Source organism: Bacteroidales bacterium, assembly GCA_016709865.1.
Taxonomy (GTDB): Bacteria; Bacteroidota; Bacteroidia; order Bacteroidales; family VadinHA17; genus LD21.
The window spans coordinates 1-106855 of record JADJLX010000004.1; the positions used below are offsets into that span (position 1 = coordinate 1).

A 106855-nucleotide genomic window follows, 5' to 3' on the forward strand; every position below is an offset into this window, starting at 1 on the left:
ATCATTTGGAAGGAGAAAGTAAGCCTCTGATGATAGTATACTTTTATCCTGCAGATTTAATCTATAAGTTTTTGAACCCTCTTTTACGGGTCGTATTACAAGAACTCGGTTCCTGTTTCCGAAATCTCCTACTCCTCCTGCACGCCCAATTGCTTCAAGAACTGTCAGATAGTTATTATAGTTTATATATGTGCCAGGACCTTTGACTTCTCCAATTACTGTAAACTTAAAACTAAGCAACTTGCATTCCACCGTTGTGCTATTATAAACTTTGTCAACACTTTCTTGAATTATACTCCTCGCTTCCTGTATTGTAAACCCTCCCACTTTTATTCTTCCTATAACAGGGATCAAAATAGTGCCGTCTGTATTTACATCATATCCATATAGATAGCCTCCACCCTCCCCCTGAACCTGGCTTCCGCCACATACCTGAAAGAGGAAAGAAAATCCTGAATTCTTCCGTCAGTGGCCATAGCCTTTGCAGTAATATACAGAATATCCCGTTGCTGGATTTTGTAATCCGGCAATTCCATTGCGAACTGCTCCTGTCCGTCAAGTTCAGGAAGGTTATTCAGGTAAGTAAGTTTCTTTTGCGAGGTACAGGAGGCCAGAACTAAAACTGCAATAGCGATTAGGGGAGGATGCGTTTCATAGTATGAGGTTGAGGTTGAGGTTGAGGTTGAGCGTAAAGCGTAGAGCGTAAAGATGAAAGAGTACTTGTGCTATTAGTGTTGAGTGGAATTAAAAAGAGAATTCTGTTGACCAAGTAATAAATCTTTTATTAGTTCCCGAAGTTGTTTTTCAAAAGCAATTACATCTGGCGGAACTGTCCAGTTAATATCATCTAATTTTTCGAGTGGAAAACTATCAAGAATTTTTGATGCTTCAACTGCATTAATCCACATATCCTTTTCAGATGCCTCTTTAACAATGTCAACCCAGCTAAATTGATAGTTCAATGCTATAAAAACCAAATCTACAACATCCTTTTCCGAATGCCTGCTTAATGCAGTAAGTTTATTCGAGAGTATATTTTCAATGATATCTGTCTTGAAGAGTTTTGTGGCTATATGAGTTCCTGTCCGGTACTGAATATCGTTTACAAAATCTATTTTTCAAAATTGCTTCATTCTGATGAACAAAAACTCTGGTAAAACTCTCACCTGTTACAGCAACTTCAGTCTTTAGTTTCTTACTCCGAATTGATGTCAGAATCAGTTCTACCTGTTTCTCAAAATTGGAATTTTGATTAACAAAAAAATCAAGATCATCTGAGTAACGATGATTCAGGTAGGCCCTGCTTAAAGCTGTTCCTCCTGTTAAATAAAAATCAACCGGAAGATTTTCTATAATACGCAATATCTTATCCTGCAGAGGATAAAGTATATTTTGATAATAATCTTTTTGCATTTCTGTAATATATCTGACGCTGGCGGGGATAGAGTTTGCTTATAGCGCTCTCTGAAAGTAGCTGCAGTAAATCATTATTACCCAGAAGCTGTATTAATTCATACCAGTTAAGACTATTCAGTGCACGAATCAACATTTGTTCATCTAGTAGAGCCTGTTGCGGGTTTTTCATTATCTGACGAAGAAGTTTATCTCTTTTCCCGGATGGCAGATCCCAAAGCATTCCTTTTAGCTTTATTTCCAGTGATTTATCCACGTTAAACTATGTTGAGGTTGAGGTTGAGGTTGAGCGGAGAGCGTAAAGCGGAGAGCGTAAAGCGTAGAGCGTAGAGTGTTGAGCGTAGAGTGTAGAGTGTTGAGTTATAACTAAAGGCACCATTTGTCAGCATTGTTTATCATCGAAATCAGAATTTTCCGAACTTCTGCATATTCACTGGTTAATCTGTTGTTAATTTCTTTGCTAATATATTTACAATCCAGTGAATAATCGAGCCATGTCTCAGTTTCAAATTCTTCACCTAAAGAGTCTGTTAATTTATTAATAAAAGACTTCTCATATCTCCTCTTTGCCCACGCTTCTGCAATACATGCAGTTACAGATCTGGATGATCTTCTTATTTGGTCCGTCAATGAATATTTCTCTTCTTTTGGAAAACTTTTTGAGATCTCAAAAATCTCCATAGCTAGTTTATATGCCTTCTGATATACAATTAAGTCTTTAAAACTCTCAATCTTGCCCATAACTTAAAGAGCGTAGAGCGTAGAGCGAAAAGTAAAGTTAAAATTAAAGGCATATTTATTAGCATTGTTAATAATGGATAAAATCATCTTATAAGATTTTGTGTGTTCCTTTTCTGCCAATTCTGGTCATATTTAAAGTTCTCTATGCTTTCTTCTCACTGCTACGCTCTACGCTCTACGCTCTACGCTATCTTCTAACCGCTCTACGCTTGCCCTCCGGCAAGCGCCCGCCCCGTCAGTCCCATCTTTCCAAATGGCCTAACAAGGCGATATTTTGCTGTTTTTCATTGCTTTAACAAACGCAACAAGGTAACAGCAACCCTTTATTTTGCTACCAGTTCAACTTCATTTATATTCCAGAGAGGCAGGAGGTCCGCTGGCTTATAAAGACCAAGTTCCCTGTCTGCTTCAATTGAATTTAATATTGTATAACTTACTTTCCGTCCGACAAGTTCCTCGGCCTGTGATACTTTTTTTGCAAGGTACTCACGGTCAATACTATCGCCTATCAGAATAAGCTCTATTACTTTGCTGTCCTTGCCGCGGGCAAAATCACCAACCAGGTAAACCGATAACAAGTTCCCAAGACGATGAATGACCTTTTCAATTACCCTGTCAATGCCTGCTTCCTTTAAAATGATATCATGAATATCCTTAAACAAAGGGTGACTCCTATTTGCCTGATAAATCTTCTTATTACCATCTCTCAGAGAATTAAGCAGTCCGGCCTCTTCAAACCTGTTAAGCTCAATACGAATTGAATTAGATGACTCCCCGAACTCAGACTCAAGTCCACGCAGGTGTGCACGTGTGCTGCTGTTAAGAAAGAACTTCTTAAGCAGCTTTATACGTGTCTGCGATGTAATGAGAGTACCGATCATCAGGTCAGGTTAATGAGTAACAACTTTTCTCGATTTATTTAGGATTCCAAATCAAGTTGGGTAAATGACAGATTTGTAATGAAAGGTTGCTTTGGGGGGAGAAGAGAACAGGGAACAGGGAACAGGAAACAGAAAACAGGGAACAGGTTTTTCCTCCCAGACCTCATCCGGATTGATCCCTGATCCCTGACCTCTGACCTGATCCTGATCCCTCATCCCTGATCCCTTCCCGATCCCTAATTCCTCATCCCTCATTCCTCCCAAAAATATCCTACTTAGCCTTGTGAATATGAAAGAACTGCTCCTCCTCCTATGCCACTACCCCTATTCAGAAAAGTACCGGAGTCAATCCCGGCTTCTTTCGGAGATAAAAGACTGGCCTTATTTTACAAAACTCATAAACTCTCACGGAATAATAGCCCTCGCCGCATATAATATAAAAGCTGCAAAGCTCGAAGGATTTGTTCCAAAGAATGAAATGTCTTTTCTTGAAAACGGTTATAGAAAAAGCATGATCCAGGAACTATGGCTTACAGAAAGATGGAAAGAGGTAAATACTATACTTGAAAGTGCCGGAATAAGGCATATTCTGTTGAAAGGGATGGCGCTGGAACACACTGTTTATGGTGCTGCCGGATTAAGACAGATGAATGATAACGACATCTATATAAGTCCGGAGGATTCCATCAAAGCATGGTATCTGCTGCAGGAAAAAGGGTTCGCGCAGGAGCCATTTAAATCACCTCTTTTCAGGAAAATAACATTCAATATTGGTCGTCATCTCCCGGCCCTGTATAAAGATGGTTACACGCTTGAGATCCATGACAATCTTTTCGAAGATGAAAATTCAGAAGTTAATAAAACGGATGATTTGTTTTCAGACGCAAGGGAGATAAAAATAGGAGAAACCAGGGCATTAATACTTTCCGATAAGTGGCAGCTTAGACATCTTACGGATCATTTTAAACACCACATGTCGGGAGGAGAATGCCAGCTGCGACTTTACACTGATCTTCTCATGCTTAGCAGAGAAAGTCAGATTCAATTCCCTGATAACTTTATTGAAGAACCCATCCAAAGCGGCAAACCGGAATTCAGGAAAGCGGCGTATAAAAGAAATATCAGATCCATTCCTGCAAGATACAGAATGCGGTTTATTATCGGCGATACTTTCCCAACACTCATATGGATGACAAAGAGGTATAGATGCGGTAAGGCAGAGGCTGTACTGAGATATCTGCCAAGGATTGGCAAGCTCTGGTGGCTGGTTTAAGGGCGGTGCAGGGTGCGGGGTGCAGGATACAGGGTCTGCACCATGCACCTTGCACCACGCACCAGAAACTTCCTAATCCCGGATCCCTCATTCCTGATCACTGAAAATACTCTTTCGCTCTTGCCTTAATAATTAGTATTTTTGCGTATCTTAACATGTTTTGGAAAAATCGATGTTGTGAATCACAAATTCAAAAGCAACCGAGGATGTGAAAATAAAGTCTAATATGAAACCGGTGACAAAATGAAGAAACTAATTATATACACTATTTTGCTGTTGGCTCTTCCGACAGGCATTCTGGCTCAGACAATCATCAAAACAGTAGGTACATCCGGTGCCGATTATCCGACATTAAATGATGCTTTTTTTGATATTAATAGTGGAATACTGGAAGGAGAGATCATACTCCAGATAATTGACAACACAACTGAATCCTCCACCGCTGAACTTTTTGAGAGTGGTTATGGGGGCTCTCCGGGTTATACTTCAATAACAATTTATCCAACAGCTTCAGGCTTTTCAATCAACGGAGATTTTGACGGCCCTCTTATTAACTTAAACGGAGCCACCAATGTAACATTTGACGGACGTTTGAACGCCACAGGGATAACACCGGACCTTATAATCACCAACATAAACACCGGAACTTCTGCTTCAACAATTCAATTTATAAACGATGCTTCCAATAATACTGTTAAGTATTGCACCATTATGGGGTCATCAACAAATATTGCCGGTGGTGTAATATTTTTTTCAACAGCTGGTACAGGAAATGGAAACGATGGAAATACAATTGATTTAAATAACATTACAGGTGATCCTGCAGGGAGACCAGTAAATACAATTTATTCCGCAGGAACTTCAGGAAAGGAAAACAGTGGAAACATTATCAGCAACAATTCACTTTATGACTTTTTTTCACCTTCATTATTGGTGAACGGAACTTCAAATGGTATAAACATTTCTGACAACTCAACTGCCTGGTCCATTACTGGCAACAGTTTTTATGAGACAACATCATTTGCACCTGCCGGTACACCCACAGTTACCTATAATGCCATCATAATCAATAATACAGGTATATCTTTTACTGTGTCGGGAAACTTTATTGGAGGAAGCTCTCCTTCCTGCGTTGGTTTATGGTCCAAAACCAATGCAAAGAATAATGTCTTTTATGGCATATATCTTAATGTTGGAACTGGAACTGTAAGTAGCGTTCAGGAAAATACTATAAAAAACTTTAACTGGGCAAATTCATCCTTTGCTAACTGGACAGGGATCCATGTTGCAGGCGGGGATGTGAATATTGGAACAACAACAGGTAATATAATTGGTGCTTCAACAGGCACCGGTTCTATTATTGTCTCTTCCGGGAATCCTAATGCTTTTGCATATGGAATAAATATATCCGGTACCGGAACTGTTGATTGTCAGAACAATACAATCGGATCTATAACAACTTCCGCCGGACCTGGGAACTCTTTCAACTTTATTGGTATTAATAAAACAGCTGCCGGAACAACAACAATCAATAATAATATAATTGGTAGTCTTACTCAGGCTAACAGCATTCAGGCAAGCTCAGTTAGTACTTCATTTGCCCAGAGTGTTATTGGTATCAGCAACGCCGGTTCAGGGAATATTTCAATAATCGGTAACAGTATTGTAAATCTTACAAACACAACTACAAATTCAACAGAAGCTACTTTAGGTTTAATAAATGGCATCAGGTCGTCGAATGGTACAAACACAATATCAAACAATACTATTCATGAATTAACTATAGCAAATGCAAACACTTCAATAACCAATACCTCCTCTGTTTGTGGAATCTGTCTTACCGGCTCTACTTTAAAAACCATTACAGGAAATGATATTTACAATTTGTCAAATACATACAGTTCTTTTAAAGGAAATGTGACAGGACTATATTTTACAGGAAGCACAGGTGCAAATATTGTCAGCGGAAATTTCGTACACAGTCTTTCCGCCACAGGAGCAACAGTTACAGCTCCTCTGGCAAGTATTTATGGGATCCAGATGGCTGCAGGGGCAGCAACCTATTCAAATAATATTATAAGCCTTGGAGGAAATACCCCCGTTACTATTACCGGGATTTATGAAACAGGTGCAGCAGCAAATAATAACAACCTCTATTATAACACGATATATATAAGTGGTGCTCCGACATCAGGGGCAGGTAACAGCCATGCTTTGTACAGTGCTGTTACAACAAATACCAGGGATTTCAGAAATAATATCCTGAATAATGGACGTTCAAACAGCGGAGCAAGCGGAAAACACTATTCTATTTATATAGCAACAGCCGGAGGGACAATTACAACTGATTACAATGACTATTACGCACCAGGAACCGGAGGTGTTTTAGGATATTTTGCCGGTGATGTTACATCCCTTGCGACATGGAAAATTGCGACAGGTCAGGATGTAAACAGTCTTGAAACAATTCCGTCATTTACAAATGCAGGCGGACTATTGCCTGAAGACTATATTCCCGGGGCCCTCCTCACGGCAGTGGCAGGAACGGGTATCTTAAACGATTTCAATGGAGCTCTCAGGGTTGCCCCTCTCACAATGGGAGCATTTGAAGGAGGCTCATGCAGTAATCCCACAAGCGGAGGAACAATAGCTGCTGCACAAAGCGGCTGTGTACCTTTCGATCCTGCTGCATTTACAAGCACGACTCCTGCTTCCGGGTACTCGGGTGCGTCCCTGGAATATAAATGGCAGGAATCGATAACCGGAGCCGGTTCGGGCTTTTCTGATATTGCATCAAGCAACTCGGCAACATATAATCCGGGTGTTATAAATCAGACCACCTGGTACAAACGACTTGCAAGGGTTTCATGTATAGGAGTGGGCGACTGGACAGGTGCTGCTGAATCGAATGTGCTGATGGTTACAGTCAATCCATTACCTGCAATCGGATTAACAGTTGGCGGTGCAAATGAAGTATGTTACGGCACGGGTACAAATATTACAGTTGCCTTATCCGAAGCCGGAGTGAATTACCAGTTAAGAAATGGGGTTACAAATGTCGGTTCACCTGTAGCAGGCACCTCCGGAACTATCAACCTTCCGACCGGTAACCTGGTAACAACAACAACTTTTAACGTACTTGCTACCAATTCAGTTACAAATTGTTCTGCTCAATTAACCCAGACAAAACTTTTGACGGTCAATCCTCTGCCAACTATAGGCTTATCTGTTGGCGGTCCCGGTACAATTTGTTCAGGAACTTCAGGAAATGTAACAGTTGCGTTATCACAGAGCGGGGTAAACTACCAGTTAAGAAATGACAATGCAAATGAACTTGTTGGTGCTCCTGTTGCCGGCGACGGAGGAACAATCAACCTTCCTACCGGTGCAATGACATTTAATATCCTTTATAATGTTCTGGCAATAAATGGCACAACAAGCTGCTCTGCAGAGTTAACAGATAAGGAATTAGTAAATGTTTATCCTCCCAGCAATGGAGGAACAATCAGCGGTACCTCTTCCATTGTATACGGTTCTTCATCCGGAATCATGACATTATCAGGTTATACTGGAACAATACAGCGCTGGGAAAAACGATACAATTCAGGCAGCTGGACTACAATAGCCAATACAAATGCCACATATTCGGAAACACCTGTACCATCAGGAACCTGGGGGTACAGAGCTGTAGTTAAAAGCGGAACATGTAATGAAGCAAATTCAGCTGAATTCAGTATAACTGTAAATCCTAAAGCCCTTACTATAACTGCAGAAAACAAGAGTAAGAACTATGGTGATGCATTACCTGTACTTACCTTTACTTATACCGGTTTGGTGAACGGAGATCTTGCAACAGCAACTCCTCCGACAGTAACTACAACGGCAACTGCAGCAAGTCCGGCAGGAACTTATGCTATTACTGCTTCTGGGGCAGCTGATCCTAACTACACAATAACCTATGTACCAGGAGTCTTAACTGTTAATAAAGTACCATTGACAATAACAGCTGACAATAAGAGCAAGAATTACGGAGCTGCTTTACCTTCACTTACTGTAACTTATACCGGACTGGTTAATGGTGATCTGGCTGCAGCAACTCCTCCTGCAATTAATACAACAGCAACTGCAGCAAGTCCTGCAGGGACTTATCCCATAACAGCTTCAGGTGCTTCTGATCCGAACTACAACATAAGTTATGTTGACGGTACATTAACTATCGACAAAGTGTCTCTGACAATAACAGCTGACAATAAGGTCAAAAACTATGGCGATCCGTTGCCTGTTCTTACCTTTACTTACACAGGTTTGGTAAATGGTGATGTGGCTACTTCAACATTGCCCGTGGTCACGACCACTGGTCTACAAAGTTCTGATGCAGGGACCTACCCTATTACTGCATCCGGTGCTGCTGATCCAAACTATAATATAAGCTATGTTGCAGGAACATTAACAGTCGATAAAGTACCATTGACTATTACACCTGACAATAAGAGCAAAAATTATGGCGCAGCATTGCCCCTTCTGACTTATGCTTTTACAGGCCTCGTGAATGGCGATATTGTAACCGCAACTCCTCCGGCTGTAACCACAACAGCAACAGCATCAAGTCCTGCCGGGACTTATCCCATAACTGCTTCAGGTGCTGCTGATCCTAATTATACTATAAGTTACTCTGCTGGAATATTAACTGTCGACAAAGTTCTGTTAACAATAACGGCCGACAACAAAAGCAAGAATTATGGTGCCGTATTACCTGCACTAACCTTCACATATTCCGGACTTGTGAATGGAGACATTGCTACTGCAACTCTTCCAACAGTAACAACGGCTGCAACTGCTGCCAGTCCAGCCGGTACATATAATATAACTGTATCAGGTGCTGCCGATCCAAATTATACGATAAGCTATGGTACCGGAATTTTAACTGTTGACAGAGTTCCATTGACAATCACTGCTGAGAATAAGAGTAAGAATTACGGAGCTGCATTACCGGTACTTACCTTTACTTATTCCGGACTTGTTAATGGAGATGTTACTGCTGCTACTCCTCCGGCTATAACATCAACTGCCACTGCTGCAAGTCCTGCCGGAACCTATACTATTACAGTATCCGGTGCGGCCGATTCAAATTACAATATAAGTTATGTTGCAGGTACACTAACTGTTGACAAAGTCCCGCTAACGATAATTGCAGATAATAAAAGTATAATCTATGGCTCAGCTTTGCCGGTTTTCACAGTTACCTATACAGGGCTGGTTAATGGGGACCTGGCTTCGTCTACTCCTCCTTCTGTAACAACAATTGCCACTGCTGCGAGTCCGGCCGGATCGTATGTGCTAACCCCTTCAGGAGCCATAGATAATAATTATATTTTCACATATATTGACGGTGTTCTCACTATCAGCAAATCAGATCAGACAATAACCTTTAGCTCTTTATCGGATAAGACATACGGAGATTCTGATTTTGCACCTGCAGCCACTGCTAGTTCCGGATTAAGTGTATCATTAGTCAGTGATAATCTTTCGGTTGCAAGCATTTCAGGAGGAGTAATTCATATAACAGGTGCAGGAAACGCAATTATAACTGCTTCGCAAAACGGGGATGGGAACTATAACCCTGCTCCTTCTGTATCCAGGTCACTCACAGTAGCTAAGGCAGCATTAACTTTTACAGCCGAGAACAAATCAAAACTGTACCAGGCTCAGAATCCTGTACTGACATATAGTATTGCAGGATTCGTAAATGGAGAAACGCAATCGGTACTCGATGTTTTGCCTTCCATTCAGACAACTGCACTTCAGAACTCAACAAATGGCGATTATCCGATTACAATCTCCGGAGGAAGTGATAATAACTATACCTATATATATATCCCGGGTAAACTAACAATCACTAGACTTCAGCAGACAATAACATTTTCAGGCTTCCCGGAAAAATTACTTGTAGGAGATAAATATACACTTGCGGCAACCTCATCATCAGGACTTACTGTACAATTTGAAAGTATGGATGCTTCTCTGGCAACTGTATCCGGGAATGAACTTACAGGAGTATCAAAAGGGAATGTGCAGATCCGCGCATTTCATCCCGGCGATCTGAACTGGGATGCAGCGGAGGCGTTTGTCACAGTTGAAATATACTCCACACATAAAGATATAATGCATCTTTTCACGCCAAATAATGACGGATTTAATGATTACTGGGAATTACCGGATCTTGTTACCTGGGGTAAATGCGATGTAAGGGTGTTTAACAGGTGGGGCAAACTTGTGTTTGCCGATCCTGACTACAACAATCTTTGGGATGGGACATCAAACGGCTCTTCCCTTCCTGAGGGACCTTATTACTTTATAATTGATACTGAGAATGCGGGGATGGTTAAGGGGACGGTGAATATTGTCAGATAAAACGACACACGACACAAGGCACTCGACTCAAGGAAGAAGAAGAATGGATTTCCCGTGAGTCGTGCGTCGAGAGTCGTTAGTCTATAATAATAAATATATGAAAAAGTTAATAATCTTAATTACCAGTATCTTAATAGGAGCAATATCAAGCGCCCAGCAAGTCCCAATCTCCGAAAACTACTACATGGACAGGTACTCACTTGCTCCATCATATGCCGGGAATTACAATGCGAAATATCTCTTCATGGGGTACAGGAGCGACTGGACTGGAATTGACGGAGGGCCAAAGACAGTCAGGATCTCTTACAGCGATCTGCTTCCTTCCATGAAGAATGCAGGTTTCGGGGGAAAAATCATTTATGATAAGGCAGGAATATTCAGTCAGCTCTATATTCTGGGGTCATATTCATATAATCTTCTGGTTAATCAGGATCACCATATTATGTTTGGTTTGTCGATGGGATTTTACAGGAACAAACTTAACCTGCTAGATTATTATAATGATCCCGACTATACAATTGACCCTGCATTAGTAAGCCTGGATATAAATTCAAAACTGAAATTCATGAGTGACTTCTCGGCTGTATGGACATGGAAAGGAGCCGAGGCCGGATTTATGTTTTCAAATATCTCGCTTGGTGATGCCAGTTATAAAGAGGTTAGTCTGAAGTATAACCCGCTTGCCAATTACCAGTTTCATGCCACTTATATTTACAATATAAATGAAGACTGGGATTTAACTCCGCTTCTTATTGTAAGGGGAGGTAAGTATATTAAAAGCCAGTTTGAAATAGCCACTCAGGTAATGTATCTTAAAAAGTTCTGGGGCAGTTTGGTTTACCGCGATCCTGCAATTATAGGATTCGGAGCCGGAGCAAGTATTAACAAAGGTCTGAAAATTGGTTATAATTTCAATTTTGCAACTAATGTTGTTATGGGGGCCTTTAATAATCATGAGATCACTATAGGTCTGAATATATTTGAATACTTAAAGAAATCAGAATAACCAGCTGAGGCTGAGGCTGAGGTTAAGAGTCTCTAAACCTTAACCTTAACCTTAACCTAAGTTTCAGTCTTGAATTTGTTAATATGGAATAAAATGGTATTTTTGTCATTGTAAATTAGGATTATTGTATCTTAAGATATGATTAATATGATTCTGATGCAACCCAAGTGGTGGTTTCAGGGTCTAATAATTAGGGTCTTATATGAAGAAGCTAATTGTATATATTCTATTGATACTTACACTGCCAGTTAATTTAATTGGCGATGATACCAAAACCGTTGGTACAAACGGGGCTGATTATCCAACATTACTTGATGCATTTTTTGATATTAATAGTGGAATTCTTACCGGAGTAATCACCCTTCAGATAATAGACAACACATCAGAATATGCTCCTGCTGAACTATTCGAGAGCGGTTATGGCGGCTCACAAGGTTATACATCAGTAACAATATATCCTACCAGTTCAGGTCTTTCAATAACCGGAGATTTTGATGCACCTTTGATTATTCTGAATGGGGCAACTAATGTGACAATCGATGGTAGAGTAAATGGAGTAGGTTCAGCTATTGACCTTGTTATAACCAACATAAACACAGGAACTTCTGCCTCAACAATCCAATTTATAAACGATGCTTCCACTAATATCATAAGATATAGCACTATAATGGGATCGTCGACCAATACTGCCGGTGGTGTAATCTTTTTCTCAACTTCCGGAATAGGAACAGGTAACGATGGAAATACAATCGGTTTAAACAATATTACAGCCGACCCTGCCGGAAGACCTGTCAATGTTATTTATTCTGCCGGAACTTCAGGGCAGGAAAACAGCGGAAACATAATCAGCGATAACAATATTTTTGACTTTCTGAAGCATGGCACTGCTTCAAATGGTGTTCTTTTTGCTTCAAACACAACCTCTTGTACAATTTCGGGAAACAGCTTTTATGAAACAGGATCATTTGTTCCATCTGCATCTGTTACGTATAATATCATTAAGATTGATAACACATCAGGTACAGGTTTTACTGTCTCAGATAACTATATTGGAGGGAGATCAGCTTTATGTGGGGGATTAGCCTGGACCAAAACTAATGCTGCTAATAATGCATTTTTTGCAATCAGCTTAAATGTAGGAACAGGAACGGCAAGCAGTATTCAAAATAACACTATTAAAAACTTTTCCTGGTCAAATTCAACAAATGCGAACTGGACAGGAATCCACATTGCAGGAGGGGCTGTGAATATAGGAACATCAACCGGGAATACTATTGGTGATGCAACCGGGACCGGCTCTATCACACTAACTGCCGGTACAACAAACTCAACTCTCTATGGAATTAATATTGCAACAACAGGTACTGTTGACTGCCAAAATAATATAATCGGCTCAATTTCCTCTTCCACAGCTTCAACTTTAGCAGCTAGCATTATCGGGATAAACAAAACAGGTACTACCGGAACAACCAATATAAGCGACAACACAATTGGAAGTTCCATAACTGCGAATAGTATTAATGCTAGTTCTGCTTCAACTGCGAATGCACAAACCGTTTTTGGAATTAATAACCTCGGGTCCGGAACAATAACTATCAGTAATAATACAATAGCTAATCTTACTAATGCTGTATCCAACACTTCTGTTTCGAGCCGTGGTCGAATTACCGGAATCTATTCTGCCACAGGAACGAATATTATCTCATCAAACACTATTTATAACTTAACAATTGCCAATGCAAATGATGCGGTGATCCAGATTGCATCAGTTTGCGGAATTGCACTTTTCGGAGTGACACCAAAAAGCCTTACAGGTAATACTATTTATAATCTGTCTAATACCTATTCCTCATTCGTTGGCAGTGTAATAGGTATCTATTATGTAGGCAGCACCGCAGGGAATGAAGTTAGAGAAAACTTTATTCACAGCCTCTCTGTAGCTAATGGATCCTCTGCTTCTATATATGGTATTAAGATTTCATCAGGATTAACAACCTACTCTAATAACATAATTACTCTTAATGGCACCACCGCAACAGATATTTATGGTATATATGAAACCGGGGCAGCCGGAAACAATAATAGCCTGTATTTCAATACTGTGTATATAGGTGGCAATCTGGGAGGCGGAACAAATAAGTCATATGCATTATACAGTGCTGCTACAACAAATACCAGGAATTTCAGAAATAATATATTCTTTAACGCGCGTTCAACAACAGGAGGATCAAATCTGCATTTTGCGATTTATATACTTACCGCCGGAGGAACTCTGAATTGCGATTTTAATGACTACTTTGTGTCAGGGGACGGCAGCACATTAGGTTTTTATGGTACACCTAAAACAACATTACCTGTTGTAACTGGTCAGGATGTCAACAGTTTTGCAGTTAATCCTCTACTTTCAAATGCCGGCGGAACAGCAGCACTTAATTACCTACCATCAGAAGCTTCACTAGTCGCGGTTACCGGCACTGGAATAACAACAGATTATGCTGGTACCACACGGTCCGTCACCTTCCCTTCGATGGGAGCCTACGAATACACTGTAGCTCCCGGAGCATGGATTTGGATGGGCTCAGCCGGAACAGACTGGAGTGTTCCTGCCAACTGGAACTATATTTCAGTTCCTCCTGCTTCGAGTGATGTTATTATAACAGATGTTGCAAATGATCCTATCGTAAATGAACCTCCGGCCACTCCTGCAGAATGTGAAAATCTCACAATAAATTCAGGGGCCATACTTACCGTAGCAGCCGGTGGCGCACTCAGGGTTAATGGTACAATTACAAATAATGCCGGAATCACCGGTCTTGTTATCAAATCAGATGCTACCGGCGATGGTAATCTGGTAAATAATACTGCTTCTGTTCCGGCTACAGTCGAATTGTACCTGACAGGAGGTCTGGTTAGTCCAGGCGTTGGAAGGTTCCATTATTTTGTGCCTCCCGTAGCAACAATGACAATAGGAACTGTTCCTACAGTAGCAGAAGTACAAACTGCACTAGGTATTACAAATTTTAACGGCGATCTTTTGCGTTACCGTGAACCATTTGCTGTTACCACAAAAAATCAGGGATGGCAGTATTTCCATAATTATCCCGGAGTACCTCCCGGATTCACATCACTTGTCTCAGATTACGGTTATAATATTTTTCTGAATGGAGGAGATGATATACTGAAATTCACCGGACAACTAAATGCAACTGAGCACTTATTTAGTCTGTCATACACCCCCGGGAATGCAGGCGCCGGATGGAATCTCATTGGAAATCCATACCCTTGTAATTACGATCTTAATGGAATTGCAGGACTGGGAACAGTGGTCGCCGGCATCTCAAATACAGTATATTACAATAACAATGGAACTTATGGCTATTGGAATGTTTTAACCAACACAGGCTCCTCTGGCGGTTATACAGATATTTTACCCCCTATGACTGGCTTCTATGTTAAAGTTTCCTCCGGAGGTCCTTCTTCTCTTACATTACCAGTCACGTCAAAAACGGGATCAGCATCAGATGCCAGATCGGCACATAAAGGATCTGAAGCGACGTCTGAAAAATCTGAAAAAGGAGGTCTTTATATACAGAAAGTCAAACTTGTTTTAACCTCAGGTTTAAAAACAGACGAGACAGTTGCTATGTTGATTGATGATGCCACCGCTGCTTACAATGAGCATTATGATGCTTACAAGTTGTATGGATCAAGTACTTTACCAAGTATAGACATTAATACCGGTGGTACAGATTATTTTATGAAAGCTGTCAGGGGTCCAGAAACCGAGGCTGTAATACTTCCTTTAAAAGTCATTGTAAGAGAAGCCGGAACGCAGAGTATCAGCATTAGTGAGTTTGAAAATCTTGAGGGGATAAAAGTTGTACTGAAGCACGGAAACATTGAAACTAATCTTAGCAAAGATGCAACATATACATTTACATCATTGGCAGGAACATATACTGATTTCCAGCTGATTATCGGTGAAACTAATATTACAACCGAAATAGAGAAACCGATCGATCAGAATTTCAAAACCTGGTATAATAATAATTATCTTTATATTAATACACCTTCTGAAATTTCATCAGAGAAGTATAATCTGGTTATTTACGACTTACAGGGCAAGCCTGTTTATAATGACAATAATATCTTCCTTACAGCTGGTCAGACTATACAGTTACCTGTAATCCTTTCAAAGGGAATATATATTATCAGGATTACAAATAATAGCCTGTCGCTGGTATCAAAAATTGTTGTTATTTAGATTAATAAAAATATTTTTAGATTTGTCCTGTGAATAAAAAAGTCTATATCATACCTGAAATATTAAAGATTGATCTCGATAACACGATCTCTCTTCAAATGGCATCACAACCTGAAGACCCGCCTCCACTTGGAGGCAGTAAAGGGGGAAGTTCAGAGCCCTTTCAGAGTCCGTTTGGAGATAAACCATTCAGTTAATTCACCAATTTTGAGGTATGAGATTTTTTGAATAACTTCGTGTTCTCTTAAACTCTTTAGTATAGATTTGTCCTTTCGAAAACAAATTTCAATGAGAAAATAAGCAGAATATGAATAAACACCTCCTGATTCTTTACTTTCTTTTTCTGCTAATTCTCGATGTTAATGCACAGTCAGTAAATCCGTGGAGATATGACCCTTCAGCCAAAGATGTAAATCTATGGAAACTGAGAAGGTATGAACTCTCTCTTGGAGGCGGGTTTACACAAATATTCGGTGATATTGGTGGCTTTTCGCCGGGGAAAAATATTATAGGCTTAAAAGATATTACCTACAGGCAAACAAGAGCTAACTTAAATCCAAGTGTTAAATTCAAAATCTCAGACAAACTATCAGCAAGAGGTAGTTTTGCATTTGGATATTTTCATGCAATAGATGAAAGGGGATCAAATATTAAAAGAGGATTTGAGTCTTCGACACTTTTCTTTGAGCCGTCCCTGGTTGGTGAATACCATCTGTTACTTTCCACGATTAACGGGAGAGGAAACAGAAAAAAAAGGATTGTTACCGAACGATCTATTTTCTCAAAGATCGATTTATATTTTTTCACAGGAGTTGGAATGGTTGCGTATACTATTCTCCCTAATGAAAAATTGACCCCATATATAAATGATAAGACGGGTGCGGCTGCAATAATTCCTGCTGGTCTTGGTGCCAATCTTATATACTCGAGATACTTCAATTTTGGCTTAGAGTTTGGAGGCCGATATGCATTTACTGATAACCTCGATGGTTACAGTTCCCGTTATTCGAAATTCAATGATGCATATTATCTTTTGAATTTTACTTTTACCTATAAAATCAGAACCGGGGCAAACGGATTACCATTTTTCAAATAATAAGATTTCAGTCCCATATTTATCTGATAAAGAATAACAGGTAAATAGGTTGGCAATTGGTAAACTAACTATTGCAATATTATAATAAAACAACATTAAACTTTATAGCTGGTTTTTTAACTCCTGAAAATTCAACATATTTCCATGTTAAAAAGATTGCAGATCATAACAGATTTTTAATTAATAGGTAAAACAATTAATTCTGGACTAATTCAATGGGTAAAATAGCATTAATCAGTGGTGTGACCGGTCAGGATGGAGCTTATCTGGCTGAATTTTTGCTTAAAAAGGGATATACTGTGCACGGCATTAAAAGACGCAGTTCACTTTTTAATACTGATCGTGTTGACCATCTGTATCAGGATCCTCATATAGAAAACAGAGATTTCATCCTTCATTATGGGGATCTTACAGATTCAATGAATCTTACCAGGATCATCAATGATGTTCAGCCTGATGAGATTTATAATCTTGCAGCGATGAGCCATGTCAAGGTAAGCTTTGATATCCCTGAATATACAGCAAATACTGATGGCCTGGGAACATTAAGAATTCTGGAGGCTGTAAGACTTCTTGGTCTGACTCAAAAAACAAAAATATATCAGGCCTCTACCAGCGAATTATTCGGAGCGGCCCGGGAAGTACCTCAGAATGAGAATACCCCTTTCTACCCTAGAAGTCCATATGGTGTAGCGAAACTTTATGCTTACTGGATAACAGTTAACTACAGAGAAGCATATGGTTTGCATGCAAGTAATGGTATTCTTTTCAATCACGAATCCCCGATACGTGGCGAAACTTTTGTCACAAGAAAAATAACAAGGGCTATTGCCAGGATTGTCCTTGGCTTACAGGATATACTTTTTATTGGAAACCTCTCTTCAAAAAGAGACTGGGGCCATGCAAAAGATTTTGTAAAGGCAATGTATCTTATGCTTCAACAGGAAAAACCTGATGACTATGTTATCGCAACAGGAGTAACTACAGAGGTTCGTGAGTTTATTTATAAAACATTTTATTCACTTGGGATTGAGATTAGATTTACCGGTAAAAATGAAAATGAGAAAGGTATTATCGTTAATCTGGATGAGGAGCTATTTATTGAAAAGACAGGGAAGGAGTTTTTAAAGAAGTTTAAAAAGAGAATATCAGCTGATCCGGTTGTAGTTAAAGTTGATATCAATTATTACAGACCAACAGAAGTTGATATTCTCTTAGGTGATTCCTCAAAGGCCCGAAATAAGCTTGGGTGGATGCCTGAGTATGATCTGGACGGACTTATCAGAGATATGATTTCGTCAGATCTGATATTGATGAAAAAGGAAAGCCATATAAGAAAAGGTGGTTATAAAACCTTCAATTATTTTGAATAACTCAATAGAATATGTTAACCAGCTCAAAGATTTATATAGCAGGACATAAAGGACTTGTGGGTTCTGCAATTACCAGATCCCTGTTGGAAAAAGGTTATACCAATCTGATTCTGAAAACACAGGAAGAACTGGATCTCACGGATCAAATGCTTGTTGATACATTTTTTTCAAAGGAATTACCTGAATATGTAATTTTAGCAGCAGCAAAGGTAGGGGGGATACATGCAAACAATAAATACAGAGCCGATTTCATATACAATAACCTGATTATCCAGTCAAATGTTATCCACTCTGCCTGGAAGCATGGAGTAAAAAAGCTTATCTTCCTTGTCTCAACCTGTATTTATCCCAAAAATGCACCCCAGCCTCTCATGGAAGACTGTTTGCTCTCTTCCCCTCTCGAACACACAAACGAGCCATATGCAATTGCCAAGATTGCAGGCTTAAAAATGTGTGAATCATACAATATACAATATAAGACAAATTTCATTTCTGTAATGCCAACAAATCTTTATGGTATCGGAGATAATTTTGATCTTGAAAAATCTCATGTATTGCCTGCATTACTTAGAAAACTTCATTTAGGGAAATGCCTTGAGAAAGAATACTGGGATTTGATCAGAAAGGATTTGGATAACCGCCCGATTGGGAACATCTCAGGCAAATCAGAAATAAATTCAATTATTGAATCCCTTGAGAAACTTGGTGTTTCTTTTCAAAAAGATTCTAAAGCAAACTCAAATCCGGGTTATTTGCCTGATCCCCAATCTGGCAGAAAGAATGTCATCGTTAAAGTCTGGGGTACAGGCAGACCATTGAGGGAATTCATGAATTCACAGGATATGGCTGAAGCCTGTGTCTATATTCTTGAAAATATTGATGTCAGAGATATTCTCGATTATCATTTATCAGTAAATAAAAGTGCAGATTATCATCCTCCACACTTCATTAATATTGGTACAGGAGAAGAAATATCAATAAAAGAAGTTGCTTTTAAACTCAAAGGAAATAACAGGATTTCAAGGTGAAATAGTATTCGATACTTCAATGCCGGATGGTACAATGCGAAAGGTCACAGATATCTCAGCTCTGAAAAAACTTGGTTTCACCCACAAGATTGACCTGAATTCAGGCCTTAGAAGCTGGTATAATCATTATTTGAACATTTAAACATCTCCCTAAATACTAGCCTGGGAACAGTTAAGTAATACACAATTCAAAATTCATTGCCAATCTTGATCGTTAACCGGATTACTGAATACCGATTACCGATTACCAGGCTGTCTATTTGCTGTTTATCGTTAGTCGTGCGTCGTGCGCCATTCCACCAATCATCTATCATCTATAATACATCATACATAATTCACATTATTTCCTAAATTTGCTTTTCGTGAATAATCAACATATATGATGACCCCTGCTACAAAGAAAGTCTTCGTCTCCGGTTGCTTCGACATGCTTCACTCCGGTCATATTGCATTTCTAAAAGAAGCTGCAGAATATGGAGATTTATATATTGGTCTGGGTTCGGATAAAACACTTAAGGAGCTCAAGGGCCGCGAACCTGTAAACTCTGAAGATGAAAGGCTGTATATGCTGAGTGCCCTTGCCTGTGTAAAACATGTAAGCATAAACAGAGGAAGCGGATTGATTGATTTCCTGGAAGACATAAAGACTCTGAAACCTGATATTCTGATAGTAAATGAGGACGGTCACACTCCCGACAAGGAACTTCTTTGCCGCGAGATGAACATTGAATACAAAGTTCTTAAAAGAATCCCGCATGCAAATCTGCCGGCAAGATCAACAACAGCACTTCGTGCAGTAAAGCCGATGCCATACAGGATTGACCTTGCGGGCACATGGATCGACCAGCCATATGTTTCAAAATTTCATCCCGGAGCGGCTATTACAGCATCACTCGAACCAACCCTGGAGTTCAACGAACGTTCAGGAATGGCAACCTCTACCCGAAAAAAAGCAATTGAACTCTGGAATGATCACCTGCCGCTTGAAAAACCGGAAAAACTGGCAAAGACACTTTTCAGATATGATAATGATCCCGGTACACCTGAAGTAAGCGGTTCACAGGACTCAATAGGGATCACAATGCCGGGAATAAACAGATTCTACTATGAGAAAGGCAAATACTGGCCATCGGAATTTGACAGCATCACCGACCTTAAAAGAATCAACTGGCTTGAGGATAAGATTTCAATGGTAACACTCTGGCCACGTCCTGCCGGTTTTAATGTTTTGAAGGAAACATATATAAATGAGGAAAATGTTCAGAAGCTCACTGAAGCTGCAGATCTTGCCTGGGAAGGTTTGACGGAGATGAACATATCAAAGTTTTCCAAAGGCTTTCTCGATTCATTTAATGCGCAGATCAGAATGTTCCCGGCAATGATAAATCCGGAAATTGAAAAAGTCATTTCACAGTATAAAAACACCGCCCTTGCCTGGAAGCTATCCGGTGCAGGCGGAGGAGGATATCTTATCCTTGTCAGTGAGAAGCCGGTTCCAAATTCATTTAAAATTAAGATCAGGATTAAGGATTTGGGGTTGTAGATGCTGGGTGCTGCACCTTCGCTGAAGCTACGGTGGACACAGTGGGTGCTGGGAGAAATTCAAGGTTCAAGATTCTATTCTTAACTATATCCCTTAGACCTGTAACTATTAATATTTAGTTTTGTTATCATTTCATTTGCATCCAATTCAATTTTTGAAAAGGCAAACCACTTTTTACCAAGGTCTTTTAAGGAAGCTCCAATGTGATAAACTATCTTGTAGTCAATAATCAAAAACCTATCATGTGATTTTGTAAATATATGAACATCGATTGCAGGATATTGAGAATTAAAAGTTTTTAAGTCGAGTTTAAATTGTTTTGATACAGATGAAGTATAAATAGCTGCTGTCACATTAATATTCCTTTTGGAAAGGATGGCTAATACACTCTCATCCAAATAATTATCAATCAATATAATTGAATTGGTTGCTGACTTTACTAATTGAGTGGTAGCATCAAATTTACAAAAAGGAATATTTAATAAACCTTCGTCCAGCTTTAAATTTCTTAAAGAATATCTTATTCGCAGACGCGGCTGGAACTTATTATTGAAAAGTGTCATACTTTTCCCGATGACGTTTTGATCTGATTTTACTTCAACCGGGATGACCTCGTTCCCTACCTGAAGTAAAAAATCCATTTCAGCTTTACCATCAGAAGTCCAATACCTTGGCAATCCTTCAAATTGTTGTACAAGACTCTGAAGTACATAGTTCTCACTCAAAGCACCTTTGAACTCTGTAAATAGCCGATTTCCTTCTTTTAAAGCCGATGGGTCGAGTAATGCCATGCGCCTCAGTAAGCCTGTATCGAGCAGATAAATCTTAAAAGAAGACAAATCGTCATAAGCAGACAGGGGTAAGTGAGGAGAATTACTGCGGTAAATTTTATAAACCAGTCCTGCCTGTATTAGCCACTGCAAAGCATCCTCGTATTCCCTGGCACGCGCACCCTCTTTTATTGCCTGATAAAGAAATTTCTTGTTTTCTCTTGCAAGCTGGGAAGGAATTGAATTCCACACAAGATTAATTTTCGGGACAGTTTTATTTTCTGTATACTTTGAAAAATCAAGGGCATATGCATCAAGAACATTTTTAAGCAATTTCTGGGTTAGTGATACATCATAAGTATCTATCAGCGACCTTGCAACTTCAGGCATTCCGCCGCAAATCAGGTACATTTTAAACTTATCAGTAAGTTGATTTGAGAATATGTCAGGAATTGGTTCGGGAACGTTTATACCATCAAGGTATGAATACAGAGTTGGATCGGCAGAAGAGAGAAATTCAGAAAAAGTAAGTGGAAAAAGGTCTAGAAAATCAACCTTTCCGACAGGAAAAGACTCTCCACGTGATAGTGCAATTCCCAATAATGATCCTGCACAAACAACGTAATAATCAGGAGCATTCTCATAGAAATATTTAAGTGAGTTTAACGCCTCATTACATTCCTGTATTTCATCGAGAATAAGCAATGATTTGCCCGGTTCAATTGATCTGCCATGCACCAGCGAGAGATTTTGAATTATTCGCTTAACATCCTTTGTATTACTAAAAAATTGCTTTAGCTCCGGCTGTTCCTCAAAATTAAAATAGGCATAATTTTCAAACTCTTTTTCAGCAAATTCCTTTAACAGCCATGTTTTCCCGGTTTGTCTTGCTCCCCGTAATATAAGTGGCTTCCTTAAACCGCTGGTTTTCCATTCTGATAATTTGTGAAAAAGTTTTCTCTCTATATACATAATTTCTCTGATTTAGTTCTGTTTTTGTGATATATTTCACATAAACGGAACATAACAGGTGTAAATATAAATGAATTTATCAAATTAATCATCTATAATACATATTACATTGCCCGGCTCAAGGCGCATTGACCCCCCTCCCAAAGGGGGCTAATTTGCGGATGGATTTATACCCTTTAGGGGGAAGGGGGCAAAAATTGGTGGCTAATTGCAATCCGGTTCTTTATAGTCGCGCAGGCAACCCGGAAAACCACCCCCCATCCCCCCAAGGGGGGCTTAAAACCAAGAAATTATTGGGTCTCACTATTAGGGGCAAAAAAGCAATCCGGCTCTTTAGAGGCGCGCGGGCTCCCCGGAAAAGGTGCGAACTGCAACCATTTCCTGGTAGGAATTTGGCCAGATAGGCAAGATTAGGAAATGGTTGTAGTTGGCTTTTCCGGCGCCTTTTCTTTCGTACTTTCTTTTTGCGTAAAAAGAAAGTACATAAAAAAATTAAATTGAAATCTTCTTCAAAAACGTCCTCGGAATCTTAAGAATCAAATTCTGATCCAACCTGTCAATCCTCACAACAAACCGATTATGCGTTCCTATTTTTATCAGCTCACCTGTGAGTCCGGCAAGAGCTCCGCTTACGACCTCAACACTATCGCCCTTTTGGAATCTCTCGGAGGATACTTCAATCTCAGCGTTGCTGTCGATCAGCAGACGAAGAACATCGATCTGCTTCTGCGGGATTGAAACAGGATGGCCCTCAAATGACACGAACTTAACAACCCCGTTTGTTTTATATACAACAGGAAAATTCTTGCTGTTAGTCTTTACAAATAGATAAGAAGTTAGAAGCGGCTTTTCAACAAGTTTCTTTCTGTCGCTCCATGTCCTGATAGTCTTCTGAAGCGGCAGATAAGTCTCCACACCAACCTCCACAAGCCTGTTATACACCAGTTTCTCCGCCCTCGGACGGGTATATATCGCATACCATTTTTCTTCCGAAATGTCGTCCGGAATCTTTATTTTTCCAGTTGATGGTGTTGTATTCTGAACTTTCATTAAGCTTAAAATCTATTGGAGTTCAAAGATATGATTTTTGCCCTTACCATATGCCCCCCTTCCCCCATAGCCGTCAACTTAATACGTTATATATAGTAAAATAGTGAAAGAGTTTAGTACTAAACTGAATGTAAAGTATTAAATGTGTGTTTGATACATTTCCCCTCCTTTTGAAGGAGGGGTGGCCGGACCAAATTTTAATTAGAATACAAATACTGTTACCGGCCAGGGTGGTTGATTGTTATAACTCTGCCCCAGCAGAAGTTGACTTGCTCCCAAGAGTCGATCTGAAGAACTTAAGCCTTTTCATGTTAAAGAAGTTTTGGTTTTTCTACCAATAATGGTAAGAAAGAAACCGGGAATCAACCACCCCGGTCGGGAAATAAAATATCGTATATATATGATAATCAATCATCCCGACCACCCCTCCTTCAAAAGGAGGGGAAATTTTTCTGTATAGTATCTCATTCATCCCACAAGCTTAGGTTGACGGTAATGGGGTTGGGGGGCAAAAAAGCTGAAAGCATGGTTGTGCGGCAAAATAAAGGAGTTCAGAAATAGTTATATATTTGCTTTACATTATTAACCGACCCTTTGAAAAAAGTTGTCTTCCTTATATTATTATTCAATATCCTGGTTTGGAATGGAAATATATTTAGCCAGGAAGTCCCCCATTCCGTCTCCAACACCGGCATCTACAACTTCCTCGATGAACTGGCAAATAACCAGATAATTGAAATCAATTCAGCTGTTAAGCCATATTCTAGACTATATATCGCAAATAAGCTGAAAGAAGCGGAGGAGAAGAAGGAGCAGCTGAACACGCGACAACAGAAGGAGCTGGAGTTTTATTTACTCGATTTTGGAAAGGAACTAAGTGGCTCAACGGCTCAAGGGCGCAACGGCGAAACGGTTCGATCATTTTTCGGGAGAACTTCTTCGGGCGAGGGACGCACGACGCACGACGCACGACGCAGGGATCTGTTCTACTACAGGGATTCGTTGTTTTCGCTGACTGTAAATCCGATACTCGGAGGGGAGATGTTTAATAATTCTGCCGGTAATGCGACTTACTGGAGAAATGGTGCGGAGGCAAGAGCGTATGTCGGGAATTGGGGATTTTATGCTTCTCTGAGGGATAATCATGAGAAGCCTTTGCTTGGGAAACCTGAATATCTTACTGCCAGAGAAGGTGGTCACATTAAGGGAAGCACCGACTGGAGTGAAATGCAGGGTGGTGTAACTTATTCATGGAAATGGGGTAATGCCGGACTGGTAAAAGAGCGGCAGCAATGGGGTAACAACTATAACGGGGCCAATATTTTCGGGGGAAATAATCCGTCGTTTACACAGTTAAAGCTGCAGATTACACCTGTAAAGTGGTTTTCTTTTAACTATTTCCACGGCTGGCTCAACTCACAGGTTGTCGACAGCACCAGCTCATACTGGGTAACAAACTCCTATGGAACCGATTACCGCGAGGTCTACCATAAGAAGTTTATAGCGGCAAACATGTTCACCTTCACTCCCTTTAAAAACCTGAATTTATCAGCAGGAAACAGCATCGTCTACAGCGATGAGAATATGAATCCTGCCTACCTGATACCGCTCTTCTTCTACAAGTCAGTCGATCACTCCCTTACCTCAGGCATCGACAATATGAATTCACAGTTGTATTTCGATATCAGCTCGAGGCAGATAAAACATCTTCATGTTTATGGCACTCTTTTTATAGATGAACTCTCCGTAAGCCGCTTTGGAATGAAAGATGAGTGGAACTTCTTCAGCTGGAAAGCCGGATTCAGATTAACAGACCTGCCTGTCACAAACCTTTCATTCACAACAGAATTCACATACACCTATCCCCTCACCTTTCAGCATTATGTTCCCACACTTACCTTCGAAACAGCAGGCTATAACCTCGGACACTTCATGAAAGACAACTCCAGGGAGTGGTATGCCGCACTTAACTACCGTCCTTTACGAACTCTCGACATAAATCTCTTTTTCACCGACGCAATCCGCGGTCCCGATTATACAGCCCTCGGCACCGACCGACTCGGCAACCCCCCTCTCGCCTCAGTTGAATGGCACAACACAACCTATGGACTAAAAGCCTCTTACCAGGTCATCAACGACCTCTACACCTGGGTCGCCGCATCACAGAGCAACATCAGAGGTAGTATGGTATGTGGATGCCTGAGTATTTTCAGGGGAAAAAGACAACTCTTAATGCGGGGGTAACCTTCGGTTTTTAGTGTTTACTTATCTTCCGATTTTCTACCCCCCCATAGCCATCAACCTAAGCTTTGGGACTGAATGAGAAACTGCATAAATAAGTTTCCCCTCCTTTTGAAGGAGGGGCCGGATTCCGCCGGGGGGGGGGGGGGTGTTACAAAAGGGGAAAAAGAAAATTAAATTTTTTTTTGTTGAGAAAAAAAATTAAGGGGGGGGGGGGGGGTTTTAAAAGCAGGGGGGGCCCCTCCTTCAAAAGGAGGGGAAATGTATCAGGCATATATTCAATGTTTTACCTTTTGGTTTGAACTAAAATCTTTCACTATTTTACTTTATTTGACACCTGATGTTGTAGACTATGCCCCCAAGCCATCAAGAGAGTTTTTAAATCCGTAACTTTTATCTATGTCCTTAATGAAAATCCGACACTAAATACAATTGCAACCAAGCAATACTATATTGAGTCTTACTTAAACAATTTAACTAAATTTGCATCTGCCTCTTAAAGAAAGATGTGTAGCATTATGCCCAATTAACCCCCCTTTAGGGGGGCAGGGGGGCAAAAAGGCAGGGGGTAAAACCAAATGGAAAAACGGAAATTCAGATCAATAACCCTATTGGCAGATATTGTAATCCTTACAATGTCTTTCCTTGTTATGGTCTGGACCAAACCCGCTTCGCTCCGGTCGTACCTGCCATCCCATACACCTTTCTTTATTGGACTTGCCCTGATGTGGATAATTGTATCCCTGCTGAATGGCAAGATGCACCGCGGAAAAATTGTCAATTACACCCAGCTCTTTTCAAGGGTGCTCGCCAGCAATATTATTGCCACTTCAATAACTGCCCTGGCGATGTACATAATAAGGGATTATGACTATTCCAGGACCATCGTGCTTGGAACTGCCATACTGGCAACTTTCGGAGAACTTATTATAGGATCTGTGTTTATCGCATATAAAAAAGCTTCTCTGCAGGAATATGAGGAGTATGATAAATACAAGACCTACAGGAAGCCAAGTGAATATGACCTTGTGAAGGGAACCAATGGAAAGGGAGTGCATACTGAAGAAGAGCATGAGATTAATCCACATATAGCTGTTGCCCTTGAGAAAGAGTGTGGTACCGAGATGACACTTGCGATTCTTAAGATGACCGGCAGGAAACTTACAGATCATACAGCTGTGCTCTCAACAACGACCGTTTTTAACATAACCGGACTGGTCCATGAAAAGTACGATTATATCATTAATCTGCATAAGATAAATGATATAAGGAAGCTTGATGACTTCCTGAACGCGGTAAATGACAAGCTTAACCTGAAAGGATATTTCTTCTGCTGTGTCGAGACAAAAGACCAGAGGAAGCACCGGCTCCTTAAGAAGTATCCTCCTGTTCTGAATTACATCTATTACTTCTTTGATTTTATCGTGAAGCGTATATTTCCAAAACTTAAGTTCACCAGGGGTTTATATTTCTTCCTTACACGGGGAGATAACGCAGTTATATCGAGAGCTGAAGCCCTTGGCCGACTTTCACGGGCAGGATTCAGAATAAAACAGGAATCATTTATCGGAAATCAGCTCTGTATTGAAGCCCGGAAGGTTGGCGATCCTTTACCGATCAATGAAAACCTTTATGGTCCGATGATTGCCCTGCCAAGAGTAGGAAAAGGCGGAAAGATCATAAAGGTTTATAAGCTCCGCACAATGCATCCATATTCCGAGTTCATACAGGATTATGTCTATAAGCTACACGACCTGCAGGATGGGGGAAAATTCAAAAACGACTTCCGTATTACTTCATGGGGAGCCGTAGCCCGCAAGATCTGGCTCGATGAACTTCCTATGCTTATCAACTTCCTGAGAGGTGATATGAAGCTCGTTGGTGTACGTCCGTTAAGCAAGCAATATTTTGAGCTCTACAGGGAAGATGTCAGGGAACGGCGCATCAAATATAAACCCGGACTCATCCCTCCCTTCTACGCCGACATGCCCGCAGATCTCGAGGGCATCCAGGCCTCTGAACTAAAATATTTAGACGCATTCGACAGGCATCCCTGGGCCACAGATCTAAAATACTTCTTTAAGTCGTTCTGGAATATCGGGTTTCATAAGGCGAGAAGTAATTAACGGCGCACGACTCAGGGCGCACGACAAACGGCTCACGACTCAGGACTCACGACACAAGGAAGAAAAGATTTGAATTCCCCGTGCGTCGTGCATCGTTCATCGTGTGTCGTGCGTCGTATTTATTAACCGATTTTTTAATTTGATAAAAAACCATACCTTTGCCGGATATTAATTTTAATGCTATGGCTGAAAAGACAAGATATTCGGATGCGGAGCTTGAGGAGTTCAGAGAGATCATCCTCATGAAGCTGGATAAAGCCAAAAAAGACTATGAAATACTTAAGTCCAGCATAACTCACGAAGAGAGTAATGATACCATGGATACTTCTCCCACATTCAAAGTGCTGGAAGAGGGTGCTACCACTTTATCAAAGGAGGAGGCCGGAAGACTTGCACAGCGTCAGCTGAAATTTATTCAGCATCTTCAGGCTGCACTTATAAGAATTGAAAACAAAACTTACGGGATCTGCCGCGAAACAGGTAACCTGATCTCCAAAGAAAGACTCAGAGCAGTACCTCATGCAACACTTTGCATGGATGCTAAGATGAAGCAGAAGTAACGGCTTAACGGCGCAAAGGCGTAAAGGCACAACACAACACAACACATGATAAAAGGAAATGGAAGGGCTGTCTCAGAAATGGGGCAGCTTTTTTTATGTATTATGTATGATGTATTATAGGCGATGTTACTTTACTCCCGATGAACTCCTTGGCCTGCGGCCACTCACCCTGGATTGCATAGCCGGAAACTAAAGCTTTGCGAATTAATGAGAAACTGCATAAAAAAAGTTTCCCCTCCTTTTGAAGGAGGGGTGGTCGGGACGACTAATAATCATATATATACAGTATTCTATTTCCCGACCGGGGTGGTTGATTCACTGATTTCTTAGATTCTCAATACTGAAATTAGAAAACAGATTATTATTCCACTAACATGAAATGTAAAAAATGAGATTAGAAAAACCTGCTTATGAAAAGATCCGGAATTTTACTAAACAATCAACCACCCCGGCCGGTATAGGCATTTGATTCATAATTAAAAAGTTATCCGGCCACCCCTCCTTCAAAAGGAGGGGAAATGTATAAGACATAAATTCAACACTTTACATTCTGTTTTGTACTAAACTTTCTAACAATTTTACTTAATTCAAAACCTTTAATTGACGGGTATGCCCTTGTTGGAGTTGCTGCCACACTGCAGCTTGAAAAATCCTGAAACATACTTATCTTTATTCTCCTTATGATCATACAATCAATATGAAACGCCTCGTAATCCTCACTGGTGCCGGAATGAGCTCAGAGAGCGGAATAAAAACTTTTCGCGATTCAGGCGGATTGTGGGAGGAATACGATGTATCCGAAGTGGCAACACCACAGGCCTGGTCAAAGAACAGGGAGCTAGTTCTTAGGTTTTATAATGAAAGAAGACGTCAGCTGGAGGGCTGCAGGCCAAATGAAGGACATCTTGGTCTTGCCCTTCTTGAGAAGCATTTTGATGTCAGGATTATCACCCAGAACGTCGATGATCTTCATGAGCGGGCAGGCAGCACTAATATTTTACATCTCCACGGAGAGCTTACAAAAGCAAGGAGCACCGCCGATCCGTCACTTATTTACAATATTGGATACAAAGACATTAATCCGGGTGATACCTGTGAAAAAGGAAGCCAGCTGCGACCACATATAGTCTGGTTCGGAGAGGCGGTACCGATGATGGATGAAGCTGTAGATATTACATCCGAAGCAGATATTTTTGTGGTTATCGGCTCTTCACTTAATGTATATCCGGCAGCCGGATTAATAAATTATGCCCCGCAGAAAGCATCGCTGTGGCTTATTGATCCAAATGATGTTGCTGTTCCATTCGACAGGAAAGTAAATGTCATTAAGGAGAAAGCTTCGGCAGGGGTGGTTGCTTTGAGGGAACGACTGTTGGCTATGGATGCCTGATTAAGAAAGAGGGGGTGAAAAGGGTGAAGGGAGTATAGCCATCAACTTAAGATTTGGGGATGAACACGATATTGCATAAAAAAGGTTTCCCCTCCTTTTGAAGGAGGGGTGGCCGGGAGTACTGATTATCTGACTTTTACGAAGTTTTTCCCCCGGCCGGGGTGGTTGATTCTTTGAATTCTTATTACCTTTATTTGTATGGAGAACCAGAACCTCTTTAGCAGGAAAAGTCTTAAGATTTTCAAATCAATACTTATGAACAAGTCTGATTCTGCAATCAAACTTTTTAAACAGGGAGGCTCCCCAATGCTAATTTTACTACATTTGTACAACTATGAATCATCCAACCATGGAGTCACGAAATCGAAAAATCATCTTGGCAGTAACCGGTGCCAGCGGTTCAATATATGCATTAAAGCTTCTGGAGACACTTAAGCAGCTGAAATCACCTCCGGAAGAAGTAGCTGTTATCTTTTCAGATACCGCCAAAGAGATCTGGCTGGCTGAGACAGGTGAAAAATTCGTCGCGGAATACCCCGCGAAGGAGTTTGGAAACAAATCTTTTTATGCGCCATTCGCATCTGGTTCTTCAACATACGATACAATGATTATTTGTCCGGCATCGATGGGAACAGTAGGCCGTATTGCCAATGGAACATCTGAAGATCTGATCTCACGCAGTGCCGACGTAATGCTAAAAGAGAGAAGAAGGCTTATTATTGTCCCACGCGAAACGCCATACAGCCTTATACATATCGACAATATGAAAAGGCTTACTCTGGCAGGAGCAATAATCTGTCCGGCTACTCCCTCTTTCTACAATAATCCCAAGACAATCGATGAGCTTGTGATGACTGTTGTAAACCGTATAATTGATCTTGCCCAATTTGAAAATAACAGTTTCAGATGGATGGAGAAATGATCGACAGCAGGATTGTAAAGTTCTTCCGGAAACATCATGTCCTTACTATAGCCACAGCGGTTAACAATGAACCCTGGTGCGCCAATTGCTTCTATGTTTATCTGGAAGAAGAAAACTCACTGGTTTTCACCACAGGGGGAGATACCCGTCATGGCAAAGAGTTCGGATTGAACACCCTTGTTGCCGGAACTGTTGTTCTTGAAACCATGGTTATAGGGAAGATCCGTGGGATCCAGTTCCAGGGCATTGTCTCCGAACCCGAAGGAGAACTCCTCTCAAAAGCAAAGAGAGCCTATCTTCTAAGATTCCCCGTTGCGGCTTTAATGGATACGAGACTTTGGGTCGTAAAACTCACCTATCTGAAGATGACGGATAACAGGCTCGGTTTTGGTAAGAAGCTGGTATGGACGCACGACTCACGACGCACGACTAACGGCTAACGACACACGACTAACGACAATCGACTATCGACTAATTGGAAATCTTATTCTTTTCTTCCCTGCGTCGAGTGTCTTGCGTCGAGTACCCTTTTTTTTCTTCCCTTCGTCGTGTGTCGTGTGTCCTGCGCCGATTAATCATTCAGCAGAGCGAGATTTAATAAGGTTCGATAACATAGCAGAAATACCCTTGCACTCATTCAGAAAAAATTTACTTTCTTCCTCTGAAAGGTATCCGATTTTGTTAGAGATTACAAGCTGAGTATATAACTCGGCAGAAGACCCTTTGGCAATATAAAACTGTCTGGCAGCTTGTTTTTCTGTTCCCAGTTCATCTCCTTCTGAGATATTGCTGGAAATACTTACAGCAGCTCTTCTCATTTGATCTTTCAAACCAAAATCTTTTTGAAATAACTTATTCTCAGCAGTTAGTTTATAAATTGACACTGCCAGCTCTACGGCTCTATGCCATACTTTAAGGTTTTCAAAATTACTCATAGCACAACGAGATTAATGATTAAAATATTTATTCCACTCCTAATTTATGATATTTCTCTGTGCATTGCACCCCCTTCCTAAAGTTTTTTCCGTGCATCGTGCGTTGTTCGTCGTGCGCCGTGCATCCTCCCTTCTGTCTCTTCTTCCGTGTGTCGTGAGTCGTGTGCCGTGAGTCGTACATCGTACGCCGTTCGTCTTTCCCTTATTTTACTTATTTTTGCCTTTGCAAAAACTAAAAACCTACACCATGTTTTCCGGAATCATCGAAGAAGCAGCCCAGGTTATCAAACTTGAAAAAGAAAAAGACAACCTCCACATTACAATGAAATGTTCATTTACAAATGAACTGAAGATCGACCAGAGCATCTCACATAATGGAGTCTGTCTTACAGTTGTTAAAAAGGATAACGACACCTACACCGTAACTGCCATCAAAGAGACCCTCGAAAAGACCAATCTCGGATTGCTGAAACCCGGCGACAAAGTAAACCTTGAACGCAGCACAAAACTCGATGGCCGTCTCGACGGACATATGGTACAGGGACATGTTGACCAAACTGCAGTTTGTACAAATGTCACCGAAGCCGGCGGAAGCTGGTACTACACATTTGAGTACGAACCCACACAGGATGATTATATTACAGTAGAAAAAGGATCTGTCTGTGTTAATGGTGTAAGCCTTACAGTAGTCAACTCCAAAACAAATTCATTCCAGGTCGCCATTAATCCCCTTCACCTGGGAAGTAACCAACTTCCACCAGATCAAAAAGGGAACAGTCGTAAACCTGGAATTTGATATTTTGGGTAAGTATATTGCGAAAATTGTGAGCCAACAGTTGGGGAAATAAGACGCACGGCTAACGACTCACGACGCACGGCTAACGACTCAAGATGCACGGAGAATGCAGCTCTGCTAACTGGTAGTCCAATCTTTTCTTCCATGCGTCGTGCGTCGTGTGTCGTGTACCCTTTCTTTATTTTCTTCCTCGTGCGTCGTGTGTCGTGTACCCTTTCTTTATTTTCTTCCCTTCGTCGTGCGTCGTGTGTCGTGTACCCTTTCTTTATTTTCTTCCTTGCGTCGTGCGTCGTGTGTCGTGCACCCTTTTTCGTTCCACCGGGTTCCCCTCCTTCCTCCACCCCGCAATCCCCCCCTCCAGATTATAGATTTTCCTGAAGCCATAATCATAAAACTTAGCCGCAACCCTTCTGCTTCTGTAGTCCGTTGTGCAATAAAAAAACAGTGCATAATCTTTTCCTATAGTATCTGCAGCAAATTCCAGGTTCCCTGAAGAGGGGATGTTCACAGCATCCTTCAGCCTCTTTCCACGGAACTCAAAGGGCTCCCTTACATCAATCAGCAATGCCTTCTCTTCCTTTAGATAGTTCAGATGAAAATAATATGGATCAAGTGATTTGTACTTTAACGAATCCGGCACCTGGGCAGATACGCGTGAAATAACTGCAAATAATAAGATAGTTATAACTAAAGCTCTCATCGTTCATGAATAGACTATAAATTTAAGAAATTCTATAACGCAGATACTCACAGAAATATAATTCGTGCCGCGAAGTGGCACAATATGCATCATAAATGATTATCATCTATAATACAAAATACCTCATATTTTTCTTCCTTTCGTCGTGCGTCGTGAGTCGTTTGTCCTTTTTAATAATGTATTTTACTATCTTTGTCCCAAATTTTTCAACACCAAAACATTAAATAACTAACTGATACAATGGGGAAAAGGTTTCCTGAATATAAAGGTCTTGATCTCTCGCAGGTAAATAAAGAGATCCTTAAAGTATGGGACGAGAATGATACTTTCCATAAAAGTATACGTGAGGTAGACGGAAAAGGTGAGTTTGTTTTCTATGAGGGTCCGCCTTCTGCTAACGGAATACCTGGCATTCACCATGTTATGGCGCGTACTATCAAGGACGCTATCTGCCGCTTCAAGACTCAGTCGGGTTATGAGGTGAAACGTAAGGCTGGCTGGGATACTCATGGACTTCCTGTTGAACTTCAGGTTGAAAAAGCTCTTGGAATCACTAAAGAAGATATCGGTTCAAAAATTTCTATTGAGGACTTCAATAAAGAGTGCCGGAAGGATGTGATGAAATACACCGACCTCTGGGAAGATCTTACACGTAAAATGGGATATTGGGTGAACATGGATCACCCTTATGTCACGTACGATAACAGGTATATCGAAACTCTGTGGTGGCTTCTGAAACAGCTCTATACCAAGGGTTTTCTTTATCAGGGTTATACAATACAGCCTTTCTCTCCTGCTGCCGGAACCGGACTCAGCTCCCACGAACTGAACCTGCCGGGCTGCTACAGGGATGTTAAGGATACAACCTGTATTGCTCTCTTCAAACTGATCCGGGATAAGAAATCAGAGTTCCTTTTCCTCCACAGCGATACAAATGATGTTCATATGATGGCCTGGACAACCACTCCATGGACACTTCCTTCAAATACCGCACTGGCTGTCGGAAAAGATATTAAATATGTCAAGGTGAGAAGTTTCAATCCATATTCCGGAGAACCAATCACAGTAATAGTTGCTAAAGCGCTTCTCCATAACCTCTTTCCTGAGCAGAACAGCGGGATCCATTTTTCAGAATACAAACCCGGCGACAAGAAGATCCCGTATAAAGTGTCTGAACATTTTTCAGGCGACGACCTTAAAGGAATTCATTATGAACAGCTAATCGACTGGGTCAATCCGGGCAAAGGTGCCTTCCAGGTGCTCACCGGCGATTTTGTAACTACAGAAGATGGTACTGGAATTGTTCACATTGCGCCGACATTCGGTGCCGACGACTACCGTGTTGCCAGGGAGAATGGTGTGCCTCCACTTCTCGTAAAAAGAAAAGACGGAACCTTCGGTCCGATGGTCGACAAGCGGGGATTTATGGTCCCGATTGCAGACCTCGATGAGACTTTCGTAAAGGATAGTGTGAATAAATTAACATATGCCGGCTTTGAGGCACGTCCTGTTAAAAATGAATATGATGTAACCCTCGCCCCAGAAACTGAAACCCTCGATGTTGAGATAGCAGTGATGCTCAAACAGCAGGGGAAGGCTTTCAGGATCGAAAAACATGTTCACAGCTATCCGCATTGCTGGAGAACAGACAAGCCTGTGCTCTACTATCCGCTCGATGCATGGTTCATCCGTACAACAGCTTTCCGCGACCGTATGATTGAACTCAATAATACTATCAACTGGAAACCACAGTCTACCGGAAGCGGACGCTTTGGCAAGTGGCTCGAGAATCTTGTCGACTGGAACCTCTCTCGCTCACGCTACTGGGGAACTCCTCTTCCGATCTGGGTATCTGAAGACCGGAAGGAAGAAAAATGCATCGGCTCTGCTGCAGAACTGAAAGGTGAAATAGAGAAATCTATCAAAGCCGGATTCATGAAGAGCAATCCTCTCGGAAAGTTTGTCGAGGGAGACAACTCAGCTGAAAACTATGAGAAGTTCGACCTTCACCGTCCTTTTGTTGACGATATAATTCTTGTAAGTGAAAGCGGTAAGAAGATGTTCCGTGAACCGGATCTTATTGATGTGTGGTTCGACTCAGGGGCTATGCCATATGCACAGGCACACTACCCGTTCGAGAATAAAGAGAATTTCAGTGAGATGTACCCGGCCGATTATATAGCCGAGGGTGTTGACCAGACAAGAGGCTGGTTCTTTACTCTTCATGCCATCTCCACAATGATCTCCGATTCAGTTGCCTTCAAAAATATTATTTCCAACGGACTGGTTCTCGATAAGAACGGCAACAAGATGTCGAAGCGTCTTGGCAATGCTGTGGATCCGTTCACTTCAATTGAAGAGTATGGTTCCGATCCGCTGCGCTGGTACATGCTTACAAACGCCCAGCCATGGGATAATCTTAAATTCGATATCACAGGCGTGGATGAAGTAAAACGCAAATTCTTCGGAACGCTTTACAACACCTACTCCTTCTTCTCTTTGTATGCCAATGTTGATAATTTCAGATTTGCGGAAAAAGAGATCCCGGTAAATGAAAGACCCGAGATTGACAGATGGATAATTTCTCTTCTCAACTCTCTCATAAAAGAGGTTGGAAACTGTTATGCCGATTATGATCTGACACGTGCCGGACGTGCAATACAGGATTTTGTTACCGAGAACCTCAGCAACTGGTATGTGCGCCTCAACCGCAAGCGTTACTGGGGAGGTGAGTATGACAAGGACAAACTTGCTGCTTACCAGACACTTTATGTTTGTCTTGAAACAGTGAGCCAGCTTGCCGCACCTATTGCCCCTTTCTACACAGAACGCCTTTTCATGGATCTTAACAGCGCAACAGGAAGGCATAAGGAGAACTCCGTTCACCTTGCACTTTTCCCTGAATATGATGAATCACTGATAGATAAAGCTCTCGAGGAGAGGATGGATATTGCCCAGAAGGTCTCTTCAATGATACTTGGACTTCGCAGAAAGGTTAGCATCAAAGTGCGTCAGCCGCTGGCAAGAATAATGGTGCCGGTACCTGATAAATATTTCAGGGCTAAGTTTGAAGCTGTCAAGGATCTGATCCTCGCCGAGGTGAATGTGAAAGAGGTTGAATATATCGACGATACCGCTTCAATTCTTGTGAAGAAGATTAAACCGAACTTCAAAACTCTCGGTCCGCGCTACGGGAAGCTTATGAAGGAGATTGCCAACGCCATTTCTGCACTCACTCCCCAGGAGATTGTTGCTTTTGAGAACAATGGCTCTCATCCTGCAACAATTAACGGAGAACAGATTCTCCTTACAACCGAAGACGTTGAGATAATCTCTGAAGATATCCCGGGATGGCAGGTTGCTAACGACGGAAAACTTACAGTCGCCCTCGACATTACTGTTTCTGAGGAGCTGAGGTTTGAAGGAATAGCCCGCGAGTTTGTAAACAGGATCCAGAACATCCGCAAGGAGATAGGTTTTGATGTAACAGATAAAATTACAGTCCAGATAGAAGATCACGAATTCGTAAGTGAAGCCGTGAAAAGACACTCAGCCTACATCGGCTCTCAGACCCTTGCCACTGCAGTTACTCTTTCGAAGAACATCTCAGGTGAAGGCAGCAGGGAAGTGGAGATTGATGAAACTGTAGTTAAGATTTCGGTTAAGAAGAATTAAGAGTTAACCACGGAGTAAAGGACTTTTTTTTAAGAGCCCCTAAATCCCCTGAAGGGGACTTTTTAAAACCGGTATTGGAATAAATTTCGCGAAATTGGCAAGTGAGTAAAGCCCCCTTTAGGGGGTTTGGGGGCAAAAAATCCTATATTTGTTTAAATATTTGTCCAATGAAACGAATACTCGTAACAGGCGGTGCCGGCTTTATAGGATCACATCTTTGTGAAAGGCTTCTGAATGACGGAAATGAAGTGATCTGCATGGATAACTACTTCACCGGTTCCAAGATGAATATCGTCCATCTTCTCGAAAATCCTTATTTCGAACTGATAAGACACGATGTTACGATGCCCCTGTTCGTCGAGACAGATGAGATCTACAACCTTGCCTGTCCGGCCTCTCCTGTACACTACCAGTATAATGGCATAAAAACAATCAAGACTTCGGTTATGGGTGCAATTAATACCCTCGGTCTTGCAAAGAGAACCCGGTCGAAGATCCTGCAGGCCTCAACAAGCGAGATCTACGGCGATCCTGAGGTACATCCTCAGCACGAGGGTTACTGGGGAAATGTAAATACTCTTGGTCCGCGTGCCTGTTATGATGAAGGTAAAAGATGTGCCGAGACTCTCTTCATGAATTACCACGAACAGAATAATGTCAGGATAAAAATTGCAAGGATCTTCAATACCTACGGTCCGAAAATGAGTGCCAACGACGGACGTGTTGTATCTAATTTTATAGTCCAGGCGCTTAAAGGTGAAGATATTACAATCTTCGGTGACGGCTCGCACACACGCAGTTTCCAATATGTCGACGACCTTATTGATGGCCTCATTAAACTTATGAATACCCCTGATAGTTTCCTCGGTCCGGTTAACCTAGGTAACCCCGGTGAGTTCACCATCAAATCACTCGCTGAAAAAGTTATTCAGATGACCGGCTCCAAATCGAAGATCATCTATTTACCCTTACCAATAGACGATCCCAAACAACGCCGTCCCGATATCTCTCTGGCAAAAAAGGAACTCAACTGGCAGCCGGCAATCAGTCTCGAAGAGGGGCTGGGGAGGACTATTGAGTACTTCAGGGAGTCCTTGAAGGGGTGAGGGAGTGAGCGGCATAGTCGTCAACCTAAGATTTGGTATGATTCAGATACTGTATAACAAAGTTTCCCCTCCTTTTGAAGGAGGGGTGGTCGGGAGTGCAGATTATCTGATATTTACGAAGTTTTATTTCCCGACCGGGGTGGTTGATTTTAGGGAGTTATGGTAAAATTCAAAAAGATATAAACAGGAATAAATAATCAACCACCCCGGCCGCAAATAAGCCTTAAAACAAAAATATCAGCATTTTACTGCGGCCACCCCTCCTTCAAAAGGAGGGGAAACCTTTTTTAGCACATCCCTTTAAAAAACCAATTCTTAGGATAACGGCTCTCCCCTTCCTTCTCTTACATATAAATTCCTCTACCCATATCGCACTTCGATATTTTCCTGATATCTTTGACCTATGATCGACCGCTCAACAATAGAACGTATTCTCGATGCTGCTCAGATAGTTGATGTGGTGCAGGAGTTCGTTCCCCTAAAGAAACGGGGAGTGAACTACCTTGGACTGTGTCCTTTTCACAATGAGAAAACCCCTTCATTTACTGTTTCTCCTTCGAAAGAGATCTTTAAATGTTTCGGCTGCGGCAAGGTCGGCAACTCGGTTAACTTCGTGATGGAACATGAACACCTCACCTACCCCGAGGCGCTGAAATACCTGGCGAAGAGATATCATATTGAGGTTGTCGAAAAAGAGCTTACTCAGGAGGAACTTGAGAAACAGAATGAGCGGGAGAGCCTTCTTGTCGTTTCAGCATATGCCGCCCGTCAGTTCTCCGAAAACCTCTTCCAGAGCGATGAGGGGATGAGTGTGGGTATTACATATTTCAAGGAAAGGGGTTTCCGTCAGGATACTCTGAAGAAATTTGAGGTGGGCTACAGCTTTGAAAAACGTGATGCCTTCTCAAAAAAAGCAATAGATGATGGTTATAAAACCGACTTCCTTGTCAAGACCGGTCTCTCAATCCAGCATGAAGACCGTTTCTACGACAGGTTCAGCGGAAGGGTGATGTTCCCGATCCATTCTCTCTCCGGACAGGTCCTTGGCTTCGGGGGAAGGGTGCTTAAGACGGATGCCAAAACGGCAAAATACCTGAACTCACCTGAATCTGAGATCTACCATAAGAGCCGGATCCTCTACGGCATGTTCCAGGCACGTAAGAGCATAACTCAGGAAGACAGGTGCTACCTTGTTGAGGGATACACCGATGTGATGTCGCTTCACGAAGCAGGCATCGAGAATGTTGTTGCCTCATCAGGCACTTCTCTAACTCAGGAGCAGGTAAGGCTGATAAAACGATTCACCCAGAACATAACAATCCTTTACGATGGCGATGCTGCCGGGATAAAAGCATCAATACGTGGTATCGACCTGGTTCTTGAGGAGGGACTGAATGTAAAGATTGTCCTGCTGCCCGATGGAGAGGATCCCGACTCATATTCAAAGAAGATCAGCAATGAGGAGTTCACAAAATTCCTCAAAGAGCACGAGACTGATTTTATAAGATTCAAAACACAGCTTCTGCTTTCTGAAGCCAATAACGATCCTGTTCAAAAAGCCAACCTTATAAAGGATATTGTAAAATCAATTGCTGTTATACCTGAGGCAATTACGCGTACTGTTTATATAAAGGAATGCAGTGTTGTTCTTGAAGTCTCCGAACCAATTCTTTATAATGAGGTAAACAAGCTCCAGCGGCAGAAAAACTTTCAGGACAGGAATAAATACCCGGGTCCGGAAGACCTGCCTGTTCCTCCGCCAGTTATACCTAAACAGATACAACCCGGACCTGTTCCTCTCTACTCGGAGAGAGAGATAATCCGCCTTCTTCTGAAATTCGGGACAGTTGAATTTGAAAGAACAATAAACAAGGAAGATGGCCGCGAAGAGGTATTGAGTGTTGCTGATTTTATTGTCAGGGAGATCACCGGCGACGGACTGGTTTTCAACGACAGGGTTTGTGCAAAAATATTTGCCGATTTCAGGTTTCATGCCGAACACGGACTAATGACCGGCGACAAACAGTTTGTGAAACATGAAGATCCTGAGATCTCAAGTCTGTCGGCCGATCTTCTGGCTGATTCTCACGAGCTCAGCAGGATCTGGAAGGATAAACAGACATATGTCGAAACCGAAGAGATGAAACTCAGGGATATCGTTGGCGATGTGGTCCTCAAGTTCAAAAGCGATAAAATCATAATAATCCGGAAGGAGATCATGACCCAGCTCGAAGAAGCTGTTAAGGCAAATGATATCGAAAAAGTCCTTACCCTGCAGAAAAGGTATGCAAACCTGAGTGTTGCCCTTGGAGCTATATCAAGAAAATTAGGGAACAGGATTTTGCTTTAATGCCCCCCAACCCCCAGCAGGGCATAGACCTCAACTAAAGGTGATAATTAAAGTAAATTTGTATGAGATTTTAGTACAAATCAGCATGTAAAGCATTGAACATATGCTTGATACATTTCCCCTCCTTTTGAAGGAGGGGTGGCCGGGAGTACTGATTATCTGATATTTACGAAGTTATGTTTCCCGGCCGGGGTGGTTGATTTTAGGGGAATATAACAGAATACCAAAAGGCGAAAACAGGGATAAATAATCAACCACCCCGGCCGCAAATTATCATTACAAAAACAAACCATAATTTTACTGCGGCCACCCCTCCTTCAAAAGGAGGGGAAACTCTTGAAGCAGATCCGCGCTAGCTATGATTATTCAATAAACATAAACCTCTGCGGCTCTCTGCGACTCCTCTGCGTCCCTCTGCGGTAAAAAAATAGCACAAACAATCAGAGTATTCCCGGATATTGCTGATCCCATATTTATTAGTAATTTTGATTTTATTAAACCAAGAAGATATGAGACATCTCCTCTCTGTACTGATAATCTCACTATTAATCTTTATCCCTTCCTGTAAACCTAAAGAAAAGGAGAAAGATGCTTTTGTCCCTGTTTTCTCCACTTATAAAAACGACTCCACAGGCGCAAAAGCCCCGATAGTCAAAAATGAGATCTTTTACGGCGTCCTTACTCCCGTTGAGATCTGCAATATCTTTAACAGGCTGGGAGTACCAAACAGAAACTCAATACTGAATCCGACAAGTAACAGAGATCAGTATATGAGCAGTTCAAAAGCTTCAATTAATACTGGTATTTATGGCGTTGATTTTGGCTATCTGAAAATATTCGGCGTAGGCCAGGAGATGATCGATTATATGGTTACAATCCGCAATATGAGCAATAAGCTCGGGATTCCCGACAGTTATCTTACCGAGCCGATAAGAAGAATTGAAGGCGACATGGCAGATCCTGATACCATAATGTACCTGATGAATGATTCATTTAACAAGATGGAAAATCACCTGCGTGAAAGCGGAAGGGAGAGTACTGCCGGACTAATGGTAATGGGGGGTTGGGTTGAAGCACTGTATATCTCAACACAACTTTTATACGATCCTAAAAACCCTGATCCCGAAGTGGTTCAGAAAATTGCCGAGCAGAAATATACACTAACCACTCTTCTCAGCTTCCTGAAAAACTATTATGACGACCCGGTGGTAGTGTACTATTCGAAGAAATTGAAATACCTCAAAAACTATTTCGATTCATTCGATATCTACTTCAAAAAGGGTGATCTGGAGATTGATAAAGACAAACAGGTCTTCCGGTCATCGGGAAGTGAAATGAATGTTACTGTCGAAACCCTCAACAAGATAACGGACTACGTTAGTAACCTGAGAACCGAAATGGTCACTCCATAGAATTTTTTTAACCCTTCCTATAATAATAAAGCAAAGGAAATACGATCCTTATATATAAAGCGGGTTTCCCCTTCCCTTACCCATAAGGGAAGGGGCCAGGGGGTCTGGTCAAAGGGGGGCTGGGGGATGGGTTCTTTAACAATGAAAGAATAATTTCAATCATATGAAAGCTGCAAAACTAATTTCATTTTTCATCGCTGCCGTTGTGTTTACTTCCTGCGGACCAGGCGAGAAAAAACCGGTCAGACTGAGGCTTAACAGACAGGAAACAGTTCCTGTAAACATCCCTCTCGATAAAGGCTTCAGCGAATATATTTCGGCTTATACATCCGGAATAATCCCCGCTAATTCCGTAATTGAGATCCGTTTCACCCCGGAGTTTGCAGCTAAAATTGATAAATCCGCATCCGGACTATTTGAATTTGATCCCCTGATCAAGGGAAAGACAGAATGGAAAGATGATGCAACCCTTGTTTTCTCTCCTTCCCGCCTTCTCGATGCCGGGAAAATCTATACCGGAAAACTGAACCTTAATAAACTGGCTGCTGTTAAAGAACGGCTTAATGTATTCCCCCTTCGTTTCCAGACTCTTAAAAAAGAATTCAGGGTTACAATCGGCGCCCTTGAATGCGCTTCTCCCGATGGAAACAGCTACCTGCTTCACGGACAGATATTAACATCCGACTTTATTGATCCCTCAGAAACTGAAAACTTCATTAACGCAAAGATCGGCAGGAAAAAGCTTGAGCTCCAATGGGACCATTCCGAAAACCTGATCCATAAATTTTCAGTTACCGGCATTGAAAGAATTGTAAAGGAACAGGAACTCACTCTCTCGTGGGACGGCTCATCAGGTGGTGTAAAGGAGAAGGGCTCATCAACAATTATTATCCCTCAAACCGGCGAATTCAAAGTACTTGATGTAATATCTGTAGCGGGCGAAAGCCAGAGAATCGACGTTGTCTTTTCCGATCCGGTCGATGCAGCACAGGAGATTACCGGGCTGATTGGTTTTTCTCAGCAAACTGAAATAACTGTCAATATAAATTCAAATATTGTATCTGTTTTTCCGGGGGCAAGACTTCAGGGTGAAGTAGATCTGAACATTGAGCCTTCGCTCAGAAACAGTAACGGAACTTCACTCGGCTCTTCATATCTGAAACAGCTCGACTTCACTTCAGTACAACCGGCAATTTCACTTGAAGGAAACGGTGTTATCCTTCCTTCCTCACAAAACCTGATCTTCCCTTTTAAAGCTGCAAACCTTAAAGCAGTCGACCTTAAGATAATAAGGATCTTCGAAAATAACCTCCCCTATTTTCTTCAGGAAGCTGACCTGAACAGCGGCTATTCAATAAAACGGTTCGGCCGTCCGGTCTACTCCGGTAAAGTCGATCTTGTAACTGGATCGGGGATGAACAGCGGGGCCTGGAACCTTTATACAATCGATCTGGCCGACTATATTGATGTTGAACCCGGAGTGCTCTACAAGGTCTCACTTGGAATGAGAAAATCATATTCACTCTACCCGTGCGGCGAAAGTGAAGAGGACAACAATTACGAGGAGAGGCTTCAGCTGTCGGAAGAACAGAGCCGTGAAGCCTGGGATGATCCTGAAAACTACTATGATGAAAGTGAAGACCAGATCTACTACTCTTCAGGATTCAGATGGGAGGACCGCAACAACCCCTGCAAACAGGCGTATTATAGTCCCGATAAAAGGGTCACAAGGAATGTTCTGGCTTCAAACCTTGGTCTTATGGCCAAAAAAGGTGAGGACAATATCCTTCATGTAATGGTGAATGATCTTATTTCATCAATGCCGGTAGGAGAAGTTAATGTTGATGTCTACGATTACCAGATGCAGCTTGTCATTTCAGGCAAAACAAATACTGATGGCTCCGTTGCTCTCTACTGCGACAGGAAACCCTTCCTGGTAATAGCTAAAAAAGACAAGGACCGGAACTACCTTAAAACAAATGACGGTTCATCTCTTTCTTTAAGTTCTTTCGATGTTTCAGGCAACAAACCGGAGAATGGAATTAAGGCTTTTGTGTATGGTGAAAGGGATGTCTGGAGGCCAGGTGATTCAATCTTCCTTTCAATCTTTATTAAAGATATGAAGAGCGATCTGCCACAGGGCCATCCTGTTCAGTTCGAACTTATCAATCCGCTCGAACAGAGAGTCGACAACCAGGTTCAAAAACCAAATGGCAGCAATCTGCTTGTCTTCACAACAAAGACTTCTGAGGATGCCATAACAGGTAACTATAAGGCAGTATTCAGAATAGGCGGTGCAACTTTTACAAAACGGGTAAGAGTTGAGACAGTAAAACCAAACCGCCTTAAAATCAACTTAAGTTTTCCAGGGGAGATCCTAGGTGGTTCTGAATCATCTTCAAGGGGTACACTAAATGTAAAATGGCTGAACGGATCTGTTGCACGAAACATGAAATCATCTGTTGAGTATATTCTGAAGCATACCAAAACTGAATTTGAAAAATACGGACAATACACTTTTGACGATCCCGTAAGCGAGTTCTACTCAGAGACAGTAAATATTTTTGACAAACAGATCGACGAAAACGGAAACGCATCAGTTCTCTTTAATCCGGGGAAAGACATTAATGCCCCCGGTATGCTGAATGCTGTGTTTACTGCAAAAACTATGGAACCGGGAGGTGATGAAAGCATTACCCAAACAACTTATAAGTATGCCCCGTATCCGGTATTTGTAGGTATTAGCCTTCCCGGACTGAAAGGTAAAAGCCGGATGCTGTTTACTGATGCCGACAATGAAATTAAGATAGCAACTGTTGATGAAAAAGGAAAAGCTGTAAGGTCGGAGGTTGAGATAACTATCTACAAGATCTCATACAGATGGTGGTGGGAATCAGATCAGGAGGATCTGGGTTACTACATCTCTAATGACACATACAAACCTGTTGTAAGGGAGACCATTACTACATCAGGCGGAGAGGGTTCCTTCACTTTCAATATCGGTAAAAATGAATGGGGAAGATATCTCATCAGAGCTACCACTCCTGACGGACACTCCACCGGCAAAATAATCCTTGTTGACTGGCCATGGGATTATGGAATGAAAGGAAACTCAGAAGGTGCAACGCTTCTCGCTATAAATACCGATAAAGAGAAATATAATCCGGGCGATGAAATTAATCTTTCATTCCCCGCACCAGAAAATGCAAGGGCCATAATCACTCTTGAAAACTCAACCGGGGTGCTAGAGGAGGTCAGGGTTAATACCCAGAAAGGGATTACTGTTGTCAAGCTCAGGGCGAAACCTGAAATGGCCCCAAATGTTTATGCTTATGTAACTGTCATCCAGCCTCATGCCCAGACAATAAACGATATGCCTATAAGGCTGTATGGAATTGTCCCGGTTATGGTAGAAGATCCCGCCACAAGGCTTTCTCCCAAAATTGAAATGCCCGATGAGATCAGATCACAGAAGCCGTTCCTCGTTAAGGTCAGCGAAACAAACAAGAAGGCAATGACATATACTCTGGCAGTTGTTGACGAAGGCCTTTTGGATATTACCGGTTACCGCACACCTGATCCCTGGAATTACTTTTATGCCCGTGAAGCACTGGGTGTCCAGACATGGGACCTTTACGATTATGTCCTTGGTGCGTTTGGCGGTACTCTCGACAGGATATTTGCTGTTGGCGGCGATGAAGCTCTGGCAGACAAGGCTGCAAATAAAGCCCAGAGGTTTATTCCTGTTGTTAAATTCCTTGGACCATTTACCCTGGCAAATGACAAAACAAATACCCATGCAATAACCCTTCCTCAATATACGGGTTCTGTTAAAGTAATGGTAGTAGCCGGCAGCGACAGGGCTTTCGGAATGGCAGAAAAATCTGTTTTTGTAAAGGATCCTCTCATGATCCTTGTCACAGCTCCGAGGGTTGTCAGTCCGGGTGAAAAGGTAGCCCTTCCTGTAACACTCTTTATTCAGAAGGAGGGGATTAATGCTGTTACTGTAAAAGCAGAAAGCAATGAGCTGATTAATATTGAAGAGAAAAGCAAAAATATTTCTGTGAGTTCCGCAGGAGAAAAAGATACCGGCTTCACATTTACCGTTGGCGAAAAAACCGGAGTGGCAAAGATAAGTGTTACCGCTTCCGGAGGCGGAGAGACTGCAACTTATGATATGGAACTTGAAATAAGAAGTCCGAATCCTCCTGAAACACGGGCTGAGCTAAAGATCCTGAAACAGGGCGAAAAATGGGAAACGGCCTTCAATTCTTTCGGTATTGAAGGTTCCAACAGTGCTAAGCTGGAGGTCTCATCTCTTCCATCAATTAATCTTGAAAAACGGCTTGACTACCTAGTTGAATATCCGCACGGATGTTCGGAACAGATTACATCTTCTGCGTTCCCGCAATTATATCTTAAAGATCTTAAGGGAAATGACGCGGCTGTAATGCAGTCAGTTTCAACAAATATAAAAGAAGCAATCAACCTGATAGTATCGCGTCAGATGGCCAATGGTGGAATCGCCCTCTGGCCCGGATCGTACCAGGCCGATAACTGGGTAACTTCCTATGCCGGCCATTTTATGGTTGAAGCAGAAAGAATGGGTTATAGCATCCCTTCCGGTTTTAAACAGAAATGGATCGATTATCAGAAAAAAACAGCCCGCGACTGGCGATACGATACCCGGTACATCCAGACACAGGGCGATCAGGCATACCGGCTCTTCACTCTTGCCCTCGCCGGTCAGCCCGATAAGGGTGCAATGAACAGGTTAAGGGAGTCTCCCGACCTCACAAAGCTGTCGCGCTGGCTTCTGGCTGCTTCATTTGCAGTAAGCGGTCGTCCCGAGGCTGCAGGCGATCTAATTGATGTCAGAAACACAACAACTGAAGTTGAAATACAGAATTATTTCTATGGCAGCCTTATCCGCGACAAAGCAATTATCCTGTACACTCTGGTTCTTCTGAAAAATGAAGAAGAGGCACTCCCTCTACTGAAGGAGATCTGTGAAAGATTTAACAATGAAGAGTGGTACAGCACTCAATCTATTTCCTGGGGACTGATCGCCTATATGAAATACGCCGAAATGTTACCTGGCGATAAAAACAGTCCTGCAAAAATAACTGTAACACTAAATGGAGATAAATCTGCACAGACCATTCTCTCAAAACAGGTTGTCAGCAATGATCTGAAGATTAAAAACGGGAATAATACATTAACTGTTGAAAACAATTCTGATAAACCTGTCTATGTAACCCTTACCAGAAAAGGTGTTCCGCTTATTTCTGATAACTCAGGTGAAGAGAAAGGCCTCGGTATGAAGATTGAATATTTTGATATGAATCTCAAACCGGTTGTTCATACCAGTCTTAAACAGGGAACTGACTTCATGATGGTTGTGAAAGTAACGAACAACACCTTCTCAAAAGTGGATAATATTGCTCTTACTCAGATGGTACCTTCGGGCTGGGAGATCAGGAATTCCAGATTATTTGAATCGAACTTTGGCATCAAAGAGGGTGCCTTTACCTACCGCGATATCAGGGACGACAGGGTTAACACCTACTTCGTGCTGTCACAGGGCGAAACAAAAAGCTTTGTGATGGTGCTTAATGCCGCCTATAAAGGTGAATATTACCAGCCATCAGTATGGTGCGAAGCAATGTATACTCCTAATTGTTACGCCAGAATACCCGGAAATAAAATAAGAGTAACCGGCGAATAAATTGAACAGGAAGCTCAGAATATTTCTGATAGCAGCCGGGGTAGTTACTACTCCGGTTTTGCTTTCTCCAATGCCGCGATTCAGGTCGCCTTTATCAACTGTTGTTGAAGCAAATGACGGAAGCTTGCTGGGCGCCAGAATCGCAGATGACGGACAGTGGCGCTTCCCTTATTCCGGAGAGGTCCCCGATAAATTTGAAAAAGCACTCCTTACCTTCGAGGACCGCTGGTTCCGGTTTCATCCGGGAATTAACCCGGTATCCATTTTCAGGGCAGCGGTAAACAATTTCAAAGCAGGTAAGATTGTCAGCGGAGGCAGCACAATAACGATGCAGGTTGCAAGGATTGCTGCGGGTAACAAACCCCGGACATACGGCGAGAAATTCATTGAGATGCTTTCTGCCCTGAAACTAGAGCTGTTCTCTTCCAAAAAGAAGATCATTGAGATGTATGCTTCCAATGCCCCTTTCGGTGGAAATACAGTCGGTCTCGAAGCTGCAGCCTGGCGATATACCGGCAAATCTTCCTCTTCTCTTTCATGGGCAGAGGCTGCTTCGCTTGCAATACTTCCGAACTCACCCGGACTTGTATTTCCGGGAAGGAACCAGGAAGTACTTAAAAGAAGAAGGGATGACCTGCTCAGAAGGTTATATGAAAGGAACTACTTTGATTCGCTTACACTTATCCTGTCAATTGATGAGCCGGTTCCGGGCCAGCCAAAAACTCTTCCTGCCAAAGCGCCTCATCTAACTGATCATATTTTTACGACAAGAAAGGGGCAGACCGTTAAGACTACTATCGATCTTCATCTGCAGGAGAGAGCAACAGAAATAATAAACACTCATCAGAAAGAACTTTCTGCAAACTATATCTATAATTCTGCCTGTTTGATTTTAGAAGTTGAAACAGGAAATGTCCTGGCTTATGTTGGAAACAGCACCCTTGAGGAAGCTAAGCTGCATGGCGGAGATGTAGATATAATCCGTTCATTGCGAAGTACAGGAAGCATCCTGAAACCATTTCTCTATGCAGCTATGCAGCAGTCGGGAGATATCCTGCCAAACAGCCTGGTGGCTGATGTCCCGACACGTTTCCCCGGTTTCTCACCAAAGAATTTCGATCAGTCGTACAGCGGGGCTGTAAGTGCCGGTTCGGCCTTATCACAATCGCTTAATATTCCTGCAGTAAAAATGCTTCAGAAATATGATCCTGAGCGATTCCTCGATATTCTGAAAAAAACCGGATTCACGTCATTTGACAAACCTGCCGACCACTATGGACTTTCAATGATCCTGGGAGGAGGAGAGACTTCCTTATGGGAACTCACCGGAGCCTACGCATCTCTGTCGAGAGTGCTCAACAGATACCTGAAGGAAAAAAAATACTACACAGAAGATTATCATGCGCCGGTAATAATAAGTGTTACTGATACACTTAAAAACGAAGATCATGCTCCTCCTTTGTCCGCCGCTTCAATATGGCTAACCTATGAGGCACTTCAGAAAGTAAACAGACCCGAGAGCGAAACTGGCTGGCAGTACTTCTCCTCATCACCTGATGTAGCATGGAAGACAGGCACCAGCTTTGGTTTCAGGGACGGATGGGCTGTCGGAACAACGCCGCAATATGTTATTGGTGTTTGGGTTGGAAACGCCGACGGAGAAGGAAGGCCCGGACTGACAGGCATCACTGCTGCAGCTCCAATTCTTTTTGATCTTCTTAATCTGACAGGAACTGGTCCCTGGTTCAAAACGCCTCTTGAGGATCTGACAATGATAAAAGTGTGTGCAAAGAGCGGATTCAGGGCTTCTTCCGATTGTCCCGAGACCATTGAAATACCCGCAGGAGTTAACGGACTGCGTAGCGAAGCCTGTCCTTTCCATCAGGTCATTCATCTGAATAAATCAGAAACACTGCAGGTAACATCCGATTGTGCATCACCGGGAGAGATCATTAATGTCCCTTGGTTTGTGCTTCCTCCCGCCATGGAGTATTTCTACCGGCAGAAACACCCCGAATACAGACCTTTGCCCCCTGTTGCTCCGGGATGCGCTGCCTCAGGGACAATAGCGGCAATGGAGTTTATCTACCCGAATTCAGGTGTAAAGATCTTTATTCCCCGCGACGAAACAGGAACCCTGACAAGAGTCGTTCCTGAAATAGCACACCGAAATCCTTCAAAAAAAATCTTCTGGCATCTCGATGAAAAATATATTGGCACCACAAAATATATTCATCAGATTGAGATCATTGCAGGATCTGGTAGTCATATACTTACAGCTGTCGACGAGGATGGGAATTCTATAAAGTGCAGTTTTACGATTGTCTCTTCTTCAACACAGATTCTGAATTGAAGTTCTTTTTTACCGCAGAGGTTCGCAGAGTAGGCGCAGAGTTACGCAGAGTTAATAAGAGATTTGGAGATAAATAGAAATTCCTCTGCGGTTCTCAATTATTTCCTCAGCGGTTCTCTGCGGTTAAAGGATTTACTTAGTTTTGCATATATGAACAATTCCAAATCAATAGAAATGTTCCCCATTGTCGATGAAAACGGCAATACAATAGGTGAAGCGCCCCGCACAGTCTGTCACGACGGGAAAAGCATGCTCCTGCACCCTGTTGTGCATCTTCATGTCTTTAACACTAAAGGCGAACTCTTCCTGCAGAAACGATCAATGACAAAAGATATCCAGCCAGGTAAATGGGATACATCTGTCGGCGGACATGTCAGTCCGGGCGAATCGATTGAAGAAGCACTAAAAAGAGAAGCTTTTGAAGAACTAAATCTTACAGAATTTGTTCCCCTGTTTATTACCAGGTATGTCTGGGAATCACAAAGGGAAAGGGAGCTCGTAAACTCCTTTAAAACAATTACCGATGAGGTTCCCCGTGTTGAAAAGAATGAGATTGAAGAAGGCAGATACTGGTCGTTGCAGGAGATCAGGGAAAATATCGGCAAAGGGATCTTTACTCCGAATTTTGAAAACGAATTAAAATATATAATATGAACCGTCTGACACTTTCAATGCTGCTCTTAGCCCTCCCTATTTCTCTTGCAGCCCAGGACGACTTGATGAATCTTATTAATGAAGGAACTAAACCTGAGATAAACTATGCCTCAGCCACCTTCAAATCAACACATATTCTGAATGGCCAATCAATAGAGAAAATGGCCCCTAAACAGCTTGATTTCAGAATCTCGCACCGCTTCGGAAGAATCAACTCAGGAGCATATGAGTTATTCGGGCTCGATCAGGCTAATATCCATTTCAGCCTGGAATACGGAATCAATAAATGGCTGATGGCGGGAATCGGAAGAGGAACATATGAAAAGACATTTGACGGATTTGCCAAGTTTTCAATTCTGAAACAATCATCAGGAGCCAGGGTAATGCCTGTTTCGTTGTCGGTTTTCACGTCAGCAGCACTGAAAACAGTCAGGTGGAACGATCCGGCCAGACCATTCGACTTTACATCAAGACTAACATATGTGGGACAGGTACTCATTGCGAGAAAATTCAGTCCCTCGTTCTCGGCTCAGCTAACACCTTCTTTTATACACCGTAATCTTACTGGCTCAATTTCAGATCCTTATAACATTTTTGCAATAGGGGCAGGTGGTCGAATGAAACTCTCAAAACGGATCTCTGTAAATGCCGAATATTATATTAATCCAGATCCCGGATCATACAATGGTCAGCCGGTTTACAATCCCCTGGCTCTTGGCGTTGACATTGAAACAGGGGGACATGTGTTTCAGCTCATCTTCACAAACTCGCTTGCCATGATCGAGAAAGGATTCATTGGTGAATCAACAGGCAGCTGGGGTAACGGCGATATTCACTTCGGGTTTAATATTTCAAGGGTATTTAATCTGAGGAAAGAAGGAAAACCTTAAATCTTTTTACCTTCCAGTACAAATAAGCGTCTCAGGGATACTACTCCCCTTCCCTTACTGTTTAAGGGAAGGGGATGGGGGAAGGGTTAAGAAGCAAAAAATGATTTTCTCGTGCCACGAACAAATTATCCACCCTGTTTGTTTTACATTGAACGGATTTATAATGAAACACCTTACCGCTCTTCTTATATTTTCAATTCTGTACCTCACCAGTTACAGTCAGAAATACATGACCAAAAATGGTTATATCGGATTCTATTCACATACTCCTATAGAGGACATCAAAGCCGATAACAACCAGGTAGCATCAGTTCTGGATATAGCAACGGGAGATCTCGTTTTTCAGGTTCTTATCAGGTCTTTTCATTTCGAAAAAGCCCTAATGGAGGAACATTTTAACGAGAACTACATGGAGTCGGAGAAATACCCTAAAGCTCTGTTTAAAGGAAAGATCACGAACATTTCATCTGTTAACTTTTCAAAGATCGGAGCATATGAGGTAATTGTTGAGGGAGACCTTACAATTCATAATGTCACTAATAAGATAAGTACCAAAGGAACCATTGAAATCGTGACAGGAGGGATCAATGCGACTTCAAAATTCATGATTGTCCCCGAAGATTATAAGATAACTATTCCGTGGATCATAAGAGACAAAATCAATAAAACTCTGGAGGTAACTGTAACAATGAAATATACGCCGGTTGTAGCGTCCAGATAGCATTCCTCCGTGTCCTCCGTGGTTAATATTTTCGTAACTTTGTTATATGAAACCATCTGTCAAAGTAATAGGATAAGCCATGAGCAAACAGGTTAAAATTCTTGTTTTCCGGAATGAAATAGAGGCTATGCTTCTTAACGAAATACTCACCGATAAGAATATTCCCCATCTTATTCGTTCTTATCACGACTCGGCCTACGACGGACTATGGCAATCGCAGTCAGGCTGGGGACATATTGAAGCTCCCGAAGAGTTAAAAGAAGAGATAATTGCAATATACAATACAATGTCTGAGGAGTCAGAATAATTTTCTTTCTCAATTATTCGCAGAAGTGTTTATCTTTGGACTGCATTGACAGGATGTGCTGTTAATGGTAAAAAGTAATACTATTTAAAGAGTAAATGACTTCAGATTACAAACAGGGCAGGCTTATGTCTTTTCTTGCTGATATGCTTCGTTCGATTATTGAGGTGTTGAAAAGCAGGTATATCTATATTGCCGTGATATCATTCCTCATTGGTGGCGCCCTGAATATCGCTTCTCAGACTTACCTGCATAATTATATGCTCGAAGGCAAGACTCTTCCTATGTTGTCGGATCTGATCCTCGACAATCTCCCAACCGTTAAAGTTGCTCTCTGGTACGATATTTTCGCTCTCGTCCCAATAATAGTTGTCCTGGTTTATATCGTTCACAAGAAGGACTATAAAAGAATTCCTTTTATAATTCTGATGAGTGCAATTTTCTATATCGTAAGAGGTATATTTATTGTTCTTACTCCTTTTGGAAATCCTCCTGCATTCACCGGATCAGATCCATTGTTTAATGGCTTTTCAAAATATGATATCGGAGTTTATCCTTCCGGACATGCCGGCAACGTGTTCCTCCTCTTCCTTCTTGTTAATGACAAAGTGTATAAATGGATAATAATGACCTGCCTTATTTTTGTTATAATCACCCTGTTCCTTGCACATGGTCACTATAGCATAGATATACTTTCAGGGCTTTTCTTCGCCTATGCAATTGTGTCCTTCGGTGAAAAACATCTCGGAATGTTTGATCTTGGCAACAAGAAAGAGATTTCCGGATGACTACTCGATCTTCTTAAATCTGCCCCTTTTCTCAAGTAACCTTATCAGAACAAAATTCAATCCTCCGATTACAAGCATCCCAAGCATAAAAAGCGGATATGTAATCTTCCAGTTTTCCGGTCCGGTCATCATCGACCATTCAGACATCCCGCCAATACTTGCCAGAAGAGTCAGCGGCATAAACACTGTGGCTATCAGAGTCAGTCTCCTTACTGATGCATTTGTCTCATTTGATGCCTTGGTCATTAAGTTGTTTAGCAGTGAAGTATAAAGCTCCATAAGGTTTGTCACAATCTCCCTGTAGGTTTCTGAGAGTTCAAATATTTTTGCCAGGTGATCATAAATATCCCGATAATGAAATATAGCTTTATCAGATATGAACGGACAATCCAGGCGGCAAATCTTCACAAGTATCTCCCTTTCGTGAAAAAGACTTTTCCTGAGATTCAGAAGATCCTTTCTTAGCCTCATAAGTTCTTTAGGATTAAACCCGGCACAGTTATCAATTACCTCATCTTCTGCCGTTTCAAGATCGTCCTCAAGAGCATCAAACGCCTCAAACTTCTGGTCAACAAGGTAATCCATAAGTATGTGCAGCAAAAATGCAGGACCACTCTTAGCATTTAGTGAATCCTTAGAGACTATGCTTTCGATGTTGACAAGAGGTCTTCTTGAATCAGAATTATGCCCGCTGACAGTTATAATGTAATTTTTGCCAATGAAAAAATCTACCTCGTCAATATGAAGTGTCTTTTCAATATAACTGAAAGCATTAAAAATTATAAAAGTGTTTTTAGGAAAATGTTCTATTTTAGGGATCTGTTTAGCATCCAGACAGTCTTCAACAGAAAGTGGATGTATCCCCAGGGTATCTATCAGGAAATTTAGTTCCTGCTTTGTCGGCTTATAATAATTAAGCCAGATAAAACCTCCCTCGCTGGTTGCTGCAATTGCATCAGCAGCTGTTGCGACTCCGTAAAACAAACCAGTTGCTGAAAAATGGTAAAACTTATTATCTGACATAGTCTTTAAGTCTCTTTTTAAACTAAACCCCAATTTACAATAAAAGTTTGGAGTGACTAGAGTTTTGAGTGACTAAAGTTAATATCAGCCTCTTTTCTGAACTTCTGAATTCCTCAACTGTTACTTGATTGGGGAACCTGCTGACAAAGACTTTTATCATTGCAGGCAGACTCCTCTAATATTTCATTTGCACTAAATATTTAAAAAATGAATAATGCGATATATAATTTCAGGGAACCTAAAAATGAGCCCGTTTTTTCCTACTCACCGGGGAGTCAGGAGCGGAAATTTCTTGAAGAAGAACTAAAATTACAAATGAATCAGGTTATTGATATTCCTCTTATTATAGGAGGGAAAGAGATCAGAACCGGAAAAACAGGGAAGGTTGTAATGCCAACCGATCATGGTCATATTCTTGCCACTTATCATATGGCTACAGAAAAAGAGGTCTCTATGGCCATACAGTCAGCTCTCGATGCAAAAAATGACTGGATGACTCTTTCATGGATGGAAAGGGCCGCAGTTATGGCAAAAGCAGCCGAACTTGTCTCAAAAAAATACAGATACAAAATTAATGCAGCAACAATGCTGGGTCAGGGGAAAAACATTCTCCAGGCTGAAATTGATTCAGCTTGTGAAGTTGCTGACTACCTGAGGTTCAATACCTACTTTGCCTCTATGATATATATGGAGCAGCCACTGTCGGAGAATGAGAATATTAACCGTCTCGAATACCGTCCTCTTGAAGGTTTTGTTTATACAGTCACTCCTTTCAATTTTACTGCAATAGCATCTAATCTGAATACGAGCGTTGCCCTAATGGGTAATACAACTGTCTGGAAACCTGCAACAACTTCACTCCTTTCAAATTATTACTTTATGAAGATTTTGGAAGAAGCCGGACTTCCTGCAGGTGTAATAAATTTTGTTCCGGGATCCGGAGCCCTGATAAGTGAAATTGTACTTAAACACCGCGATCTGACCGGGATTCATTTTACGGGTTCAAATTCAACTTTCAACACTCTATGGAAACAGGTGTCAGATAACCTTTCAGTTTATAAATCATATCCTAAACTGGTAGGTGAAACTGGCGGGAAAGACTTCATTTTTGCCCACAACTCAGCTAAGCCGCTTGAACTGGCTACTGCCATTGTACGGGGATCATTTGAATACCAGGGACAAAAATGTTCTGCTGCCTCAAGGGCCTATATTCCTGAGTCATTGTGGGAGGCGACGAAAAAGGAGATCCTGCGGATGATCCGTGAAATAAAAACCGGCGATGTTACCGACTTCAAAAACTATGTTAATGCAGTCATCGACGAAGCTTCCTTTGACAGAATAATGTCGTACATCACAAAAACAAAATCATCGGGCGATGCTGAGATAATTGCAGGAGGAAACGGAGATAAGAGTAAGGGATATTTTATAGAACCAACAGTGATAGTCACCGGAAACCCTCATTTTTTCACTATGGAAGAAGAGATCTTCGGTCCGGTTATGACAATCTATGTTTATAAAGACGACCAATATGAACAGACTCTTAAGATCTGTGATGAGACATCGCCATTTGGTCTTACCGGTGCAATTTTCAGCAACGATAAGTATGCGATGATAACCGCCTGCCGTGCATTGCGGTATGCTGCAGGCAATTTCTATATAAACGATAAACCGACAGGGGCGATGGTAGGCCAACAGCCTTTCGGCGGCGCAAGAGCTTCCGGCACAAACGATAAGGCCGGCAGTCACCTTAATCTCATCAGGTGGGTGAGCCCCAGAACTATCAAAGAAACCCTCATACCTGCTACCGACTTCAAATACTCTTTTATGGAATAATATTTTCTGCCCCCCTCCCGATATCGGGACCCCCTAAAGGGGGGCTAATTTCATCTTATCTAATTAAATTACAATATATTACGGATTTAATCCCCCTTTAGGGGGAAGGCCCGCCTTAGCGGGACAGGGGGCTTGTCTGCGGATCTTAACAAGATATTAACTGTCATTGACAAAAAGTTCTGTAAATTTGAGCAATGAAATTGTCTCAGACAGAAAAGAATAATAAAGCCCTGTTCATTCTTAATCCGAACGCAGGGGTTCAGCCTGTTAACTTTATTGTATCAAAAGATCTCGACCGCCGAAAGAATGACCTGGTTTGTCTTAAGTCATATACAGTAAACGACACAGGTCCTCTCATCAGGGAAAACATCAATCACCATAAAGTTTTTGTAGCTGCCGGAGGCGATGGCACTGTGCATACTGTGGCTACTGAACTTGTCGGAAGTGATAAGATATTCGGAGTACTTCCCCTGGGTTCCGGTAACGGATTTGCCAAAGAATTCGGCTTCAGAATGAATATCCCGTATCTTCTTTCAAACATAGCAAAAGGTGAAAGTATGGATATTGATGTTATTGACATCAATAACAGAATGTGCCTTAACGTAGCGGGGATTGGTCTCGACAGCTTTGTCGCACACTCATTTAATGAACTTAAACTGCGCGGCTTCCTGCCATATGTCTGGCTTACTTTCAAGACATTCCTTCAGCTTCGCCCCTTTCAGGTTACAATTAAATCGGAAGGCAAGGTCATTATTTCCGAGAAACTTTTCGTCCTGACAATTGCTAATACCAGACAATTCGGGAACAATGCATTTATTGCACCCGAAGCGAAACCAAACGACGGGATGATGGATATCGTAATGATAAAGCCATTCCCTAAAATATTCGGGTCTGTCTTCGTTCTCCGTCTCTTTACCAAAAGGATTAACAAATCGAAGTATGTCACTCATTTCAAGACAGACAAGGAGATTACAATTGAGACAGATGAATCGCGGTTCCATATCGACGGTGAACCACTTGATATAAAAGGGAATGCTGTAGTGAAGATCCGAAAAGAAACTCTTAAAGTCCTTAAAACCCGTGGCAATAAATTTTTAAAGTAATATTATTAGATTATAACAATTCTCTGTGTAACTCTGTGCCTCCTCTGTGTAACTCTGTGACAGTTCTTATTTATTAGTTACACAGAGAAAATCCGGAGGAGCCACAGAGAGCCACAGAGATAAATCCAAAAAAAATGAAACAGCTCAATAGCAAACTCGTAGTAATTCTGATAAGTATAATCTTTATCGGATCAGTTGTTAATGTTAACGCTCAGACTATTAACGAAATAGAATCTGGTCGGGTAACTCTTCCAAACGGATGGAAGCTCTCTCCGGTTGGCAAACTCCTGCCCCTGGGCGATCTGCCTCTGAACATTGTAATTTCACCCTCAAAGAAGCTGGCCGCCATTACAAACAATGGCCAGAGCGATCAGACAATTCAGCTTGTTGATCTCGAAAAAGAGGCTATTGTCGACTCAATTGTAATCGGGAAATCATGGCTAGGCCTTGCCTTTACCGACGGAGGCAAATATCTGTATGCTTCAGGTGGCAATGATAACATAATTATCCGCTATGCAATAATCAATAATAAACTGTCAAACTACGATACAATAAGGATTGGGAAACCCTGGCCGGTTAAAATATCTATTGCCGGAATTGCTCTTGATGATCCTAATAACAGACTTTATGCTGTTACCAAAGAGGATAATTCGCTTTACGTATGCGATACCAAAACCAAGAAGGTTCTTTCACAGCATCCTCTTGGAGCCGAGGGCTATACCTGCTTACTTTCACCTGATCATAGTAAGCTCTTTATCTCATGCTGGGGGAATAGAAGCATCATAGTGTTTGATACAAAACAGGAGAAAATTTCAGGCTCAGTTGCTGTTGGCAGTCACCCAAATGATATGTGCATCACAAAGTCGGGACAATACCTGTTTGTGGCAAATGCCGATGATAACAGTGTCTCGGTGATCGATACCAGGAAATTAAGTGTTATTGAAACACTTAATACCGCCCTTTACCCCGGTGCTCCTGCCGGTTCTACAACTAACAGCGTTGCTCTCAGCAATGATGAAAAATCACTTTTCATTGCCAATGCCGACAATAATTGCCTGGCGGTTTTTGATGTCTCAATGCCGGGTCAGAGTAAAAGTAAAGGATTTATCCCCACCGGATGGTATCCGACCTGCGTAAGGGTTGTGAAAAATAAAATCCTTGTGAGTAACGGAAAAGGGCTTACTTCAAAAGCGAATCCTTACGGACCCAATCCTATGCGGAAAGGAGAAGAAGTAGTTTATCAGGCTGCCGGAAAAGAACAAAAAATAAAAGTCCAGTATATAGGTGGATTATTCAGAGGGACTCTTCAGCTTTTCAGTACTCCCGGAGAGAAGCAGCTGGCTCTTTTCTCAAAAGCAGTTTATGATAATACTCCATACATAAAAGAAAAAGAACTGTTATCAGAAGGAGTTGCAGGTAACCCTGTTCCTCAGAAAATAGGCGATCCTTCTCCGATCAAATACATATTTTACGTAATAAAAGAAAACCGTACTTACGACCAGGTGCTTGGTGATCTGCCTGATGGAAACGGCGATCCGTCGCTTTGCCTCTTCGGAGAAAACATAACTCCTAATCAGCATGCTATCGCAAAAGAATTTGTTCTTCTCGATAACTTTTATGTGAACGGTGAAGTGAGCGCAGATGGCCATAACTGGACTATGGGAGCATACGCAACAGATTTTCTTGAAAAGACATGGCCAACAAGTTACGGAGGAAGAGGCGGAACATTCCCCGGTGAAGGAAAAAGGCTTATCGCTAACAATAAGGACGGATTCCTCTGGGATGCAGCTAAAAAAGTGAATGTCAGCTATCGTTCTTATGGTGAATTTATAGAGAACAACAAGGCAAGTGTTCCTGTACTGAAGGACCATTTCTGTAAACCATACCCGGAATGGGGAATGGGAGTAAGGGATACCGTCCGGTTCAGTCGCTGGCAACATGATTTTGATTCACTACTTGCTATAAACGCAGTGCCTCAGCTTAATACAATAAGGATGGGTAATAATCATACCGAAGGACTGAATCTTGGAAAACCAACTCCATTTGCTCATGTGGCAGATAATGACCTGGCGGTCGGATTGTTTCTCGAACATCTCAGTCATAGTAAGATCTGGAAAGAGAGCCTTGTTCTTATTGTTGAAGATGATGCACAGAATGGTCCCGATCATGTTGATGCACATCGTTCACCTGCATTCCTGGCAGGCGGCTATGTTAAAAAGGGATATGTGGATCATACAGCATATTCAACAACATCATTTCTTCGGACAATTGAACTAATCCTTGGAATTCCGCCAATGAGTCAGTACGATGCTTCAGCCACTCCTGTATGGAGAAGCCTGAATAATACGCCTGATCATCCTGCGTTCACTGCCAGACCATCGAATATTGATCTAAATTTAAAGAACACCATCGTAAGCGAATGGCAGAAGAAAAGTGAAACCTTCGATTTCTCTAAGGAGGATAACGTGAATGATGCCGACTTTAATGAGGTGATCTGGAGAGCCGTAAAAGGCCTCGATTCCCAGTGTCCTCCTTCGGTACGCGCAGCATTCTTTATGCCTGTTGAAAAGAAAGATAAAGATTAAGAAATTTCCCGCAGATTCCGCTGATTTTCGCTGATCTTCACCCATCGCGAATTATACTCTGTGTAACTCTGTGTCTCCTCTGTGTAACTCTGTGTAAGTTCTTAGTTTGCGTTGATCTGCGATTCCGATAGCTATCGGAACTGCGGGAAAATTATATTATTTCTTAACTGTACTAAAATCTATTGGCAGCTGCACCATAACATCAACAGGTATTCCATGCTGCATACCCGGTTTCCAGTCTGGCATACTGCTAACAACCCTTATTGCCTCAGCTTCCCATACAGGATACTTCTTTTTCAGGACCGTTGCATCACGAACCTTCCCCTTGCTGTCAACTGTAAAGACAACCAATACAGGCTCAGAGATTTTCTCCGATCCTTTCATAACCTTGATATTGTTATAAATATACGACTGAAGTGCTTTTTCTCCTCCCGGGAAAGCGGGCATCTCTTCAACAACAAAAAAGACATCTTTGTTGGAAACAGGCTCCCCTTTCTGTACACCATAACCCGTTACTTTAACACTTTCGATTTGTGAATCGGACTTCCTTTGCAGATCGTTAGGATTAACCCCTTGTTTCAGTGTGATTTCAATTACTCCATCTTTTGCCTTTTCACCATATAAAGATGCAGCAGCCGGATCATTTTTTTTCACATTGATAGATTCAATTTGATCAGGACTGATCTCATTAATATCAATATCCCTTTCAAAACCATTAACTAAAAGTAAAGGCTTGCCTCCGTATTGTGACCTGTAATTAAGACCTCCGCCTGGCAATGTTTTCTGCTGTTGCCCATATCCTGTAACCTTAAAACTGGAACTATCGTTAAAACCAGTCGTCCTATGGCCTTTGGAGGTAATTATAATAACACCATCTCTGCCTTCAACACCATATTTATCAATAGCCGGTTGATCCTTTAAAACAGTCATGCTGCCAATATCATCGGGATTAATTCCATTCAGACCATCTTTCCCCCTATTAATGCCATCTATTACAATAAGAGGCTGGGCTTCTGATCCGTCAGTATTTCTTATCCTGACTTCTGAAGCTGGTGGTGGCGGCGGCGGCGGGGGTGGTGGCGGAATTGATTCCGCATTCTTTTCGTTGAGCTCTTCTGCCTTTAACCCGGCTTTATTCTTTGTTGTAATTTCAATGGCTCCGTATTTTGCCTTATCCCCGTATTTTGCAATAGCAGCATCAACTTTAAGAACTTTTATCGATTCTGTATTCTCCTTTTTAACACTGTTATAATGTTTTTCACTAACCTTTCCATCAATCACATACAGTGGCGGTGGCGGAGGAGGTGGTGGTGGCGGAACCCCGATACTTTTAAGAGTTACTGTATCGCTTTCCATCTTTATCTTCATGTCGGCTGTAAAGACTGGTTTTATCGCTTTTGTCTTGAAACCAACATAAGATACTATCAGAATACCATTTTCAGGAACATCCTTTAGCTGGAAGAAACCCCTGGGATCGGTGGTTACTCCCATAGTTGTTCCTTTAAGAACTACAGTGGCACCTGTCAGAGGTAACCCGGAGGGATTAACAATTGTTCCCTTAACTTCCTTTGATGCCTGAGAAGAAAGGGAAGCAGTGCTGCTGGTTTCATCATAGCTGATGTATTTATATTCCGGTTTGGCAAAGGAATATAATACAACAGCAATTACCGGAAGAATAAGTAATAACTTCAGCTTCCTGTAGGGTGAACTTATTTTATTTTTCATCATGATAAATCGTTTTTTGTTAATTGAAGAATTGAAGGAATTTGCCAGAATGATGACAGGATAGCCAACAATCTGATTTAACAGAGTTGCGCGGTATATGGCCGGATCGGAAGAGCGCTGCAGCGCCACCTCATCGGCAAGATACTCGTGGTTTTGCTTGATGAACCTGATATAGATCCATGCAACAGGATTAAACCACTGTAACATACAAAGCAACTCAACAAGCACCAGATCAAACCAGTGCCTTTGCCTGATATGAGCCATTTCGTGATTCACAATCTCCTCTGTTTCAATGTCTGTAACTGAAGGATTGACAAACACATAGGAGAAAAATGAAAACGAATTGGTGTATTCAGGAGTCCGGATCAGTCTGACGGAATTCAGAACTTTAACATCAGCTTTTTTAATGACGTTTATTACAGTTCTGCTCTGTCTGATAACTTTATAAACAACAAACAGGGCCCCGGAAGCATAAAGTATAAACATCAGGGAACCGAAATCAATAAGTGTTGAAGTTTCTGGTTTTTCAATTTGTGCTACAGAAATATTGCCTGTACTAAAATTCTCAGTAACCGGCAGTATAACAGTATAATGAATTGAGATGAACGGGAAGAGCATTGAGGCAATTATCCCTGCCAGTAAAAAGAACCGGTTAAGGGTGAAGAACCTCTCATTGCGGAGAAACAGCAGGTATACAAAAGCGAACCCCGAGAGCCAGATTACTGACTTAAGCAGATAAAATGCAAATGCTTCCATTATTTCCGTTTCTTATTTTTTGTCAATTCCTTTTTTTGTATCCTCGAGGAGCTCTTCAAGTTCCTTAAGTGTAAGGTCCTTCTCCCGGGCAAAGAATGAAGCCATCGCCGGAAAAGAGTTGTTGAAATATCCCTCCATCAGTCCGAACAGCTGACTCTTCGAATAGTCACTTTTCGATACCAGCGGATGGTAGAGATGAACGTTCCCATATGCTTTGTGGCCAACATACCCTTTCTTCTCAAGTACCCTCACAACTGTTGACACAGTATTCCGGGCAGGTTTCGGCTCGCCAAAACTATCGCGGATATCCTTTACAAGACCCTCTTCCATGTCCCATAAAATCTGCATTACCTGTTCTTCTGCTTTTGTTAACTGCATTTGTGTTTGTATTAATTATCAAAATACCGTGCGTCGTTAGCCGTGTGTCGTAAGTCGTTTGTCAATCCTTCCCAACAAAGATATGACTATTTTTATAGTCACGCAAATATTTTGCAATAAAAATGACTATATTCCTAGTCATTTGTTGTATCTCTTTGTATTTATGCCAGTTAGTAATTGCTTTTTCATGTGATTTATACCTCTGTGTAGCTCTGTGCCTCCTCTGTGTGACTCTGTGTCAGTTCTTAGTCTTCTTTTATTACACAGAAAAAATCCGGAGAAGTCACAGAGAGACACAGAGATCACTTTCCCTAAATTTGACAATAGATATAGTGTACTGGAATTCTGAATCAGTTATAAATTTTTTTTACTATTTTGCATCGGAAAACAAACCAATAAAATATATTATGAAAAGAAACATTATTCTGACATTATTAGCAGCATTGCTAATCTCTCTCCCTTCATTCGGACAGAACAAACTCACAGGCAAAGAAAAGAAAGACGGATGGGTTCTTTTATTCAACGGTAAAGATTTTACCGGCTGGCGCCAGTGTAACGGAACAGCTATGCCTGCAAACTGGGTCCTTGAAGATAATGCTATGAAAGTATTCACCGGTGAAGGTAAAAAACCCGGAGAAGGTGCAAATGGCGACATCGTTTATGGCTCAAAGAAATTTAAAAATTTCGAACTCTCTATCGACTGGAAAGCAAGCAAAGCAGCTAACTCAGGAATCTTCTTTAATGTGAGAGAAGTCCCGGGAAAGCCTGTTTACTACGCAGCTCCAGAGATTCAAGTCCTCGATAACGTTGATGCTACCGACAATAAGATTGCCAGTCATCTTGCAGGTTCTCTTTATGACATGATTGCAGCCGATCCGAAAACAGTTAAGCCTGCCGGAGAATGGAATACAATTGTAATTAAAGTTGTAGATGGAAAAGTAACTCATACCCAGAATGGTGTAAAAGTTGTTGAATACACCCTCTGGACTCCTGAGTGGGATGCCGCAGTTGAAAAAAGTAAATTCAAAACATTCCCGGGCTGGACAGAAGGTATCGCAAAAGAGGGTTATATTGGCCTCCAGGATCATGGTTATCCCGTATGGTTCAGGAACATAAAAATCCGCGAACTCTAATCTAGACCTAAGAAGCTAAGGGCACAGGGCACAGAGCACAGGGCAAAAGAAAAGGGCTCTGTGCACTGAGCCCTTTTTTTGTGGGTTGTACTGGAGTCGAACCAGTGACCCCTACCCTGTCAAGGTAATGCTCTAAACCAACTGAGCTAACAACCCTTCATTTATTACTAATTGGGTAGTTTGCTCTAAACCTCCCGATAGCTATCGGGATGAGCTAACAACCCTTTGATGCGTCAAAAATAATAATTTTATCCATTCATTTTGCTTACTGCAATCAGATTGTTTAATTTCGATATTCCAAATATTATTAAAAGGTTTCCCCTGCCCCCCGGGGGGGGGGGTAGATGAAGGGATCATTTGTGCATTTTAAATATTAACGTAATAAATATCAGACATGATATCACATGAAATTGATTACAAGATTTTCGGCGACGATATCCAATTTGTAGAGATTGAACTCGATCCGAAAGAGACAGTAATTGCAGAGGCCGGAACAATGGTCTACATGGAACAGGGCATTAATTTCGAGGTGAAAATGGGCGACGGTTCAACTCCTAACCAGGGACTGATGGGAAAACTTCTCTCTGCAGGTTCAAGGCTCCTCACTGGAGAATCGCTCTTTATTACTCACTTCACAAACCATGGTTATAATAAAAGCCATGTTGCCTTTGCGGCACCATATCCGGGAACTATAATTCCTGTTGACCTGAAAGATGTCAGGAACACTCTTATCGTACAAAAAGACGGCTTCCTCTGTGCTGCTTTCGGTACAAAACTCTCCATCACGCTAAACAAGAGAATCGGTGCTGGATTGCTTGGAGGCGAAGGATTTATCCTCCAAAAAATTGAGGGTGATGGCAAAGCTTTCATCCATGCAGGAGGGACTGTAATTGAAAAACAGCTGAATAATGAAACTCTTCGTATTGATACCGGCTGTATTGTTGCTTTCGAGCCTTCAATCGACTTCGACATTGAAGCTTCAGGAAGCCTTAAATCGATGGTCTTCGGAGGTGAAGGCTTATTCCTTGCCACATTGCATGGTACCGGAAAGGTCTGGCTGCAGTCAATGCCAATACGTAAACTGATCCGTGCTCTCGCCCCAATGGGCGGGAACAGAGGCAAGGAAGCCGGTTCTATTCTTGGCAGTTTCCTTGAGAGATAATAAATAACCCTATCAGAAAGTCGCTTTCATCATCCATACCTAATCTGATGACTGTGAAACAATTAACAGGAGTGGGGTGGTAAGGTAACGTGTTTTCATAATACTAATAATTCTTAAAATTAAAAGAAGACCTGACACAGAGTTACACGGAGGAGACACAGAGCTACACAGAGAGATTTGTTTTCCTCTGTGGCTCTCTGTGCTTTCTCCGGCTTTCCTCTGTGTAACAAAAACATTAAAATATATCAGAATATTTATTTCTGCAGCTGAAGTTTCCATCCAACACAATAGCCAGAACAGTAATATATTCATCAAGAACTGAATCCGGAACATCAATGAAAATGAGTCCTGAATTATTACTCCAGTATGGCTTCAGGTATTCTTTATATGTAAGCTTCGTTCCATTCCCGACAGTATAGATCCTGTTGATCTTGTTCTTCACCCCCTCCAGCATAACCTGTCCCTTCGGTTTGCCATGAATAAATAAATAAAGCATTGTACTGTCCTTTGATATTGTTGATGGTCCATAGAAATAGCCTGCCGGAAGCCCTCCCACTGTTCCGTAAATTGCTTCCGCATGCTTTCTGTTCCACTTGCCCAGCTCCTTCAGAACTGACACCTCCTCTGCCGGAATTGTACCATCAGCTCTTGGCCCGATATCGAGAAGCATGTTCCCTCCTTTTGAAAGACCCTCAGCAAATATTCTAATTACCTGTGCCGGAGATTTAAACTCTTTGTCATTCTGCTGGTACCCCACGAGTCGTTTATTGTCATACAGAGTTCCCAGTACTTTTCAGCCGGTCTGGTAACCGGAAGTCCCTGCTCCGGAGTAGCATAATCACCATAGCCCTGAAGACGTGAATTTATTATTGCAGCAGGATTCCTTTCAAGTATCATTTTTCGTATTTCAGGAGCTCTCCACTTAGCTGCGGTCTGTTCCCAGTCTCCATCAAACCAGTATAGATCAGGATTGAAGTTCTTTCCGAGTTCATTTAACTGCCCGTGATTAAAAGCGTCGAACCTTTTCCACCTGATTGAGTCATTTTCATATCTCTTTTCAGCCTTTGTAAAATTCGGATAGTCTGCATTCGACCAGTCAAGCAGTGAATAATAAATCCCGACTTTCAGACCATTCTTCCTCAATGAATTTACAAACGGTGTAACAAGATCTTTCTTTGCAGGAGTCTTCTTAACAACGCTAAGCTCTCCCATTTTTGTATCCCAGAGAGCTACCCCGTCGTGATGTTTGGAAGTAAGGACTGCATATTTTGCACCGCTCTCTTTTATAAGAGAAGCCCATTCATCTGGTTTATATGAAGCAGCTGTAAACCCATTTAGCTGTTTCATATAATCGTCGTATGAGATATAACCATTATAGAACGACCATGATTCATCAATTCCGTTCACGGCATATATTCCCCAGTGAATAAAAATCCCGAGCCTGGCATCGCTGAACCACTGCATCCTGGTCTCTTTTTCTTTAGGGGTTTCCTGCGCCGAAAGAGAGTAAGTAATCAGGAAAAGTAATAGAAGAGGGAAAATGTATTTTTCATTGATTAGTTAGTCTTTAATTATTAAGTAGCATTCTCTGTGTAACTCTGTGTCTTCTCTGTGTAGCTCTGTGTAAGTTCTTCATTTATTTATTACACAGAGGAAATCCGGAGGAGACACAGAGAGCCACAGAGGAAGAATATATAAATCTATATAATTATGAAAAATCGAACCCCGAAATATAAGCAGGAGCATCATAAAAGCCCTCCTTCTCCTTATCCGTCAGATTAATGAACCTGGCATATACCAGTCCGGGTTTTGCATTAAGCATCCTGTTTAGTGCCCCCATCTTTACCCCGGTTCTGATCTTGTCAAAAGAAGACTCCTGTCGTCAAGCCAGGTCAGACCTGTATGAAATCCCTCCTCCGCACATGCCGATTCAAAAAAGATCCGCGAGCAGTTTCTCTCTTCCGGGTTTACAATATATTGCATCGAACACCAGATATCGAAATTCCCCCGGTCTGAAGAGTCTCCTGAAATATGGCATTTTAGGCAGTATGCTCATCATTACCCAGCCCCAGATCCCCGGTACATCATATACTTTGTAGACCGATGGTATTGCACAAACCCCCGCAATTATCTCATTTTCTTCTTTTAATACATAATACCTGTTGCCGAAAAAAGCATAATCTGTACTGAAGAAAGCATAATCTTTGTAGTATTCAAGTAACAGAGATTCCATTTTATTCTTCTCTTCCTCCCTGAGTTTAGTTACCCGTGAATCGGTTTTCGGAGAGAATCTGCTGAATGCAACAGTCAGGAAAGATCTTATGTACTCATATCCGGCCTGGTTTACAAGATTCTTAGATCTCTCATTCATGCTTTCGACAAAAGCATACATAACATGCTTGTCTCCTTCAAAAACATCCTTTAGTTCAAGTAAATGCGGTTTGCTGAATATTTCAAGAGTTTTTTGCTTGAATGTGTCGTCTTTCTCCGGTTTGATAACAGCTCTCCTGCGTTTTCGCCAGTTAACATCCGACTGGTATGTTGACTGAAATGCAAGATACCTCAGATATGAAGCAGGATATCTTAATCTACCCTGACCTGAAATCCGGAAACACGATCCTACGGTACCTGTTATCTGATTCTTCTTATATAAAGAAACAAATCTGATCTGATCTTTATACGCCTCAATCCTTGGTCCGATATTCTGAAGTGAGAATCTTAAACCACCTTCGGATCCCTGTACAGCATGACTTAATACATCCAGGATCCCTTCATTTGCATGATCCGATATCCTTACCTCCAGGCCCTTATAATCAAATACCTTTCTTTCAAACATCTTATCTCTTAGCCTTCTTATTTAGTTTTATTATCGAGGCTTCCAAATACTCTCTGAAGAATCGGAGAGACTCTTGCTGACACATCTTTTCTTATTTTCAATTCCTCAAGCTCAACCTTCATAAACATCCCGGCAAGTGCTTTATTGGTCAGATAATCATCAAGATCCGTATTTACAGGTTTCAGGTTTGCAACCCTTCCGGCAACAGAATTTGCCAGTGTGTTCCATTTTCCTGTAAGTGCCACCCATGAGTCTTTAGTTGAAACTCCTGCAACTATTTTCTTTTCGGTAGAAGCCTGAATTTTCGGTTTATAAAGGGCATAAAGTTCTGAAAAGGTTGTTGAGCGCAAATAGCCGGTTGCTGCATTATCAGCTCCGTTAAGGATATTGAATGCATCTTTTATTGTCATCTGCTTTACACTGTTGACAAAAATAGGAGCTACCTCTTTAGCTGCATCTTCTGCCGCCCTGTTTATTCTCAGAACAACATCCTGCATGAGCTTGTCTCCTCCGGGCAGCCTGGATATATTGTCTACTATTGTTTTTGCCTCATCGGGAAGAAGAATTTTTATTGCCTCATCACCATAATAGCCATTCTCTGCTGCAAGCCTTTGTGCCGAATTCTTTGCCCCAGTCATTAAGGCTTCTTTTAATCCATTAATCACCTCCGCCTCCGTAAGCGGAACCGGACCCGCCGATTGAAGTAAATTCATGACCTCTGCACATCCTGTAAGTATCATCACAGCAACAAGGAATGAAATTATTCTGGTCTTCATAATTAGGATTTTAATTATTATGCAAGATACAAAAAAAGGCGCAAAGGCGCAAAGGCATAATGGCGCAAAGGCGTAATGGCACAATGGCGTAACGGCTCAAAGGCATAACGGCTCGATGGCTCAGTGAGCTAGCGGATTATAGGCAGAAGAGCTGTGGATATAAGAAGATCTTCAGGATTGGTGATCTTAATGTTTTCTCGGTTTCCCTCAATGATATTTATTTTCTCTCCTGTCTTTTCCAGAACTGTTGCATCGTCTGTAAACTCTACACTATACTCCTGTGTATAAGCTTTTTTAAGAAGTTCTGCATTGAACACCTGTGGTGTCTGAATCTGCTTTACATGGAACCTGTTCACAGGCATGCTTCCTTTGTCGGTGAGTATTCTAAGCGACTCTGTTGGAGATATTGCCGGTATAGCATTACCAAGTTTTTCAGCAGTCTCGAAACACCTCTTAATAGTATCAATGCTGACAAAAGGTCTCACTCCGTCGTGAATAGCAACCAAGCCGGGTGTATTTACAAATTTAAGACCGTTCCTGACAGAAAAGAACCTGTGATTTCCTCCTTTTACAAGAGTTTGCGGAACAATAAACTTATGCTTTTCCTGAAGGTCGCACCAGTGTAATAGCTGGTTTTCAGGAAGAACTGTTATGATCTCAATAGACTCATCGAAAGCTTTAAATCTTTCAATTGTGTGCATCAGAACCGGTCTTCCGGCAAGCTCAAGAAATTGCTTGGGAATCTCTGCCCCCATTCTTTTCCCGCTTCCTCCCGCAACTATTACAACGTATAACTGCATATACTATTCCTTTGTATATAAAAACCTCTTAATACTTCTCTTCGGTGTCTTCGCAAACTCTTCGGGATGAATCCTGAATTTGCTGACAGCCATAAATTCCGGCAGCCTGTCATTTACTTCTTTCCTGATCTCTTCAAGTATAGCCGGTAACTGTTCTTCTGAAATATTATCCTTCTTCATCATTTCAAAATCAGGATAAATTAGTCCGACAAGCTTATTGTCAACTGATATAACAAGTGACTCGGTTATATAGTTTTTGTTATTTATTACTGCTTCGATTTCTTCCGGATAAATATTCTTGCCTGAGGGTCCGAGAATCATTGTTTTGCTTCTTCCTTTGATAAAGATATTCCCTTCCTTATCTATAAGACCTAGATCTCCAGTATGCATCCAGCCTTTGTCATCTATAAGTTCTGCAGTAGCCTTCTCATTCTTATAATAACCAGTTGTTACATTTTCTCCCCGCAGGATTATTTCTCCCACAATATTCTGAGGATCAGGAGAATCAATAGTGACTTCCAGGGTGTCTACGGCCCTGCCTGAGGCGCCAGGTTTTGTTGTATCCCACGAAGCATAACTTATAAGCGGTCCGCATTCAGTCATTCCGTAGCCAACAGTAAATCTGAATCCGATCTTCTTAAAGAATTTTTCCGCATCGGCATTAAATGCTGCACCTCCAATAACTATCTCTTTAAACTTGCCTCCGAATGTTTCGACAAGCTTCTCTCTTATTTTTTTATGAAGGATTATATTTACTCCTGGTATTGAAAGGAGAATCTTCATATGAGGTTTACTGATGACAGGCAGTAATTGCTTCTTGAAGATTTTTTCAATAACCAGCGGTACTGAAAGCACGAGTCTTGGCCTTATCTCCTTAAATGCCTGGATAAGTATCTGGGGTGATGGCGTTTTGGTCAGGATTGTAATATGACAACCATAGGTAAACGGGAAGAGAAATTCAAATGCGCATCCGTAAGTGTGAGCCAGCGGCAGAAATGAAACAACCGGATCGCCTGACTCAAGCGGCATGTTTTTCTGTGCATAGCGTACATTGGCAGCCAGGCTGTTATGTGTGATCATCACTCCTTTTGAAAATCCTGTTGTCCCTGAAGTATAGCTTATTACTGCAAGTGCATCATTTGAGATCCCTGAAAACTTAATATTTTCCTTGGTCAGGGCAGGAAATGCTTTTGTGTATCTTTCTTCCAGAGAAGCAAATGTCTCTTTAATTGGTGTTGTGCGAGGAAAAATCAGCCTGAAATCGTCGAGTGACAGAATTCCAATAACCTCCGGAATTTTCTCAACAGCAAATGATTCAAATATTTTATCATCGACAAACAGCAACCTGGAATCAGAATGGTTAATAATATTTGTAAGGTCTTCAGGTTTGAAGTCAGGGAGTATCGGTACAATAACTGCTCCATAAGTAACCGCAGCAAGATAGGTTATGCACCAGTTAGCTGAATTCCGTCCGACAAGAGCAATTTTATCGCCCTCTTTTATGCCTGAACCTTTGAAAAGGATATGAAGCTTCAGTATTCTTTCAGCAATAGCTTTGTAGGAATAGCCTTTCTCCCTGTAATTTGAAAGAGCCTCAATGTCCCAGTTTTTTACGATACTCTGTTCAATATAACCTATTAAGCGTTCCTGAATCATGGTTTTGTTATTTAATGTTCCTAAATGAAAAACATAAGAAGAATTGCAATTATTGACAAAACGTTAACAACAGAGAAAAAATAATTATAGCCTTCTCTTTTTTTACTGAACTGACCCAGTTTGCGGGCAAAAATACCAATTGTAGGTACAAATAGTACTACCAGGAAGGCGAAAAACTCGATGCCATAAAAGACCTCTTCAAGACCTTCTCTCACAAGTGCCGAGAGAAAAATAATTATAAGAAGAATCAGCAGATATAACAGATAACTTATTTTCAGCAAGAGAGTTGATACCAGTCTTCTTTTATGAAGCTGGTGTGGTTTCAGATAGGCATATGCGAGGGCAAAAACAATTATTATGAAAATTACCCCGAGAATGTGATTAAGTATATCCCCAAAATTGGCCATATCTGTCAGTATTAATTTCAATATTATGATTCTTTTGCTGACCAGACCAGCGAACTTGCGCCAAGTACTGCTGCATTCTGGGTACTCAGTTCAGAGGCCAGAAGTTTTACCTTCCCCTTATAAATGCTGAGAAGGTTTTCTTCCATATATTCTTTTGCAGGTTCAAAAATAAGATCTTTTGCCAGGGCGAGACCGCCAAACAGAAATATCGCCTCGGGATTCGTGTGTGCCACAACATCCGCCAGCTTAAACCCCAGCATTCTGCCGGTATGGGTAAAGGCCCTTTTTGCTATATAATCTCCCTTTTTTGCAGCATTATGAATAATTTCCGCATCGAGTTCTTCAAAACTGTATTTTCTGAGTTCACTCGGTTTATTGCTGTCAGCCATTATTTTCAGAAGCGACCTTTTAAGACCTGTTGCTGAAACATATGTTTCGAGACATCCCTTTCTTCCGCATCCACATTCTCGGTTTGATTCACCCGGACGTATAGCGGTATGGCCTATCTCACCTGCAAAACCATCATGTCCGTAAACCAGTTTACCATCAACAACAAATCCGCTTCCCAGTCCTGTTCCTAAAGTTATTACCACAAAATTTTTCATCCCTCTGGCTCCGCCATAAATCATCTCACCAACTGCGGCAGCATTGGCATCGTTTGTAACAACAACCGGAAGCTGAGTATGCCTGTTGAAGATCTCTGCCAGCGGGACTATTCCCTTCCATGGTAACCCGGCAGCATGTTCAATTGTCCCTTTGTTTATATTCCCCATCGGGGCACCTATTCCGAAGCCTATCAGATTAATTCCATTCCCGATCTTCTTACCGGTTACCATAATCTTTTCATAGAGAGCAGCTACAAAAACCTCAATCTCATCAAATTCGAAGGTTTTAATCCGGTCTTCCCCGAGAATTTTTCCTTCCCTGTCAACAAACCCAAAAACTGTATTGGTACCGCCTATATCAATACCTACCGCAACATCTTTCTTTGCCATTTTTTAGAAAATATAATCTTTATACATGTAAATATAGTACTTACAAATTTATTATTTGCCTGTGGGTATTCCTAAAAATAGAGTAAAAAGAATTTTTACCGCAGAGTTCCGCTGAGAAGACGCAGAGAAACGCTGAGTTTTTAAATTTAGTGATTACTCTCTGCGGTCCTCAATGTTTTATCTCTGTGGTCCTCTGCGGTTAAAGGATTTCAGATTAATCCGGAATGTATTCATTTCCGACTTTTCTTGCCCGGGTTGGCTTATCGAGGTTGATTCCTAGCGAAATTCCGGTTTCCACAAGTATGTTCCAACCGGCTGCAAGCTGCACGTATTCTGCATATTCACCGCCATCAGGTATTATGATTGTAGGGAATATTGTTTTTTTAGTTGAAACAGCTATGATATTCATCCCGACAACCTTTACCAGGCATTCATAAAATTTTTCCTGGTCAGGAGTGAATGGTTCAATCCATATCAATACCTCACTCTTATCCATAACTTCCTCTATACCATGAACCGCAAAAGTGCCTTCGAGAAATGTTGATTTCTTTCTGGTTATCTCCATGGTCTTTAAAGAGAGTTCCTCGGCAACTCCGTTATTTCTTCCGGCAAAATATATAAAACTGGCATTGTGAATCATTCTGGTTATTTCCGGATCAATCTTTAGAGTAAGTGCTTTTTCGGTTTTATCCGCCAGCTCATCAAGCCCCTCCATCTTCTCACCGACAACCTTCCGGAGAAGGGCGTCATAGAAGAGTCCCTGCTCAACTACTGATTTGGTGGCAGCTACAGCATTCTCTTTCCCGCACCCAAGAACATGTGTTGCGGCTGCAATCTCTTCAAGCTTGGTTGCTTTATTTGCTGTCATGCCAAATACCGCAGAGTGCTTTTTTTCTTTCAGTGAAACTACCATTCGGATTACCTCCTTTGTCTGTCCTGAATTGGATGCTGCAAAAACGGCATAATCGTCAAGTTTATATTCACCTGCCTGGGTACATCCTTCAGTTAGTACAGGGAAAGATGATCCTTTTCCCAGGGCTGCAGCTATAGCTCTCTTTGCAGGGAAAATCCTGCTGCTGCCCTCTCCTGTCAGAAATAATCCTTTGGTTTTTTTGACCGGATCAGCAAATCTTGCTGCAGGAGCAGGACTGAAAGATCTTATGATCTCAGGGGTTTCAAGCATTTCTCTTATCAGAGCATACTTTTTGTATTTTTCCTCTTTTAAGTTCATAGCTACTTCATTTTATTAATAAGAAATTCTGAAAGATCATTCTGAACCTGCGGCTCTTTCTGGAACCCTCCTCCAAGATGCTGCCAGTATACTTCCGCATATTCCACCCCTGCCATTTTCCCGTAGTTACGGTTTCCTTCAAGAACAAAACCAAAGAAATCATTCATCTTATGCATATGCCTCATCAGCTCAATCTGGGAAATATGACACTCAAGCATCTTTTTCTTGGTCTCAATTGCAGTTGTAACGTCAACAAAGAAATGCGGAGGAACTATCTGTGAGCCAAGCGGATCGGAAAGGGTGAGTGGTGAAGAGTGATAAAGAAGAGGAGTTACCTCAAGCGATTTCTCCTTAACCGGAACCGTATCGAGCGAAGATACCATTGCTGCTGTCTCAACAATATTTGCTGTTGTACGGTGATCTGAATGATAGTCTGTCGGTAAATGAGTAAAAACTATGCCGGCCTTTACCTGCCTCATCAGAGAAATTGCCTTAAGTCTCAGTTCTTTTGTGTCGAACAAAAAACCATCTGTACCTCCAAGCATATAATATTCCGCGTCGAGTACCCTGGCGGCTTTTTTCGCCTCCTCAATACGGACCCTTGCAGTCTCCTCCATAGTCATATTACATCCACCGAGATCTCCTGAAGTCATTGTGGCAATAACTATTTTATAGCCTTTATCCTTTAGAAGTTTCAAAACTCCGGCATTCCATGCTTCGGCATCATCGGGATGTGCATGAAATGATAATACTACCTTGTTAAATTCTCTGCTCATGGCTTAATTATTTATTAAATAAATTTCAATACTCCAAACCAGTCTGGCTGATGATAATCAGGATTCGGTGTCCCGACCCTGCTCCATGTAACATAATGAGGCACTTTAAGCTTGTCGCCGCATTTGTAAAAATTCGCCCTGAAGCTCTTTCCTTTAAGCTCTTTTACTTTATGATGAAAAAAGACTTTAAACGGAACTGCTACAGTAATCGTCCACGAAAACTTCCCTTCCTTTTCCTTTACAGGTTTGTTTCCAATTGAAGATAAACGCCGTATTTTTGAAATGATCTCCGGATTGGCCCTTGTACTGTTTGGTCTCGCTGTTCCTGATCCCAGCAGGCAAGTGCCTATTCCGTTTATTTCCAGGTTATAATATATCCCATCCTCTTCGGGAGATACAAAGAATTCAACACAGGAGTCTTCATATACGTTCTGGTTCGATTCTGTCATCTCCGCTTTAAAGTACTCTTCAGTTACATAAAACTTCAGAAATATTTCGTTATCGCTGTATCCGATTGAGAGCTCAACCTGAGGCGTATACGGGTACTCAGCCCAGTTAATGGTATCTATCTGCTGACGATCAACAAGGCTGTCGAGTTCGGCAGATATCTCTTTAAGATCTGGATAAGCAGATTTCAGTTTCGTCTTTTTTATTTCTGCACTCTTCATTTTGATGTGGCGTCTTACTTCGGAACTTAGAGAACCAAAAATATAATAAAAATACAATTATTACTAAACTAATACTACTTAAGCTCGTCCCAGGCAAGCGCTGCTGCTCCTAAAACCGCTGCATTGCTTTCCGGGATCCCTGATGGTAATATCTTATAAGTGCCTTTGAATATTGGCATTACATTCTTCTCTGTATACTCTCTTACCGGACCAAAAAGAGCCTCTCCTGCCTGAGCAAGACCTCCAAAAAGGAATATGGCTTCCGGACTAGTGAAAACGATAGTGTTTGCTATCCCGAATCCCAGCATCTCAGCAGTGTAGTCCATTGCTTCAAGAGCAATCGGATCATTTTTCAGCGCGGCTTCAGCGATTATTTTTGATGTAAGTTGTGATGGAGGAATCTCTCTCAGGCTGCTCTCTTCGTTCATCTCGCACAACATATTCAGCGCAGTTCGTACGAGTCCCGATGCCGATGCATACGTCTCAAGGCAACCCTGGCGTCCGCAACCACAGTCTCTCCCTCCCGGTACAACTATTGTCTGACCGATCTCTCCGGCAAATCCTGAATGTCCCGAAACAACTTCTCCGTTTACTACAATGCCGCTACCCAGTCCTGTCCCAAGCGTAAGAACAATGAAGTTCTTCATTCCTTTTGCTCCGCCAAAAATCATTTCACCCATTGCGGCTGCCTTGGCATCATTTGTAATAGCAACCGGAACATCAGTTACTTCCTTTACATACTTAACAAGGGGAACGATACCTTTCCATACAAGGTTTGTTGCCTGCTCTATAGTACCACTGTTATAGTTAGCATCCGGAGCCCCGATTCCTATTCCTGCAAGTTTCAGTCCGGGTATCTTTTCCATAAGTTTATGAATGTTTGATACCAAAGCAGAAACAAAATCTTTGATTTCAGGATAATCGGTAGTTTTAATAGCTTTTTGAGCCAATACATTGCCTGATCTGTCAACCAGTCCTATAACAGTATTGGTTCCTCCAATATCAATGCCTGCTACAACTTCCTTCATATTCAATTTTTTAAATATAGTCCGTTAAATATATTAAAATCTTTATTTTATTTTTGGTTTAGCCCTTAACTTTTCATCTTTATAATTCCTTTCCTTTAGATCCCAGTCCTGAACAACATCCCACCCTACTTTTATTTCAATCTCTGATTTATAATAGGACACCGGTTCCGGCTGTCGCCCGGTCATAAAATCACCCGTTGTCCATTCACCATCTCCATTCAGATCATATATCGCACGGATCCTGTAGAAGCCTTTTTCAAGGAGGGGAAACTCAACTTTGCCATCTTTTGCAATCTTTTCCCTGGCCAGCAGGTTTTCTGTATTCCCCATTAACTCAATAATCGCCGGTCCCTGACAATTTTTAATATTAAGAGTCATCTTGCTGTACGATTCAGGATCCCTGACTGTAAAGTTTATACCGATTGAATCAGATCTTTCATTCAGGATGTTTCCAAAGGCTGCTGAATCAGCTATAAACTGGTATTTTTTCTTCTGTTCGAGTTTCGCATTAAATACCAGTCTTGCCGGATTATTAGTGTCTAAAACAAAATTATAGGGAATTCTTTTTTTAATTGAATCAGCTATCTCGTAAAGCCTGATCAGAGAAGTGTCGGGTTGAATAAAAGGTGCTTCTGTTTTGAAAATAACCTTAAGCCCGGGCTTAATCCCTCCTCCCACAAGATTGCTCTCAACCTTTAATGACGGAACGGCACTCTTTGTTCCTCTTGTGGCACGTGGTGTAACAAACCTCATAGGGACAGTATCAACCTTATAATCCAATACTCCGAGAGTATCGGTAAACGGGTATTTTAAAATTGTTGTAACAAGTGCCTGAGAGTATAGAGTGCTGTCTGTAAGCCATACTTTCAGCGTATCCTTCCTTCTGCTCTCCTGTAAAAAGTACTTGTCGCTGCTAAATTCAGGTATTGAAAAGTCGATTTTCATTGTATCGGGCGGAAGTGAAAAAATGTAGGAGAGAAGATATTTTGTATCCCGGGAGGATCCGGATAAATAATGATCGCTTTTCTTAGCCAAAAACAACAAAAGCTGATATTCACTTTTTAATACCGGCGCTGGAGGCGGAGCATCAGCTGGAGGCGCTTTTGCCGTAGTCGTGCTTTTTACAGGTGAAGTAACTGGTTTCTTAACGATCGTATCTTTAACAACAGGTATATAGCTCTTTTCTGAAGAAACAAATATTGTTGAATCAAGGAAAGCAAACTCTTCTTCTGTCCTGTTGTAGTTCTTGCTGTTATCGTCATCCTTAATGGCGTACAGCCTGTATTGCCCTTCCTTTACATTGTCAATCCTGAAATAACCGTAAGCATCAACGCGAGAAATATAATCAGGGAGTTGTCTTATCACAGATGTATCGGCTAATGAGCCATACATTATAACCTGTGTCTTTTCCGGAAGCTCAAGATCATCTGCATTATATACATGCCCGGTCACAGAAAGAGAATCGATAACAGAACCTGTAGAAAAAACGAACTGAAAATTATTCAGTATGTTTCCTTCATTCAGATCCTTAATAGCATCAAGAAAATAGAAAGTATAGGTAGTATTCTCTTTTAACTTTTCCTCGAATTCAACTATCACGCTCTTCCCTTTCATGAAGACTCTTGGTTTCTTCTTCATTGGTGGAGAAGCCATGAACTTCTCATTAATATTATCAAGAGTAACGAATTCATCAAAAGTAATTTCAACCTTTTTCCCGTTGAAGTTAACTGCCCTGTTCACAGGAACACTTTCCACGACTACCGGTGGCTGCTTATCGCGTAAACCTCCTGTTGGCGCACTTATTTTGGCACAGGCTGCAGCAAGAATCAGGACGATTACGAAGAATAATAAACCATTAAGCCTGCCACTGTTCATAAAGTCATCTGTTATCAATGATTTACAAACTTACATCTTTTTTTAAAGGAATATTTCGATAAACATCTTTTTAACCACAAAGTACACAAAGTGCTCTCAAAGGACACAAAGTTAAGCTTTTGCCTTTCAGTACTTTGTGCCCTTCGTGATATTCCTTTGAGTCCTTTGTGGTTAATGGATTTCATCTTTTAACATTATTTTCTAACTTTGGAATTATTGTAAAAGAGGTTAAACATGCATATACTTATAATTCCCTGGGATGTTAATCCCGAGATATTCAGGATCGGTGCCTTTGCCGTAAGATGGTACGGGCTGTTGTTTGCATCTTCCTTCCTGTTTGGTTATATCATTATGAACAGGATCTTCAAAAACGAAAACCTCAATGAAGCAGTTCTCGATCGTCTTACAATATATATGGCCCTTGGAACAATTATTGGCGCCAGATTAGGGCATTGCCTTTTCTATGAACCTGAATATTACCTGAAGAATCCTCTCGAGATTTTAATGATCTGGCACGGGGGACTTGCAAGTCATGGCGCATCAATCGGAATTCTTATAGCTGTGTGGCTTTTCGGGAAAAAAGAGAAGAAAGACTATTTCTGGACTCTCGACCGCGTGGCAATTGTCGTCGCCCTCTCCGGCTTCTTTATCAGGATGGGAAACCTGATGAATTCTGAGATTTACGGTGTTGAAACGACTGTTCCCTGGGGTTTCGTGTTCCTTAGAAACCACGAGGTTGCACCAAAACATCCGACTCAGATTTATGAAGGACTGGCTTACCTCTTCATTTTTATACTTCTATATAAATTGTACTGGAGAAAAAAAGGAGAACACTATCAGGGATTACTTATCAGTCTGATCTGTATCCTTATTTTCACAGCCCGTTTCTTTATTGAGTTCCTGAAAGAAGATCAGGTGGCTTTTGAGGCTACAATGAAACTCAATATGGGACAATGGCTGAGTATTCCGTTTGTTTTGTTAGGATTTGCACTGTTGTACTGGACCCTGAAAACAAAGAAAACTGCTGTTATTAAGAGGAAATAACTACTTTTTTACAATTCCGTGGAAAAGAACATCGAGAATTGCATTTAGTCTGTTCTCAATATTCAACTCTTTCTTTTTCCAGAACAGAGGCACTTCCAGACCCTTTAATGTCGTCTGAATTGCCATTGCGGTATATTCGCTGTTCACCACATTAAAAACCTTCTTCCTGGCACCATGCCAGAGAATGAGCCTCAGCATTGCCAGCTCTTCCCTGTCATACTTTTCCCTTATTGTCTCAATGAAATCAAAGTGATCGAGATTTTTATCGAAGATTGCATTATAGTAATTTGAAAGTTTTTCGAACGACTTCATCCTTACAAAAACATAGATCTTCATCTTATCGAGGGGAGATTCGACCGACTTTATAGCTGTAGTTAACTCATTTCTAAGGATATTGGCTTCATAAAGTACTACTGCCTCAAAGATATCTTCCTTGCTCTCGAAGTAATAATATATTGAACTTTTACCCATTTTAAGAGCCTTTGCTATCTCATCCATAGTGGTTTTCTTAAACCCATAACGGCTGAAAATCTGCCCGGCAGTAATAATTACCTTTCTTCTAAACTCCTCTTTATTAATCATATCCTGAGTTATTTTGAATTATTTCCCCATTCCCGGCAAAGATAATACAAATAAAAAAAAACACAAAATCTTCGAATAAACTGGTCGATAATTCGAAAAGTGATGAGTTGCCCCCTGCCCCCTAAAGGGGGTACTGTAACCCTTTGATAATAAAAAAGTCCCCTTTAGGGGATTTAGGGGCTCTTAAAGCAGAAACATTTGAAACATCTTCATTGTTTATTATTTCGTATTTTTGATAATTAATCTAAGCCGGAGGGAAAACAAATGTTAGTCGAAAACAAAAATTATCAAAGCATTTGGGTCGACGAATCCGATCCTTCTGTGATAAAGGTTATTGACCAGCAGAAACTTCCGTTTGTTTTCGAAATCAGGGATCTCAGATCTGTTGAAGATGTTTTTTGTGCAATTGATGACATGACAGTCAGGGGAGCACCTCTGATTGGTGCCACAGCTGCTTTTGGAATTTATCTGTCAACTCTCGAAATAAATTCCCAGACAAATATCCGCGATCATCTTTCAAATGCTGCCCGGTATCTGATCTCATGCCGCCCAACCGCTGTAAACCTTGCCTGGGCTGTTAACAGAGTAATGAATAAACTTAGCTATACTTATTCATTAAAATCTTTATCAGACCTTGCATTGGCATCAGCAATTGAAATTTGCGAATTAGAGAAGGAGAATTGCCGGCAGATTGGTATTCATGGACTTAAACTCATTGAAGATATAAGCAGGGAAAAGAACGGAGATCCTGTTAACATCTTAACACACTGTAACGCGGGCTGGCTGGCATGCGTCGACTATGGAACTGTTACCGCCCCCATATATCTGGCTCGCGAAAAGGGAATTAAAGTACATGTCTGGGTTGACGAGACACGTCCCAGGAATCAGGGAGCAAAACTCACAGCCTGGGAACTGGGACAAAATAACGTTCCGCATACTTTAATTCCCGACAATACCGGCGGCCATCTGATGCAACAAAAGATGGTCGATATTGTTATAGTAGGTAGTGACCGCACCACAAGAACAGGAGATGTTGCCAATAAGATCGGAACATATCTTAAAGCACTGGCGGCTTTTGACAATAATGTTCCCTTCTATGCTGCACTGCCTTCTTCAACAATCGATTTCAGCATAAGCAACGGACTGAAAGAAATAAAAGTTGAAGAAAGATCACAGGAGGAGGTCACGCACATTTCAGGAATTAGCGATGGAAAGATCAGGTCTGTCAGGATCTGTCCGGAAAATACAGAAGCCGCAAACTTTGGCTTCGACATAACTCCGGCCAGATTAGTAACAGGACTGATAACAGAAAAGGGGATCTGCAAAGCTGCAGAAGAAGACATAAAAATAATGTTCTCAGATAAATTCAATTAATATGGAAGGGTTCGTAAAGTTCAATTGTCACTGGAACCAGTCTGGACCAGTTATCTCAGACGAACAGTATGAAATTATAAACTACTGGCGCGAGGTCCTCTATAACATGGATCTTATCGGAGCCTACGAAAACGGGGTTGCGTTCGGAAACATAAGTATGAGAATACGGGGTGGTAACCAGTTTGTTATTACCGGATCTGCTACAGGCGAGATGTCAGAACTTGAACCCGGACACTATGTAAAAGTCAGTTCTTTTAATATAGACGACAATGCCGTACAGTGTATTGGTCCGTTAAAAGCATCATCAGAATCTCTTACACATGCTGCTATCTATTCCGCCGATCCCGATGCCAATGCCGTAGTACATGTTCACAGCATTGAGCTGTGGAACGAGCTAATCTATAAGGTCCCAACCACAAATCCTTCAATGGATTATGGCACTATCGGACTTGCTAAAGATATCCTAAGGATCTTTAAGGAACCGGAGGTTTTTGAAAAAAGGATAATAATAATGGCAGGCGACAGAGCAGGTATTTTAAGCTTTGGTCACGATATGGATGAAGCAGTCAATGTACTGATGGAATACCTGAAAAAATAGATGTGATTTTTTTCTTTTTATAAGACTATTGCATAATTACATTCAAATAACTAATATTGCAGTCCGATTTTATTGGGCCCATAGCTCATCCCGATAGCTATCGGGAGGTTAGGGCACAAGACAGGTTGGAAGAAAATAAATTTCGGGCCCATAGCTCAGCTGGTTAGTAGCACCTGACTCATAATCAGGGGGTCGCTGGTTCGAGCCCAGCTGGGCCCACATTAAAAAGAGTGAGAGCGTGAGCGAGAGCGAACGAACTCACTCTTTTTCTCATAACTCGCTCTCACACTCACACTTTTCTTATTGCGCCAGGTTTACTACTTTTTATCTGCCGTACATCTGTTTTGCAGAAGGTACCATTATAACATTCAGTTCCGGATCCGGCATGTCAGGATCTAGTGGAAAAATAGGCCTTACAACACGTTTATATGGGAGACTTTTAAAATCCTGATCAACACTTCCCCGTGTCTGAGCCATAACCCAATCGGCCTGCATATCATACCACTGACTCACGAGATAACCCTGCTTTACCATTATAATATCCATTTTCTTAGGATCAATTCCTGTACCTGCCAAGTTTGGTGTGGGTGAAGATGTCCCCACAACCACATATATGCTTCCTGTTTTAATAATCGCTATGTCAGGAAGCCTCCTGTTCGGGGGTGATTTACTTTCTGATTGCTGGTCATTCTTTTGAACAGGAGTGACATATATTACTGTACCTGATAAACGAACAGGAGCTTCATATGAATTATCTGTCATTGCGCCTACAAAAGCCTCTGCCTGACCACCAATACCGGCTTTTCGGGCGGCCTCCACCATTTCGCTTCCCGGAATAGAGCAATAAAGCAGGCTTTTTCCTTTGGGAGTCTTAAATTCCGGCCGCTTCAATACTCTTGCCAGAGTCCAGGTCACTTCACCTGAACCGCCACCTCCAGGATTGTCGCCCATATCGCTGATTAAGAAAGGTCTTTTATTGCTGGCAACAGCCAGATCAATGCATTTTTCGAGGGGATACCCTGGCGCTTCTAAACTGAACTGCCGGCGCACATCCCAGAATCTCTGAGCAAGCTTTTTTGCACCGCTTTCCACCTGATTTTTATCATCACCTACTACCATAACCACACCCTGATTACGTCTCTCGTCTCCCCATACATAGCCTATCCAAATACCAGCATCCACCACCCCGGGCAACGACTCCACTTCAGGTACCATTGCGTAGAGTGATTTGGCCGGTTCTACCCGGGTACTTGTCCACTCGCCTGAGAGAAGTACAGGGACTGCTACCCAGGCTTTATAAGCCGGACGTCCCTTTCCCGACGATAATCGCTCAAGCAGATTAACCACGCCACGACGATGTGATTCAACCGCATCATCATGAGGTGCTTTACGATATGTGGTAATAAGGTCAGAGTAGAGAGCCACACGCCAGGAGACATTTCCGTGAAGGTCCATAGTTGTTGTGACAAGGGCGTCGTTACCTATCACAGCCCTTACTCTCTCCATAAATTCCCCCTCCGGATCATCAACACCTTCAACACTACAAGCACCATGATTGTAAAACCAGAATGCATCGTAAGGCATGTTACTCCGGATAGTCTCAAGCGCATTATTAACAAAAGTCTCAAATGATTCTCTGGTTACCGGCCCTCGTCCGCTGCCTCCACCAATTAAAGAAGGAAGCCAGACTGCAGACTGACCCATAACGGAATCCTTACTAAGATAGGCTGGCAAAGAAAGCGTCCTACCTGTCAAAGCCTGCCGGTTGGGCATAAAAACGCTGTTTTCAATCTGTATTCCGGCAATTCCTATACGTGGTTTCTTCTGCTGTGCAGAGGCATTGGTAATAAACAACACTGACAACAGACAGAATTTCAGGAGCAATAAATTGATCTTCATTTTTTTGATTATTAACACATTAATATGTTTATAATAATATTGTATTTGATTTACAGTACATTAATAATTAGTAATATTAATCAATAACTGGAAAATTTCGCCAGGCTTTCCGCCAGATTTAATGAAAATCCGTGAAAAACAATAAAAGATCAAAGGAACCTCGTGTTGCGAGGATCCTTGTTATTTTCTTTTAGTTCCTATATCAGGCAGAAAAACAGTGAGCACACCGATAAGCGGTAAGAAAGCGCAGACATGATAAACATAATCTATGCTGGTTGCATCAGCCAGCTTTCCGAGTAAAGCCGATCCCAATCCTCCCATGCCAAAGGCAAAACCAAAGAATAATCCCGAAATCATTCCTATTTTGCCGGGAATAAGTTCCTGTGCATAAACAAGTATCGCTGAAAATGCTGAGGCAAGTATCACACCTATCATTATACTTAGAACAGTCGTCCAGAAGAGGTTGGCATAAGGCAACAATAAAGTAAAGGGCGCGACACCCAGGATTGAGAACCATATAACATACTTTCTTCCCACCCGGTCTCCAATGGGTCCGCCCAGAAGTGTTCCTGTGGCTATTGCAAAAAGAAACAGGAACAGATGGACTTGTGAACTTTGTATCGATACACTGAACTTATGAATAAGGTAAAAAGTAAAATAACTAGTGATGGATGCCATATAGAAATATTTTGAAAAGATAAGGATCAGAAGAATTCCTACTGACCAGGCGACTTTTGCTTTCGACAAATCATGCCCTTTTGATATTGCAGTAACTTTCTTCCGCATATTTAAATGTTGAGTATACCAGCTACCAACATTGATAAGCACAATAATCGCAAGCAGGGCAAGTATTGAAAACCATAGGATACTCGACTGCCCGAATGGAACGATGATCAAAGCTGCAAGTATGGGGCCCAGTGAACTTCCCATATTGCCACCTACCTGAAAAATGGATTGGGCAAGTCCCCTGCGGCCGCCTGAAGCCATATAGGCAACCTTCGATGCTTCAGGGTGAAAAACAGATGATCCTGTTCCGATTACAGCTACCGAGACCAAAAGCAAAGCATAAGTATTTGCCTGAGAAAGGAGGATTAACCCCAGGAGCGTAAAAACCATGCCTACAGCAAGAGAATAAGGTTGCGGTTTACGATCGGTATACAATCCGATAAGCGGCTGAAACAATGAGGCTGTTAACTGAAATACAAGGGTGATGATCCCTATTTGTGAGAAGTTAAGGTGAAAAGAATCTTTAACCACCGGATATATGGAAGGTATAATGGACTGAATGGTATCGTTAAGAAGGTGAGAGAAGCTAATTGATAATAAAATGGAAAATATTGTTTTCCCGGCGATATCACTGGCTAGTTCTGCTGAAGTCTGATTGTCCTGATTTTGCATATTTCTGAAAATAAATCTGGCAAAAATAAACATCCATTGGTAATGAATGTAAAAAAACAATCAAATTATAGCTTGTCAGGATTGCAAGATAAATCAGTTTACAATTTTTCTTTCCCTAAGATTGTATTTGTCGCCTTCGCGCAGAAAATAGAAAATCTGTCCTTTTTCTGGTAATTTCTTAAACTCTGATCCTTCCCTCGACCAGAATTTCCCATCATAAACGACAACATAGCTTTTCCCGACAACTTCAAATATCTCTCCCTTAACTATTATTGCTGTCGACTCATCAATTCCAATTCCAAGTAATTCCGGACGATTCCTGAGTATTTCAAACATATCAAACTGCCGGTTTCTGGCTAGTACGTGCTGATCAATGGCGACATTCTTCAGAAAGCCAAATCCCTCCTGATGATCACCCATCATAATCTGGTTATTTTTTGTATCTCCCCGTACCAGAAAACTGCCCTGTATTGTAGCTCCGGCCGAAGAGCCTCCGATTGTACCTCCTTTTTCGAGAACCTTCCATAACATCTTTTCAGTCAGTGTATTCTTATATGCGTCAACAAGTCTCCATTGACGCCCCCCACTGAACCAAACCAGCTTAGCATCTAAAAGCGGCTTCACAAATGCCTCGGTATTAGCTACATTTCTGTCGTTTGTGTGAAGAACAGTGACATTGGTTGCACCCATTTTTCTGAGCAATCCTGCTTCACCAAAATTTTCATCATAGTTTTCCCGCCCGTCAGCTGTTGGAATAACCACAATCGGAATTTGAAGACCTCCGCTGATTTCCATTATTTTTTTGTTCAGCGATTCACTTATTTCACCTCCGCCAATTATAATGAGTGTCCCGTTTGCAGGCCCTGATGAAAATTCCTGATTCCTGGTATTCTGTCCGCAAAGTGAAAGAAAATTTAGTAATAAAATAAAAATGAGGTAGTTGGTTTTCATTTCGAATAATATCAGTTTTCAACTCAAATCTAATAAATAATCAATCTCCGGAACCCCATAAGATTAATTTTAGATGAAAATCCATGTTTGAGTCCGGTTTTACTATTTTTGTCCCAGACCGGATACAAAATTATGCCTACAATTTATTCATCACCACTTCAGGGATTTACTGATTTCAGGTTTCGTAATGCTTACCAGAAGTTTTTTGGAGGGATCGACATGTATATTGCTCCATATATCCGGTTGAATGGAAAAATGGAGATAAAACCAGGCAGTGAACGGGATATTCTGCCTGAAAATAATAGTACGCTTAGTCTTGTTCCTCAGATAATTACCAAAGATGCCGATGAGTTTTTGTTTGTGGCAAAGTATATTCAAAACCTTGGATATACTGAGCTGAACTGGAATCTGGGCTGCCCGTATCCAATGGTTGCAAAACGGGGAATGGGTTCTGGTTTACTCAGTAGCCCTGAGAAGATTAACGAAATTCTAACAAGGGTATTTGCAGAAACAGATATTCAGGTGTCGGTAAAAATGAGATTGGGCTATGAAAGTCCGCAGGAGATATTTAAGGTTTTACCTGTGCTGGAGAGATTCCGTCTGGCAAATATCACAATACATACCCGGATCGGAAAACAGATGTACAAAGGAGATGTTGATCTGAAAACCTTTGAAGAGTGCCTCGCACTAACATCTCATAAAATCTTTTATAACGGTGATATTACTTCCGTACAAAGTTTCAGGGAATTGAAAGATCGTTTCCCGGCAATCAATAACTGGATGATAGGCAGAGGTTTGATTTCTGACCCATTCTTACCGGCTATGATAAAAACTGATAATTCAGTCTATCCAGAAAACAGATACGCAATATTTAACTCTTTTCACGACGCCCTCTTTTCTTCATATGAAGAGGCTTTATCGGGACAGAAACATCTTCTGATGAAAATGTATCCCCTCTGGGAGTACTTTATTCACTCCTTTCCCAACTCTCCAAAAGGTCTGAAAAAAATTAAAAAGGCCCGTAACACAGGTGATTACAGGGACGCAGTTAAACAAATTATAAACAACGAAGCAGTTAAGGGAGCGATGCTCACTTAAGCCTCTGATGGGATTAGAAAAATTTTTAAACCACAAACATATCCTCATAGTGTTTGTTTATCCTTTAGAATTATTTTTACTTTAAATCAGATATATAACTATGAAAATAATTTCCTGGAACGTAAATGGAATTCGGGCAATTGCCAAGAAAACTTTTTTTACCGATATTGAACTTCTGGGAGCAGATATTCTGTGTCTTCAGGAAATCAAAGCACTGGAAAATCAGGTTGAAGAGGCTCTTAAGCCACTTATTGGATATCATATCTTTTCAAATTCTGCGAATAAACCGGGTTATTCAGGAACAGCTGTTATCTCTAAGATCAAGCCTCTGAATGTTACAAAAGGTATTAACATCGATGAGCATGATACTGAAGGCCGGGTATTAAGTTTGGAATTTGAGAAGTTTTTCCTGGTAAATGTCTATGTTCCCAATTCAGGCAGTGAGCTTAAAAGGCTGGGGTACCGGCAGGACTGGGATAAAGCTTTTCTTGGTTACCTGAAAACTCTTGAAAAAACAAAACCGGTAATTATCTGCGGCGACCTGAATGTCGCACATAAACCTGTCGATCTTGCCCGTCCAAAAGCCAATTACAACAAAACAGCCGGCTATATGAAGGAAGAGATTGATGGTATGGACCGGCTTATACAAAATGGATTTGCCGATACATTCCGCCGGTTGCATCCCGATGAGACTGACAGATACTCATGGTGGAGTTACAGACTGGGGGCCAGATCCAAAAACGTTGGCTGGAGAATCGATTATTTCCTTGTAAGTGAGGCATTCCTCCCATCAGTAAAAGAGGCGTTTATCCTCGAAGATATAACCGGGTCAGATCATTGCCCTGTGGGTATTGAACTTTAATTACATGAAGAAGGCCCCTAAATCCCCTAAAGGGGACTTTCACATTATCAGCGACTTACAGAACCCCCTTCAGGGGGCAGGGGGCAAAGGAACGTGGGCAAAACTTCAGAAATACACCTCCGTCAGAATATTTTCAGACGGTACCCCTTTGTCTTGTAATATGTGGCTGACCTCATAGATCATATTGCTGTTTCCGCAGAGATAAAACAACATCCCCGATTTCACCAGGAAACCTGACAGATACCTGGTGACCCTGCCTTTTTTTCCTCCGGTGGTTTCTTTTGAAGTGCACAAAATATACCTTGAGGGATCATATTCATCCCTTTCATATGCCTCATCTGCATACCTTACACCATGTATAAGAGTATAATCAATTTCTGGATAAGATCTGACCATGCTGTGAAATGGTGAAATTCCGGTGCCTGTGGCAATAAAGACATGCTTCCTTGTAAGCAGATCAAATTTCTCAATGCCAAAAGAACCAAATGGTCCGTTAACCTGAAGGAAATCACCCGGCTTGCAGTTTTTGAGTTGCTGTGAGACACTTCCTTCGGGAACCTCCCTCACAAGTATTTCGAGGTAATCGTCATTCTCACCGCTATAAATTGAATACTCTCTCTGATTCAATTCTCCTTTCAGCCCAACAATAATATGTTGCCCAGGCTTAAAATCCATCTTGCCTCGGTCGAACCTCAAAACAAATGTGCTTTCAGTCAGAAAGCGGACATTAATAATTTTATGCAAGTCAGTTGAATCCACCTGTTCTGTTGTTTTCCTGAGCTTTTAAACAATAATACTCTCTCAATTATCCTCAATCTCCACAACCACCTCAACTTCAACTGCCATATTAAAAGGCAGAGCATACATACCAACTGCCGAACGGGCATGCTTTCCTTTCTCTCCAAAAATCTCAACCATCAGGTCGCTGTAACCATTTATTACTTTCGGCTGATCTTTGAAATCTTCGGTACAATTGACCATCCCCAGAACCTTTACTATCCTCTTTACTTTGTTCAGCGAACCAAGCTCACTCTTTATTACAGCCAGATGATTGATTGCAGTCAGCCTGGCTGCTTCATATCCCTGCTCAATTGACAGGTCTTTGCCAACCTTTCCTGTAATGTTTGTATTATCAGGTTTCGTTGGCCCTTTGCCTGCCAGGTAAAGTAAATTACCGACCCTGACAGCATTTACATAATTGGCAACAGGACTGGATGGTTTTACAAGAACAATTCCTTTTTCTTTCAGTTTAGCTTCTGCATCCTGAGCCAATACTGATGCCGATATAATAATGCAGGAAAAGAATAACAACAAAACCTTCTTCATGTTTAAACTGTTTTAATGAATGAATACCTTTTCTTCATAAAGATAATGATCTGTTTAATTGAAAAAATGCCTGATGCCTGTATTTATGCATCTGACTTGCTTATGGATTTTCCGTACAGAACCTTTACCTTTGAGATCATATTCCTTTCCATGAAATCTTTATGAAGTATGTCAAAGCTATTTTCACCCCTTACAATTAAGAATATCACCCTGAAAAACAGGATAGTAATGTCACCTATGTGCCAGTATTCAGCCGCAGACGGACTGGCAAACGACTGGCATCTGACACATTATGGAACCAGGGCTGTTGGCGGCACTGCACTGATTATAGTTGAGGCAACAGCTGTGGCTCCTGAAGGAAGAATTACCCCTGCTGATCTTGGTATCTGGAGCGATGAGCATATTCCGGGACTTACCCGGATTGCCCGGTTTGTGCAAAGACATGGATCAGTTGCCGCGATACAGCTTGCTCATGCAGGACGAAAAGCATCATGTGCAGTTCCGCATGAGGGAGGCAGGCAACTTGATGAAAATAATGGCGGATGGAAAACAGTTGCACCAAGTGAACTTCCATTTTTAGAAAGCGACCGGAACCCCGAATCACTGACTAAGGAAGGGATTAACAAGATTATTGAAAGTTTTAAAACAGCTGCATACCGGGCACTGGTCGCCGGCTTTAATGTAATTGAAATACATAGTGCACATGGTTACCTCATTCAGGAATTTCTGTCACCAATCAGTAACCATCGCACCGATGAATATGGCGGCTCTTTTGATAACCGGATTCGTCTGTTAAGGGAAGTAATCGAAGCTGTTAAATCGGTCTGGCCTTCAGAAAATCCTCTCTTTGTAAGAATCTCATCTACCGACTGGACAGATGGAGGCTGGACTGTAGAAGAGAGTGTTAAACTTGCCTCAGTTCTTAAAAAGGCAGGGGTGGATCTGATAGACTGCTCTTCGGGCGGCAATGTTCATAATGCCAAAATACCTGCCGGGCCAGGGTTTCAGGTACCTTTCTCAGATGCTGTAAGGAAAACAGGGATACTTACTTCTGCCGTTGGTTTAATAACCTCAACCGGACAGGCAGAATCAATACTACAGGAGGAAAAGGCAGATCTGATTCTGTTAGGCAGGGAGTTGCTTAGAAATCCCTATTTCCCGCTTCGTGCAGCAAAAGAACTGAATGAAGACATTAAATGGCCAACACAATATCTCAGATCAAAATAAGCCGATCAGAGACATTGCATAATTTCCTGATAATATAGAACTTTCGTTTTCCCTGCAGGATTTTTACTTAACATTATCATAGCTTTTGCCAGCTTATCTGTTGGCATACTCCTGTATTTCTTTGACGATCCAATAAGTACCAGGTCTATAACTTTCATTACTCCGGATGCAATTTTTTCTGCCAGTCTGAATTCTTTACGGTCACCAACCAGTAAGCTGGGTCTGAAGTGAAATACAGAATCCGGGAAATACTTTTCTGTGCCGACTTCCATTTCTGCTTTTGTTTTTAAATAGAAGTTGCCTTTCAGGCTCGCCCCTACACTTGATACATTTACCATAAGCTTTACCCCGTTACCGGAGGCAAGTCTGGCAAACGATATTGGCAGATCACGGTCTATCCGCTGCTGTTCTTCCTTGCTGCCTGCCTGTTTTATTGTTGTGCCTATGGCATTGAAAAGAATATCCCCCTGAACTTCCGGACCCAGAGAATCTATATCTTTCATTGGACTAACAATTTCCTTCAGTTTGGGACTGCTGATTCCGGTAGTTTTTCTCACAAAAATCCTCACTTCCGAAAAATCGTTGTCCCTGAGAAGTTCGTTGAGAATCTGATTCCCAACCAGTCCTGTTGCACCTATTATAATTGCTTTCATATTTTATGATCTGATCATTTGCCTTTTTTGGGATCTGCAGTAGAAATTAATATCACCCCATTGGATCCTCTTGATCCGTAAATAGATGCTGCCGAACCCTTTAGGATTTCAATTGATCTTATTATCTGAGGAGCAAGATCATCTATACTGTTTACAGGAACTCCATCAACAACAAAAAGTGGTTCATTGCTTGCCAGCTGCGATGCTGCCGCCCTTATTCTGATGCTTTTTCCATCAACCACCACCCCTGGAATTTCTCCTCTGAACAGATCATAAATTGAGTTATAGGATGCATATCTCTCCCGCCTTGCATCTATTTTGCTTACAGGAGTAGTCAGGTTTTTTCTTTTTTCTGTTCCGTATCCGATATTAACCTCTTCTTCACCGGACTTATCTTTCTGTCCGGGTATTTGTTTAACAACAGAGGTGTCGAGTGTGAAATTGATAACAGCCCGTCCGGCAATCAATTCTTCAATTTTAGCCGGGGAATTGGTTAATATACCTATTTTCTTTGCCGCAACTGTTGCTTTGATTTTGTATTTCCCTTTATTATCTGTTATCCGGTTGGTTTTTACACCATCAATCATCATTACAGCACCGGAAACCGGATGCTGATTTATATCTGACACCACTCCTGTAATGGTAATCTTCTGGCTCTTTTCCTGACCGATAACCAGGTTGTTTATTATTAAGGCAAACAGAAATAAGAATAGAATTTTGGAGCTCATTTGCTTATGGATTATTTGTAATCCACTAAGATACTGAGAATCTCCAAGGAAACCGGCAGACTATTCTGAAATTAACAAAAAACTGTTCAGGGTGTCGTCTTAATCTGAAACTTTATCGGAACAGTAAACCACACAGGCACAGGGACTCCTCCCTGCTTCCCGGGCCTGAATGTCGGAAGCGTTTTTACTACTCTTATAGCTTCAGCATCAAGATCAGGATCAACAGGTCTGAGAATACTTACCTGATCAATTCCCCCCTTGGAGGTTACACAAAACTTCACGATTACCGTCCCCTGGATATTGTTTTCCTGAGGAACCGCCGGATACCGTGTATTATCTGCGATGTACTTCAGAAGTCCGGAGTTTCCTCCGGGAGGTTCCGGCATCTCTTCAACAACAGTAAATGGTGCCGGTTCAGGTTCTGCTTCCGCTACTTCCTCTTTAACCTCAGTTTGTATTTCGATCACCTCTTCATTTTTTACTTCAATCTGTGCCTCATCTGCTGTCATAAGCTGCACATTATCCTCAGGTTTAACAGTGTCGACAACAACAGGAGGAACATATTTCACCTGCTGAACCGTTTCCACGGGAGGCGGCGGAGTTGGTGGCGGGGCAACAACTTCATTTGGCTGATCGAGATTCTCAATCCTGATCTCAACAACTCTCTCTGCCCTTCTGGTTCTGTCTTCCAGTGCTTTAGCATTCAGATATGGCACAATTACTGCTGTTGCAATAATTACACATCCTACAAACAAAGAGATTAATACGTTCCGGTTATAGTTCTTACGCAGCAGATATGCCCCGTAATTTTTGTTCCTGATTTCAAAAACGATTTCGTCAAATGCAGGAATTCTTTTCAAGTCTCTTTCCATGGCTGCTGAATTAGAGTGAATACTTGAATTTCTTTATTAATGTCTCCTAATACATTTAAACATTAATCATACCAAAGATACAACGAATTGTTTAGTTATACAACTAATTTCTTAATTATTTTATTTGCTTTTGTATATAGTTCCTGCTGAATGCGGGGGATCCTGAGCGCCAGCGAGGAATCTCCTTCGTCAATTCTAATATTTAACCTGAAAATGTTCCTTGTTTTATCAAATTATATGGATAAATTTATTCCGGTTATTTATTTTACCTAATCTCAAAATCAATACACATGAAAAACCTTCTTTTCGGATTGGCTGGCCTGCTAATGCTTGTTTCGTGCAATGGTGGTGTTAAAAAAGATGCCGCAAATAATGACTGTGCATATAATAAGGATTCCATGATTGTTGTTATGCGCTTTGAACGCAAAGTTAAGCCCGAGAATGTGGCATTGCTCAAACAATCATTCGACGCCTGCAAGGCAGAAGTCCTGGCAAAAGAGCCCGGATGCCTCGATTATTCACTGTTTCAGTCATATACCGACAGCACGTTGTTTTGCCTCACTGAGGCATGGGCAAATAAAGGTGCCCATAATGCACATATGCAGTTGGAGCACACCAAAAAACATATCGCTGAAATCCAGGGTATCAACGATCCTGCTTTTAAATCAACAACAAGCTATACCTACTGGGTTTGTCCGGGGGCTAATGAAAAAAAGTAGCAGATTAAATTGTGGATTAATTTAAAGGGGCGGCTCTCCAGCCGCCCCCTATCACCTGCTAACGATAAACTAAAAAGACAGACCTGTTTTAGACTATTATTTCCTGGCAGAATCAATTTTTGATTTTATGTCAGTATATTTCTGACCAAGAGCAGGATCTTTCGCTTTAAGTCTGTAATAAAGCTCCTGCAGACGACTCATTGTTTCAATATCATCCGGCTTAAGCTCGTTTGCCTTTTCCATAAATGGAAGGGCCCTGGCATAAACTGTGTTTAACTCTTCAACAGCTTCATTGTATTTCTTAATATCTAATATATCGTTTGCTTTGGTGTTCATTTCGGCAGCCTTGTTAATATATGCAATCCCAAGAGCATATTGTGTATCATAATAATCTGACTTAATATCAATTGACCTGCTTAGATCTGCAATGGCTTCATCATACTTATTCTGATTCAGATATATTATCCCTGATGCCAGATAAAGACTGAAATTCTTCTGATCATTTTCTTTCGCTACCTTAATATACTTCAGAGCTTCTTCATTCTTATTGCTCTTAATGTAGAGATCTATTAATTGAAGATATATGTCTTTATCGTCTGGAAACTTTGTTGTGAGGTTTTTAAGAATAGACTCTGCTTTTAGTGTATCACCAAGCTCCATATAACATGCCTGGATTTCAAAGTAGGGTCTAACACCAAGATATTTCATCTCTGTACATTTTTCATAGTACTTTATTGCTTCACTGTACTTCTTTGAATTAACAGCTGCCAGTCCGGCATTATAATACATGCCGGTATCAACAGTGCCTGCATACTTATCACTTTCTGTAATCTTAATCTGAGTCTCAAAAGATTTGAGCGCACCTTCAAATTCTTTGTTTTCAAACCTTGCACTCCCCTGATTATAAAGATTTACAGCCAGAGAGTTATAAATCAGATTTGTTATAATCTTCTTTTTCATCGTCCCTTTGGGATCGAGTTCCACTGCTTTCTCATATGAAATATATGCTTCCTCAAGCGGATCAGAATACAATGATTTGAAATCAGGATTTTCAGAATCGAAAACAGCCTGACAAAGCTTTCCCTTCGCAAAATAGGTATTGGGCCAGTTTCTGGTGCTTTCATTTTGAAGTGACTGATCTATTGCCTCCTTCGCCTTATCGAGCATCCCCTGATCAGTATAGCTAATTGCACTTGTGACTTTTCCTTTCTGCGACAGGGCTGAAAGTGAAAATGTTAAAAACATTAAAAAAATCAATCCTTTTTTCATCTTACCACTTTTATTACTTGAGTGTATAGATAAGTGTAATTACAAATTCCATGTCTTTATCCAACCAATCAGGTATTTCATTAACAGAAAGCATGTTGGCAACCCGAACTGATTCTTGCTGCAGAGCAATCAGACCATTTCCGGTGGATTTCACAGGAGAAAAGCCGGGTCTGATCTCATTTGGTCCTGGAGAAGATGATTTATATCCGACAATTACAACTTCAGGAAGAAAAGGTGCCTTGATTCCGGTTTTTTCTGTAAAAGCCTTACATTCCTTGTCAATGCCTCCTTTTTTGAGTTTCACCACTACATATACTCTTCCGGTATCAGAAGCACTTTTTGCTTCCTGCGGGTAACCTGTATTCATACCCAAAAACTTTAAAATCTCAACTTCAGAAGTGTTAAGAAAAAGCTTCTCTGATGAAGATTGGTTAGAACCTACCAGAACATTGTCGAGACTAAAATTTACGGGGACCATGTACCAGACATAAACCGGCTTACCTCCCTGCATGCCTGGTTTGAACCCCCTGATTGTTGAGACAACCCTGACTGCTTCAGCATCAAGTAATGGATGAGCTCCCTTAAGAATTGATAATCCTTCAACATTTCCCTCAGGATTAACAATAAACCTAATAATAGCTCTTCCTTCAATTCTTTCAGCTTTTGCGGTTTCGGGATATTTGGTATTGTTTTTAATAAAATTAAGTAGTTCGGCATCTCCTCCTGGATACTTAGGCATTTGTTCTGCAACTATAAATGGTGATTCATTCAATATTTGATCAGGAAGTTTGAAATGAAGTTGAAGACCCTTAGAATATGGCTCGTCGACATTTTTATTCTTTGGACTATCCCATTTAGGGGAAGATTGAACAACTCTGATTATTTCATTCATCAATATGGGATCAACTATTCCCGCATTAGGAAAAACATTACTAACAGTACCATCTAGTTCAATCCTGAAACTTACAGAGACCCATCCTTCAATTTTCTTTTCCTTTGCCTCCTCAGGATAAATGGCATGAGCCGTCACCCACTCAGAAAAAGTGTTGGCATGCTGATTCTGGAATGTAGGATAATCATCAGGAGACAACCTTGGGAAAGGTGGCTTAAGTCCCATTTCCAGAGCTTTTACTCTGCTTATGATTTCATAAACTCCATTTGCTCCCTTTTCACCATACTTATCAGTTGCTTCCTTTCCTGAAATCATCTTACTAATTCCCATATTATAACCAAGATCTTTTATGGCATCTGTTATGTTTTTATCACTAATTTTCCCATCAATCACAACAGGCCTTTCTGGTCCCTGAGAAAAAGCAGGAGCGGATTTAACTTCTTCCATAGCAATCCTTGTTTCAGAGTCCTTCTCCATTTTCACTGACATTTCTATATTAAAATCAGGTTTTAATGTTCTGCTCTTATACCCTCGGCAAGTAAATATCAGTGATGCATCAGCCGGCACCTTCATTATTGAGAAACGTCCATCATTACCTGTTGTTGCTATGAAAGCATTTCCTTCTGTGCCGGTATTCATAATATATACTCCGGGAAGAGGGCTGCCATCATCCTTGAGAACAATTCCCTTCACCTCTTTCTGAATAATACCGGCTGACTGGTAAATAATCAAAGGTTCCATTTCAGTTTCAACACTTTTATATTCCGGCGTTGCAAAAGCATAAACTAAAAATGCCATTATTGGCAGAATGATGAAAGTCTTCATCATTGCATATTTTCGGGTTGGATTTTTGTTTATCATAATTATTCGGCTTTTTATCAGACTGTTGAAACTGTGTGCAAGCGAGATATTTTTAAATCCCGACTGAAAATTAAGTAGTCTGTATTGATATTCTTTTACACCTTTCATATTGATTAGAGTAACTTTGTCGGCCAGGTATTCGTGATTCAGAACTATCGAACGCCTTATTAACCAGATAAATGGATTAAACCATTGAAATGCTATAAAAAACTCACATAAAAGCAGGTCAAATGTGTGCCCCTGTCTGATGTGAGCGAACTCATGATCAAGAAGGTCCTTATAATTCCCGGTTTTATAATCTTCAGAAGGAATAACTGCATAAGGGAAGAATGAGAAAGGAGGTACGTGGTTATCAGAAATTACAATTTTCGGGAATTGATTGTTCTCAATTCTTGCCCCTCTTATTATTTTGTATGTGCTTATCAAACTGATAATTATTCTAATAAACAGAACTCCGGCAATTGTAAAATAGATCAGTGTAAATAATCTGTTGTAATCGAATGAATTAACGGATGCAGACAATGTTGTTCCAAGACCAGAATCTGAAAGAAAGAAACTATCAGATGGGATAACTGTTTCTGACACAGTGGGAATATTAACTGAAACAGGGATTTTAATTACAGGAAAGAAAGCCGGCAGTATCAGCATCATTATCAGCAAAATCCTGTTTCTAAGGTAAAATGTGTCCTTTGAGAAAAACAGGAGATAACACAGGTATAACATCGTTGTCCCGGCTGATACCTTGAGAAAATATAAAAGTAGGTTATTCATCTTTTTTCCCTTTCACTATGATTTGGATTAACTTTTTCAGATCATCGGCACTTAACTTTTTCTCGTCTACAAGAAAAGACACAACATTTTTATAGGATGATCCAAAATAATCAGTAACGACATCTTTCATAAACTTCTTCCTGTATTCTTCCTTTTTTACAAGCGGAAAATACTCATGATTCTTCCCATAAGCCTTATGGTCAACATATCCCTTTTCTTCCAGTCCCCTTATGACTGTTGAGAAAGTTGTATAAAGAGGCCTGGGATCAGGATGCAGTTCAATTAGCTCCTTTATGAATCCCTTCTTTGCTTTCCAGAGGATTTTCATCGCCTCCTCTTCTTTTCTTGTAAGTCGTTTCATATCTGTAACTATTTTTTCAAAGATATAACTGTTTTTTTAGATTTACAACTATATATTTAATTATATTACTGAAAAAAGCGTTTTAGGCAGCCTTGTACTGTATTTTTTATGACTTTGTTATTTGAATATCAGATCAATATCCCAATCAACAGCACATCATCAACCTGAACGTGGTCGCCGCGCCACTCTTCAAAATAGTTGTTAAGGATGATTTTCTGTTCGTCCATGGGCTTTTTATGGTGCTGCAAGAGTAGTTCCTGAAACTGTCTGTACATCAGCTTTTTGCCACCTTTGCCCCCGAACTGATCGGCATAGCCGTCGGAAAACATGTAAATCCGGTCGCCCTTCTTAAGGTCTGAATTATTGTTTGTAAAAAGATTTTGAACAGATGAGTAGATCCCGATCGGCATCTTGTCTGCAGGAATTTTAATAAGGTTTCCATCCCTTATCAGATAGAGAGGATTATTTGCTCCTGCAAATTCAAGTGTCCCGGCTTTCCTGTTGATTATACAAAGAGAAATGTCCATGCCATCTCTCATTTCATATGTGTTGCCTCTTTGCCTGAGCTTATGGATTACCAGCTCCCTTAGTTTATCTAAAACCTCCGACGCCTTCTTAAATTCGTATGTGCTGAATATGTCATCCAGAAAAGTCAGTCCCAGCATCGACATAAAAGCACCCGGTACACCATGACCGGTACAGTCTGCTGCAACGATAATAACTGTATCCTTTTTACTCATACCCCAGTAAAAATCACCGCTTACTACTGCCTTGGGCTTGTAAAGTATGAAATTTGACATCCCCCATTCCTTCATAAAATCAGGCGGCTGTAATACTGCCTGCTGAATCATTGCTGCATAATTTATACTGTCGTTAATCGCTGTACTGTGCTGTTCAATTATCTCTTTCTGCTGAAGTATCTTCCTGCTGTTTTCCTGGAGTTTGTGATTCTGATCATTGAGAATCTGGTTTTTAATATAAAGACGGTCTTCGTACCTGAAGTTTACTTTCCTGAGATGGTATATGCTGACATTCATAAAGAAAAATACCATAACATGGGCCAGCTTATCAATAAAGAAATACTCCCTGATATGTTTGGTAATCGGCAGGTCGACTTTGCCAAAATTTAATGCCAGAAAGTCAATGCTGAATACCATCAGAAAATAAAATGACATAGAAGACCAGTAGAAATATTTTTCTTTTTCCGAATTTATTACCAGCTGCGGAATTATGGAGGCTGCAATCATAACATATGCGTTGTATAAATACCCCTCTTCCTCTACATATCCCGATATAATTGGTATTATAATAAAAATCATTGGCGCCAGAAAGATAAGCGAGATCTTGCTTAACTGGTTTTGTTTAAACCTTGCCAGCAGGAGGTTTATTATGCTCAGAATCAGTGTATACCAGATCCTCATATGTCCCAGAGTAACCGGACGATCCTCTAACTTCAGTCTGGTTAGCAGAACCAAACCAAGGATAGTCATTGTCGAAGCCAGAATAAAATTGATCTGATTGCTTAAAACATAGGCTCTCGTTTGCGGCTGGTTGTCTCTTGAATCCAATCCAAGGTTCGAAATGTTTTTCCAGGTGTTTCTTAAGAAGATCTTGCTGTGGGTAAAAGGGCCATGACCATTTGTAGTATCCATAAAAGCCAATTTTTAAAATTGTCTTCCTATTTATCTAAAATGCATTGGTGAATTCTAACAGTTAAATCACTTCTCCCCTTATTAGAATTCCTGAGATTTAATTTTGCTATGATAAATTTACTAAACAGTCTGATATTAAGCAAATAAATGTTACGTGTCGTCCTGGTCTTACATCTTTTTCTGAAGCGATAATCTCCTGAGAGGTCTGTTTATCTTTGCTGTTGTAACGACTACTGCAAGGGTCATGATTCCGCCAAAAACCACCGATGGCACCAACCCCATAATTTTGGCAGTTACACCCGATTCGAAAGCCCCAAGTTCATTGGAGGAACCGATGAAGATGCTGTTTACTGATGCAACTCTTCCTCTCATCTCATCAGGTGTAAACAACTGAAGAATAGTTCCTCTGATAACTACACTAACACTGTCAAAGGCTCCGCTGAGAACCAGAAGGATCCCTGATAATATAAAACTCTTTGAAAGGGCAAAGCCAATCATACTAAGCCCAAACCCGGTAACAGCAATGAAAAGCATTTTTCCCGAATGCTTCATTGGCGGACGAAACATCAGAACGAATGCCATTATAGTTGCCCCTATTGACGGACAGGCTCTCAGCAATCCAAGCCCCTGGGGCCCGACAAACAATACATCCGACGCAAAAACAGGAAGTAATGCCACAGCCCCTCCGAATAAAACAGCAAACATATCGAGGGTGAATGCCCCAAGTAGTTCTGGTGTCTTAAACACGAAATCTATGCCGCTTCTTATTCTGGTAAAAACTCCTTCTGCTGTCCCGACAACCTGATGTATGCCAGTTTTAACAAACATGATCATAAAAAAGGCCAGCGTATATAAGCTTAATACAAGAGTATAAGCAGCAATAATTCCATGGAAGCCGTAAACCATGCCTCCGATAGCCGGACCAAGAACCGCTGCCATCTGCCAGTTGGCACTGTTCCAGGTAGCAGCATTGGCGTAAAGGTTCCTTGGCACAAGCTGTCCCATCAGAGCAACCTGGGCCGGGGCTAATATTCCGCGTGATAATCCAGTTAAAAATATTGTTATGAATACGGGCAGAATCCCGAAACGTTCTGTGAAATAGGCTGTGTTTGTGCTGTATATCAATAGTATGGCTGATCCGAGAATAAGAAGAAGGGTTGTGTAATTAACTATTTTGCGCCGGTTCCATAAATCAATGTAATGCCCGGCAAAGAGAGAAATGCTTACCTGTGGAATAACCTCCACAAGACCAATAAATCCAAGCCATAATACATTATGTGTCAGATCATATATCTGCCATCCCACGATAACTGACTGCATAAGAGTGGCCATTGTCATTAGGATCCGGAAAAACAGATAGAATCTGAAATTCCTGATGTGCATCACGGCAAATGCGTCACCGGCAAACCACTTTTTCATGTCAGATTATTTATGGTGGCAAAAGTAACTATTTGAATGAGAACTGAATTCCCTGTCAATGCCTTTTTTATTACTTTATTTTTACTTTATCTTTATTAAAAAAAGACCCATGAAACATTATTATTCTCTTCTGGTGTTGTTTTTAATGGTACTCCTTTCCGGTTGCTCCTCCGGGAATAATGATTCAAACAAATCGGGGATTAAGGCAGATTCATTGATCCTGGAAAGTATCTTCCCTTTGCAGGATAAACATTGTCATGGCTCTACTATTGTGGAACTGCCTAACGGGGATCTTCTTGCTGCCTGGTTTCATGGAAGCGGAGAAAGAACTGCTGATGATGTCGCAATAAAAGGTGCCCGTTATAACCATAATACCAATACATGGGGAGAACCATTCACAATGGCTGATGTTCCTGATTTCCCCGATATCAACCCTGTACTCTTTATTGACAATAACAAACAGCTGTGGCTGGTATGGTACACTGTTCTTGCATACCAGTGGCAATCGTCTGTTCTCAAATATCGTATAAGTGATAATTATCTGCAGGAATCTGGTGCCCCTGAATGGAAATGGCAGGATATGATTCATGTTAAACCTGATGGAAATTCTCCGGAAGGCATTGGCAGAAACGATGAGTTTGTAAAAACTCTGAACCGGAAATATGATGAATACTATTTGAGCCTGGTCTCCTCCGGCTACATAAAAAAAAACGGGTCAGGAACAATTACTGAAGCATTATGGGAAGAAGCACGAAGCCATTATTTGGGCATCGCAAAAGGATTGAACCTTATCAGTAACGGAAGTGATACTGATGAAAAAGGTGAGAAAGTCAAGGCCCAGCTTGGTTATCCGCTAATGCGAAGGATTGGCTGGCAGACACGCAATAAGCCACTCATTGCCGGAAACAGGATTTTATTACCTCTCTATTCAGACGGTTTTGATTTTTCTCTGATCGCAATTACACTAAATGGTGGTGAGACATGGCAATTCAGTGAACCAATTGTTGGCGCCGGAGCTGTTCAGCCCGCTCTTGCTCTCCTGAAAGACAGTTCAATAATCGCCTATATGCGCGATAATGGTCCTCCTCCTAAAAGACTTATGAAAAGCATCTCAAAAGATTGGGGAAAAACATGGAGCACCGTCGAAGATTCAGAAATCCCGAATCCCGGAACAGCAGCTGACATTGTTGTTTTAAAGAGCGGAAACTGGGTGGTCGCTCATAATGATGTTGAGGAAGGAAGACATCGTTTATCTGTATGGCTCTCCCCTGACGAAGGAAAACATGGCCATACAGAAAAACTCTTGTCAACGGTGAGCCAGGAAGCGAGGTCAGAGGACACTATCCTGCCATAATACAGGGATCAGATGAAATTATACACGTCTCCTTCACCAACCAGGTACCCGGACCAGATGGTAAAACATCTGTTAAGAATATAACACATGCTGCTTTCTCCGAAAAGTGGCTCTACTCAATCCAGGGAACAAGGGTTGATTTATAAAAATCGATCCCTAAGGCACTCATTCTTGCTCCATGATTTGCAAGTCTGACCTTATACTCATCCCAGTCTCTTGCAGGTGTTGCAGTCCAGCCTATTTCCGCAATACCCGGAAGCCTTGGAAATAACATATATTCAATTTCGTCGATGTTGGTAATTGTCTCCGACCATAGTGGTGCCTCAACTCCAAGAATATTTTCCTTTGAAATGCCCGGAACAAGTGTTGCCGGATCCCAGTTATATGCATTATCAACTTCAATATAAGCAGCCCAGTGCAATCCGAGTTTTGTATTTTTATCATACTGCATGTCGAGATATGCTTTCGATGCCGGAGATATTAAGACTTTTGCTCCCTGACCTACAGCCCTGGTTGCGTTTTCTGCGTTAGCCCAGAACTGAGCAACGGAATTGGCTTTCAGTTTTGATAATGAGATTTCATCCCAGCCCAAAACCTTTTTGCCATGAGCAAGTACAATATCCTGGACTTTTTCTACGAAAGGAATATAATCCTCTTTTTTTGTCGCATGAGATTCATCGCCTCCAATATGAAAGTATTCTCCCGGGGTAAGAGCTGAAATCTCTCTGACTACATCATCAATAAATTTGTAAGTAATGTCTTTCTTCGTACAGAATGTGCTGAAACCAACTTCTGTTCCTGTATATAATTCCCTGGCTTTCCCATCGCAGTTAAGTTCTGCATATGACGCAAGAGCTGCATTGGTATGCCCGGGCATATCTATTTCCGGTACAATTGTTACATAACGCTCCTGAGCATATTTAACTATATCAGAATACTCTTCCTGTGTATAGAATCCGCCCTTACCACCACCAACCTGGGTGCTTCCGCCATGTGCAGTCAGATTCGGCCATGATTTGATTTCAATTCTCCAGCCCTGATCGTCAGACAGATGCAGGTGCAGGTAATTCATTTTATAGTATGATATCAGATCTACAACTCTTTTTACATCCGTTGTGCTGAAAAAATGACGCGACACATCAAGCATTGCTCCCCTGTAAGTATAATCAGGAAAGTCGGTTATCATTCCTGTTGCAATCTCCCACGGACCTTCCTGTTTCGATGCAAGTTCAATTTTTGCAGGAAGAATCTGCCTGATAGTCTGGACACCTCTGAATAATCCTGCCGGAGTTTTAGCAGATAGGGTTAATAGTTTTTTGGTTATTATAATCTCGTAACTTTCGTCACCGGATTTTGTATCAGTCCCGGCAAGCGTCAGATAAATCCCTGACTTTGGAGCCACCGCAGCTGACTCGACTGCAAATTCAAATCCAGTTGCAGGCTTGAGTCTTTCGGCAAGGTACGATCCAACCATTTTTACTTCCTCCGATTCTCCCTGCACAAATATCTTTGTTGAAGCTTTAAGCGTGAGGTATTCTCCTGTTGAGGTTACTGTTACCGGTTTTGGAATTATACTCTCTTTTGAAAGATCGGACGGATCTTTAACTTTGCATGAGTTTAGCTGTACAAGCATTAAAACAGCAACGAGTACTGTTATTGTGATGTTGAGTTTTTTGTAAGTCATGGCAATAAAATTTATTTGCGTCAAGTTATAAAAATTATTTCTAAGAGAATGTTCCGGTAAGAATTTTACCGCAGATGGATCTTCTTAACCATTAAGTGCGTCTTCGCTGAAACTTAAGAGTACCAAGTAGGTACAAAGTTAAAACCATGTAATTCAGTTCTTTGTGTCCTTTGTGTATCCCGATGGCTATCGGGACCTTTGTGTCCTTTGTGGTTAATGGGTTTCATTTATTTCTGGAAAACCAGAACATTGCATTTAAATCAATGTTACTTTAATAATAATTCATACTAACAAAATGTCATTGAATACGATTCTTTCTGAAGACTCTGTAAATCAAAACCCTATTATTCAGTTCGATAACTGGTATAAAGAACATCTCGCTTCCGGAGCTGCCATTCCAAATTCAGTATCTCTTGGCACCTCAACACCAGATGGAAAAGTCTCTCTCAGGACTGTTCTATTGAAAGAATATGGAGAAAATGGATTTGTCTTTTTACAAATTACGAGAGTAAAAAGGATCTCAGCTGGCAGCCAATCCAAATGTTGCACTATTGTTTTACTGGCATGAATCCGGACGACAGGTCAGGATCGAAGGTGTTGCAGAAAAGATTTCATCCCAGGAATCAGATGCATATTTCAGCACCCGTCCGAGGAGAGCCAGCTCTCAGCCTGGGCAAGCAAACAGAGTACTGCTGTGCCCGGAAGACATTATCTTGAGGAACGGCATGAATACTATAAACAACTTTTTCAGACAGAAATGTAGACCGTCCTCCACACTGGGGTGGGTTCCGCATAATTCCCTCCTGGTTTGAATTCTGGCAGAATGACGAAAGGCGGTTACACGACCGCCTGACGTACACGAAATTAAATAAGACCTGGATTCTGGAACGGCTTGCCCTAACGGCACACGACTAACGACTCACGTCTCACGACCCGTGCATCGTGCGTCGTGCGTCGTGAGCCTATTTCTGAATTGGATTATCCGCTCTCTTAAAGAATTCATCGTACTGCTGCTTAACTGATGTATTGGTCTTCATGTACTTAATCAGTTCTGCCAGTTGTCCCCGCTTCGCTGGTTATCAACAATTCACCAAGTCTTTTATTGGGTGTATTTACATCACTTGCAAAATGATTCGGATACTGGGCATACCACCAGATTCCTGTATAGCCAAACGGAAGGCCTTTCAGTTTATCCTGATTGAGACCTGATTCTTTTGTAAGTGCAGCCTGATCAACATAATCGGGATTCATAAAATACATCATCGATGTCTCCTCTTCTCCTGCATGACCATCGAGTTTTGCCTTTTTAAGAGATTTGATCTCAGCACTGTTTACAGGGTCGTTTCCCGGACGGAACATAACAACTACATAATCCTCCTGTTTCGCAAGCTGCGACTGACAGAAATACTGAAGAAAAGAGGTGTTCCCGCCATGTCCGTTTAGAAGAATGATCTTCTTTAATCCGTTTCTTGATAACTCTTTACAGGTCTCATCAAGCATTTTCCACAACAGTTCATTGCTGTAAAGGGTTGTTCCGGCCTGGTGCCCGGCCTCAAAGATCTGTCCGAAAAAGTATGGTGGGAAAATTACTGCATATTCTTTTTGTGCTGCATAAAAAGCTATTTCACGCGATTCATACATATCTGTTCCGAGAGGAAGATGCGGTCCGTGTTTTCAATTACTCCCATAGGAATAACACAAACACCGCGGAAAGCTCAACAGCTTTCGCAAATTTCGAGAGGTCAGATCTTCCCACTTATATGGAAGTTTTTCTGAATTTGCCAGCTGAGCCATCGCTACAGCAGTAAAGAATAAGAACGGATAAGAAGTCTGAGTTTTTTCATAATTGTTAAATTAATAGTTTGGTTAAATCTTAATTCTTCCTTTGTGTCCCTTAGCGCCTTCCTTAGTGTTCCTTTGTGGTTCAATAATTTAAGGTTAACCACAAAGGGCGCAAAGGGATCACGAAGGTACACTAAGGTTGTTTATATCTTTTAAATGATTTGTTATTAGCAATAAAAGTAAAGATAAATAAATATTAATTATCCGTCTTTTTCGCTAGGTTTGAGTTTAAATGATAATTTTTTCCTGATACATGAGTCCTCTTCTTCTCTCTTTATTATCATCCTGGCATATTTTCTCTTCTTATGCTCATTTCAACTATAGCTTCGCGGCATGTAAGAAATACCACATTCTTTGACAGGGACCGCAAATCGCCATGGTTCCTGGTGGCATTCCGGATGGTTGGCTCCGGGATTTCAGCCGTGTCGCTTGTTTCTATCCCGGGAAATGTCGGTAACAATAATCTTTATTATCTGCAATTTATTCTTGGTACAATAGTTGGTTACCTTTTTTATTGCTTTCGTTCTTACACCTATATATTACAGACTGAAACTGGTTTCAAGATATACTTATCTCAATATCCGTTTCGAAACACAACCTATAAAACCGGCTCTCTCTTTTTCTGGTCTCACAGTCATTTGAGCCGCCCTTCGTCTTCTTCTTTCAATAAAGATTTTACAGCATGCCTTTTTGATGCTCTTCACATACCTTATTTTGTAACAATCATTGTTGTTCTGATACCTATCTGGCTCTATACCAATAAATCAGGCATAAAACAATTGTGTGGACGGACGCTCTTCAATCGTTATTTCTTATTTCCGTAATAGTAATTTCTATTTTCACTATTATGAAATTCTCTGGGATTTTTCACTTGCAGAAATGGTAAAACAATTGTCAGTCATCCTTACGCAAAAGTGTTTGACTGGGATATGCATTCAGGATCTAATCAGCTTAAACAGTTTATCTCCGATCTGCTTATTACGGTAATTCAGTAGGGCCTGATCAGAGTATGATGCAGAAAACCCTTAGAGTTAAAAAACTCCAAAGACGCAAAGAAAAATTCCTCACATTCAGCTTCTTCATTGCTTTTGCCCAGACTATGTTCCTGTGGCCTCGGAGAGTGTTGATTTATATTTTTGCAGAACGCAATGGAATTACTATCAGAAAAACTAAATGGGCAGTTTGTAAATACTGACGGCCT

80 protein-coding genes, 2 tRNA genes and 5 pseudogenes are annotated in these 106855 nt (G+C 41.3%); 43 read left to right on the plus strand and 44 right to left on the minus strand.

What is annotated here, in order from left to right:
• The 8 genes from IPJ16_08305 to IPJ16_08340 form a co-directional block, all read right to left on the minus strand.
• A partial coding sequence (locus IPJ16_08305) for an SLBB domain-containing protein (protein MBK7627180.1) occupies positions 1-354 on the minus strand: 354 nt, incomplete at its 3' end.
• 17 nt (positions 355-371) lie between these two features.
• Positions 372-536: a hypothetical protein gene (locus IPJ16_08310; protein ID MBK7627181.1), complete on the minus strand. Its 165-nt coding sequence runs from the start codon at positions 534-536 to the stop codon at positions 372-374.
• Between the two features lie 192 nt (positions 537-728).
• Positions 729-962, minus strand: coding sequence for a hypothetical protein (locus IPJ16_08315; GenBank protein MBK7627182.1), 234 nt, complete (start codon positions 960-962; stop codon positions 729-731).
• 76 nt (positions 963-1038) lie between these two features.
• The gene (locus IPJ16_08320) at positions 1039-1413 is read right to left on the minus strand and encodes a nucleotidyl transferase AbiEii/AbiGii toxin family protein (protein MBK7627183.1); all 375 of its coding nucleotides are present in this window, start codon (positions 1411-1413) and stop codon (positions 1039-1041) included.
• Positions 1367-1669: a hypothetical protein gene (locus IPJ16_08325; protein ID MBK7627184.1), complete on the minus strand. Its 303-nt coding sequence runs from the start codon at positions 1667-1669 to the stop codon at positions 1367-1369. Before IPJ16_08325 ends, IPJ16_08320 begins: the two co-directional genes overlap by 47 nt.
• 110 nt (positions 1670-1779) lie before the next feature.
• Positions 1780-2154, minus strand: coding sequence for a four helix bundle protein (locus IPJ16_08330; protein MBK7627185.1), 375 nt, complete (start codon positions 2152-2154; stop codon positions 1780-1782).
• A 323-nt stretch (positions 2155-2477) separates the two neighbouring features.
• Positions 2478-3035 (minus strand): ArsR family transcriptional regulator, encoded by a 558-nt coding sequence (locus IPJ16_08335; protein MBK7627186.1) that lies wholly within the window; start codon positions 3033-3035, stop codon positions 2478-2480.
• A gap of 51 nt (positions 3036-3086) precedes the next feature.
• Entirely contained in the window at positions 3087-3290 is a 204-nt protein-coding gene (locus tag IPJ16_08340) for a hypothetical protein (protein ID MBK7627187.1), read from the minus strand.
• A 34-nt stretch (positions 3291-3324) separates the two neighbouring features.
• Here IPJ16_08340 and IPJ16_08345 point away from each other — a divergent pair, with 34 nt between their 5' ends.
• The 9 genes and pseudogenes from IPJ16_08345 (at position 3325) to IPJ16_08385 (ending at position 21029) form a co-directional block, all read left to right on the plus strand.
• Complete coding sequence (locus IPJ16_08345) at positions 3325-4308, plus strand: nucleotidyltransferase family protein (protein ID MBK7627188.1); 984 nt, start codon at positions 3325-3327, stop codon at positions 4306-4308.
• 243 nt (positions 4309-4551) lie between these two features.
• Positions 4552-10719: a gliding motility-associated C-terminal domain-containing protein gene (locus IPJ16_08350; GenBank protein ID MBK7627189.1), complete on the plus strand. Its 6168-nt coding sequence runs from the start codon at positions 4552-4554 to the stop codon at positions 10717-10719.
• A 97-nt stretch (positions 10720-10816) separates the two neighbouring features.
• Positions 10817-11725 (plus strand): PorP/SprF family type IX secretion system membrane protein, encoded by a 909-nt coding sequence (locus tag IPJ16_08355; GenBank protein MBK7627190.1) that lies wholly within the window; start codon positions 10817-10819, stop codon positions 11723-11725.
• A 202-nt stretch (positions 11726-11927) separates the two neighbouring features.
• The gene (locus tag IPJ16_08360) at positions 11928-15989 is read left to right on the plus strand and encodes a T9SS type A sorting domain-containing protein (GenBank protein ID MBK7627191.1); all 4062 of its coding nucleotides are present in this window, start codon (positions 11928-11930) and stop codon (positions 15987-15989) included.
• 29 nt (positions 15990-16018) lie between these two features.
• A complete protein-coding gene (locus IPJ16_08365; GenBank protein MBK7627192.1) occupies positions 16019-16186 on the plus strand; it encodes a hypothetical protein in 168 nt (55 codons plus the stop codon).
• Positions 16187-16296: 110 nt separating this feature from the next.
• Positions 16297-17085 (plus strand): hypothetical protein, encoded by a 789-nt coding sequence (locus IPJ16_08370; GenBank protein ID MBK7627193.1) that lies wholly within the window; start codon positions 16297-16299, stop codon positions 17083-17085.
• Positions 17086-17300: 215 nt separating this feature from the next.
• Positions 17301-18458, plus strand: a complete 1158-nt coding sequence (gene gmd, locus IPJ16_08375) for a GDP-mannose 4,6-dehydratase (GenBank protein MBK7627194.1) — start codon at positions 17301-17303, stop codon at positions 18456-18458.
• Positions 18459-18469: 11 nt separating this feature from the next.
• Positions 18470-19628, plus strand: a pseudogene (locus tag IPJ16_08380) (GDP-L-fucose synthase).
• Between the two features lie 240 nt (positions 19629-19868).
• Positions 19869-21029: an adenylyltransferase/cytidyltransferase family protein gene (locus IPJ16_08385; protein MBK7627195.1), complete on the plus strand. Its 1161-nt coding sequence runs from the start codon at positions 19869-19871 to the stop codon at positions 21027-21029.
• A gap of 80 nt (positions 21030-21109) precedes the next feature.
• Here the strand turns inward: IPJ16_08385 and IPJ16_08390 are convergent, their stop codons facing one another.
• Positions 21110-22771: an ATP-binding protein gene (locus IPJ16_08390; GenBank protein ID MBK7627196.1), complete on the minus strand. Its 1662-nt coding sequence runs from the start codon at positions 22769-22771 to the stop codon at positions 21110-21112.
• Positions 22772-23263: 492 nt separating this feature from the next.
• Positions 23264-23821 (minus strand): UpxY family transcription antiterminator, encoded by a 558-nt coding sequence (locus tag IPJ16_08395; GenBank protein MBK7627197.1) that lies wholly within the window; start codon positions 23819-23821, stop codon positions 23264-23266.
• A 594-nt stretch (positions 23822-24415) separates the two neighbouring features.
• On the opposite strand from IPJ16_08395, the gene IPJ16_08400 reads away from it, so the two are divergent.
• From IPJ16_08400 to IPJ16_08425, 6 genes are all read left to right on the plus strand, one after another.
• On the plus strand, positions 24416-26065 hold the full coding sequence (locus IPJ16_08400; protein ID MBK7627198.1) for a hypothetical protein: 1650 nt from the start codon (positions 24416-24418) through the stop codon (positions 26063-26065).
• A gap of 575 nt (positions 26066-26640) precedes the next feature.
• Entirely contained in the window at positions 26641-28188 is a 1548-nt protein-coding gene (locus IPJ16_08405) for a sugar transferase (GenBank protein ID MBK7627199.1), read from the plus strand.
• Positions 28189-28370: 182 nt separating this feature from the next.
• Positions 28371-28748, plus strand: coding sequence for a TraR/DksA C4-type zinc finger protein (locus IPJ16_08410; GenBank protein ID MBK7627200.1), 378 nt, complete (start codon positions 28371-28373; stop codon positions 28746-28748).
• 697 nt (positions 28749-29445) lie between these two features.
• Positions 29446-30138 (plus strand): NAD-dependent deacylase, encoded by a 693-nt coding sequence (locus IPJ16_08415; GenBank protein ID MBK7627201.1) that lies wholly within the window; start codon positions 29446-29448, stop codon positions 30136-30138.
• 349 nt (positions 30139-30487) lie between these two features.
• Positions 30488-31060, plus strand: coding sequence for a UbiX family flavin prenyltransferase (locus IPJ16_08420; protein MBK7627202.1), 573 nt, complete (start codon positions 30488-30490; stop codon positions 31058-31060).
• A complete protein-coding gene (locus IPJ16_08425) occupies positions 31057-31500 on the plus strand; it encodes a hypothetical protein (protein MBK7627203.1) in 444 nt (147 codons plus the stop codon). Before IPJ16_08420 ends, IPJ16_08425 begins: the two co-directional genes overlap by 4 nt.
• Positions 31501-31635: 135 nt before the next feature.
• Here the strand turns inward: IPJ16_08425 and IPJ16_08430 are convergent, their stop codons facing one another.
• A complete protein-coding gene (locus IPJ16_08430) occupies positions 31636-31995 on the minus strand; it encodes a four helix bundle protein (GenBank protein ID MBK7627204.1) in 360 nt (119 codons plus the stop codon).
• 247 nt (positions 31996-32242) lie between these two features.
• Between IPJ16_08430 and IPJ16_08435 the strand changes: the two are divergent.
• Positions 32243-32843 (plus strand): annotated as a pseudogene (locus IPJ16_08435) (riboflavin synthase).
• A 213-nt stretch (positions 32844-33056) separates the two neighbouring features.
• Here the strand turns inward: IPJ16_08435 and IPJ16_08440 are convergent.
• Positions 33057-33491, minus strand: coding sequence for a rhodanese-like domain-containing protein (locus IPJ16_08440; GenBank protein MBK7627205.1), 435 nt, complete (start codon positions 33489-33491; stop codon positions 33057-33059).
• A gap of 240 nt (positions 33492-33731) precedes the next feature.
• On the opposite strand from IPJ16_08440, the gene IPJ16_08445 reads away from it, so the two are divergent.
• The 11 genes from IPJ16_08445 (at position 33732) to IPJ16_08495 (ending at position 53472) form a co-directional block, all read left to right on the plus strand.
• On the plus strand, positions 33732-37166 hold the full coding sequence (locus IPJ16_08445; protein MBK7627206.1) for an isoleucine--tRNA ligase: 3435 nt from the start codon (positions 33732-33734) through the stop codon (positions 37164-37166).
• A gap of 167 nt (positions 37167-37333) precedes the next feature.
• Positions 37334-38272 carry an SDR family oxidoreductase gene (locus tag IPJ16_08450; protein MBK7627207.1) on the plus strand — a complete coding sequence of 313 codons (939 nt, stop codon included), beginning with the start codon at positions 37334-37336 and terminating at the stop codon, positions 38270-38272.
• A gap of 403 nt (positions 38273-38675) precedes the next feature.
• Complete coding sequence (locus IPJ16_08455; GenBank protein ID MBK7627208.1) at positions 38676-40622, plus strand: DNA primase; 1947 nt, start codon at positions 38676-38678, stop codon at positions 40620-40622.
• A gap of 509 nt (positions 40623-41131) precedes the next feature.
• Entirely contained in the window at positions 41132-42034 is a 903-nt protein-coding gene (locus tag IPJ16_08460; GenBank protein MBK7627209.1) for a hypothetical protein, read from the plus strand.
• A gap of 163 nt (positions 42035-42197) precedes the next feature.
• The gene (locus IPJ16_08465) at positions 42198-47762 is read left to right on the plus strand and encodes a hypothetical protein (protein MBK7627210.1); all 5565 of its coding nucleotides are present in this window, start codon (positions 42198-42200) and stop codon (positions 47760-47762) included.
• 70 nt (positions 47763-47832) lie between these two features.
• Positions 47833-50115 carry a penicillin-binding protein 1C gene (pbpC, locus tag IPJ16_08470; protein ID MBK7627211.1) on the plus strand — a complete coding sequence of 761 codons (2283 nt, stop codon included), beginning with the start codon at positions 47833-47835 and terminating at the stop codon, positions 50113-50115.
• A gap of 150 nt (positions 50116-50265) precedes the next feature.
• Entirely contained in the window at positions 50266-50769 is a 504-nt protein-coding gene (locus IPJ16_08475) for an NUDIX domain-containing protein (protein MBK7627212.1), read from the plus strand.
• The gene (locus IPJ16_08480) at positions 50766-51659 is read left to right on the plus strand and encodes a hypothetical protein (GenBank protein MBK7627213.1); all 894 of its coding nucleotides are present in this window, start codon (positions 50766-50768) and stop codon (positions 51657-51659) included. The genes IPJ16_08475 and IPJ16_08480 overlap by 4 nt, the downstream gene beginning before the upstream one ends.
• A gap of 163 nt (positions 51660-51822) precedes the next feature.
• Entirely contained in the window at positions 51823-52380 is a 558-nt protein-coding gene (locus IPJ16_08485; GenBank protein ID MBK7627214.1) for a YceI family protein, read from the plus strand.
• A gap of 79 nt (positions 52381-52459) precedes the next feature.
• A complete protein-coding gene (locus IPJ16_08490; GenBank protein ID MBK7627215.1) occupies positions 52460-52687 on the plus strand; it encodes a hypothetical protein in 228 nt (75 codons plus the stop codon).
• 95 nt (positions 52688-52782) lie between these two features.
• A complete protein-coding gene (locus tag IPJ16_08495) occupies positions 52783-53472 on the plus strand; it encodes a hypothetical protein (protein MBK7627216.1) in 690 nt (229 codons plus the stop codon).
• On the opposite strand, the gene IPJ16_08500 is transcribed toward IPJ16_08495, so the two are convergent.
• Positions 53473-54495 (minus strand): magnesium transporter CorA family protein, encoded by a 1023-nt coding sequence (locus IPJ16_08500; protein ID MBK7627217.1) that lies wholly within the window; start codon positions 54493-54495, stop codon positions 53473-53475.
• Between the two features lie 207 nt (positions 54496-54702).
• Between IPJ16_08500 and pruA the strand changes: the two genes are divergently transcribed.
• The 3 genes from pruA to IPJ16_08515 all read left to right on the plus strand — a co-directional run bounded on the left by pruA (position 54703) and on the right by IPJ16_08515 (position 60016).
• Positions 54703-56328, plus strand: a complete 1626-nt coding sequence (gene pruA / locus IPJ16_08505; protein MBK7627218.1) for an L-glutamate gamma-semialdehyde dehydrogenase — start codon at positions 54703-54705, stop codon at positions 56326-56328.
• 194 nt (positions 56329-56522) lie between these two features.
• Positions 56523-57431: a YegS/Rv2252/BmrU family lipid kinase gene (locus IPJ16_08510; GenBank protein ID MBK7627219.1), complete on the plus strand. Its 909-nt coding sequence runs from the start codon at positions 56523-56525 to the stop codon at positions 57429-57431.
• 134 nt (positions 57432-57565) lie between these two features.
• Positions 57566-60016 (plus strand): bifunctional YncE family protein/alkaline phosphatase family protein, encoded by a 2451-nt coding sequence (locus tag IPJ16_08515; GenBank protein ID MBK7627220.1) that lies wholly within the window; start codon positions 57566-57568, stop codon positions 60014-60016.
• Positions 60017-60172: 156 nt separating this feature from the next.
• Here the strand turns inward: IPJ16_08515 and IPJ16_08520 are convergent, their stop codons facing one another.
• Together IPJ16_08520 and IPJ16_08525 are read right to left on the minus strand one after the other, a co-directional pair.
• On the minus strand, positions 60173-62497 hold the full coding sequence (locus IPJ16_08520) for a TonB-dependent receptor plug domain-containing protein (protein ID MBK7627221.1): 2325 nt from the start codon (positions 62495-62497) through the stop codon (positions 60173-60175).
• Positions 62498-62509: 12 nt separating this feature from the next.
• Positions 62510-62875, minus strand: a complete 366-nt coding sequence (locus IPJ16_08525; protein MBK7627222.1) for a BlaI/MecI/CopY family transcriptional regulator — start codon at positions 62873-62875, stop codon at positions 62510-62512.
• 407 nt (positions 62876-63282) lie between these two features.
• Between IPJ16_08525 and IPJ16_08530 the strand changes: the two genes are divergently transcribed.
• The gene (locus IPJ16_08530) at positions 63283-64008 is read left to right on the plus strand and encodes a DUF1080 domain-containing protein (protein ID MBK7627223.1); all 726 of its coding nucleotides are present in this window, start codon (positions 63283-63285) and stop codon (positions 64006-64008) included.
• 81 nt (positions 64009-64089) lie between these two features.
• Here IPJ16_08530 and IPJ16_08535 read toward each other — a convergent pair.
• Positions 64090-64164 (minus strand) — tRNA-Val (locus tag IPJ16_08535).
• Between the two features lie 238 nt (positions 64165-64402).
• Here IPJ16_08535 and IPJ16_08540 point away from each other — a divergent pair.
• Positions 64403-65170, plus strand: a complete 768-nt coding sequence (locus IPJ16_08540) for a TIGR00266 family protein (protein ID MBK7627224.1) — start codon at positions 64403-64405, stop codon at positions 65168-65170.
• Positions 65171-65405: 235 nt separating this feature from the next.
• On the opposite strand, the pseudogene IPJ16_08545 reads toward IPJ16_08540, so the two are convergent.
• From IPJ16_08545 to IPJ16_08600, 12 genes and pseudogenes are all read right to left on the minus strand, one after another.
• Positions 65406-66634 (minus strand): annotated as a pseudogene (locus IPJ16_08545) (alpha-L-fucosidase).
• 466 nt (positions 66635-67100) lie between these two features.
• Positions 67101-68006, minus strand: coding sequence for a hypothetical protein (locus IPJ16_08550; protein ID MBK7627225.1), 906 nt, complete (start codon positions 68004-68006; stop codon positions 67101-67103).
• A gap of 17 nt (positions 68007-68023) precedes the next feature.
• Positions 68024-68782: a DUF4197 domain-containing protein gene (locus IPJ16_08555; protein MBK7627226.1), complete on the minus strand. Its 759-nt coding sequence runs from the start codon at positions 68780-68782 to the stop codon at positions 68024-68026.
• 128 nt (positions 68783-68910) lie between these two features.
• Entirely contained in the window at positions 68911-69582 is a 672-nt protein-coding gene (locus IPJ16_08560) for a 2-C-methyl-D-erythritol 4-phosphate cytidylyltransferase (GenBank protein MBK7627227.1), read from the minus strand.
• Positions 69583-69585: 3 nt separating this feature from the next.
• Complete coding sequence (locus IPJ16_08565) at positions 69586-71235, minus strand: AMP-binding protein (GenBank protein ID MBK7627228.1); 1650 nt, start codon at positions 71233-71235, stop codon at positions 69586-69588.
• Positions 71236-71258: 23 nt separating this feature from the next.
• The gene (locus tag IPJ16_08570) at positions 71259-71645 is read right to left on the minus strand and encodes a hypothetical protein (protein MBK7627229.1); all 387 of its coding nucleotides are present in this window, start codon (positions 71643-71645) and stop codon (positions 71259-71261) included.
• Between the two features lie 23 nt (positions 71646-71668).
• Complete coding sequence (locus IPJ16_08575) at positions 71669-72640, minus strand: ROK family protein (GenBank protein MBK7627230.1); 972 nt, start codon at positions 72638-72640, stop codon at positions 71669-71671.
• A 214-nt stretch (positions 72641-72854) separates the two neighbouring features.
• Complete coding sequence (locus IPJ16_08580; GenBank protein ID MBK7627231.1) at positions 72855-73871, minus strand: sugar isomerase; 1017 nt, start codon at positions 73869-73871, stop codon at positions 72855-72857.
• Between the two features lie 2 nt (positions 73872-73873).
• Positions 73874-74647: a PIG-L family deacetylase gene (locus tag IPJ16_08585; protein MBK7627232.1), complete on the minus strand. Its 774-nt coding sequence runs from the start codon at positions 74645-74647 to the stop codon at positions 73874-73876.
• Positions 74648-74661: 14 nt separating this feature from the next.
• A complete protein-coding gene (locus tag IPJ16_08590) occupies positions 74662-75315 on the minus strand; it encodes a hypothetical protein (protein ID MBK7627233.1) in 654 nt (217 codons plus the stop codon).
• Positions 75316-75389: 74 nt separating this feature from the next.
• The gene (locus IPJ16_08595) at positions 75390-76343 is read right to left on the minus strand and encodes an ROK family protein (protein ID MBK7627234.1); all 954 of its coding nucleotides are present in this window, start codon (positions 76341-76343) and stop codon (positions 75390-75392) included.
• A gap of 42 nt (positions 76344-76385) precedes the next feature.
• Positions 76386-78218, minus strand: coding sequence for an Ig-like domain-containing protein (locus IPJ16_08600; GenBank protein ID MBK7627235.1), 1833 nt, complete (start codon positions 78216-78218; stop codon positions 76386-76388).
• 234 nt (positions 78219-78452) lie between these two features.
• On the opposite strand from IPJ16_08600, the gene lgt reads away from it, so the two are divergent.
• On the plus strand, positions 78453-79262 hold the full coding sequence (lgt, locus tag IPJ16_08605) for a prolipoprotein diacylglyceryl transferase (GenBank protein ID MBK7627236.1): 810 nt from the start codon (positions 78453-78455) through the stop codon (positions 79260-79262).
• Here the strand turns inward: lgt and IPJ16_08610 are convergent, their stop codons facing one another.
• A complete protein-coding gene (locus tag IPJ16_08610; GenBank protein MBK7627237.1) occupies positions 79263-79844 on the minus strand; it encodes a TetR/AcrR family transcriptional regulator in 582 nt (193 codons plus the stop codon).
• A 264-nt stretch (positions 79845-80108) separates the two neighbouring features.
• Between IPJ16_08610 and mtnA the strand changes: the two genes are divergently transcribed.
• The 3 genes from mtnA to IPJ16_08625 all read left to right on the plus strand — a co-directional run bounded on the left by mtnA (position 80109) and on the right by IPJ16_08625 (position 82035).
• The gene (gene mtnA / locus IPJ16_08615) at positions 80109-81218 is read left to right on the plus strand and encodes an S-methyl-5-thioribose-1-phosphate isomerase (protein ID MBK7627238.1); all 1110 of its coding nucleotides are present in this window, start codon (positions 80109-80111) and stop codon (positions 81216-81218) included.
• A 1-nt stretch (position 81219) separates the two neighbouring features.
• A complete protein-coding gene (locus tag IPJ16_08620) occupies positions 81220-81816 on the plus strand; it encodes a class II aldolase/adducin family protein (GenBank protein MBK7627239.1) in 597 nt (198 codons plus the stop codon).
• 144 nt (positions 81817-81960) lie between these two features.
• Positions 81961-82035: transfer RNA gene (locus tag IPJ16_08625), tRNA-Ile, on the plus strand.
• Between the two features lie 105 nt (positions 82036-82140).
• On the opposite strand, the gene IPJ16_08630 is transcribed toward IPJ16_08625, so the two are convergent.
• From IPJ16_08630 to IPJ16_08640, 3 genes are all read right to left on the minus strand, one after another.
• Positions 82141-83715, minus strand: a complete 1575-nt coding sequence (locus IPJ16_08630; GenBank protein ID MBK7627240.1) for a M81 family metallopeptidase — start codon at positions 83713-83715, stop codon at positions 82141-82143.
• A gap of 180 nt (positions 83716-83895) precedes the next feature.
• On the minus strand, positions 83896-85113 hold the full coding sequence (locus IPJ16_08635; GenBank protein MBK7627241.1) for an MFS transporter: 1218 nt from the start codon (positions 85111-85113) through the stop codon (positions 83896-83898).
• A gap of 93 nt (positions 85114-85206) precedes the next feature.
• Positions 85207-86064: a cyanophycinase gene (locus tag IPJ16_08640; protein ID MBK7627242.1), complete on the minus strand. Its 858-nt coding sequence runs from the start codon at positions 86062-86064 to the stop codon at positions 85207-85209.
• Positions 86065-86193: 129 nt separating this feature from the next.
• Between IPJ16_08640 and IPJ16_08645 the strand changes: the two genes are divergently transcribed.
• Both IPJ16_08645 and xth read left to right on the plus strand, forming a co-directional pair.
• Positions 86194-87162: a tRNA-dihydrouridine synthase family protein gene (locus IPJ16_08645; protein MBK7627243.1), complete on the plus strand. Its 969-nt coding sequence runs from the start codon at positions 86194-86196 to the stop codon at positions 87160-87162.
• Between the two features lie 100 nt (positions 87163-87262).
• The gene (xth, locus tag IPJ16_08650) at positions 87263-88024 is read left to right on the plus strand and encodes an exodeoxyribonuclease III (protein MBK7627244.1); all 762 of its coding nucleotides are present in this window, start codon (positions 87263-87265) and stop codon (positions 88022-88024) included.
• A 105-nt stretch (positions 88025-88129) separates the two neighbouring features.
• Here xth and IPJ16_08655 read toward each other — a convergent pair whose 3' ends face one another.
• Together IPJ16_08655 and IPJ16_08660 are read right to left on the minus strand one after the other, a co-directional pair.
• Complete coding sequence (locus IPJ16_08655) at positions 88130-88699, minus strand: oxidoreductase (protein MBK7627245.1); 570 nt, start codon at positions 88697-88699, stop codon at positions 88130-88132.
• 126 nt (positions 88700-88825) lie between these two features.
• Positions 88826-89350 carry a RidA family protein gene (locus tag IPJ16_08660; GenBank protein ID MBK7627246.1) on the minus strand — a complete coding sequence of 175 codons (525 nt, stop codon included), beginning with the start codon at positions 89348-89350 and terminating at the stop codon, positions 88826-88828.
• 168 nt (positions 89351-89518) lie between these two features.
• On the opposite strand from IPJ16_08660, the gene namA reads away from it, so the two are divergent.
• A complete protein-coding gene (namA, locus tag IPJ16_08665) occupies positions 89519-90577 on the plus strand; it encodes an NADPH dehydrogenase NamA (protein MBK7627247.1) in 1059 nt (352 codons plus the stop codon).
• Positions 90578-90582: 5 nt separating this feature from the next.
• Here the strand turns inward: namA and IPJ16_08670 are convergent, their stop codons facing one another.
• The 3 genes from IPJ16_08670 to IPJ16_08680 all read right to left on the minus strand — a co-directional run bounded on the left by IPJ16_08670 (position 90583) and on the right by IPJ16_08680 (position 92830).
• Positions 90583-91230 carry a semialdehyde dehydrogenase gene (locus IPJ16_08670; protein ID MBK7627248.1) on the minus strand — a complete coding sequence of 216 codons (648 nt, stop codon included), beginning with the start codon at positions 91228-91230 and terminating at the stop codon, positions 90583-90585.
• Between the two features lie 14 nt (positions 91231-91244).
• Positions 91245-91958, minus strand: a complete 714-nt coding sequence (locus tag IPJ16_08675; protein MBK7627249.1) for a TonB-dependent receptor plug domain-containing protein — start codon at positions 91956-91958, stop codon at positions 91245-91247.
• An 86-nt stretch (positions 91959-92044) separates the two neighbouring features.
• Positions 92045-92830 (minus strand): energy transducer TonB, encoded by a 786-nt coding sequence (locus IPJ16_08680; GenBank protein MBK7627250.1) that lies wholly within the window; start codon positions 92828-92830, stop codon positions 92045-92047.
• A 290-nt stretch (positions 92831-93120) separates the two neighbouring features.
• Here IPJ16_08680 and IPJ16_08685 point away from each other — a divergent pair, with 290 nt between their 5' ends.
• Complete coding sequence (locus IPJ16_08685) at positions 93121-93549, plus strand: antibiotic biosynthesis monooxygenase (protein ID MBK7627251.1); 429 nt, start codon at positions 93121-93123, stop codon at positions 93547-93549.
• A 96-nt stretch (positions 93550-93645) separates the two neighbouring features.
• On the opposite strand, the gene IPJ16_08690 is transcribed toward IPJ16_08685, so the two are convergent.
• The 5 genes from IPJ16_08690 to IPJ16_08710 all read right to left on the minus strand — a co-directional run bounded on the left by IPJ16_08690 (position 93646) and on the right by IPJ16_08710 (position 100774).
• Complete coding sequence (locus IPJ16_08690; GenBank protein MBK7627252.1) at positions 93646-94818, minus strand: tetratricopeptide repeat protein; 1173 nt, start codon at positions 94816-94818, stop codon at positions 93646-93648.
• 13 nt (positions 94819-94831) lie between these two features.
• Positions 94832-97342: a TonB family protein gene (locus IPJ16_08695; GenBank protein ID MBK7627253.1), complete on the minus strand. Its 2511-nt coding sequence runs from the start codon at positions 97340-97342 to the stop codon at positions 94832-94834.
• A complete protein-coding gene (locus tag IPJ16_08700; protein MBK7627254.1) occupies positions 97335-97703 on the minus strand; it encodes a BlaI/MecI/CopY family transcriptional regulator in 369 nt (122 codons plus the stop codon). Before IPJ16_08700 ends, IPJ16_08695 begins: the two co-directional genes overlap by 8 nt.
• Positions 97704-97831: 128 nt before the next feature.
• Complete coding sequence (locus tag IPJ16_08705) at positions 97832-99355, minus strand: SpoIIE family protein phosphatase (GenBank protein ID MBK7627255.1); 1524 nt, start codon at positions 99353-99355, stop codon at positions 97832-97834.
• Positions 99356-99523: 168 nt separating this feature from the next.
• Complete coding sequence (locus tag IPJ16_08710) at positions 99524-100774, minus strand: MFS transporter (protein ID MBK7627256.1); 1251 nt, start codon at positions 100772-100774, stop codon at positions 99524-99526.
• A gap of 109 nt (positions 100775-100883) precedes the next feature.
• Between IPJ16_08710 and IPJ16_08715 the strand changes: the two genes are divergently transcribed.
• Positions 100884-102128: an exo-alpha-sialidase gene (locus IPJ16_08715; GenBank protein ID MBK7627257.1), complete on the plus strand. Its 1245-nt coding sequence runs from the start codon at positions 100884-100886 to the stop codon at positions 102126-102128.
• A gap of 112 nt (positions 102129-102240) precedes the next feature.
• Here the strand turns inward: IPJ16_08715 and IPJ16_08720 are convergent, their stop codons facing one another.
• Positions 102241-103812, minus strand: coding sequence for a beta-N-acetylhexosaminidase (locus IPJ16_08720; protein MBK7627258.1), 1572 nt, complete (start codon positions 103810-103812; stop codon positions 102241-102243).
• A 295-nt stretch (positions 103813-104107) separates the two neighbouring features.
• On the opposite strand from IPJ16_08720, the pseudogene pdxH reads away from it, so the two are divergent.
• Positions 104108-104727: pseudogene (gene pdxH / locus IPJ16_08725) on the plus strand (pyridoxamine 5'-phosphate oxidase).
• Positions 104728-104853: 126 nt separating this feature from the next.
• Here the strand turns inward: pdxH and IPJ16_08730 are convergent.
• Positions 104854-105483: pseudogene (locus IPJ16_08730) on the minus strand (creatininase family protein).
• 476 nt (positions 105484-105959) lie between these two features.
• Here IPJ16_08730 and IPJ16_08735 point away from each other — a divergent pair.
• Complete coding sequence (locus IPJ16_08735) at positions 105960-106478, plus strand: hypothetical protein (protein ID MBK7627259.1); 519 nt, start codon at positions 105960-105962, stop codon at positions 106476-106478.
• Positions 106479-106855: the final 377 nt, after the last annotated feature.

Bases quoted from the DNA above. Each gene is read 5' to 3' on its own strand.
- xth (MBK7627244.1), top strand. From the start codon at position 87,263: ATGAAAATAATTTCCTGGAACGTAAATGGAATTCGGGCAATTGCCAAG.
- IPJ16_08480 (MBK7627213.1), top strand. From the start codon at position 50,766: ATGAACCGTCTGACACTTTCAATGCTGCTCTTAGCCCTCCCTATTTCT.
- IPJ16_08520 (MBK7627221.1), bottom strand. From the start codon at position 62,497: ATGGAAGCATTTGCATTTTATCTGCTTAAGTCAGTAATCTGGCTCTCG.
- mtnA (MBK7627238.1), top strand. From the start codon at position 80,109: ATGTTAGTCGAAAACAAAAATTATCAAAGCATTTGGGTCGACGAATCC.
- IPJ16_08555 (MBK7627226.1), bottom strand. From the start codon at position 68,782: ATGAAGACCAGAATAATTTCATTCCTTGTTGCTGTGATGATACTTACA.
- IPJ16_08490 (MBK7627215.1), top strand. From the start codon at position 52,460: ATGAGCAAACAGGTTAAAATTCTTGTTTTCCGGAATGAAATAGAGGCT.
- IPJ16_08595 (MBK7627234.1), bottom strand. From the start codon at position 76,343: ATGAAGGAAGTTGTAGCAGGCATTGATATTGGAGGAACCAATACTGTT.
- IPJ16_08610 (MBK7627237.1), bottom strand. From the start codon at position 79,844: ATGATTAATAAAGAGGAGTTTAGAAGAAAGGTAATTATTACTGCCGGG.
- IPJ16_08410 (MBK7627200.1), top strand. From the start codon at position 28,371: ATGGCTGAAAAGACAAGATATTCGGATGCGGAGCTTGAGGAGTTCAGA.
- IPJ16_08495 (MBK7627216.1), top strand. From the start codon at position 52,783: ATGACTTCAGATTACAAACAGGGCAGGCTTATGTCTTTTCTTGCTGAT.
- gmd (MBK7627194.1), top strand. From the start codon at position 17,301: ATGGGTAAAATAGCATTAATCAGTGGTGTGACCGGTCAGGATGGAGCT.
- IPJ16_08515 (MBK7627220.1), top strand. From the start codon at position 57,566: ATGAAACAGCTCAATAGCAAACTCGTAGTAATTCTGATAAGTATAATC.
- IPJ16_08680 (MBK7627250.1), bottom strand. From the start codon at position 92,830: ATGGAAAGAGACTTGAAAAGAATTCCTGCATTTGACGAAATCGTTTTT.
- IPJ16_08670 (MBK7627248.1), bottom strand. From the start codon at position 91,230: ATGAAAGCAATTATAATAGGTGCAACAGGACTGGTTGGGAATCAGATT.
- IPJ16_08590 (MBK7627233.1), bottom strand. From the start codon at position 75,315: ATGAAGAGTGCAGAAATAAAAAAGACGAAACTGAAATCTGCTTATCCA.
- IPJ16_08310 (MBK7627181.1), bottom strand. From the start codon at position 536: ATGGAATTGCCGGATTACAAAATCCAGCAACGGGATATTCTGTATATT.
- IPJ16_08360 (MBK7627191.1), top strand. From the start codon at position 11,928: ATGAAGAAGCTAATTGTATATATTCTATTGATACTTACACTGCCAGTT.
- IPJ16_08350 (MBK7627189.1), top strand. From the start codon at position 4,552: ATGAAGAAACTAATTATATACACTATTTTGCTGTTGGCTCTTCCGACA.
- IPJ16_08685 (MBK7627251.1), top strand. From the start codon at position 93,121: ATGAAAAACCTTCTTTTCGGATTGGCTGGCCTGCTAATGCTTGTTTCG.
- IPJ16_08395 (MBK7627197.1), bottom strand. From the start codon at position 23,821: ATGAAAGTTCAGAATACAACACCATCAACTGGAAAAATAAAGATTCCG.
- IPJ16_08630 (MBK7627240.1), bottom strand. From the start codon at position 83,715: ATGAAGATCAATTTATTGCTCCTGAAATTCTGTCTGTTGTCAGTGTTG.
- IPJ16_08735 (MBK7627259.1), top strand. From the start codon at position 105,960: ATGCTCATTTCAACTATAGCTTCGCGGCATGTAAGAAATACCACATTC.
- IPJ16_08355 (MBK7627190.1), top strand. From the start codon at position 10,817: ATGAAAAAGTTAATAATCTTAATTACCAGTATCTTAATAGGAGCAATA.
- IPJ16_08550 (MBK7627225.1), bottom strand. From the start codon at position 68,006: ATGTTTGAAAGAAAGGTATTTGATTATAAGGGCCTGGAGGTAAGGATA.
- IPJ16_08430 (MBK7627204.1), bottom strand. From the start codon at position 31,995: ATGAGTAATTTTGAAAACCTTAAAGTATGGCATAGAGCCGTAGAGCTG.
- IPJ16_08575 (MBK7627230.1), bottom strand. From the start codon at position 72,640: ATGGCAAAGAAAGATGTTGCGGTAGGTATTGATATAGGCGGTACCAAT.
- IPJ16_08440 (MBK7627205.1), bottom strand. From the start codon at position 33,491: ATGAGAGCTTTAGTTATAACTATCTTATTATTTGCAGTTATTTCACGC.
- IPJ16_08370 (MBK7627193.1), top strand. From the start codon at position 16,297: ATGAATAAACACCTCCTGATTCTTTACTTTCTTTTTCTGCTAATTCTC.
- IPJ16_08500 (MBK7627217.1), bottom strand. From the start codon at position 54,495: ATGTCAGATAATAAGTTTTACCATTTTTCAGCAACTGGTTTGTTTTAC.
- IPJ16_08640 (MBK7627242.1), bottom strand. From the start codon at position 86,064: ATGAAAACCAACTACCTCATTTTTATTTTATTACTAAATTTTCTTTCA.
- IPJ16_08485 (MBK7627214.1), top strand. From the start codon at position 51,823: ATGAAACACCTTACCGCTCTTCTTATATTTTCAATTCTGTACCTCACC.
- IPJ16_08675 (MBK7627249.1), bottom strand. From the start codon at position 91,958: ATGAGCTCCAAAATTCTATTCTTATTTCTGTTTGCCTTAATAATAAAC.
- IPJ16_08690 (MBK7627252.1), bottom strand. From the start codon at position 94,818: ATGAAAAAAGGATTGATTTTTTTAATGTTTTTAACATTTTCACTTTCA.
- IPJ16_08465 (MBK7627210.1), top strand. From the start codon at position 42,198: ATGAAAGCTGCAAAACTAATTTCATTTTTCATCGCTGCCGTTGTGTTT.
- IPJ16_08420 (MBK7627202.1), top strand. From the start codon at position 30,488: ATGGAGTCACGAAATCGAAAAATCATCTTGGCAGTAACCGGTGCCAGC.
- IPJ16_08415 (MBK7627201.1), top strand. From the start codon at position 29,446: ATGAAACGCCTCGTAATCCTCACTGGTGCCGGAATGAGCTCAGAGAGC.
- IPJ16_08405 (MBK7627199.1), top strand. From the start codon at position 26,641: ATGGAAAAACGGAAATTCAGATCAATAACCCTATTGGCAGATATTGTA.
- namA (MBK7627247.1), top strand. From the start codon at position 89,519: ATGTCAAAGCTATTTTCACCCCTTACAATTAAGAATATCACCCTGAAA.
- IPJ16_08460 (MBK7627209.1), top strand. From the start codon at position 41,132: ATGAGACATCTCCTCTCTGTACTGATAATCTCACTATTAATCTTTATC.
- IPJ16_08695 (MBK7627253.1), bottom strand. From the start codon at position 97,342: ATGAATAACCTACTTTTATATTTTCTCAAGGTATCAGCCGGGACAACG.
- IPJ16_08655 (MBK7627245.1), bottom strand. From the start codon at position 88,699: ATGGATTTTAAGCCTGGGCAACATATTATTGTTGGGCTGAAAGGAGAA.
- IPJ16_08390 (MBK7627196.1), bottom strand. From the start codon at position 22,771: ATGTATATAGAGAGAAAACTTTTTCACAAATTATCAGAATGGAAAACC.
- IPJ16_08320 (MBK7627183.1), bottom strand. From the start codon at position 1,413: ATGCAAAAAGATTATTATCAAAATATACTTTATCCTCTGCAGGATAAG.
- IPJ16_08720 (MBK7627258.1), bottom strand. From the start codon at position 103,812: ATGACTTACAAAAAACTCAACATCACAATAACAGTACTCGTTGCTGTT.
- IPJ16_08585 (MBK7627232.1), bottom strand. From the start codon at position 74,647: ATGAGCAGAGAATTTAACAAGGTAGTATTATCATTTCATGCACATCCC.
- IPJ16_08715 (MBK7627257.1), top strand. From the start codon at position 100,884: ATGAAACATTATTATTCTCTTCTGGTGTTGTTTTTAATGGTACTCCTT.
- IPJ16_08340 (MBK7627187.1), bottom strand. From the start codon at position 3,290: ATGAGGGATGAGGAATTAGGGATCGGGAAGGGATCAGGGATGAGGGAT.
- IPJ16_08330 (MBK7627185.1), bottom strand. From the start codon at position 2,154: ATGGGCAAGATTGAGAGTTTTAAAGACTTAATTGTATATCAGAAGGCA.
- IPJ16_08660 (MBK7627246.1), bottom strand. From the start codon at position 89,350: ATGAAGAAGGTTTTGTTGTTATTCTTTTCCTGCATTATTATATCGGCA.
- pruA (MBK7627218.1), top strand. From the start codon at position 54,703: ATGAATAATGCGATATATAATTTCAGGGAACCTAAAAATGAGCCCGTT.
- IPJ16_08455 (MBK7627208.1), top strand. From the start codon at position 38,676: ATGATCGACCGCTCAACAATAGAACGTATTCTCGATGCTGCTCAGATA.
- IPJ16_08335 (MBK7627186.1), bottom strand. From the start codon at position 3,035: ATGATCGGTACTCTCATTACATCGCAGACACGTATAAAGCTGCTTAAG.
- IPJ16_08385 (MBK7627195.1), top strand. From the start codon at position 19,869: ATGACCCCTGCTACAAAGAAAGTCTTCGTCTCCGGTTGCTTCGACATG.
- IPJ16_08475 (MBK7627212.1), top strand. From the start codon at position 50,266: ATGAACAATTCCAAATCAATAGAAATGTTCCCCATTGTCGATGAAAAC.
- IPJ16_08620 (MBK7627239.1), top strand. From the start codon at position 81,220: ATGGAAGGGTTCGTAAAGTTCAATTGTCACTGGAACCAGTCTGGACCA.
- IPJ16_08705 (MBK7627255.1), bottom strand. From the start codon at position 99,355: ATGGATACTACAAATGGTCATGGCCCTTTTACCCACAGCAAGATCTTC.
- IPJ16_08635 (MBK7627241.1), bottom strand. From the start codon at position 85,113: ATGCAAAATCAGGACAATCAGACTTCAGCAGAACTAGCCAGTGATATC.
- IPJ16_08580 (MBK7627231.1), bottom strand. From the start codon at position 73,871: ATGAACTTAAAAGAGGAAAAATACAAAAAGTATGCTCTGATAAGAGAA.
- IPJ16_08445 (MBK7627206.1), top strand. From the start codon at position 33,732: ATGGGGAAAAGGTTTCCTGAATATAAAGGTCTTGATCTCTCGCAGGTA.
- IPJ16_08600 (MBK7627235.1), bottom strand. From the start codon at position 78,218: ATGAACAGTGGCAGGCTTAATGGTTTATTATTCTTCGTAATCGTCCTG.
- IPJ16_08560 (MBK7627227.1), bottom strand. From the start codon at position 69,582: ATGCAGTTATACGTTGTAATAGTTGCGGGAGGAAGCGGGAAAAGAATG.
- IPJ16_08345 (MBK7627188.1), top strand. From the start codon at position 3,325: ATGAAAGAACTGCTCCTCCTCCTATGCCACTACCCCTATTCAGAAAAG.
- IPJ16_08710 (MBK7627256.1), bottom strand. From the start codon at position 100,774: ATGAAAAAGTGGTTTGCCGGTGACGCATTTGCCGTGATGCACATCAGG.
- IPJ16_08570 (MBK7627229.1), bottom strand. From the start codon at position 71,645: ATGGCCAATTTTGGGGATATACTTAATCACATTCTCGGGGTAATTTTC.
- IPJ16_08530 (MBK7627223.1), top strand. From the start codon at position 63,283: ATGAAAAGAAACATTATTCTGACATTATTAGCAGCATTGCTAATCTCT.
- lgt (MBK7627236.1), top strand. From the start codon at position 78,453: ATGCATATACTTATAATTCCCTGGGATGTTAATCCCGAGATATTCAGG.
- IPJ16_08510 (MBK7627219.1), top strand. From the start codon at position 56,523: ATGAAATTGTCTCAGACAGAAAAGAATAATAAAGCCCTGTTCATTCTT.
- pbpC (MBK7627211.1), top strand. From the start codon at position 47,833: ATGCCGCGATTCAGGTCGCCTTTATCAACTGTTGTTGAAGCAAATGAC.
- IPJ16_08425 (MBK7627203.1), top strand. From the start codon at position 31,057: ATGATCGACAGCAGGATTGTAAAGTTCTTCCGGAAACATCATGTCCTT.
- IPJ16_08525 (MBK7627222.1), bottom strand. From the start codon at position 62,875: ATGCAGTTAACAAAAGCAGAAGAACAGGTAATGCAGATTTTATGGGAC.
- IPJ16_08450 (MBK7627207.1), top strand. From the start codon at position 37,334: ATGAAACGAATACTCGTAACAGGCGGTGCCGGCTTTATAGGATCACAT.
- IPJ16_08700 (MBK7627254.1), bottom strand. From the start codon at position 97,703: ATGAAACGACTTACAAGAAAAGAAGAGGAGGCGATGAAAATCCTCTGG.
- IPJ16_08540 (MBK7627224.1), top strand. From the start codon at position 64,403: ATGATATCACATGAAATTGATTACAAGATTTTCGGCGACGATATCCAA.